The sequence below is a fragment of the Ornithinibacillus salinisoli genome (assembly GCF_042684965.1).
Classification (GTDB): Bacteria; Bacillota; Bacilli; order Bacillales; family Amphibacillaceae; genus Ornithinibacillus; species Ornithinibacillus salinisoli.
The window spans coordinates 173,014-288,356 of the sequence record NZ_JBHUMI010000003.1; the positions used below are offsets into that span (position 1 = coordinate 173,014).

A 115,343-nucleotide genomic window follows, 5' to 3' on the forward strand; every position below is an offset into this window, starting at 1 on the left:
TCGCTGCATTTATCGGCATAATTCCTGCAATTTCCGGATCATTCTCCGCAAGATAAAGTGATAGTGTTCCACCCATTGATAACCCGACAACAAATAGACTGGAACATGTTTCTTTTAATTTTTCTACTCCCGCTTCAACATTTCCAATCCAGTCCTGGTATGAGGCTCTTTCCATATCTTCTTGATGAGTACCATGTCCGGTTAATCGTGGACCATAAACAGTAAATCCTCGTTCCGCTATCTGTTTCCCAATGTCATACATACTTTGTGTTGTTCCCGTAAAACCGTGACTTACCAAAACCCCTATTTCGTTTCCTGGAAAATAGAACTCCTCAGCGTTTTCCAATACAGAATACTTTTCTACCATACGATTAATCTCCCTTCACATTAAAAATTGTTTTATTTTTATTAATTACCTTAAATAAGCTTTCTTTCAAATAAGACATAGGAAACCAAACGATAAACGATTGGTATTAGTGCTAATAAAGACAGATATTTTTCTGGACTTGGTAAAAATAGGAGAAGCATACCAAGTATGACTGATATAACTGTAACTACATTACCAGCAAATCCATTAATCGGTGTATTATCTAACAAAAAAGATGTTGCGCCTTTTAAATCCTTCGAATAGCAATTTTCATGGTAGGCAACTATTCCGATAATCATGGTTGCTGTCACTAACTCCTCCTTGTTATCAATTGTGTCAGCACAGCGTTCACAAAAAACTTTTGCTTTGGTTATGACGATCACCTCAGACTATTTACTATACTTCTAATTTCGACATTTTCCTATCCATCTCCTTCTACTTACTCAAAATTAATAATAACCCCTTTCAAATTGATCCAAAGGGGTTATTACTCTATTGATCTAGATTTTTTAATATATTGTATCCAAAAATGTATATTCCTAAGACAGTAACAACTCCACCAATTGCTACAAACGTTAAGAATAAATCACCAGCACCTGAAATCGCTAGAGCTAACCCTCCCATCATAACTGGTAATCCAATATTATGGAGCCAAAAGTGGACTTTTGCTGAAGCAGTTTCAGCTAGGTGTGGAAACAGTTTATAAAAGATACCTGCGATTGCTAAGGATACCCAGCCAAGTAGATTGACATGTGCATGCACACCCGTTAAATTGTAATCATGTGCCATGGACATGTATAATCCCAGTGTGACACCAATAATAAAGTACCAAATGGATATTTTGATTAACGTATTACCCACAAACAATTCCCCTCTCTACATTTAGAATCGATACTAAGTATATGAATAGGGGGAGATACATAGGACTATTTTTGGGAAAACGGAATGAAAATAAGTAATTATTCTATTTTAATTTCAAATTTGAATCGGAGGTCGTAACCATGTCTAAAAGACTTATTTTAGCCTCAACATCACCGCGTCGACAAGAACTACTACAACAAGTCAACATACCATTTACTTTACGAAAACAAGAAACGAATGAATCTCAAATTATAACAAGTGATCCGGTGGATAAAGTGAAGCAATTAGCCACTCTAAAAAATAACAATATTTCTCTCGAGCATGAAGATGAAGTTATCCTGACTGCGGATACAGTCGTATCTTTTCATAATCATATTTTTGAAAAGCCAAAACATAAAGAAGATGCACATGAGATGTTATCTGCTTTGAGTGGAGAGGTGCATGAAGTATATACTGGTGTCATGATTCGATCAAAAGAAAGTAAACATGTATTTGTTGAAAAAACAGAAGTAGAATTTTGGTCTTTATCTCAAAAAGAAATAGAATGGTATATTTCAACACAGGATCCTTACGATAAAGCAGGTGCATATGGAATCCAAAGCATCGGATCGATATTCGTTAAACAAGTTGTTGGTGATTACTATAATGTTGTTGGATTACCGATATCCCGTGTCGTTAGGGAACTTAGAAATTTCTCTGTATTTCCAGAAAATAGTTAAGCTATTCATGCCACCTTTTCACTACTATAATCGATTGTAGTCTTGAATAAGTGGCAATTTCTTCTATAAAATTATCTTCTAATTATTCTAATATCTGCTATCATAAAACGTAGCAATAGATTTTTCAGAAAACGGGGGAGTTACATGAAAGCAATCTTAATTGGGCTCATTTCTGCGTTATTTTTTTCCGTTACCTTTGTATTAAACCGGTCGATGGAACTAGATGGAGGAAGTTGGATTTGGAGTTCCTCCCTACGATTTATTTTTATGCTTCCAATGTTACTCATCATTGTTGGGTACAAGAAAAATGTGAAACCAGTCATTCTACATATAAAATCCAACCCAATCGAATGGATAATTTGGAGTACCGTTGGTTTTGGTTTGTTTTACGCTCCATTAACATTTGCTACGATTTATGGTCCAGGCTGGCTTGTTGCAGCTACTTTTCAAATCACCATTATCGCAGGTTCGTTACTTGTACCTTTTCTGAGCAAAAAAAAGAAGCATACAATTCCATTGCAAAGTATACTTATTTCTTTGGTTATTATTGCCGGAGTATTCCTTATGCAACTTGAACATGCATCTGCTGTTTCCACTACAAGTGTTTTATTATGTGTCATACCGTTAATTATTTCAGCATTTAGTTATCCACTAGGTAATCGAAAAATGATGCAGGTTGTAGATGGGAAATTGAATACGTTTCAACGCATATTAGGGATGACTATTGCATCCATGCCATTGTGGATAGTCCTTTCCATTTATGGAATGTTTACACATGGATTACCTAGTTCAAGCCAGGTCACGCAAACATTCATTGTCTCTATTTCATCAGGAATCATTGCTACAGTATTATTCTTCTATGCAACAGAAATGGTTCGTAATGATAATCAAAAACTAGCTGGTGTTGAAGCGACACAGTCAGGTGAGGTTGTGTTTGCATTATTTGGGGAAATCCTTATCCTACATACTGCCTTTCCAAGCACCATTTCCTTTATCGGGATGTTCCTCGTTATTATCGGAATGATTTTACACAGTATTGTATCTGCATATGGAAACAAACATAAGAGCATCAAAAATATTAAGCAGGGTGCGTGACATATCACGCACCCTGCTATTTAACTAGACTTTCCCTCAGCTACCATTGCTGCACGCTCCTCAGCAGGAGTCGTCCCTTTGATAAAAAATGCTAATATAAGTGCAATAGCTGACAGTACTGTAGCTACATAGAAACTAACATTAACCCCATGAATTTGATCCACTGTAGTAGTTGTATTTCCTGATGCCATTGCCGTACTTGTCATAATCGTAACGAGAATTCCAGTACCTATCGAGGCAGCTACCTGACGCATTGTATTATTCATCGCCGTACCGTGTGGTATTAAACGGTTGGGTAATTGGTTTAATCCAGCCGTTGTTGCTGGCATCATAACCATGGAAATCCCAAACATACGAATGGCAAAAACAACTGTAATATATGTTAAAGATGTAGTAGGTGTTAGCTGAGTATATAAAAAGGAAGTTACCGTTAACAACGATAAACCAATAATCACTAGCCAACGTGCCCCAAACCGATCAAATATTCTACCATTGATTGGCGACATGATACCCATTAACAAAGCACCTGGTAAGATAACCAAACCAGTATCAAGTGGGGAAAAACCTGCCATATTTTGCATATAGATAGGAAGTATCGTCTCAGCGGCAATTAATCCTAGAAATGCAATCATACCAATTACCGTTGTAATGCGAAATGTCTTGTTTTTAAATACGCGGAATTCTAAAATGGGCTGTTTTAGCTTAAATTGTCTCAAAATAAATGTTGTTAAGGAAATACAGCCTACAAGAATAGCGATAATTACTGTCATATTAGTCCAGCCATAATTTCCGGCACTACTAAATCCATATAGCAATCCACCAAATCCAAAGGTTGATAAGATAATTGATAAGAAATCGACCTTCGGAAATGTTCTAGTAGTAACGTTTTTCATCACAAAATAAGCTATAATGATATCAATAATCACAAGTGGTAATACGATATAAAATAATATTTTCCAATGGTATTGTTCGAGTAACCAGCCGGATAGCGTAGGCCCAATCGCTGGGGCAAAACTAATAACTAACCCAACTGTTCCCATTGCAGCCCCTCTTTTTTCGATCGGAAATATTAATATAAATACCGTCATCATTAATGGTATCATTATTCCTGCACCAGCTGCCTGAATAACTCGGCCTGTCATCAGCAGGGCAAAGTTCGGTGATAGTGCACATACTACCGTTCCAATGGCGAAGATGCTCATTGCAGTTAGAAACAGTCTTCTTGTTGTAAATGTTTCAATTAAAAAAGCAGTGATCGGAATCATAATTCCGTTCACTAACATAAAGATTGTCATAACCCACTGTGCTGTATTTTCAGTTATATTCAAATCATCCATAAATATAGGAATTGCTGGCGCTAATAATGTTTGATTTAAAATTGCCAAAAAGGCTCCAGGCAATAATACAGCAACGATCGGAAAGTTATTCATTTGTTTCATATTTACTGATTGATCTTTCTTCAATAGTTTCAACTCCTTCACAGTTGCCACTTTAAATTAATAAGTTGCTGTCAATTTCCAATTATACCATTATCCATTTTTACAACCTACAAATAAATACTCATCCATCATTCTAATCATAGTAGCTGGAGTTACTTTTAGCCTCTTCATCAATATGTCCCCGTAGAAGGCTATTCTGTAGTACAGGATAAACTAAGACTAGTAGTTAAAGTTCATTTCAGAGATTCGAGCTACATAAACAATATCCAAGAGATGGGTATTACATATGAAACGTTTGGATTCGATCACAACCAACACATTGAATTTGAGGGGTTCGTTAAATGATGATGAAACTAATTGAAAAAGCACTAAATCTACCATTAATCGCTGTAGAGAAAGTGCCTTTTTATATTACTAATCTAGTACCTTATTATTGATAAAATGACGAACTCGTTCTTGAAATTCTACTGTCGCAACCTTATTAGCTTTCGTGTGACCTGCATCTGGAACAATCCACAATTCTTTGTCTCCTCCTGCAGCATCATACAATTCATGTGCCATTTTAGTGGGAACTAGTTCATCAGAATCCCCGTGTATGATCAATAATGGTCTTGTATTGTTTTTCACTTGATCCACCGCTGACGCCTCACCAAAGGTATACCCTGCCCTAATTTTCGTAATCACACTTGTTATATCCAGAAGTGGAAATGTAGGGAGGTGATACAGATGTTTTAACTGGTGACTTAATTCCTCTTTTACAGTTGTGTAGCCACTATCTGCAATAATTCCCTTTACTTCCTGTGGCAATTCCTCTCCACTTACCATGAGTACTAAGGATGCTCCCATCGAATTCCCGTGCAATACGATACGTTGCGTTTCGTAATTTTCAATTAACAGATTAATCCAATCCTGGTAATCTAATCGATCATGCCAACCATAACCAATATAATCTCCTTCACTCTCTCCGTGTCCGCGAGCATCTGGCATTAATATGTCAAAACCTTGGTCATAATAAAATTTTACAAGTTCATCCATATGGTCTCGATTACCACGATATCCGTGAGCTAATATAACTGCATTTCCTGTATTTGCTTCATTTTTGATGAAACCTGCTTTTAATACTAATTCATCAAAGGAGGTTATCTCTAATACCTCCGGACTCTGATTTTTATACCATTTTACTGATTCATCTATAATGGATTGTTCTTCCTCGCGTACCACAGCATTTACGGTCTCTGACTCTTTGTGAAGTTCTACTTCCGTACCTCGTTTGATTCCTTCATTGTAAAAGTAATTGCCTGCGAATAATAATCCAATAAAGACAATCCCAACTATAATTCCCATAATCATAAAAATTCGCTTTTTCATCGGTTCCACCCAAATCTACTAGTTCTATTTACCCTTATTTTATCACAGAAAGTCCTATTTCATTGGATTTGAAATGAAATTATATTAATTAATTCGAAAAACATTGAATATTACGTTCTGTAAATATAGAATATGAATAAGTACAAATTATTTCAATCGAGGTGTTATATATGGATGTATTACATTTTACAAGCAGGAAGAGAGAGACCTATCATATTCAACTAGAATACTCCCTCTTATGGGAATGTGCCTTAGGGATAGCTGCTATTACCAATACCCCAATGATTCATACGTTAGAAAAACCATCAAGTTATTGGCGTAATATCAAGCGTTCCTTATCAGAAGAATTAGTAGTGCAACTAGATTTTGTCGAAAAAAATAATACGTGGAAGGCTTTACTTCAATTGTTACATCAGGAAAGATTCTCCGATTTATTGGAGTTTACTTCATACATAGAAAAACAGTCAGATAACGAGTTAAAATTTATTTGTTTACCTTATATAGGAGCGAACTATCAAACGATTAGAAGCAAGGCTGCATCCGGGGAAAAATTAGCGATCAATGAAATGAAACAGTTAACAAACGGAAATGCTTTCTTTCCTCAATATATTGAATTCATTTGTCAAACAGATCCTAGTTTTCTCAAGGAACATCTTATCCATGTGATGAAAGGTTGGTACGAAGCTGTCATAAAGAAAGAGGAGGAGAATCTCCATGTGATCTTACAAACGGACTATCACATGAAAAAACAAATGGCAGAAAAAATGACTCCTGAGGAATTCGTTTCATGGACAACTGGTGGTGTTGCTTATTTGCCAGAACCAAATGTTAGCAACGTTCTACTAATTCCACAGTTCGTGTATCGACCATGGAATATAGAAGCGGATATCGAAGACACAAAAGTATTTTATTATCCAATAGCCAATGAAAGTATTACACCTGATGATCGCTACACACCAAACAACTTTTTAGTGCTAAAGCATAAGGCATTAGGAGATGAGGTTCGAATGCGAATGGTTAAATTACTATTTGAGAAAGATCGTACATTACAAGATATCACTGCACAACTAAACATTGGTAAATCTACTATCCACCATCACCTAAAGATCCTTCGATCAGCTAAACTAGTAAAAATTGTTGATTCAAAATATTCCCTTAAGAGGGATATGATTGACTTCTTACCTGAGGAACTAAACTTATATTTAACGAAGTAGTATTAGTGTAGGTACGAATAGGGGATAGCTGTTTTATGAAGATGAAAAATGATAGCTTTCGTTCGATTTGGATAAGTAGTGCTACCTCAGAATTAGGAGGTGCTTTATTTACTGCTTGTAATTCCATATTGATATATGAAATAACAGGATCGCCTACTGCATTAGGGTTAGTATGGCTAATATACTACATCCCTTCATTCTTGATGCAGTTATTTATAGGTCCTTATATCGATCGTTGGAGTCGCAAAACGATCATGATTAGTTGTCAACTTACTCGAATGTTATTAGCTTTGGTATTAATTTGCTCTCTTCTCCTTAATAACTTTACGATTACTTTTATTTATATCGTGCAAGTTATTGTTGGTATGATCATGCCCATTTTCACACCTGCCAATCAAGCAATATTACCAACGATTTTAAGGAAAGAACAACTAGTAAAAGCAAACGCATCACTAGAAAGCATACGCCAAGTAATGGCTATTATGGGACCAATTGTATCTGGCATATTTATTGATGTATTGTCGATTGTATGGATATTAGTTATTATTTCCATTGCCTTCGCATTAAGTGCCCTCGGACTATTGAAGGTAAATGAAAACTATGAGAAATCAACGATAAGAAAACCTTGGATGGAAGAATTTCGTGAAGGACTTCATTCCTATTTTAAACATAAATTAGTCGTATGGCTTGGCATATTTTTTGGATTTGTTCAATTTGGTGTTGGTGTAACGATTGTTACAACCCTCCCTTATATCACAACGATATTAAATCAATCCTACTCTGCATATGGATTGTTCATGGCAGGATTTCCAATCGGTTATACAATTGGGGCATTACTGCATACGAAATTAGGGAAGATTAAAGGTGTGGGAATTCTTTTTTCAGCGTTATTTATTGGTGGTTGTACCTACTTATCTTTAAGTATTACTCCTTGGTACTCCCTAGCTATTGTAACGGAAATTATTGCAGGAATGGTAATTGCCATCTTTAATATATATAACATCACACTCATTCAAACGTTAATCCCAAATCAACTACTGGGTAAAGTAACCTCTGTTCGTTTATTAATTATGCGGACGATGTTACCATTGGGTATCTTATTTGCAACACTATGCTCACCATTTATAAGTATTCGTACTTTGTATTTTGTCATTGGAAGTGTGATCTGCATAACAGCTTTTTGGGGATATTTATATGTAAATAAGAGGCATATAGGCGAACAACAGTTATTAACACATGAAGTTAGATGATTTGTAGATTGAGTAAGAGGTTGGGGCAATAGTGTTTTAGTCAAAGAAAAATCCAAACCATGATTCAAAATTCAATTAGAATTCGAATTAGTTTGGATTTTTCTTTGGGTTGTTTTCGTACTTTGTTGCTAATCAGATATAGATTGCGAAGTAACGTACTGCTCTTAACACCACGACGGAATCTTGCACTGTCTCTCAGGAGTCTTAGTGAAATTCCTCCGACCTTCACTCGTTAAATTGTTGCTTGTGAGCGAATATTTCATTTTATGAGCGAATTGCTACTGGAAATCGATATTCTTCAAAAGAAGCTGAAGCCGTGCCCACGGAAAGTTGGATCTGCCGGAGCAATTGCAAAAGTCATGGAGGAGTGTTTAAATAATTACAATGCCTCCTATAATAAAAATTAATCCTGTTACAATAACTGTACTTCTTATGAACGCTATAGGAAGTTTTCTAAGAATCCAATTCCAAATTACCAAAAGCGGAAATCCTTCATCACCAAGCTCGTTTCTCACCTTAAAATCACTAAAATCCTTTTCTTTTAGTTTGAAGAAGAAAAAAATCAAGGTCGTAATTCCCCATAAAATACTTAGAACACCCAATAAGATATTCATAAAAAATCCCCCTGAATTAAATTTATGAGCACTTTTAGAATAGACTAGATATAAAATATATAACAAACACGTTTAAGTCAAGTCCTACATAAGTTCATGATAACATATTACACATAGATCATTCGAAAATTTCTGACTTAAATTATTAATAAAAAGAACGGACTTCATTGTCCGATTCTCTTAGCACCCATTTCTTTGCAAATATTAACACAGGTTTCTCCACGAATTAGTAATTACTCTCCTATTAACCCCACTCCAAAAATTCTAACCGATTTCCAAATGGATCTGATACATAAAATCGATTTGCACCTGGTAGATTCTTATCGGAAATGTAATCAATGTTCCTGCTATCTAAGTATTTCTTCATAGCTTCTATATTTCTGACTCGAATAGCCGGATGCGCTTTCTTAGCTGGAGTAAAAGGCTCTTCTACTCCAATATGGATGTGAACCATACCAGCTTGAAACCATACCCCTCCACGATTTCGTAATGGCTCTGGTTTTTCTATTTCTTTCAACCCCAAAATTTCACTATAAAAGGTTCGTGCATCATCTTCTTTTCCAATTGGCGCCGCTAACTGCACATGGTCAAGCCTTTCATATACAAACGACATATAAGATCCCTCTTCCTTATGTTTGGTATCGACTCTATCATAAGGCATTTTCATTTCACTGTATAATACAAAAATATGATCAATTCTGAAAGGATTTGCTTATAGAGGATGTTCAAAAAGTCTGGTAAAAATGACACATCGAATTTCTTCGTTGGCTTGTTTCTACGCTGCTACGCCGCCTCGAACTTCACGGTCCTTTTCATCCTCCTTTTTGAACACACACTTATATACCAGAAAAAGTTAAAGACCAACCTCTAAAAAGAAGTTGGTCTGCCATTTACATATTCACTAGCCACCTATGCCGTACCTTCAAATAAAAAGTTTTAAACCACCACTTCACTAAGTGGGTGTTTGCAGAAACCTTCTTGCCTTCCGCTCTGTGACGGCACGGCATTTGAGTTTCAATGTAAAACTCCCTATTATCTATTTAGAGGTTAAAACTTAATTAAATACGAACATCGTAGCTTGTATTTATATATTACTACGCAGAAAGGAATATATCAATGTTAATTCTATCCAATAGTGTAAAATGAGATGATACTCCTATCTTCATCTAGAAAAGTAGTTCATATACCTCAGTTAATTGGTCCACCCTCGTATCATCCCCGACATTTTTTGCATAATTTAACTCTCTCTCAACTATAGAATCAAGATAACTCATCTCTTTATCATCCAGATCCTCAGCAAATTGCTCTTCACTTTCATAGTTGTTCTGCTCAATTTTTTGGAAAATTTGTTTACACAAATCATTTTCAATATAATTCGCTAGTGACTCACGTAAGTATAACAATGTATCATCGATGATGTTCACCTACTTTGAAATCCTATATTTTCGTATTCTTTTTTTTGGAATGTTGCTCTAATTGTGATCTCGGTTGCTGATCTTCAACATCTTCGGTTAATCCCTGTGGATTCACACTTGAATGAACCCGTTTTTTGCTCCAATTATCATTTTTTTTACTCATGTACCAACACCTCCACATTACATATTATTTCAAAAATAATTGCTATTATCCGTTGCCATCATAAAAAATTGATCTGTCTTCCGAATCATAATGGATATCATATGGCAAACAATAAATAGATCGTTTAAACTTAATTTAGGAGGTAATGTGGTATGAAACGTTCAATATGTAATATAATCATTTTGGTGTTAGCGGTATTCTTGTTTGCTTGCCAATCAGAAGATATTTCTTTTACTGATGAAAAACTAGAAGCTGCGATACGTGCAGAAATTGACAAGTCAGAAGGACAACTTTCTGATGAAGATCTTGATGGGATTACGGAACTTGACTTGTCAGATCAGGAAATAGAAGAACTTAACGGTATTGAAAAATTGGATGAATTAGAGGTATTATTTCTACAAAATAATAACATTCGCGATTTTTCTGTTTTAGAAAAACTAGATAGCTTAAAAGAAGTAACTATTGCTGGCAACCCTTTTGATCAAGACTCTGATGTATTCGTTCACTTAGCTGATCAAGACATCGAAGTTATTACTACATTAGAAGTAGAAGTTGTTGGTACACCTGATGGTCCCGGTGGTTTTCTCTGGAAAGTAGAAAATGGTACTACAACCGTTTATTTGCAAGGGACCATTCACGCTGCTACAGAAGACTTTTATCCACTTAACGAAAAAATCGAGCAAGCATATGCCGAATCTGATATTATTGTTCCTGAAATAGACTTAAATAACGTTAATCCGTTTGAAGTACAAGGTATTACGACCGAACTCGCAGCCTATCAGGACGGCACGACATTACAGGATCACATTCCAGAGGAACTGTTCACAGAGTTAGAAGCAACATTACATGGTCTTGGAATGCCGATTCAAATGCTACAAAATTTTAAGCCGTGGTTCTTATCTTCAACCATCCAACAGTTAATGATAGAGCAATTAGGTTATACCCACGGTGTTGATGAGTACTTTTTGAATAGAGCAGATCAGGATAACAAACAAGTAATTGGCTTAGAGACCGTTGAAGAACAGCTAAGCATTTATGCTGATACTTCACATGCCTATCAGGTTCAGATGTTAGAAGACTCATTAATCGATATCGAGGAATTTGACCAGCATTTGCAAGAAATGTTTTCCCTGTATAAGGAGGGCAACTCGGATAAATTGTTAGCTTCCTTAACGGACGAAAACATGGTAGCTAGTGCGGAAGATCAAGCATTTATGGAAGCATTAAATGATAATCGAAACTATGGTATGGCAGATACTATAAAAGAATTTCTAGAGAAAGATAGTGGTGATACATACTTTGTGATTGTCGGTAGTTTACATTTACTATTGGAACCACATATTGTTTCCATTTTGGAAGAAGAGGGCTTTGAGGTAGAACGAGTTCACTAGTTAAAGAAACACAAGTCGCCAGGACTTGTGTTTCTTTATTTATATTACCATTATATATGAGGAATCAAGTCTTATCCTTCATCCAAGTCCTCATATTGATCTCGTAATGATCGTTTCAACACTTTTCCACTAGGATTCTTTGGCAGAGAATCAGTAAAATCAACATATTTTGGTACCTTAAATTTTGATAATTTTCCCTTACAATGTTCGATGACATCCTCTTTTGTTAGTACTGCTTCTGCTTTCGGAACAATAATCGCCGTAACTGCTTCAATCCAATATTTATCTGGAATACTAATAACTGCAACTTCTGATACCCCTCCCATTTGATAAATTGTTTCCTCTACCTCTCGACTCGAAACATTAACACCACCTGTATTTATCATATCTTTCTTTCGATCGACTATTGTAATATAGCCGTCCTCATCCATGATACCGAGATCACCACTATGGAACCAACCTCCCCGAAATGCTTCGGCAGTCTTTTCTGGATCATGTAAGTAACCTTTCATTGCATGTGGGGTACGATGAACAATTTCACCAATTTCTCCACGAGGTACCTCTATATCGTTTTCATCTACTATCTTCGTTTGCATATTCAGTGTTGGTTTTCCAGCAGAACCAAGTTTACGGAGTTGCTCCTCAGGCTGTAACGCAGTAGCTAATGGAGCTACTTCCGTTTGTCCGTAAAAATTCCAAAACTTCGCATTAGGTAGCCGTTCGGAAAGTTCTTTTAAAATTTCACGAGGCATAATCGCAGCGCCATAATAACATTTCTCCAATGTCGTTAAATTTCGTTTATCAAAATCAGGATGACGAAGTAAAGCAATCCATACTGTTGGTGGACAGAATAACTGGGTTGCGCCCTCCTTTTCTATCGTATCTAAAATAATTTCAGCACTTGCCCCTGGTAATATCACCCCACTGGATCCAAGGTAAATACTTGGTCCTAAGAAACAGTGTAGCTGTGCACTATGATACAGAGGCAATGCATGAATTAAAACATCATTTTCTGCCATATTACCATCAACGATACAGCTCATATACTCACTAATAATACTTTTATGAGACAGCATGACACCTTTTGGACGTGATTCCGTTCCACTAGTATAAAGGACATGTGCTAAATCATCGTCTGATATATCTGCATCAACAAAAGCTGTTGATTGTCCTTGCCGTGCAATTGCTAACACTGTCCATGCTTCTAAGTCAGAAGATAAAAGGTCTTTTGTAGACACATCCATTACATACCGATGCTTGATTTCTAACCTACCTGCTGATTGAGCAAGAACAACAGCATATTCTTCCGATGCAATAAAACCATTCACATCAGCATGCTCTAAAATATATGACACATCTTCTACAGTAAGCATATAATTAATCGGAACCATAACTGCTCCAATACGAGCTAATGCAAAGTTTACAATCACAAAATCAAGACTGTTTTTAGACATGACAGTAATCATATCTCCTTTTTTCATACCATCATTTAAAAAGGCGTTCGCAGTCTGATTAACGAGGTCATCTAATTCAGCATAATTCAAACGCTGTTTACCGTATGCAAGTGCGAACTTGTCTGGTACTCGCTCCCTTGTCCTTGCAAGTAGATCCCCTAACGTATTTCTTCGTGCACGCTCCAACATCTTGTTAAGACCATCAAGTACATTTGTATCTGTGTTCATGAATTATCTCCACTCCTCAAAAGTATTTTGATGCCTGCTAACAAATGTAAAATTCTATCTTTTATTATAATTCGGAAAATTTATAGTGACAAGTAAATTTGTTCTTATATTGTTACAACAGCCTATTTCCCATTGGTCAAGTACCTAAATATTGTCAATTGAATATAGTGAAAATGACTATTTAATTAGGAGGATTACAATTGGATACAACAGAAAGCAGACAGCCTAGGCATTTAGCATGGCATGAAACATTAGAAATTCATGAATTAGTAGCATTTCAATCAGTTGGTTTAATGAAATTAAAGAATTCAGTCGATGAAATTAGTGATGGAAAACTTCGTGGATTATATGTTCAAAGCATTAAAGATTTAGAAAATAATATTAAAGATCTATTGAAATTTTATTCTTTAGCACCAAGAGATGAAATGAATGCAGAAGAAATGCGATTAGACAAAGGGTTCTACGCTGGAGATCTCTTAGCTTTAACAAAGACTGCTGTACGTAACTACGCTATTGCTATTACAGAGACCGCAACCCCTCAGGTTCGAGATACATTATCGAACCACCTTCAAAAAGCAATAAAAAGCCATGCAAATGTGTTTAACTATATGTATCAAAATGGACTTTACCCTTCCTATAACATGCAAAAATTGCTGGAAAATGATATGAACTTAGCAAATAAAGCACTACGAATGAAATATTAGTTAAATTAAAAGACACACACCATACTGGTTGTGTGTCTTTTTCGGTATCAAATACTTATTCATCAAATACGACTCTTGTATTTCCAATCATATCATGTATTCCTTGCTTTTCCCTTGTAAAGCCAACAACAATGTATAGTAGGAAAAGAAAACCAAATACACGATGGAGGAACCTTCCAATTAGTTCTCTAAAGATTAAATCACTCCACCGCAATGGCTGATTATCGTCCCGAACAACTTTAATTCCAAGTATCATTTTTCCTAATGTTTGACCAAATATTCTAGTCATGATTAGGAAATAGACATAGAAGATGATGGATCCGAGAATCCCCGTTAACGTCCAAAATCCAATATCAATCACCGCACCATCATTGATAAACTTAAATGGAATTAACAGGATACCGTTAATGCTAAAGACTACGATCAAATCAATTAAATAGGCCCAGAACCGCATCCAGAATCCAGCATATCTCCTTGGAGATGTGGGATCTTCTGTCGCATAGGCAACTATATTTTCACTCATGACGGCACCCCCTTAATTCGAATATAAGTACATCGCACGTGGTGCATTTGATTCACGTATGACATCCATCATGCTTAATAATTTCTTCTCATCACCAAATAAATTTTGTGTAGACATACCTAAGAACTGCTCAAAACCAAGAGCATTATTGTATTTCACAACCTGTACATCATCCCAATCATAATCTTCTTTCATCATGGCAATCGTATCGTCCATCGATCCTAATGCATCTACAAGTCCGTTCTCTTGTGCTTGTTTTCCAGTATATACGCGACCATCACCTATGTCTCTAACAGTAGCTTCAGACATCCCTCGTCCATCGACGATTACTTTAACGAAATCAGCATACATATCATCGATCATCGTTTGTAAAATATCCCGTTCTTCATCGGTCATTTCTCTAGAGAATGACATGATATCTTTAAACTCTCCACTCTTAATAGTATTAAAATCAACTCCTAGATCCTCTGCCAAACCAGAAAGATCATATCCTTCCATAATGACACCAATAGAACCAGTCAATGTTGCTGGATGTGCTACAATTTTATCTGCGGGTGCTGATATGTAATAGCCACCAGAAGCTGCCGTGTTCCCCATGGATACGTAGATCGGTTTTTCATACTCATTTTGAATGTCAACGATCTTATCATGAATTTCTGCACTTTCAACCACACCTCCACCTGGTGTGTTTACACGAAGAATAATTCCATCGACACTATTATCTTTCCCTGCTTCATCAAGCATTTCCAGAAACCGTTTATGGTTATAAGATGTGGTATTTATTAGTGTACTTGGCGCTGTATCTTGAATGACACCATCCAAGTGAAGTACTACAATTTTGTTACCAATCCCTTCTTCTACGATCTCTTCTACAAATTTCTTATCTTGAAAAGCAAACATTTGCTCAAAGTTTGCTGTAGCAAAACTGCTTATCAATTGCATTCCAATGGATACTATAAATAAAACTGCAGCTGCTAGTAGTGCAAACCAACGCTTTGCATTCATGCTATCTCCTCCATATTCTTCCATGTTGAATGTATAGTTAAATGATACACTATTTTTTATTCTAACTCTAACATGAAATTCCTAAACAAAATAAAAACATGGATAAGATAATTTATATCTCATCCATATTGCTTAAAGCTGTTTTTAAGTTTAATACATCCTCTTTCGAAAGGGTAACACCTTTCCCCATTTTTTCATGATCAGGTGCCCAATCTCGTATATCATATTTTGGATCCCGACCATTCCAGCTTATAAGGTTTAACTCCTTCGTCCACCCTTTTGGCGATTCCGACAGTACTGCAATTGTTTCCATGATTTCAAATTTTAATTCTGCCATGTTTCCCATCCTTTTCTTCAGTTATCGCTTTTCCACAATTACTAAAATAAACGTTGCTATCGGACCTAAAATAAGAGACAGTAAAAACCAATTCAAACCACTTCGGTTTTTGCCTTGAGCAATACCAGCATTTATTAAAGCAAGTGTCCCCCAACCAACATAATAAGAGCCTTCCAATCTTGTTCACCTCAATTCTTCCCCACTATTAAGGTTCTTATAATTGATAGTAAACTGGCATTCACCAAGACCTTATGCCGAATACCTTATGTAGGATAAGAATAATATAGATTTCTTATCTGCCAATAAATAGTTTACGGCTTTTCTTTGTTCGTTTCACTTTCGGTGGGTAATATCCCTTATCATAAATTCGTCCCTTTGTCATCGTACACTTTTCTAAAAATATATCAACGGAGTCAGTTTCATATGCTTCTAATGCTTTCATGAATACTTTAGCCGCCACTCGAGCATCTTCTAATGCGTGGTGATGGTTAAAGGTTATTTGATGGTGTGCAGCAAGAGTATTCAATTTATGGTTTGCTAAATCTGGCCACACTCTTTTCGCAATGTTTGCGGTACAAAGATAATCTAATTCAGGGTATGGTAATTGAACGTGATCCAGTGTTTGTCGAATGACACTCATATCAAAACTAGCATTATGAGCAATTGCTAGATTTTTATATAAATACATATTTATTTCAGGCCACACCTCCGAAAATGTAGGGGCATCTTTTACATCTCCCTCCGTTATCCCATGAATTCTAGTATTGAACGAGCTAAAGTACATTTGAGGATTAATTAAACTATAATATTCATCTATAATTTCAGTTTGATTAGCGATTACAATACCCACAGCACATGGACTAAACCGCTTTTCATTCGCCGTTTCAAAATCTATCGATACAAAATTCAACTTCACACATTCCCTTTATAAACATTTTTTTCTATCATAACATAAATGTGGTCCATGGGGTCAGGTCCACCTTCCCACGGACGAGGATGGGACGAGGGGCCCGACCCCCCTCTTGAAAATTTTTACATAGATTGATATGTTAAGGGAAAATATTCGAGGAATAGGTGATTATTATTAATGAAGGAAAAGTTCTGTCATTGAAAGATTTGACAATGCGTTATTCGAACAAGAGTGTGTTAAACGGAATTAACCTTGACGTGTTCAAAGGTCAGATTATTGGATACATCGGGCCGAATGGAGCTGGGAAGAGTACGACATTAAAAATCATGCTCGGTCTTGTTCAAGGTTACCAGGGAACGGTAGAAATCTTCGGCCAAGACATTGCAACAACGGATCATTCGTATAAGCGCAAAATTGGTTATGTTCCTGAGAATGCGGAGATTTATGATAACCTTACAGCTAGTGAATATCTTACATTCTCCGGAGAGTTATATGGAATGGATCGTAGTCAGGCAGAAGAAAAAGCAGAGCTACTTATGGAACAATTCGAAATGAAGGATGTTTTACATAAACGAATTGCCTCCTTTTCAAAAGGAATGCGCCAAAAAGTTCTTATCATATCTAGTCTGTTACATAATCCTGATCTGATATTTCTAGATGAACCACTTAATGGACTGGATGCTAATAGTGTAATGGTAATTAAAGACATTCTTGAACAACTTGTCGCCCAGGGGAAAACCATATTTTATTCCTCCCACATCATGGATGTTGTTGAAAAAATAAGCAATCGAATCGTCTTACTAATTGATGGAGAGATTGCTGCAGATGGAACGTTTGAAGAATTACAGCAGCAAAGTAAACAAGGTTCCTTAGAGGGAATTTTTAATCAACTGACTGGCTTTGATGAGCACAAGCATACAGCTAAGCAATTTGTCAGCATTGTCACTGAAGGTGATAGCCGTGAATAATTTCGTTTCCCTAAAGTTACTTGATCTATTTCGACCACTGTTTCGCTTACTACATATTGACTATGAGATGATGCGAAACATTCTTCAGGTTAAACTTACAATGGATCAGCGACGTGTACCGACTATTTTTGCTTCTAATATGTCCAACAAAAAGGACAATGGAAATCATTTTTTAAAATCGTTGCTTATTTATGCATTATACGGATTAGTATTGATTCCATTTATATTACTTGGAGAAAATTATATTTTTCAGATTAGTATTATGTTTGGGATTTCCATGTTCATTTTAATGACATCCATGATTTCCGATTTTTCGTCAGTGCTATTAGACGTAAAGGATAAAACGATCCTACATACAAAACCAGTGAATATAAGGACGGTAAATGCTGCTAAAATCGTCCATGTTACCATTTATATGAGCATGTTAACTGGTGCATTTATTGGAATTCCATCTTTAGTTATTCTTGGTGTACAAGGTATCGGCTATTTTCTTCTATTTTTTGTAGAGGTTATTCTATTAATCTTATTTATCATGACAATAACAGCGTTGGTATATATCTTTATCTTGCAGTTTTTTAGCGGTGAGAAACTGAAGGACATGATTAATTATGTACAAATTCTTTTATCGGTTGGAATCATTATCGGTTATCAAATTGTGATTCGTTCTTTTGAGTTTGTCGAATTGGATTTCGTTTACGAGTTTAGCTGGTGGCATCTTTTCATTCCACCAATATGGTTTGGAGCGCCATTTGAATTACTTCTAAATGGAAATCATTCTACGATTATCATTGTTCTTTCCATCTTGGCACTTATCGGTCCACTCCTTTCTATTTTCTTGTATTACCGCCTCATGCCATCGTTTGAACGAAATTTGCAAAAACTAATGGAGGATACAGGAAAAAACAAAAAGCAGAAGTGGAATATTGGAGCTTTGTGGGAACGGTTAATTTGTAATAACAAGGAAGAAAAACAATTTTTCCGATTCGCTTCTATCATGTTAAGTCGGGAAAGAGATTTTAAATTAAGAGTTTACCCTTCATTAGGTATTGCTGTTGTATTCCCATTTATTTTTCTGTTCAATTATGTAAGTAACAATTCGTTTGCTGAGTTATCCAACAGTAATATGCATTTTAATATATACTTTTGCAATATTATGATTGGTGTCGTCATTTTTATGCTGAATTTTTCTGGGAAATATAAAGGTGCTTGGGTATTCCAAACAACACCGATTACCAACCCATCCCTTGTTTTTAGTGCAACATTGAAGGCATTTTTATTGAAATTGTATTTGCCAATTTTTCTTTTCTTATCTGTAATTTATGTAACGATTTTTTCCGTACGGATAATCCCTGATCTGGCTGTGGTTTTTGTAACAGCTATATTGCATACCTTAATATGCTTTAGAGCAATCAAGAATGAAGGTTTTCCATTTACGAAGCCATTTGAATCTGCACAACAAGGTGGAGAATCGATGAAAACCTTCTTGTTGATGTTTATTGTTGGTATGTTTTTTGTAGTTCATTATTTTGTAAGCAAAATGGAATATGGTGTAATTATTTACCTTGTTATATTAATAATTGTCACCATATTGTCTTGGAGAATGATATTTAAGAAAAGATCGATTCAGGATTGAATTTCTCCTAATAAAATTATAAAAACAGTTCCTTAGCAATTTATAAGGACTGTTTTTACATGTATAATCAACCCTCTTTCACATTATATTCTAACGATTTCCCCAATCAATTCCTTTATAACTAGTTGCCCTCCTAATGTTTTGCACAATATCATAAGGAATCGTCCGTTGCTTTACGATTAGAGACCTTAATATATAATCCTAATATTAAAATAAAGAAAATAATATAATAGTCATATTTTTACTAAAATTATAAATAAATATTTTACATTCTATTAATTAAACTGTATATTATTGGTAATCAATTTATTACGTGTTCAAGGATTTAGTATATTAAATAGTTTTTTACTTACGTGCGTTGGCAGAACAAGTCAGCGCGTTTCCTACATAGGAGGGGAAATAAATGTTTCGTATACAATGGCGACACTTACTTGCTCGTCCACTTCAGCTTAGTTTAAGCATACTATTACTCACCATCATTTTAGCACTAATTCCAATTGCAGCGAACTCACTATCAGAGGCAAACGAACAAGTACAAGCTGATATTACTGATTTTGCTCGGGGTGAATATGATTTACTTGTTCGACCTGATGGTGCACCTTCTCTCGTGGAAGAATCACTTGGTGTAGTTGAAGAAAACTACTTAGGCGTTGGTAATGGAGGTATTACGATAGATAGATGGCAGGAAATCGCTGCAGATGAGCGGGTAGAATTTGCTGCACCTGTAGCAGCACTTGGGTCATTTACGAAAACAAGTCAATCATTTCAAGTTCCACGACCAGAAAAACCAGTACGCTATACGGTTGTACATAAAACGAGTGACGGAAAAGAAACATACAAAGTTGCAGAACAAACAGCATATTACTTGTTTCCTTACGATGGTAATTTCTATGACGTCTATTATCCAGAGGAATTAAGAAACTTTTTTACGAGTAATAATCCTGGTTTTGTTATTCCTTCTTCCTATCATCCGGTTGTAGCTATAGATCCCATATCCGAATCAGCCTTAACTGGTGTTGACTTTTCTTCTCTTAACACGGAAATTAGTAGTAGCATGGGACCAGGTGGCGGTGAGGGAATTCCATTAGTTGGTATATCAGAGTCAAGAACACCGATTGAAACAACGATAAAAATGGAAACACTTGATGTTTCAGAAGATGAAATTGATTTACTTAAAAAGGAAGTAAACGTCCCCGATGGCCAAGGACTCGAATATGTTATCTACAATGATAATGAAGCGTTACAACAAACTGTTGAGTCGAAACTCTCTACTATAAAATCATTACATGATGAAACAATAGAAGTTGATTTTGCTGAATACCTTACCTCTTTTGAACAAGATTGGTACATGCTTGATGATAATTACAATGTAGTTATGGGGAAAGATTATGATATTAACATTCACGGTGAATCGATGATAGCTTCAGATTTTAACGTACAAAATATCTTTTACAGTGTTGCTCCACCAGAATATGAGCTACATGGTAATAATCTGTCAGTCAAACTTGTAGATTGGAATGGAGATATTCCAATACATAGAAACGTTAATCCTATAGAGCATCAATCATTTAAGGCTGGAGAGGAAAATGAAGATTTCGTTTTTCTATTTCAAACAGATACGGTATCGGTTGGGTCGGCTGAGAACGGTCTAGCTGCCAGCCCACTAGGAATCTATCAATACCATTACGGAACACTTGAAGAAACTGGAGAAGAACTCCATCCCACACATCTGGCAGGGAATTATTTACCCACGCCAGCTCATGGTCTTGTATCCATTGAATGGGCGGAGCGTTTTAAAGGTGATGCACCAATTGATGCCATTCGGGTGAAGGTTGCCGGAATTGATGGTTACACGGAAGCAGCAGCGAAAAAAATTCGTGAAGTTGCTGCAGATATGGAAGCAAAAGGTTTGCATGTTGATATTGTGGCAGGTGCCTCCCACCAGACATTGGCAGTTGATGTTGAGGAAATCGGTACGGTATTACAGCCTTGGACAACCTTAGGTGCCGCCGATACCATACTTAATAGTTGGAATGTATTCGGTGCCGCGACAGGTTCGGCATTTTTACTCATTGCCTTATTAGCATTGATTGCTCGTTTTCGAGTAATGAAAGCAGAACAATCTACGGAACGGGAACGCCTTGCAAAGATAGGGTGGTCCACTGGTATGATTCGCAAGTTTTACCGAGGTCAGTGGCTGTGGCAGCTTTTCGTAAGTGTCATCTTAAGTATCACCCCCCTCCTATTCATCTACGATTTGCACTACATGTTATTAATTGGATATGGTGGTGCACTCTTACTGATCTTGGGATTGAAATGGATTATCGATCATTTTTATGATGAATCACAAAACGAGAAACGGATATTTAAACCTAATCATTCCTTAATACTAACCAATATTCGTTACTACAAATCACATATAATTGCAGCCGCTATACAGCTGTTACTGGCTACAGGACTTTTGGCATTTATCATAACCTTGTCTGAAGCCACTGTTCGTCGGATGACAGAAACGAATCTCGGGTCCTATGTTCATTGGCAGCTAAATGACCAGCAATGGCTATTACTTACAGGGATGATAGCTTTAACAATTTTCACACTGACTGAATCCCTCTTCCGGCTTTGGCAAGCAAGACAAAGGGATATTCAAATGTTGTATAAGGTCGGTTGGCATAATAAAAGCATTCGAAGACTATTACGTAAAGAGACTTTTTCCTGGGTTGGGTTGATCGTTTTGATTGGCTTGGCTTGTGGTACTTTCTTCGTATTTACTACGACCGGATTCACCTGGGGGATGATAGTAACGAGTTGTATCGTTGCTTTGGTTGTATTTACTTTCGCAGCACTATTAAATGAAACAGTAATTGGTCGTATGCTTATTAACATTCAGAAAGGATGAGTGAAATGGAAATGATAATGGAATCATTATCAAAAACGTACAAATCGTCAATTGAAAAAAAGCTAGTTTTAAATAACATCTCTTGTCACGTCAATAAAGGAGAATGGATAAATATTATTGGCCCATCAGGTTCAGGGAAAACAACCTTATTGAAGTGTGTTGCTGGCATTATGAATGCCGATGCTGGATCAAAGGTATCTATTGGTGGTTTAGATATGGGAAATGCTTCCGAAGAAGAAAAACGTGATTTTCGACGACGCAATATCGGATACATCTTCCAAGAGTATGAATTGTTTTCTGCATATACTGCTAAGCAAAATGTTATGCTTCCCGAATGGCCGTATAAAAAAGAAGCAGAATTGCGTGAGCGATCGGAAACTTTATTGCGAACATTGGGATTAGAGGATCGGATAGATGCAGTTCCAACAAACTTGTCAGGGGGAGAGAAACAACGCGTGGCAATTGCTAGGGCACTATTAAATGACCCAAGTCTTCTTATTTGTGATGAACCTACCGGAAATCTCGATCGAGCTTCTCGTGATAATGTTCTTCACATATTAAAAGAATGCCAAGCAGAAGGAAGAACGATCTTTTTTGTCACTCATGATTACGACGTTTTACCATATGGTGACCGAGTCTTTCAATTGAAAGACGGAACAATGGAAGAAATAAATAAAAAATCATTCATTCTTCAACCTTAATAATTACTGCTTGACATAGTTTCTACACACGTGTATCTTAATAGTTATAAATTTAATAATTTTTAATTTCTTATCTAGAGAGGTGGAGGGACTGGCCCTTTGAAACCTCAGCAACAGACTATTATAAGTACTGTGCTAATTCCAGAAGCGAAATGCTTGAAGATGAGAAGAGTGAACGGTGTTTATCAACCTCTTCTTATTCTGAGAAGAGGTTTTTTGTTTTAAAACCCCTTCTCAGGCAAAAATCTCAATAAAAGAAAAGGGGAAATGAATAATGACGACAACATTAACAAAAGCACCTTATCGTGCTGACCATGTAGGAAGTTTACTGCGACCAGAGAATCTACATAAAGCAAGAGCAGATTTTAAAAAAGGAAACATTTCAGCAATAGAATTACGCGAAGTTGAAAACAAAGAAATCAAACGAGTTGTAGATAAACAAATTGAAATTGGTTTAGAAGTAGTTACTGATGGGGAATTCAGACGAACATGGTTCCATTTAGACTTCCTAGAACATTTAAACGGTATTGAGGGCTATGTACCGGAACATGGATATAAATTCAAAGGAGTGGAAACAGAAAAATATGACGTTCGTAATACTGGAAAAGTCTCTTTTAATGAAGACCACCCTTTTATCAAAGACTTCCTTGATTTGAACGAAATTGTAGATGGTCGTGCAGTAGCTAAGCTAACAATCCCAAGTCCAAATCAGTTGTTTAATAAAGGAATTCATAATCCGGATATCTACCCTGACATCGAAGAATATGCCAGAGATATTATTCAGACGTACCAAGAAGCTATTCAGGCATTTTATGATGCAGGAGTTCGTTACCTCCAGCTGGATGATGTATATATTGCCGGTCTTTCTTCAACGAACATCCCATTTAATGATGGAAAATACACGAGAGAATATTTAATCGATCTTGCTTTACGTGTTGCTAATGGAGCTTTGGAAAACAAACCAGAAGATTTAATCGTAACAACACATCTTTGTCGTGGAAACTATCAATCTACTTGGGCATTTGAAGGAAGCTATGCTCTCATTGCGCCTACTTTGTTAGCAAAAGAAAAAGTTGATGGGTTTTTCCTAGAATACGATGATGAGCGATCCGGTACATTTAAACCATTGAAGCATATTCCAACAGGTGGGGCGCGTGTTGTACTAGGTCTAATTACATCGAAACACGGTAAATTGGAGGATAAGAATACCATTAAAGCACGGATTAAAGAAGCTTCTCAATATGTACCTTTGGAACAGCTTTGTTTGAGTCCACAATGCGGTTTTGCATCAACCCATCACGGAAATAAACTAACAGAAGATGAACAATGGGCAAAACTAAAATATGTTGTTGATCTCGCAAATGAAGTTTGGAATAAACAGTAATTGATAATTAATGAATTATCTTTGAAGTGAATGTTATTAGGCAAAATATGTACTACAAAATAGCAGGGGAAATTTCTATCCGTTCTCCTGCTATTTTTCTATGTTTATCCTTTATGTTTGTGCAAAATATCGGTTATGAAGGACTCTCCTATGCCAAAATTTAAGTAAATCTCCTTCATCGGTTATTGGTAATATATAAAACAAATGTACCTTCTTTAAATGAACCCGTTTGGATTAGAAAATAGCCTTTTTTTGCATTTTTCTCGTAATTATTGGTATTTTTTAGTATATAATATATAATGTAGCAATTTTCAAAAAGAGGAGAATTACAATGTGGTGGTACTGGATTGTCGGAATTATTATTCTACTAATCGTAATCGAGGAATTCATTTACTATCTAGAAAATCGAATCGCTTTCGGAAAAAGGCAAGGAAGAATTAGTGGTTGGATACATAAATTAAAAAAGAAAGAGGATATACCTATTGATGATGGACCACAAAGAAGAAGGAGACGCTAATATGTAAGGATGCGTCTCCTTCTTCTTTACCCCTACCTTAAACTTTCAAAATATTATGTGGATAATTTCCCTGTTATTCTGTAGAATTAATTTTAATATACTATGAAAGGAGAACCTGAAATGTTATCCGACCAACAAATGCTACGAATTCCTGGGCCAACACCTATTCCTCCTAGTGTTCAACGTGCCATGAGCCAACCTATGATTGGACATCGAGATCGAGATACAAAAGAACTACTTCGAAAAATCAAACCGAAGCTAAAACCGATTTTCGGTACAGTACAGAATGTCGAAATTCTTGCTGGAAGTGGAACTGCTGGACTAGAGGCAGCTGTGATTAATACGGTACAGCCTGGTGATGAAGTTCTAGTAATCGTAACCGGAGCTTTCGGTGAGCGCTTCGTTCAAATATGTAACGCCTACAACATAATTACTCATCAAATACATGTCTCATGGGGAGATGCTGTTACTCCCGAAAAAGTAGAATCCTACCTTCAAAGTCACCCATCCATTAAGGCTGTAATGGCAACGTTTTGCGAAACATCAACCGGAGTTTTAAATCCAATCCAACAACTTGCTAAAGTCATTCATCAATCTTCTGAGGCATTATATATTGTTGATGGCGTCTCATCTATTGGAGCCATTGAAGCAAATATGGATGCCTGGGGAATTGATATCTTAGTTACAGGCTCACAAAAAGCTTTTATGTTACCACCGGGACTAACGTTTATTGCGGCTAGTTCTCGTGCATGGGAAAAAATTGAAGCCAATGATCAATCTCGATATTATTTCGATCTAAGAAAGTATCATCATAGTAGCTTACTAGATTCAACACCTTTTACGCCATCGCTTACTTTATTGTACGGATTGGAACAGGTAATTAAACTATTAGATCAAGAAGGTCTTGCAAACGTTTTTGGCAGACACGATCTGATGATGAAAATGATGAGAGCGGCATTTCACAATCTCGGCATTCCATTACTAACGAGTGAAAAAGCTGCTTCCCCTACTGTGACTGCAATTAAGCCTAATACCTTTCAGGCGGATGAACTACGAAAAGTACTAAAAGATACGTTTGGATTAGTTACTGCTGGTGGCCAAGGGGAATTAAAAGGAAAAATAATCCGTATCGGACATATGGGGTATTGTTCCCCCACAGATATTCTACAAGTGATTAGTAGTATAGAAATTGGCCTTAAAATGATTGGCATGGACATCACGCTTGGAAAAGGAACACAAGCTGCACAAAAGATTTTTCTAAGGAGTGGTAAACATTGACATATAATATCTTGATTTCAGACCCGCTTCACAAGGAAGGCATTACGCCATTACTAAACCATAAGGATATACATGTAGATATCCATACCGACTTAACTTCTGAGCAATTGGTAGCCAAAATAGGTTCGTATGACGGATTACTTGTTCGAAGCCAGACCCAAGTAACAAAAGAACTATTGGAACATGCTAGGAACTTAAAAATTGTTGGCCGCGCTGGGGTCGGAGTTGATAATATTGATTTGGATGCGGCTACGGAGCGAGGTATTATCGTTGTTAATGCACCGAATGCTAACACCAATTCTGCCGCAGAACATACAATGGCGATGATCATGGCACTATCTCGTAAAATACCTCAAGCCTATTTTGCGTTAAAAAATCATCAATGGGATCGCAAAAACTACGTAGGTGTTGAACTGAAAAATAAAACGTTAGGTATCATTGGACTTGGTAGGATTGGTACGGAAGTTGCTTACCGAGCCAAAGGACAGCGAATGAAGGTATTTGCATATGATCCCTTTTTATCGCCTGAGAAGGCTGAAAAGATGGGGATTGCGTTTGGTACATTGGAAGAAGTATTAAAAACGAGCGACTTTATTACTGTACATACTCCTTTGATGAAAGAAACGAAGCATTTAATTAACGAGGAAGCCTTTAACCTAATGAAACCTGGAGTACAAATTGTTAACTGTGCACGGGGAGGAATTATAGACGAGGAAGCACTTTACAAGGCCATCATTTCCAAAAAGGTTGCAGGAGCAGCTTTAGACGTATTTGAAAAAGAACCGATTCATCATCATGTATTGTTGGAATTACCAGAAGTGATTGCAACTCCCCATTTAGGTGCTAGTACAGTTGAAGCACAAAAAAATGTAACGATAGATGTTAGCGAAGATGTCGTTAACTTTTTTGCAGGGGATGTCGTTCGAAATCCAGTAAATATCCCATCCTTACCGTTGGATACTATGAATAAACTTGCACATCATCTAACTCTCGCAGAAAAGCTAGGAACTTTATTGATTCACTTAACCGAAGAAGCTATCGAAGAAATATCCGTCATATTTGCAGGAGACTTATCTGATATGGAAGTCAGTGCATTTACCCGAAGAACAGTACGAACAATTTTAAGGCGTCATCTAGGTCCACATGTGAATGAAGTGAACGCACTCTATCTTGCTAAAAAAAGAGGAATTATTATTCATCAGGGTAAAACATCTGAAAAAAATGATTTCACTAACCTTCTCACCCTTCATCTGAAGACAACTTCGGGAACTGGGTGTATTTCAGGAACGATATTAAATGGTCTTGGTGCTAGAATCGTAGAAATCAATGGTTATCGTGTAGATATTATACCTGAGGGTCATATTGTGTTTATTCACCACACTGATCAACCTGGTGTAATAGGTAGATTAGGAAGCCTTCTTGCGGAATATAATATTAATATTGCTACGATGCAGGTAGATCGTTCCGATGTTGGTGGAGATGCCATTATGGTGTTAAAGATTGATAGAAAAATAGACATCCATGTGGTACACGAAATTCAAGCGATGATGGAAATCAACGATGTAAAAGCGATTGATTTATAATCGGTGTAGTTAAGGGTCATTCTACCGTAACACATCACTTATAGAAAAAATGTTCCTCTACTCATGGAGTAGGTCATGCAAAATTTTCTGCATGACCTGAATTCTGGCATATTATATGATAGTAAGAATGTCCTCAAGTCCTGTAATTTCATAGCTTGGAGAAACATTTTCTGGCTGTTCATTTTTCTTTCGATTAACCCAGACAGACTTTATCCCAGTACGTGTAGCACCAAGAATATCTGTATGCAAATTATCACCAACCATAATCGCTTCGTCTTTGTCAACGGAAAGTAAACTTAGAGCATATTCGAAAATTGCTGGATCTGGTTTGCCACTTCCAAAATCTCCGGAAATTACTACATGGTTAAAAAAATCCTGCAAATTCGGTGTAAGTTCCAGCTTTGTCCGCTGTAAGTCTGGTGAACCGTTTGTTAAGAGCAACAGTTGATAGTCCTCCTTTAATTGGTGAAGAACCTGGAATGTATCATCAAAAACAAATGGATTATTCCTTCGCTCCTGTGGAAATCTTTCCGCCAGCTCTGTAGCAATGTGATTGTCATCAATACCTACATCTAATAATCCTCTTGTCCACGCTTCTTTTTTGTAGTTCGGTGCGATATCTCTTAATTTATGAAAAGAATCCCCTTCATCATGAAACTCTCCCCATAATCCTTCTAATGGATTAATTCCGATTTTCTTTGTAAATTCAAATGTATCATACGAAGCGTACAAGCTTCTTGCATTATCCTTTACCTTATCTTCTAGCAAGTATGGGTCTATACCATATGTCTTTTCGGCAATTGCACATGTCTTTTTAAAAGCTTCCGCTACGCTCTTTTCATCCCAAAGTAATGTATCATCAAGGTCAAAGATGATTGTATTTATCATTTTTTTCTTCCTTCATTTTGTTGGTTATACAAATAGTAACATGATGAACGTAAAAAGCAAGATCCCTTCTTAGGTTAAGTACTTCGAATAACATGGAGTAAATGTTAAAAAACAGCTTGAATTTCCTATCATAGCATAGCAGTATTAACCCACTAAATAACATATGAAAACACTTGGAATAAAGTTGTATTTAGATCATAAAGATAAAACAGTCGCTAATAAAGGACCACACATATTAGACCTGCCTAATATGTGTGGTCCTTTATTTTCTTCCTCAACGTCTTTGCTTGAATATCAATGACTGATTTCTATGTGGTTATCCTTGGAAAACCTTAAAGATTTTAGTCATAAAACGAAGAACTAAATAAATTACGAAAAAATTAAATAAAAAACCTAACATCTCAAAGTTAACATAGCCACTCGAATAATAATTGAACCATTGAGCGGGAAACCCGTAAAAATAATCACCATTTTCAATATAAACTCCTAGAACTGGTACAAACGCAAATCCTATCGTAATCATATAACTTATGAAATACAAGTTTTTATAAAGTCTCATGTCCTTTCCAAACAAATATAACCCAATAACTCCTATTAACAGAGAACCAATAATAACAGGTACTAAAAAACTTGGCTCTCCTATATTGTTATATGCCTTATTGCTAAAAATCATAAGTAATAGTAAAACACTAATAATATAAAAAACCTGGAGTTTGCCCATTTTATAATTCCCCCCTCATTTATGCTAAAGTAATCTGCTGCTATAGTTGATAACTGGTATATATATCGTATTGAAGTAAAGCATTCCCGCTGCTTAACTACAAGTTCTTTAGCTATGTTAATTTTATCATAATATTTTATTTAACCATTTGAAATTTTAAAAAAAGACCGCCAAAATTGACGATCTTCTTGTTCAACATTTGCACCCGATCAATTAGAAAAATTCATCTTTCAAAACTAACTAAGATATTAGATCAAAATTAGTAATTTGGAGGGGTAGAATTTTACCACCAAGTACTACGTTCCTTCTGCTTTTTCGTTCCCTTATCAACTTTATGATTGACCGATTCTTGATAAAGATCAGCATACGTTTTTGAATCTTCGATTAGCGCATCGCAGAAAGCAGCAACGTCTGTTCCTGTGACTTCAAGCACACCTTTCCCAGCAGCTACGCCTTCTTCAAAGAAGTTGAGAATTTCCGAGAGCAGTCCGATACCTTCGTTTAGCTCAACAGGACCGACTTTGAAGAGATATTTTTGGATCTCTTTATAAACAATTTGATAATCTTGTGGAAGTGCTTTGACACGCGAAACATGGGCTCTCCATTCTTTTTTTCCTTCGATGATTTTTTTGATACTCATTTTAGTCCTCCTAACTTTCTTGCTACGTTCTTGTTGAGTTGGTCACGCCATTTATCTCTATAAGTTTTTGCACCATCGTCACCAACAAGCGCTGCGCAGAAACCTTTGATATCATCTCCTAGTACTTCTTCGACGCTCTGGCCGTCCGCTGATGTAACTTCAAGCAGTTCGAGAGCACTTTCAAGAATCGGCATCAGATTACGACCAGTGAAATCTCCGTGAATCCAGAGATTACTTATAATTTCTTTCCAAGCAGTTTGATATTCAGCTGGCAAGACTTTTGCTCGCGCTTCAAAACCTTTCATTTCTGCAGTCATATCGCTACCGGTTATTTTTTCTAAAAAGCTCATTGTATTATCCTCCTTTAAGATACTAAGGTATTCTGTTCAGTAAAGTTCTAGTATTTAATCGTATCGTTGAGTTTATGATGATGCTTATCAACCCACGATTTTGCTTTCCACATACTCTAATATTCTTACCCTAACTGGCGTTTAAATGCTTTATTGGCGATAAAGTAAGCGATGATCATGATCCCCACACACCAGGCGAGCGCGGTCCAGATATCATTACCGACAGTCCCTTCATACAAGAGGGCACGAATCGAATTCACGATTGAAGTCACGGGCTGGTTCTCAGCGAATGCACGAACAATTTTAGGCATGGTTTCGGTGGGCACAAAGGCCGAACTGATAAACGGAAGGAAAATCAGCGGATACGAGTATGCTGTTGCCCCTTCCATAGACCCTGCTGTCAATCCGGGAATGACCGCCAGCCATGTCAGCGCCAACGTAAACAGCCCGAGTATCCCAACTACAGCGAGCCAAGCCAGGATATTAGCGTTTGATCGGAACCCCATCAAGAGAGCGACGAGGATAACCACCACGACAGTAAGCCCATTAGAAACTATTGAGGTCAACACGTGAGCCCACAATACCGACGAGCGTTTTATTGGCATGGTAATGAAACGCGCCATCAGTCCGCTCTTTACATCCGTAAATAGCCGCAAAGAAGTGTATGCAACTCCAGATGCGATAGTGATCAGCAGAATTCCCGGTAATAAATAATTAACGTAATTGTCTGTGCCTGTTTTTATAGCTCCGCCAAATACGTAGACAAACAGCAACATCATCATAATCGGCGTAATCGCCACCGTTATTATTGTATCCGGACTGCGCATGATATTGCGCATTAAACGTCCTAGTAACACCCCTGTTTTACTTTTCATTTACTTCTCCTCCTTTTTGCCGATGATCGCGAGGAAAATTTCCTCCAAAGTCGGCTGCTTCTCGATATATTCCACTTTCGTTGGCGGGAACATTTCCTTGAGTTCGGTAAGGGTGCCGGTCGTGATGATTTTTCCGCCATGCAGGATGGCAATACGGTCCGCAAGTTGTTCGGCTTCCTCCAGGTACTGGGTTGTAAGCAATATAGTCGTGCCACCCTCGGAAAGCTCCTTGACGGTATCCCAGACTTCAATCCGTGCTTCAGGGTCAAGCCCTGTGGTAGGTTCGTCGAGAAAAATGACTGCTGGAGTTCCGATCAGGCTCATGGCGATGTCCAGCCTCCGCTTCATTCCACCAGAATACTTGTCAGCACGGCGATTGGCCGCATCGGTCAGTTTGAATCTTGCAAGCAGATTGTCGGCGACTTGAGCGGGATTGGAAACTCCCCGTAACTTGGCAATCATCATCAAATTTTCCCGCCCGGTTTGCATTTCATCTAAAGCTGCAAACTGCCCTGTCAGGCTGATGCTTTTGCGAACATGTTCCGGTTGACGCTGAACGTCAAAACCGCAAATACTTACCTCGCCACCATCTGGCTTCATCAGCGTCGAGAAGATGTTGACTGCCGTGGTCTTGCCTGCTCCGTTTGAGCCAAGCAGTGCGAAAATTTCGCCACGCTGCACCTCAAAATTCACCCCTTTTAAAACTTCTTTGTCTTTAAAGGATTTTTTTAACTCTTTTACAGAAATCGCTGTATTGCTCATACTTTTTCCTCCTTATAATTAGTACATCAAGGTCGCTTGCTAGATCCGGAAAGAAAGTGCTTTGTCTGATAAGTGAGTGAGTTATTTGCCTTCAAACAAAGCGTAGTCATGATCTGGTCGATCTTCTTGTGCATCTAAATTGTCTATTCATCTACTTAGTTAGACTGATATTCTGTATCACTTACTACTAGATTAAAATTGAACTGAATAGTGAAGGTGACAATTCTCATTTGTAGCCAGCTATTCAGTCGGAATGATCTATTGATTTTACTTCTTCTTTCAATGGCTTTATGATACTCTAATTAGATTCTTCATAATGACATTTAACTGCGGGTTGCTCTGGGTTGATGCTAGGCGAAAATCCACTATAATTTCGTCATTAGTCATTACCAATCGTGTCGTTCAACTTCTCGCGGTATTTGTCCTTCCAAGTCTTCGCGTCCTTCACTAGCTCTTCGCAGAAAGCGGCCACGTCTTCACCCGTAAGGTCAGTGACTTTCTTGTCTGTCGCTACACCTTCCTCAAAAAGGTCGAGAATGCCGCCAAAAATACGTTTCATGTCCTTCCATTCAGTGAGACCACCAGCAGTCCACATATATTTTTGAATAGCTTTGTATGCGTCATGGTACTCACTTGGAAGTGCCTTCGCACGCGCCTCCATTGCCTTCCATTCCCGCTTTTCATCCAGACCACCGATAATTTTTTCAATTAAACTCATTTTACCATCTCCTTTTGATTTCTTTAGTTTTGAGTTCGTTCATTTTACTTGAGATGAAACCCCATTTTTCCCAAAAAATTTCGAGTTGCTTTTGACCCGCAGCGTTAAGTGTGTAAAATTTCCTTGGCGGTCCTACAGTGGATCGCTTTTTCTCGATGTCCACCAGTTCATTTTTCTCAAGCCGCATGGTAATCGTATAAACTGTTCCTTCAACCACATCAGTGAAACCAAGTTCTCGCAGATGTTGTGTGATTTCATAGCCGTAAGTTTCGCCACGACTGATGATCTCAAGCACACAACCCTCGAGTACTCCTTTGAGCATTTCTGTGATATTTTCCAATTTTATCACCCATTTGTATTTCATTATTTTTTTTCAGTACTCTGTATCACGTGTATTTAGTAATACTGATTACTAGTATATAGTAACGCAGAATAGCTCCACTTGTCAAACATAATTTTTTTTAAAAAAACACGTTATAAAGGGGTTCATACCTAGGTGCTTCTATCACATAGGATAGCTCATATTTCAATCTGATTTACAAAAATGAGCCACAGGGCTCGTTTTGATAAAAGTTTCACTAACAATGCTTCATCAAATGTTTTGTATAGGATAGACTGAAAAGTCAACAATGTAATTACCATATTCACCGCATTTAATTATTGTTGTTATATGTATAGTTTTCAGCATAACAATTAGCAGAGTGACAGTAGTCATTACTCTGCTAATTATAGTGCGAAAATATTTTTATAAAAACTGATATAATTTTCTCGTTAAAAACTGAGCTACTTATTCTTAGGTAATCTTGTTATTTACATGGATATACGAAAACAACTTTTACTAAGTATTAACTATCAGTTTTTTTCGGCTTCTCTTGCTTTACCGTCTTTGGTTTTTGGTGTTGCTTGTAAATATCAGGGTTCATTCGTAAAGTGGAAGAACCTAAATTATTATTTAACGCAGCTTCTTCATTTAATCTTTCATCTTTCGTCAAATCTGTTCCCTCCAATATCAGCCAGGATATTTTACTTATTTTATTCTTTCTAAATTAGAAAAATGTATGTGTACCCATATATAATATGCAAAAAATGTAATTCGAAATGATTGCATCTGGTATTGTCTTCAATCAATATTATTAATGCATTTCAATTTTTCCCTTGTATGATCGTTTAATAAAGAATTATTTACCTATATTAAGGTATTCTGATTTTTCACTAATAAGTAAACATAAGAACACAAATTACAATAGTACATACAAATTAAATGTCTATCTACATAGAAACACAAAAAAGGGATACGAATCGACTTGCGATCCATACCTCTAATCGTATATTATAAAAAGTTTTCTCGGTGAGAACTTAGCAAGTTAGTCTTGACCGAAATATTATACACTTTTTACCCTTGGTAACTTATCTTACCTGTTTCAAGAAATTCTTTAAGTCCCATGAACATTAAATTCCAACCGTGTTCTGATCCTTCATGATATTCTCCAAGAACTCTTTCAATATCTGATTCGGTCCAGTTTTCTTCATGTGGAACGATGATGTTTTGTGTAAATGTCATTTCACAGCCCTGTTCCATTTCTTTCATCTCAACAGTTATCGTGTCTTCTGTTTCACTAAACTGTGGCATTTTAAATGTAAATACTAATTTTTTTGGAGGATCTATTTCTATATATTCACCGATCGCTCGATAATCTTTTCCATCACGATGATCCACTATTTCCCAAGTGCCTCCTACTTGCGGATTACTTACTGCTACTTTATTTGTCGCTTCCAAAGTAAATAACCATTTTCTCATCACTTCTGGATTTAACCATGCGTCAAATACTCTTTCTGGTGCAACCTCAAACGTCCTTACCATTGTTAAAGTGGTTATTGAATAATCTTTCATTTATACGCTCCTTTCAATCCTTTAGTGTTCTTTCTTTTTTTCTTTCCTTAGCTCATTTTCAAGAAGATCAAAACGATCGCTCCAATATTTTTCATAAAAGGATAGCCATTCTGTAGCCTGGTGTAAGACCTCGGGATTCAAGTGACATATGTGTGTTCTACCATGAACATCCCTGATCACTAAATTCGCTCGTTCTAGCACCTTAATATGCTTAGAAACACCGGCTAAAGACATATCAAATGGAGTTGCTAGTTCAGATACCGTCCTTTCTTTCAGAGCCATCATTTGAACCATTTCTCTTCTTGTTGAATCAGCTAATGCATGAAAAATTTCATTTAATTTATCTTCCTTTTGATTAACCATGTAGTTAAATATAACAGACACGATAAAGTTATTCAACCATTTAGTTAAATATAAATGATACCTCCCCCTAGATGTCCATCCATTAATGACTAAATCAATTTATTTATTGATTCAATAATTACATCAGGTCTATCTAAATGAATAGCATGCGTTGCATTCATCGCTATGATCAATTCACTATTCTTACTAAGTTTACCTTGTTTTTTTATAAGTTCCTGCCACTTTTCCTCCAATAATCTAAGTTTAACTTCTGGTAGACCTTCCATAGTTCCCAATTTAATGTTGTATTCCTTATCACGACCGATAACAATTAAGGGTACATTCGAAAAATTCCCGAAAGCTTTTATCATCTCTGCATCCTTTTTCCAGTTACTTATTTCAGAGTGCATTGCTTTATACAAGGACGGTTTTATCTGAAAATCAATTAACCGTTCCTGAATATTGCGAGGAAATTGTTTTTGCTTATCAGTAAGCGTAGGATTAATAATTTTTCTTAATTGTTCTTGTTCCATTGTAGAAAATTCTAGGCATTTTTTTATCCAATCTTCATCCGTTTCACCTTCATCTAAACCATCCATGTCTAATTCATCTAATTCTTTTAAATCAACGGAAGTCGAATCCACTAATACTATACCAGCAACTTTTTCCGGTTTCTCTATGGCAAAATGCTGAACACATAAGCCACCATATGAATGTCCAACTAAGATTACAGGTTCATAAATTTTCAATTGATGTAGTATATCAGATAATTCATTAATGGTGGTTTGTGTATTACGGATTTCACTACCAATTTCACTTTCACCTAGTCCAGGTCTATGAAACAGGATAATTCTATTTGTTTTACATAATGATTCCGTCACTCCCTTCCACTCGTCAAAAGAACACCCCATACCTGTAAGGACAATTATCGGTGTACCTTTATTACCTTTTTGAAGTATTTCAATCTTTTTTTTATTTACTTTAAGAAACTGCCGAATATCATTCACCCCAAACTTATTAAGCTACCTATGTTCTACTACAATAGTTATTGCTCAATGATAAACTTTAACGGATTAGCACACAACATACCGTATGAAGACCCTAAGTTATTTCATGATACCCTTTTTCAAATTACTGAACGTTATAACGATTAATCTTGTTCTCTATGTGTTTTTAAATAATAATAAAGTTTTACATTGCCATATATAATCTTTTTACCAATCACCTCAATCTTTTTTTCGCATGATTTAATAATCTATGGCCTAGACAAAAAAATCTGATTGAGGTGATAAAAGAAAAGACGATACTCTACTTGGTTCACTAATTACTTCCCCATCTTTTAAGATTTGGTATTTGATTGCTTTAGGGACATTTTCCCACGTAAGAGCAATTTCTGAGTCAGACTCACCAATGGTGAATTGGATAACATCATCAGTTTTAAAGTCTGGATAAGCTGTTACTTGGTAAGTATCTATAATCTTTTCGTTTTGATCAACTGCTAGCAATTCATATTCAATAAAGCTTCCTTGTTCAAGTCCGTCTTTTTTAAAGCTTCTTTTAGATCCTTCATAGAGTATTTCATTGTTTTCTTTATCTACTAAAATATAGCGTTCCGCATCGATGTCATTCCATTTCAATTTAACAAAGCTAGAACCAGTCTTTGTGTCTAGTTTCAACTCCTTGTTTGAATCAGCGGATACCGATGAAAACCCAAGTCCACTTAAAAGAATTAATACTAACATCAAGCCCACGAAAAACTTATATGGTTTTTTTCTCCTCCTCTTTTTCAATATCGACCTGTCTTATATTTAACTTTGTAATAATGGTTCTATTTTTACTAATCTCATCAAGCAACCACAAAAAAAGAGATATAAGAACAGCGATAAATAAGAACTCATTAACTCTAAATCCTAATAGATTCATAGTAGTCCAAACACTATTTGTTATTTCTTGTACGAAAACAATATATAAGGAGGCTGAAGTAATGTGTATAATTAATGATGATAACTGTCTAATTCCTCCCTTCAACCTCTTAGTGATAAAGTCAGATAGAATAGAAATAGGTATTCCAAATAATAAAACAGAAGGTGCTGCTACCAAACTTTGAAAACCTATAGCACCAATAAATTCCGATAAATTAAATTTTAAAGGTATACCACTAGAAAAAATCATGAAAATTGTCAAAGCCATGTAAGTTGCAATTACTGCACTCACAAATTTTCTTTTTATCACCCCTTCAACCCTCCCTTAAAAATAATAGTTTGCTATTCGGCTTTAGGTTTTGGTTCTTACCATATAGACGCATACAAGTAGAAAATAGTTTCTTAAAACTGTTTCTCCCAGCAGCCAAACAAGAACCTAACCTTCAACACCATTCTTTTCGTCCCATGATCCTTGTAACTTTCTTATAAAAAGTATCTGCCCTGTATGGTATGCTGTATGGATACTAAGGTGGGTAAGTTCAGAAGCCCAGTCATCGAGTTTATTAGCATCAGAATCTTCGATAGCTATCTTCCATTCACTCATAATGTCATGTATTCGTTTAGCAGTATCATTCCAACTTAATTCTTCTACATTCCTAAACGTATTATTATCTACATTTTCCTCATTTTGTACACCTTTAAACCGATTTAAGTAACGTTTATTGTAAAATATCAAGTGATTTACAACTTCAAAAATAGAATTAGTAGATTCGTTCGATTTCCAATTTGCTTGTTCCTCAGTAAGATTATCAATTGAATTTATTAACGATACAAACCATGTGTTTTTATGACAAGCATCTACCTGTACTAATAAAATATCTTTAACATTCATCTTTTTACCTCCATATATAAACATTATTTTAAAACCTTACTTATAAAAAACCCCCAATTTCTTATGAATGGACAAAGTAATTGGGGGGGAAATCATTTTTAATACCTTTTAGGTTTCTCTATATGAATCATGAGTTGGATGAAACAAGTCTTCCTCTGTATTTCTGACAATGGAAAAGTGTTCTACATTATAATGACCGTGTAGTGTTTCATTATGATGCTTTATGATTTGTTCAGCAGGTAAACTGTCACTGTCCGCTGTTGAATGTCCATCACCTACTAATGTAACATCGAACCCACTTATAGTGGCTGTTCTTACTGCAGTATCTATACAGTGTTGTGTTGCACAACCCATTACAACAACATGTTCAATCTCTTGGGATTGTAAATGATTTAGAAGTTCTGTCCCATGAAAGGCATTTGTTGCAGCTTTATCGAAAATTTCCGCTTCTGCAGGCACATTAATTTCATCGTGAACCTGAAAACCTCTACCTTTACCTTCAGCAACATCGAGATCCCGTACAAACACAACCGGAACTCCCGCTTTCCTGGCTTTTTCTATTACTAAATTGATATTCCTTATTAGCTGTTCTTTATTAAATACCGTACGTTCATATTGGCTTCCATCAATTAAATCTTGTTGAGCATCAATAACTAATAATGTCTGATTCAAAATTTTTTCCCCTTTCATATGTTGGGAAACACTCAGAGGTTATCTAGTAAGTTGTATTCCCCTTAATTCTCACACTAACAGTTTGTTTGTTTATCATAATATCTACCTCCTAATAAAATTGCCTATAAATTTGTATTTATAATTTTTAGACAATTAAACCTTAGCATATTTTCCTAAAAAAAGATACTTTACAAGAAACAGGAAAAGGATATGATGTCCAATTGGTCTAATATTTTGTTCTTTAACAACTAAAATTTGTTACATTTTATGTATGAAATGATTATGATCAATACTTATTCTATAGAGATTCATTGTTCAGATTTGCTCTTCCTTTAACATTTCTTTATTCCAGTAGATTTGCATTAAGTTATACTCAAATATTTCCTTTCATTTAAGAAATAATGGAAGTTTATCTAACCTCCCTGGAGATATATCATATTCTTCTTGATATCCGTCGATTTATTGCTTTCGTAATGGAACGCTGATAATCTACAATATTCCCATTACCTACAAACGAATATTCTAAAGCGATATATAGGAATAGCTAAATCAAATATATAGTAATGCTTCTCACAATCCTGAAAATCAACCATTGTCAATTTTGAATCACGATCTACTAGGATATTTTCTAACCATAAATCTCCATGTATCAAACCATAATTTGAATGGTTTTTTGGAATATTTTTTATAGTAGATAAAACCTCATGTGAAATATCTCTAATCGCGCTTTCATCTTTAGGGATATATGTAGAAAAGTCATATTCCTCATTTTCATGCCAATCTTTAATATAATTTATTGGCTCTATACTTTCATATTTCTTTGTTATGCGATTGTATACATTCTATGTTTTCGGCAATCTTTTTTAGTTCAATCGATCGATGAATAATAAATTCTCTCATATATTTCTCCAAAAATAACTTATCAGCAATTACACCAAATAAACCAAATGGAGACTTATATTTAAATGTATCTATCATTAAGGTTCCATCATCTCTTTCAACAAATTGATGTTTATGGGTAAAAGAACTGAAAGCTCCTTTGATCATAATATCTACAAACTCAAAAGGTTTTTCCATATGAGTTACTTTAGCAGTTAGTCTTTGTTTTATACCAAAATGCGTAGCTTCCCACGTAACCGTGTCCCCTTCCTCTAACAGGCCTGTTGTCACTCCATCGACAGCTTTCTCCTTCGTTTCTGCTGTGGTTTTAGTATGAATATCTACATCTCTGGCAAGGTCAAAACATATTTCTACAGGTGCTTGTATAAATTGCTTATGTGTAATAGTTGGCATCTGCATTCTCCTCTGTGATTTAATTGTTCGTCTTTAAGTTCATTTCTCATGATGATAAAACGCAACAGTGGCTTCAGCCATTTTAAGAATCTTATTGTGCAGTTCTTCTGGCTCGATTACCTTTATTTGGTCAGCAAACCCTAGTATATATCCTTTCGCTTCTTCTTCTGTATCAAAGGAGAGTTTTACAGGTATCCATTCTTCCTCACTTCTATTTTCAATATCAATTTGACTTACAAAACGGCTACTAAATTTTAACCTTGGAAGAATAGACCGCGTGACCTCCACCCGTACTTCGTAAGTAGGCAATTTCTCTATAAAGGCTTTTGTTGAAGAACTCCAATAATGAGCCAGATTAAAATTTTCTGGCCTTTCAAATGTCTCATGAGTAGGTGTAGCATACTGAATCCGTGAAGCACGATAATTTCTAATATCACCATTTTCTTTAGCGGCAATAAAGTACCAGAGATTTCCCTTAGCCACCAATCCAAGTGGCTGTACAATACGTTCATCCATCCTTCCATCAGCACGTTGATATAAGATCTTTAGTTTATTGTCTATCCATATAGCATTTTTCAGTACCTCGAAAGAATCTATTCTTTCTTTTTGATTTCGCCACGAACTAGTATCAATATGGATCCGATGCCATACGTCTTTAGCGTTTTCACGATAAATGGAAGGAAGTGAGGCAATTAATTTATTTCTAGCTTCTTCCGATGTACGGGTCATACCTAAATCGTCTAGCAATTGTGTGGAAGGTGAAACAAACAACGCACGTATTTCAGATCCTTTTAGACCCGTTAAATCTGTCTTATAGTCATCTAATAATGACCAACCTCCATTTTTTCCACGTTCGGCAAATACAGGAATACCTGTTCCGCTTAATGCATCCATATCCCTATAAATAGTACGTTCAGAGACTTCCAACTTCTCCGCTAATTCTTTTGCAGTCATTCGTCCATGTGATTGTAATAACAAAAGAATAGATACCAACCGATCTCCTCTCATCATAGTCACCCTCTCATTTAAAATTTATTAATTAAATATATCTAATTAAATATGACACTTGTTGTCAAGAATAAGCCTTTATAATGAATCTAACCTACTTATGAAAGGAATGAAATATATGAAACCACTATCTGGAAAGATCGCTCTTGTAACAGGAGGGAGTAGAGGAGCTGGTCGTGGAATTGCCGTAGAACTAGGAAAAGCTGGTGCGACAGTTTATGTCACGGGTCGTAGTACGAAAGGAAACTCCACCAATAATTGGCCAGGCTCAATTGATGACACGGTATCTCAAATTGAAGACTTTGGTGGTAAAGGAATTGCGGTTCGATGTGATCATACGAATGATTCAGAGACTAAAGCAGTAATCACTCAAATTCGTAGGGAACAGGGGAAATTAGATATCCTGATTAATAATGTATGGGGAGCACATGACCTTGGGGTTGATGCTAAACCATTTTGGGAGTTGCCATTGGAGAATTGGGATAAGATGTTCACTGCAGGAGTTCGTGCCCAATTAGCTACAAATCATTTTGCCATGCCGTTACTTCGTGAAAATCAAAATGCTGTCATCATTCACACGACCTTTTGGGATGACAACAAATACATTGGACAATTTTATTATGATTTAGCAAAAAATGCTTTAACTCGAATGGCTTATGGGCTATCCATAGAATTAAAACAGGATAATATTGCAGTTCTTGCAGTTTCACCTGGTTTTATGAGGACTGAGCTTGTCCTAAAGCACCATATCGTTGATGAGAAACCTTGGCAGGAAATAGAGGAATTAAAGAAATCCGAGACTCCTCATTATATTGGACGCGGAATTAAAGCTTTGATATGTGATCCAAATGTAATGGTAAAAAGCGGACATGTGTTAAGAGTCGGTGATTTAGCCCAAGAATATGGGTTTACTGATATAGATGGCAAGTTAATTCCACCGTTTAGAATGTAAAATTATTTGTTAAATAGAGCCACATGATGATATGAAGGTGGCTCTATTCTTTAACATTCGATTATCAACCTTTTATAAATACAGGATTAATACACTTCAAAATTCTGCCCAGTTTGTCTGCCAGCCACACTCTTTTTAAACGCACGGGCAACCCGTTGGACTGGGACTGGTTCAAAACCGGCAAAGAAAGTACCTAAACGATCCCAGGATTCTTGCACAATGTTCGGACTAACACTATTTATTCGAATACCTCTTGGCATTTCGATGGAGGCCGCTTTAACAAATGATTTTACTCCACCATTTGCCATCGCTGCTGATGAGCCAAGTGGAATCGGATCATCCATCATAACACCAGTAGTTAACGTGAAGCTCCCACCATCATTTACATAGTCTAGACCTAGGAGAACTAGATTTATTTGCCCTTTCAACTTACTTTCAATCCCTTTTTCATTTAGTTCTGGTGTTAGCTCTGAAACCGATGCGAAATTGGCACCACCAGAAGCATTAACAACAGCATCAACTTTCCCCACGTACTCATACATCTTTTTTATACTATCAACCGAAGTATTATCTACAGATACATCCGCACCATTTCTACCCGCTCGAATAATTTCATGTTCCCCTTCTAATTCTCTTGTAATTGCCTTTCCTATCGTTCCACTTGCACCGACGAGAAGCACCTTCACGCATAACAACCCCTTTATCTAAATTAGAAAAGATCCTTCTTTTTCATAAAAAATACCCCTATATAAAAACATATCCAGCCAATCGCTATCATATGCCATTTATTTTATCGTTAATTATTAGAAAAAGCGACCACTTGGCAGTAGTCGCTTTTCCTATTACGCTTCTGATTGTACTGTACTAGCTTTTTCAGGCTTCTTATATTTTATGAGTATTGCAATGACAAGTCCGATTGCTGATGTTATACCGGCAACAACAAAGGATACATTTACTCCATGAATCATGCCTTGAACCCCTTCAGTAGGGATTGCTGCTGAAGTCATAACGGATACAAGTAATGCTGTACCCACGGCACCAGCTATTTGTCGCATCGTATTATTCATCGCTGTTCCATGTGGTAACAAGTCATTTGGTAACAAATTCAAACCAGCTGTTGTGACTGGCATCATCACCATCGCAACCGCTAGCATTCGAAAAGCATTAACTACCGTTAAATACGTAAATGTCGTTTGCTCCGTAATAATCGTAAACATGAATGTCGTAATCGTTAAAATAGAGAAACCAATGATCGCTAACCATTTCGCCCCGAATTTATCAAACATTCGTCCTGTAATTGGGTTCATGAAGCCCATTACAAGTGCCCCTGGCAACAACATTAATCCTGATTCAAACGCAGTAAATCCGAGCATATTTTGCATTAATAATGGTAGTACAACTGCCCCACCGATCATTGCGATAAATACTACCATACCAAGAGCCGTTGTTAAGGTGAATACTGGATATTTAAATATTCTAAACTCTAAAATAGGTTGTTCTAGCTTCAATTGTCTTAGTATAAACCAAGTAAGGGCGATCAAACCTACAACCAAGGAGATAATTACATGTCCACTAGCCCATCCACTACTTCCTGCTGTACTGAAGGCATATAAAATGCCACCGAATCCTAAAGTAGATAAGATAATAGACAGAATATCGACCTTTGGAAAGGTTTGTTTTGTTACATTTTTAAGAATAAAATAAGCAATAACAATATCAGCTACAACAATTGGAAAAATCACATAGAATAAACTTCTCCAAGGAAAATGTTCCACGAGATACCCTGATAAAGTTGGACCTATGGCTGGAGCAAATGAAATGATTAATCCGAACATCCCCATTGCTTGCCCACGTTTTTCAATTGGAAAAATCAAAAACATAATTGTTTGCATAAGCGGCATGAGTATACCTGCACCAGATGCTTGAAGTACTCTCCCCATGAGTAGGAAGGAAAAGTTAGGAGATACCGCTGCAACTAGTGTTCCTAATGCAAATAAACTCATTGCAGTAAGAAATAATCCTCTCGTTGTAAATCTCCCAATTAAAAAAGCAGTAACTGGTATCATAATTCCATTTACTAGCATGAAGATTGACTGTAACCATTGGGCCGTATTTTCATTTAATTGTAAGTCTTCCATAATATGTGGCAAGGCAGTTGCTAACAATGTTTGGTTTAAAATAGCAACAAAGGCCCCTGAAAGTAGCACAATCATCAATGGCACTTTATTTATCGTAGTTGGATCCCCTGTTTGTGCAGGAGTCTGACTTCTAACCATATTCTTCCTTCTTTCGTAAATTTCTGTTAGTATATTGATACCACAACACGTATTTTTTATGAACGTTCATTGATATAAACAACAATAGTGTATTTTATCATATGGGAACTTAATCGAAAAGAAATTGATTTCTGTACGCGGAATAAGGAGTTGTTCGCATGTGTTTAATTAATTTTCAATTTCATGAGCATCCACAATATAAATTAATTGTCGCTGCAAACCGCGATGAATTTTTCAAACGGCCCACCGCGCAAGCTCATTTTTGGGAGGATGTACCTAATGTACTTGCTGGCCGTGATTTATTACAAATGGGGACATGGCTTGGAATAACCAAACAGGGGAGATTTGCTGCATTAACAAATTTTCGAGACCCAGCACATATGGGAACTGGTAAGAAATCACGTGGTGACATAGTTAGAAGGTATTTAGCAGGACATGCCGAACCACAGAATTTTCTTCAATCCATCCAAAAAGAAAAAGAAGAATATTTTGGATTTAATGTTATATTAGGAAATCCCGATCAATTGTACTACTATAATAATATTCAAAATGAAATAAGCGAAATAAATAAAGGGGAGACCCACGGATTAAGTAATCATTTCTTGAATACGCCGTGGCCAAAGGTGGTAAAAGGGAGAAAGAACTTGTATCACTATGTAATGGAGACACCGAAAATTGATGTTGATCAACTCTTCCAAATTTTATTAGATGCTGAAGAAGCACCAGACGAGGAGCTTCCTAACACTGGAATTGGTGCAGAACTTGAACGGAAACTATCCTCACTTTTCATCCATTTACCTGATTATGGCACACGATCCTCAACAGTATTACTCATTGACCACAACAACCAAGTAACCTTTGTCGAGCGTACGTATCATGATGGGAAGTATGTTGGAGAAAAAGAATATACATTTATGATAGGATAGTTTTATACATGAGCATAAGGAATGCTCCTTGAAATTGCATCGCACGCAGGAAAAGCGTTTTTTCTTTTCCAAGGAACGGAAAATCAAGCCAACGAAGAAATTCGATGCGTCATTTTTACCGGACTTTTTGTCAACCTCTATTAGCATATTTGTCATAACCCAAAACTCGTGACTCCTTTCCACCGTTTTCCTACACGCTCTCACATAGATTGCATCTCCATCATATCCCACGTCGTAATAATTCCTAATAATTGTTCGGTGGGATCTCCATTTTCTGTAATGAGCAAGGCATCTATCCGGTTCCCCTTCTCCATTTGATCCTTAAATATCCCGACTGCTTCATAAACAGTTGTATTTCTACTGATGAAATTATAATTAGTATCCTTTTGATACGGGAGAATTTCTTCGATGACAGTTTCTGCACCAGATGCAAATTTATTATCTGCAAGCCACTTTGTAATAGCACTTTCGGTGAATAGACCTTTAAATTCACGATCATGGTACACAGGAAATTTTGAAAATCCGTTCTCGTGAACAGCTTCAAGAACATGTGATAATGAATCATTGCTTTGAAACGAAACGACCTTCCTTGAAAACATTGGAATAACAACTTTTGGTTGGGTAATCTCCTTTTCTATTTTGGCGATGTGTTCGACGACCGAGTCATGTGGTTCAGCTATAGCGTGCATGGTGTCTGTTTTATCATGAACAATAGCGTTTCGAAGTTCAGCGTATTGTAAAAGATCATCACTATATTGACGAACGATTGGATTGTATTTTGTAAGGATCTTTACAGCTTTGGCAAAACCTATTCCTTTACTATTATCCATTTCTTGCCGTAATGCTTTTTCAATTCTATTAAAGGCAGCTAAAAATTCCTCTGAATTCTTGTACATAATCGTTACTCCTCTTGAAAAAAATAGAGACTCAAAGTGACGGTTCACTTGAGGCTCTGTTGCTTATTTTTGGGTGATTTTAATCTTCCGCTAGTAGTTCTAAAAGTAGATCTGGGCGGTCAGTGATGATTCCATCTGCACCAAGTTCTAATAACTCGTCCATCATTTCTTTGTCATTAATTGTCCAATAATGGACATCTAAGCCAATTCTATCTGCTCCATGAAGTAATTTCCGATCCATTAAATCAAAGTTATCCTCTTGTGTTGGTATTTGTACTGCTTCAACGGATGGCCAATATAAACCATTTAATAGGAATTTATGAAAAGCCACATACTTCGTTACTTCCTTACGACCACCACTAACTAATGCTTCTCCATTAGTTATATCTAACACCATGTCAATAATTTCTTGATCAAAGGACGCGATTAGAACGTTTTCCTCCAGACCATATTGTTGAATCGTATCCCATAGTTTTTCACCAATTGGGCGGTATAATTCTGGATCATTGGAATCTTTTATTTCAATATTCCACCGCATGTCTGGTATTGCTTCAAAAATTTCTTCAACTGTTGGAATATACACTCCTTGATCGTGATAACTATTCTCCCCATTAAGATCCTTAAAATACGTTGCAGCATCTAAGGATTGTACTTCTTCCAATGTCATGTCATTCACTCTACCTTCACCATTTGTCGTGCGGTCAACGGTAGGGTCATGAATAGCGACAAGATGTCCGTCCTTTGTCATATGTACATCAAATTCAATCACATCAACACCTAGCTCCTTTGCATTACGAAAAGCTTCTAATGTGCTAGATGGAGCTAAATGCTCGCCTCCTTGATGTGCGATGACGAGTGGTCGATCATTTTCAAAATAGGAATGCTCCGCAATATTAGGAACTGGGAAAAAATAAATGACAGCCCAAATAAGGACCAAGACACCAATCGTTCTACCTACATATCGTAATGCTGATTTCTTTTTCTTGTTAGTAGTTGATGGGTTCCATTCTGCTTTACTATCCAACAATAACAACTCCTCATATCCCACTTAAAAACATGTTTGATGACGGGAGCTTGTCCCATCACCATCAAGAAATTTTAGTTCCATTTTCTACATGTTCATCTGGCCTTAATAGAACAACATCCCCTTCTTCTGGTACCCCACCAATGACGAGTACTTCAGATTTAAAACCAGCAACTCGCATTGGTGGAAAATTAACCACTCCCACTACTTGACGTCCGATTAATTGTTCCGGTTCATACCGTTTGGTAATTTGCGCGGAAGACTGTTTTACACCAAGTTCCTCCCCAAAATCAACCTCCAACTTAATCGCAGGTTTACGAGCTTCTGGAAAAGGCTTAGCCGATACAACCGTACCAACCCGCAAATCCAACTTCATAAAATCATCAATCGTCACCATAAACTAACCCTCCATCTAATTGTCGAATCTTGTCAGTGACAGGCACCTGTCGAAATATGTCGGTGCCTGTCACCTATTTTCTGAAATATTCGTATGTTGTAATTAATATTATACACCTATTGAATCTTTTTTAAAAAGAGGGTATAGCTGATTGCTAGTATTTCACCGCCATAACAGAATGATTTTTATTTAGGCTAGGGTTTCTAGATTTATATCAATGAAATAAGTTACCTTTTTTCGCTCCTTCTTTAATAAATGCCGCTACCCAGTAGGCTAACGCTCCAACAGTTTCACCTGGATTATAAGCCCCTATAGTTGGAAAGGACGAACTTCCAACAACGAATAGATTGTCTACCTCATGTGTTTGGCAATATCGATTTACAACGGATTCACTAGGATCATCACCCATTCTAGTCGTTCCACCTGCATGACTATTAAGTACCCATGGATCTCCAAGTTCCCCACCCCATATTTGAAGTGCTCCAGCTTTTTCATATATCTCATAAGCTCGCTGACGTAAAAAAGCAAGTTGTTTGGAAGTTTGTGGATGCCAGTCAAAGGTTACTCTAGGTACCGGCAATCCAAAACTATCCTTTACCTTAGGATCTAAATCAATATGTTTTTCATCTTGAGGAGGTTCGGTAAGATAAATACGAGAATTATAATGATGTGTATAGGCTTGCTTTATAAAATCCTTATATTCTTCACCCCAGTTTGGTATGCCCTCAGGAGTTGGCGCACCAGTGAACTCTATTGGTTGACCTGCTAGACCATTTTGATCCGCTCCTGTAATATTCCCACCCATTACAAAATCTTCTCCATACTCTTCTGGAGAAAAGTTATCATCAGCAAATTGATTAACCGCCCACCTTGGGGTCGGTCCAAGATAAGCATTCATCGGCTCATCGAATAATCCAATCAATTGGGTAATGTCACGCATATGAAAATAACGACCTACTTGGTCACCATTATTGGCTATTCCATTGGGAAATTGAGCTGATTTTGATAAGAGCATGAGATGAGTAGATTCTAAGTAATTCGCTGCAATGATCACAATCCGTCCTGTTATAGTGTGTACCTTTTTATTTTTATCGAAATATTTTACTCCTTCAGCATGTCCGTGTTGATCTACCGTAACTTCAAATGCACGGCTATGAAAACGAATCTCTAAATTTGGATTCTGTCTAGCTTTGCGTATTTCCGTAAGTCCTACATCCCCCTTTGCTTCCACTGTGCACCCATAGCTTTGACAAAAACCACAATAACCGCATGCACTGCGACCATCATAATCAACAGAATTAATTGCTCCCGGTACAGGAAACGGATCGTAACCCTTCGCTTTCGCTGCTTCCACAAAATGACGAGTGGCATAGATTGGTATAGTTGGGGGCATAGGATATGGCTTTTTGCGTGGGGGATTAAATGGATCTTTTGTATGATCGCCACTTACTCCTACTCTCTCTTCAAACTTTTGATAAAAGGGCTCCAAATCGTCATAAGAAATTGGCCAATCAATGATTGCTCCATTTTCCACTTGCCCAAAAACACTTTTGGCTTTAAAAGTAGCAGGTTGGAACCTCCAAGATTGTGCCCCCCAATGGAGGTGATCTCCACCAGGTCCCCAGCCATTCCATCCCGTAATAACTCTTTCCGTAGATTTACGATCGTCAGACCTCCATGTAAAGCGCGGTTCGTCCTGTGGACCCCATAAAACTTTATTACGAATGGGAAACTTTAATTCATCCATGGCGTATTCGTCAGAACTAATGTCTGGTCCTCGTTCTAATGAAATGACGTGAAGTCCAGCATCCGTAAGTTCTCTTGCTAAAATACCTCCTGCACAACCACAGCCTACAATAACAACATCCGCATCATATTGTTTTGTCATTGTTTCTCCTAACCTTTCCTCTTAAACTAACAATATCTTCTGTAACCCACCCCCGAGTAGTGTGATCGAGTGGATGAAACCTAGCTCCTGGATAGTCTATTAACTTCCAACCGAACATGTTTTGATTCCCACCATATAATGGGTCTGCAAACATTCCCTGCATGGTATGTTCCCTTAGTAACTCAAAGAATTCTGTACCCTCAACACCTTGAAGAATATGTATTCTATTCTTTGGGGAAAGATTTACAAACGTTTTTCCAAATTTTGATCTCGCTAATTTATCGAGTTGTTCAACCCCATCTTTATACGTTTGTCGATCCTGTTGATGGACAGTACGTAGTGAAATTAAAATAAATCTCGTAACGCCTGCATCCTTTGCACCAGGGAAGATGGTATCAACTGCCTCACGTAGAGTCCGAAGAAAATTGCTCTTAACTTTCATATTTGTAGCAGCAGTTACCCGCTTTTGATTCCGCTCTTCCCATTCCTTTTGTGTGTAACAAATTTGTGCTCTACCATCCAAAGGACGGGACCGAATATATGCTTCCCTTAATTTCTTCTGGGACATACTGAACCTCCTTCAACAAAAATATTGCCTTCTATCCATACTATTTTTGGGGGGCTTTTCCATATTACATATAATTACTTAATAAACGTGATTCGCTAATACGTATCAAATCACACAAAAAAGCACAGTGAATCCAAATCTGATTTACTGTGCTTCCTTTGTAATAGTTTTAGTGTCTAGACTTTTAACAAAACATATAGAAGATGATTTTTTCTAGTACATCCCAAACCAATAACCAATCGCTGCTCCAATATAGTTTCCTATTATATACCCAAGCGTTCCAACAATTAGAATTGGTGCTACTAGTTTGCTCCATCCTTTCGATATGGCCATCGCCGCTGCTGTCGTAGGTCCACCTATGTTAGCATTACTTGCGAGAATTACTTCTTCTAAATTAAACTTAAAAACTTTCCCTAATACGAATGAAATGATCATATTCAACGCGACCATGATAAATACAAGTACAAGTAAAAGTGGTGCATTTTGCAAGATTATTGGTAGTGACGCAGGAACACCAATAACTACAAAGAATATGTAAATTAAGTATGTACCAATTTCATGTGAACCTTTAATGCTTTCGAAATACCGCGAAAACATCGTTACAGCTAGCAACGTGATTGTTGTTAGCATTAAATAATTATCTCCTAAAATACCATGAAGAGCATGTAAAAAAAACGGGGCATCTTCGCCTGATGGAATAATACGCGCAAAAAACGCTGCAAGTTTAAAAGAAATAGCTACAAGTACAAACGCCGTACCGACTGCTAGTCCAATATCTTTCAAGGAAATTTCTTTTCCGTTCCAATAAGACGCTGCTAAATTTTCGCTTCCGTGATCACTCATCGATTCTACTTCATCAATATGTGGAGTTTTGAATTTCTTTCTGAAAAAGTTTAATGTTGGGATTAGAATTAAAACGAGAAAATAAAGTGCCATCATCAGGTTATCGGCTACCACTGCAGAAGAAACCAATTCCCCTGGTGTTTCAAACCGAGCAGAGAGTGCTGCTAAATTTACACTTCCGCCTATATATGAACCCGTCATCATAGCGGTTACTTTATCTAAACCAGGGATAAGATCTTTCAATAAAAAGAATCCTACAATCGAACCGACTACTGTTCCAATTGCACTGATAAGAAACATTAACAGCAGCCTTCCACTTTCATTCCATATTTTTAATATACTCGATTGAAATAATAAAAGTGGAATAGCCAACGGCACAACATAGCTCCATACGGTGTCATACACAGGAGAATCTGTTGGTATTACATTAAAATTAGCTAATAACATGGCTCCAACTAAAGCAATAATTGCCCCGGAAATTTTAGAAGCCCATTCATATTTCTGCTCCAAATAAATACTAACAGCCGCCCACCAAGCTAAAAACGCCCAAAGAACCCAAGTATCATCAGACTGAATAATTGCATATAACATAGTTCCTACTCCCTTTTACCGGTGCCTGTCACCTGTCGAATTTTGTCGGTGCCAGGCACCCTAATCTTCATTTAGTCTTTTTTCCATTTTAGTAAGTATTTCTGGGTCTTTTTTTGTAAATGTGTCGTACCAATCACGTATATCATGATCAAAATCCATCAATATAAAGTTAAGTTTAACCAAATTGTTACGATAGACATTGATTTCTTCCTTACTTACTTCACCTTGTTCTAAACCACTTTGTTGAATTTCATAAACTTTTCTTAGTAACCTTCCAATTTTTGAGATGTCATTCCTTAATCTTAAAAATTCTATTTCCTTAGAGCGAATTTGCGAATTTAAATTTTCTATAAGTTTTGTACCATACTCTGATTCTAGTGCTTCCTCCAGGTTGACTTTTAACATTTGCCTAACTGAGGAACGCGTTTCTCTTACCAACTGCTCATACCTATGACCGATTTCCATTTTATATCTCTTTGTATCTTCATAAAGATTAGAGCTAGTAAGAACTAAAAATATAATTAAAATACTTATTATGCCTAAAAAACTAAACCTTTTCATTTTCTCCTCCTGTATTCATAAGATTTAATAATTTGGTATAGAGTCTTACTCATTTAATTTTTTAGTTATAGAATTAATTGCTTCCATCACATATTGAATATTTTCTATATTGTTCATGTTATTTCTGGCATGAAGTAACACAGGTCTTACCGATTCAACGGAACGTCCAAATTCATACATCCATTCATAACGTGGAACCATCCATGTATGGAAATGGTGAGTTGTGTCTTCATTATAAAAATAATAAACATATTCAATTCCTAAAACTTCTCTTTGAGCCTGTCTTATCTTGGACATAATCTTTATATAATCTATTTTTTCATCATCAGTTAATTCATCTAAGCAAGTAACATGACGTTTAGACGCTATGATAATTAGCCCTTTAATTGGGTAGGCAACATCTTGATGTGCGTGAAAATATTCCGATTCAAATACTACGCCTCCGTCTGGTTCAATCAATCCACTCGTTAAAGCACAGCTTAGGCATTCTACCTCTACTTCTTTTCCATTTGATAACGTTATGTTTCTCACAATCTGCCCCCTTCAATTAAACACTTTTTCAATCAACAATCCAAAAGAAACATTACTTTATTAAACTAGGAATACATGAAAGTACAAAAACTTATTTCAAGACATTCCAATCTCTATAAGTCTCGACATCAATACCTAGCTTCTTAGTTCTAATCCATTCAAATGCTTTTAGAACCAATGGAGATGCATTGTCCAAAGATACTTCTTTCTCTGATACCCACAGAGCACCAACCGAGTCTTGACCATCAAATTGTTCTGGATCGCTTAACTCACCACCAATGTTCCTAACAGCATAATAAACTGCAATATGATGCAAGTAACTAAATCCCCTCCATTCCCAAGGTAGTTTAAAATCGATGATTCCAATGTTTTCTTTGATTTCAATTTCATAACCCGTTTCCTCAAAAAATTCCCTTTTCATTGCCTGGGATAGTGATTCTTCTTCTTCTAAACTTCCACCGGGAAGATCATAACGTTTAGTATAAGGACCTCCATTTTTATTTATTACTAAAAGTTACTCCTTACCATCAAGTGTTTCTCTAAAGATCGTTTCAACATACATTTTCTCATCCTCTAATGTAATTAGAACATCCTTCATATTATCATTTAAAAACTTTAACCATTCATCAACTAAATCTGATTTACCTTCTTTTACTTTAAACCTAGTTAATTCGATATACATACACTTCCAATCCCCCTTTAAACAAGTGCCTTACCCACAATAATCAAACCGAGAATTATTAGCAATGCGCTATATGAACAATGCTTTGTATAACTGAGTCAACTTCCTTATCGTTATTAATGACAAATAAATGGTCTGCTTCCCCCTCCACCGGATCTATGACATCTTCTTTTACAGAATCAGCTTGTTGGCGAAAAAGCACTTGCTCAAAATTAGATGCCCTTCTAAAAATATTGGTACTACGCCCACTTTGAGTAACTCGAGCTTGAAGAACTTGATCTGGTATATCAAAATGGACAAGGATCCGAAAAAATTTTTCACTAGGAAACAGATGCTCAAGTAGATACAATCGATCTTTTTGACTTCTATTGGAGTTACAAATTATGAGATGAAAATTAGTATTTTCGATGGCATAATCGACTATGAGCTGAGAAATACCATGTTTAAGCGTATTAGGACCTTGTTTAGGTTGTAGCTTATTGTAATAACTGTTAATGAATGCAGCGTGGTTATCTTGATCCATTACTAATGAGTTGTTCAACTCTTGTTCTAAAGCATGAGCGAATGTCGTCTTTCCGCTATGAGTTTTACCAACAGTAATGATTACTAATCGTTTCATGACTGCAGCTCCTTTCTTAAGGAAAGCATACCCTATGTTCTAAATCTTCTTATTTGATAAAAAAGTTAAAATGACAACCAGTATAATAAAATAGGTAATACTTCAATCCCAGAAAAAATACTTCATAAAGTTATGCACTTCCTAATTGAAGGCAACCTCCTTTTACTGTGATCTTACAGGAGAAATAAGTTGAAGTTGCGATTCGTTCCCAATAGGAAGAATCAGGATTGGTCTAATCGAACCATTAAAGTGTAAACTAACCTCATCTTCTTTTATAACTTTTAAGGCATCCATCATAAAATTACCATCAAGCGTGATACGGATCTCCTCATTTCCAGTTATATTCTTTATGTACTGCATTTCTTCAATTTGTCCCATTTCTGATGATTTGGAGGAAATATTAATTTTCGATTTGTCGTTTATTTGAAAAGTTATATTATTATTTCTTTCACTGCCAAATAAACTAGCTCTATCAATACCTTTTAATAATTGCTTAGTGTCCAGGGTAACAATTGTTTTTGAATCATTAGGAATTAGTCCTGAAGTATTTGGATAACTACCTTCAATTAGTCTTGTATAGACAGAAATAGTATGTGATTTAAACAACATATTGGTTTCTGTAGCATATAGATTAATTACCGATTCATGACTAAATAACTTTAGGATTTCGGTCAACGCTGTACTTGGTACGATAAAAGAGCCTTCTACATTTGATTTCACTTTATATTTTTTTAAGGCTAATCGTTGCGAATTTGTTGCGACACAAGTAAGTAAATCTTTTTGGAATGTAAAATTTACTCCAGTAAGTACTGGTCTTGTTTCATTTTTAGATGCAGCAAAAACAGTTTGCTTAATTATTTCAAGTAAATCGCCACTTGTTATTCGGATGTTATTACGTAAATCAATCTCCGGTAAAGATGGGTACTCTTCGGCCATAAGACCATTTAGTTTAGAAATTACTTCCCCTGATTTTATAGTTACTGTTTGATTTTCATTAACCTTCAGGTCGATGTCTTCTGGTAACTTTTTGATTATTTCACCTAGATACTTTGCTGAAATTACCACACTTCCCGTTTGGTAAACTTCAAACATATTTATTCCATTACTTACTTTGGGAATAGTTCTTTCTATGAAAATATCAGAATTACTACCTATGAGTGTCAAACTATCATCTTTTGCTACTATTTTGATTCCTGTTAATATTGGTAGTGAAGTTCTAGACGAAACTACTTTACTTACATCTAATATTGCCTTATGGAAATGGTCCTTATTTATTTTTAACTCCATTAAAAAATCCCTCTCATATTTAATTTGATCAGTTGAATAAGTTCTTTTCGCTTATACAAAATTACTGTCTGTTTAGTTTAATAACTCCTATATTAATACTAACATAATATTCCAACAATATATTATGTTTTACGACAAAAACAAAAGCGCAAGCGCCCTTACAGGCTAAAAACGCCACATCCTGTGGCAACGCCTGTACTAGCACGTCCTGTGCGTCGTAGCGACGTACGAACTGGACTGAGCCGTAGGAGATAAAGGAAACACTGCGACCGAAGGAATTTAGGATGTTCGACTATGTCGAACTGTTATCGTACGGAGGTGAGGGAAGTTGCGCTAGTCGCTGGGAGCTGGACGTGGCTGCTCCTGCCAAGAAATATCCATTGGTATCAAATTTTATAATTTCCTGTCAATAAAAAAACGATCAAATTGATGATCGCCTCACGTAACCCTTACTGATATTAGCTTAATAGTTTTTTCACTCTTTCTTTGACTTCATACGGTAAAGGTTGTTTTAGTGCTGCCTCTAAAAATCTCGGGTATGTAACACCTACATCCATTAAATAATTTTCAATAAGAATTGCTTTTTCTTGCTTGCCAGGAATCAACCAATACAAGATATACCAATCCTCCAGTGAACACAAAGGAATTTCCACTCCATTGATAGTTTTATGGGCAACAACCGATTCCTCATTAAACGATAATTTATACATCCCTTCATTATGTTGAATTGCAAACCCACCCATTAAATCTATATCAACACTATCAATACTATATTTAGAGAAATAAACTGTTTTAAAGGGATCAGAATGTATTGCTTCTTTCGTTTTTCCAATTTGGGATAATATACTATTAAACGGATCCACATTCTTTTCATCCACCAAAATATCTATGTCATTTGGTTTATCGATTAATTTATGAAAACTTAAGAGAAGTGAGCCACCTACTCCCCAAGAAATATTCATTTTATTTACTTTTTCTCCGATAATAGATAAAGTTTCTAACACGATTCATTCTCCTGTCATTTTTTCTTTTTGTTTGTATATTCATTGATATATTTAGTTATCGACCACATTAAATTTTAATCAAAACTTTCCCTTTATAATTTCGGCTTTCAATTAATTGATGAGCTAGTACAGCATCTTTTAAATGAAATATACGTGCGATAGGAATAGAAACTTTGTTTGAAACAAATAGTTCCAAGACTTCATTTACTACAGGTGCTAATCGTGCTGGATCATGCGTTCTGGTTGTTCCTAAGCTAAAACCTTTTATATTCCTACAACTACTATGAACGTCACTTGTTTTAAATGTACCAGCCTTACCACTACTATTGCCAAATTGCACTAGTGTACCATATAATGCTAAACACTCTATACTTCTACTAGTTATTTCACCAGCAACAGAGTCAAAAATAACATTAGCACCTTGATTATTTGTCTGCTTTAAAACTTCCTCTGTAAATGTTTCATAGGTGCACACTATATCAACACCTAATTTTTTCACATAGTCTTCTTTATCTAAATTCCCTACGGTTCCGATAATTTTTTGAACACCTATTAATTTTGCTAATTGTACTAGCATAGAACCCACACCACCAGCTGCACTATGTATAACTATGGTATCATTTTTATCCACCTGTCCAATTTCATGTATTAGAATATAAGATAAGATAGATACGGTTGGTATCGTTGCAGCCTGTTCAAATAGAAGACTATCAGGGATTTTAAATACTAATTGCTCATTGGCTACTACATACTCTGCATATGATCCGTTCTTCGGAAAAGCTATCACCCGATCTCCTTTTGAAAAGCTTGAATTACTAGGAGCCTCTTCAATTGTACCCGCAACATCTAGTCCAATCATTAAAGGGAAATTTCCTTCTCCTTTATTTCCTAATCGTTTTTTAATATCAGCATAGTTTACACTTGTATATGATGATTTTATTAAGACCTCATTATTGCCTATTTTAGGTATCTGAATATCTTCGTAGGAAAGTACATTCGCATCACCAAATTCATTTAGGATCACAGCCTTCATTTCCGATTCCCCCTCAATGCTCATAATTAGATAATTTTAAAAATGTAATTTCATTAGTTTACAAATGCTTCACAATTGAATGAACCTACCTTTAGCTTAAAAACCCTACACCTTAATAATAGCATAATATTCCAAAAACATTTGAAGCTTATAAAAACGGATTCAGTTTGATGACCACACAGTTTTCTACTAACTTTTATACGAAACTACTTTCTCCTAAAATCCACTTTTACTTTCTTGGTATTGTTACTCCTTCTAATTCTCCTAAGATTAAAGCTAACCTATCTTCAATGACTTCTCTATCTCCCCTTTGCTGTATTATTTTGTTGTTTAACTTATCTTGATTTAATACTTCATAATGGTCATAAGCTTCTTGTAACATCCATAAAGTATATTCATCCGTTAGTCTCTTAACTTGAATTTTATATTCGTCGCCATTAATATCATAGAAGTAGCCCTTAATGTATCCTTCAGCTATATCGTTTAGGATACTACTCTTTTCATGATAAGCATTTTTTCTATATCTTGGAGCAGTTGAGAAAGAAGGTAAAAGAAATTTATAGCAAAAAACAAAATATGCAGCGTATTTTAAATCAAAATCTATCTTAGGAAATGGGTCAATTATGGAAATCTCATTAAATTCTAATATGATATTTTCTGGGGTTATGTCTTGGTTTACTAATGAGACTCTTTGAATCTGTTTTCTTCTATTATCAATCAAATTTTTTATTTTCTCAGTTACTTTCTCCTTGTTAAAATTTAATTTAGAATGATTCAATATATCTAACATGTTTAAGTAATGATTGTTATCATCTTCCCAAATTTCATTAATTAATTGATGGTTACTTCCTTGTAAATACTCCCCATTCCAATGTAAATGACCGAAACCATCCATGACAGTTTTTTTACTATGTATTTTATTAAAGAAAAAACCTAGCTTTTTTCCATAAGCAGTTGCTTCATTCATCTTTAGTAATGATATGTCTTGCCCATTTCCCATAAACGTTTCAACTGTGAAAACTAATTCGTCCTCTATAAAATATTGATAATATACGGGGCATATATTTAAGTCAATCTCATTGGCATGCTGGTAATAGGCTCTAGTAGACTCATATTCGGAAATTAATTCATTTGTATCAAAACATTGTATTTCACCATAAGCTTTCTTTTTTTTGATTCTTATAACGAGGTCTTCTTCAAATAATCTCTCCAACTTGTAAACCTTATGCCAAGCACCTTCCCCTATTTTTGTTGCATTTTCTGTCAAAACATTTTCAAATTGGAGTCTCTTCAGTGCTGTTTTCAAGGTAACATCCATAAAATTATCTCCTTATTCATGTACTCTTTTATTGCTTCTAACTTTAAACATCTAACCTGAAATTTAAAGTTTCAATTAATAAATAATTTCTTTCTCTTCCTTCGAAAAGTAATTTTTCCTTATTGCACGTACATTCACAACATAGTTAATATTTCTATTATAAATCACTATTTCATAATAAAATAAAAGTAGAAGAACTGAAAGGGGATTTGAATATGATTGAATCTAAGATGTTGCTAACTATTACTGAGGTGATAAAGCCTATATAAAAAAGGAGAAAAAATATGGAATTGCAAACACAAAGACTAAGGATCGTTCCTTGCACAGAAGAGTTATTATCAATTATTTTAACAACAGAAGAATATAAAATTGGTCCCCATATAACTATGTACTTAGAAGCACTTAAAGATGATTCTTCTCTTCTAGGTTGGGGTGTATGGTTTGTTCTAGATAAAGAATATAACACTATTATTGGTGATATCGGATTTAAAGGAAAACCAAACTCAGAAAACATCGTTGAAATAGGATATGGAATGGTGCCATCCGTACGGAGTAAAGGCTATGCAACTGAAGCAGTAAAGAAAATAATAGAATGGGCTTTTTCATTTGAAAATGTAAATATAGTAGTTGCTGAATGTCGAGATGATAATGTTCCATCAATTAGAGTGTTAGAAAAGTTGCAAATGAAAAAAATAGGTTCAGAAAATAATCTGTTGAAATGGCAATTGGAAAAGTAATTTGTATTACTAATTAAAAAACTACAAAGACGTGCAAATATAGCACGTCTTTCCCCTTTTGGATGAGATTATAATGGACTGACAATTACCCAAGTCAGTCCATTACATTTCTTCAAACAATCCATATTTACGTTGAAACCGTGTCAATATCTTTATCCACGAAGCGCTAAATAGTAGAAGGAAGAACACATTAGATAATGCGTGTGCCAAGTCAAAGTAAAAACTCGTACTATTATAAAGTAAAATAGTCTTCCAGTTTACCTCTTGGATAACTCCAATTACAATCCATAGATTCATAAACCATCCAAAGAGAAATCCAACGGTGAAACCATATACAGTTTTACCCACATTGCTTTTCATCACCCATGTATGTCGTAGTAGACCTGCACATAGTCCAACCATTCCCCAAGCATACATTTGCCAAGGAGTCCATGGTCCTTGACCTAAAAATAAATTAGATACAATTGCTGCTGTCACCCCGATCACAAATCCACTTTGCGGGCCAAGCACTACCGCTGAAACGATCACGACAAATGTAGTTGGCTGGACACTTGGTAATGCGGCAAAAGGAACACGACTAACCGCAGCAATAGCTCCTAATATCGCTAACATAATCAATTCTCTACTCGTAATCGATTGCCTTGTAAAGCGAATCATCCATGGTAAAAAAGAAGCAACCATAATTAAAATACTCAGTAACAAGTAGTATTTTAGATTAAACAATGGCAGGCCGACTAATACAAATAATATGACGGATGCGGTGCATATTAATATCCACTTTGAACTGGTGATAACGGCACCGCCTCCTCTAAAGTAACCGGTGGTAGAGCTTGAATATCACGCATAATTCGGTTCATAGCTGTTGTATAATATGTATTTCCTCTGAAAAATTGTTTCGTTGGCTCTGTTACCGTAATGTTTCCCTGAAATATCATGCTACATCTCGTCGTATAGCTTGCTGCAAATTCAATATCATGGGTAACCATCAGAATCGTTAAACCATCCGCAACTAGCCCTTGCATCAATGTACCGAATTCCTTTTTGAAATCAGGATCCATTCCTTTTGTAGGTTCATCGACCAATAGTAAGGATGGTTTACTCAATAAGATACCGACTAATGCTGCCTTCTGTAGCTCCCCGCCACTTAGATCATACGGGTGCCTATCTAGTAGATCATTCAGCTGAAATTTCTCAACAAGGTAAGTAATTTCTTTCTCTTTCTTCTGATAGGTAAGGGCAATCTGTTGGTATTCCTTTCGTACGGTATCTTGCACAAAAAAGATTTTAGGATTTTGTGGCAAGTACCCTATTTGTGTGGAATCTATTTTTCTCACTTTTTTCCCGTTATATGTTATTGAACCATGTTGTGGCTTGATCATACCACCGAAAATATTCAATAACGTCGTTTTCCCTGTTCCGTTAGCACCAACAAGCGCCATCCACTCGCCCCGATTGATCGAAAAGGATAAATTGTATAATACTGGCGCTTCATGCTTAGAATACTGATAATCAATCCCCTTCAATTCCACAAGCGGTTCTTTATAAGGCAAAGTCTCATCTTGTCCTTGTGAAAATGCAATGTTTTGCGTTGACAACCACTGCTTCGTTGCCTTCACAGATAGCGGAATTTTTTCCTGTTGAAAATCGTTACTAATATCCAAATACAGTAAGGCAGTACTTGGTAAATAATGACGCATATTCGCGTGCATCCGATATATGGCTTCCTTTGGATCTGAATCGACAACGATTTTTCCTTCGTCTAATACTATAACCCGGTTTGCAATGGCGAATAATTCCTCCAAACGATGCTCCACCATGATGACCGTAATGCCAAATTCTTCATTTAGCCGTTTGAGTGAATAAATAAATTCCTTTGCAGCAATAGGGTCTAACTGTGCGGTAGGTTCATCGAGTAATAGGATAGTAGGTTCTAATAATAATACCGAGGCTAAGTTAATTAATTGCTTCTGTCCGCCAGATAGTTTGTCAGTCTTTTTACCAACTAAATCACTCAAGCCAAAAAAATGAACCATTTCCGCTAACTTCTTTCGCATTTGTTCCGTTGTGAATCCCATATTTTCCATCCCAAAAAGGAGCTCATCCAGAACAAGCTCCATGACAATTTGATTCTCTGGATCTTGAAAAACCATCCCTATTTCCTGCGTTACCTTCAATCGATCATACTCATTTATTGGTGCACCGTTATACAAAATGGAACCATTAAGCTTTCCATGAGGTGCTACATCTTCTTTAAGCAAACGCAGTAAAGTGGACTTTCCACTTCCTGATGGTCCACAAACTAATAGAAAATCACCTTTCTCAACAGAAAATTCAACACCGTCCAACACCTTATGTTGGGATCCTGCATAATTAAACGTTATATTTTTTGCTGATAGAATTTCCATTTGAGAACTTCCTTTCCTTCTACAAAAATAGGAATGCCAATAAGGACGCACCAAATCAAATAGTAAAACCATTCTCTACCGCTTAACCATATAGACTCTAATATTGGTAGCATGGATAAAACACCGTCCCCAAGCCACCATCCAAATAAAATCAAACCAAATAAAAACGTCATCACTTGAAGTACAACCCAATCAAGTTTTTTCATCGTGTATGCTTGATACTTACTCCTTTTCCCTAGCCCATACCCTCTTGCTGACATTGAATCAGCAGTTTGGATAGACTCTTCTAGTGAAAAGGTAAGTAAAATTTGGATAAGCAGCATCCCATTTTTTGCTCGTTGCTTCAACGTACCTTGTTTAATGGACAGTCCCTTCACTTGCTGTACCTGCTCGATCTCGGTTAATCTTTTTCGTAACAACGGTACAAATCGCATGGATATTAAGATAAGCATCGCCCATCGTGGGAACCATTTGGAAAATAAAAAGAGAAATTTATCAGCTGTCATGACCAAATTAAATGTGAGAAACATTGCTAGTATGCTGACCAAAGTTAATGCTATCATGATGCCTTGAATCACAGCCTCCAGCATGACTTGATTTCCAAACAAATAAAATAAAATATGGTTTCCTCGTCGATTGAATAATGGAGTTAGAAGTAAGATGAACAAGCTCATCAACAATAGCATTTTTCTCCAACGTTTCAGCTGTACACCACTGTCTAGCATAACGTTCATGCTAATTATCAAACAGAAAGCCGTTACGAGAAAAAAAGGATGCTGATACAACATGAGACTCGTAATCACGTAACAATAGAAAATGAGCAATACCAATGGATGAAAAGATCGTATTCCTCTAATCATCAATCAAAACCGTCTTCCAAATAATTTGTTGTATAGATCCATTTGATCGTTTGACCTGGTTCAATCGGATAGATCCCCGTACTTCGATCGATCAGAACACCATCAACTCGAATTAACCAACCACTTAAAGGACCTTCATCAAATTCATATAAATTATCGATCCCTTCCACATAAGCTGTTGCATCCGAACCACGAACACTCAGCTGGATTCCTTTTTCCTTTGTAATTCTACGAGTGACGTCTAATACTGTATCACCTTCATAGACGGAAACCTCTGTAGATGACAGGATGACACCTCGTACATCCCCAGTAGTAATAGAGAAGGTTACTGTTTCCTTCGGTTTTTGTACTTCCTCTTTTGGTTCTTCTTTCGTTTCTGATCCTTTTTCTTCTACAGGTTTATCTTCAAGATCAGAGTTATTTTTTTTCTTAGATTCCTGCTTACTTGATGTATTATTACGATCTTCCTTTGTACTCTTAGAATTGTTTTCTTTTGCTGACTGAGCCGTTGATTCATCTTTATTCGTTTCTGTTATATCTTCACTACGTACCGATAACTCTTGTTCTGCCTGCTCTTCTTTTTCCTCCTCAACTTCTTGATGTTCTTTTTCACCAACAGCCAGCTGGTGGTGGTTAACAACTTCTACACGCTTTGTCGCATGATCTGAAACATTTGTTTGGGAAACAACTTCATCCTTTGCACAACCGGTTGTAATTATCGTGAACAGTGTGATAAGTATAATGAAAAAAAAGCGTCTCATCTCGAGCTCTCCTTTCCAAGATGAGGAGATCCCCCATTGCTGATGGGGGAATCCTTCACCAAATTAAGCTTTCGTTCTACGATTTAGCCATAAAACAGTACTCCCTAACAGTAATAACATGAATCCAAACAGCAAGAAATTCATTGTGTTGGTAGCTGTATGAGGAAGTTTTTTGCCAACGGTTTCCTCCTTGCCTGTTTCTTCCTGGTTTTTCTCTGATTCTTGTTTATCTGAACTAGATTCCTCATTATTTTCTTCCTTACCTGTACCATCATCGGTTTCTTTTTCATTATCTGAGCTTCCCTTTTCAACATCATTACCAGTTTCATCTTCAGTATCAGTCGCGTCTTCCGTATCTTCTTCGTCTAGAGATGGTGTAAATTGATAGACCGTTTTTCCGTCTCCGAGAACAAACTTTTGATAAGCAAGGAATGCAAGAAACGCTTGTTGTGTAGACATACCCATTGAATAATCATCATCAATAATATGACTAAATCCCCCATCACTCTGCTTAAACTTCAATAAATGCTGTACGAGATTTCCACCATCTTTCGTGAATGCATCGCTTGTAGGGTCAATGCCAATGGAGGATAAACCAGTTATCACTTGGGATACTGATTCACTAGAATCCCCACCATTGAAAACTTCAAAGTATCCACCTGTTTCATCCTGTTCTGTCGATAAGTAGGTAACTGCTCGTTCAATCGCTGCTGAAACTGCTGGACGATCTTGATAAGGAGCTAGTGCTGTTAACACCATTCCTGTAATATCCGCAGTTGGTCTGTCACCAAATAGTGCCCATCCACCAACGTCATACTCTTTATCCATGATTAAATCGATAAATAGATTTCTAACTTCATCGGAAACTTGATAGTCGCCACTGTCAATCGCTAATAAACCATAGATTGCCATATTAATAGATGGATTTTCAAAACTTCTGTGCTGTACAAGTTTATCCACTAAATTGTATCCAGCAACATCAGTCGCGTCTGTCCCAGCAGCAGATAATCCAATAATTACTTTTTCTAAATCAAATACGTTACGGAATTCCCCTTCTAGTTCTTTCACTCGGTGTTCTACGCTTGCCACATAGGACGATGGTATTCCTTGATCGGTATGAGCTATTCCCCAAATCCACCATTCATTACCATATTCCATAGCAATATTGTTATTCGCAATATACGTAGTGATTTCACTAATGTTATCTTGAATGATTTTATTCGTTATTTCCGGTAAAACATTATCAGTTGTTTCTTCTTTTTCATCTTCCGTTGAACCGTCTCCAGTATCTTCATATGATTGGATAGTCAACTGTACATGTTCTTCAGGCTGAACCTGATGTGCAACAATACTCGCCATTAATGGCTCTTCATTGACTGCTACTTGCCAATAATCATTTGTCTCTAGTTCCGTATTTCCGATATTTTGTATAAATGTAAAATATTCATTATCTACTGCGATTTCTAATGTTTTGTCATTGGTTATCGCAGCTTGATACAAGGCATCGTATGCACTCGCACCTTCCATTAGGGTTACCTCTGTTTCGCCTATAATAGTGCTTCCATCTTCAGCAATTGCTGATACTGTAACAGGAACAGAAGGAGTAAAATTATCAGTTAACGTGAACAAGATGTGTTCACCATTTTCAACCTCATATCCAGAAGCACCAACATCCGGGCCATGCCCATACACATTAAAAGACCACCAAAGTGAATCCGTTTGAACGGCATCTCCAATTCCTGTGATCATGTTACCAAAATCAAATTCATCATACGTAATCTCTACATTATGCTCTTCTCCAGCTTGAATCAGAACATCGAACGCGGTATCTCCCTCTTCGATTTGCATTGCAGTTAATGGAAGAACGGTTTCTCCATCTTCATCAAGTGCTATGATTGTAACCGCATTTTCTAACGTTGCTGCATAACTAGTTTGTGGTTGTAAAAAGACTAGATTACTAACTACTAAAAGAACGGTAAATAATACTGCAAGTTGCTTTTTTATAATTTTTTGCATCGCTTCATCATCCTCCGGTTTAATTTCATTAAAAAAAGCACCCCTTATATAGGGATGCATGAACGGTTATATGATTAGCGACGCTATGTATAGGTAAACCTATCATAAAACATGTGCAAGCACACCTCCCTATCCGCGTAGGTTGAATGGCGTAAAATACTAGGCAGGTCTCCTGGCTTATGTTCAACATTATCTATCACCTTCCCATCCGAAGACAGTGGTAACTTAATAGATAACTCCCATTTACAGTGGCGGGACCGCGCCGGATTTGCACCGGACTTCCCTATTAATGATTTCAGACGTGATCATGAAATCAACCTAATATTTTTCGTATTCAATTATCTTTATTGTAGTTAACAAATGATCTGAAGTCAAAAATAATTCATACTTTTGTAAAATATTTACGATGCACATGAGCGGTAACTATGCTGAGCGAGCAATGGTCTCCGACGTTTGGGCAATGGTTTACTTTGTGTGTCCGATATTCCCAGATCTTAAGATAAATATCCCACTATACTTCATTAAGGTAATTCATTACCGGCAGCACGGTAAATCCCGTACCATTCTTCTCTCGTCATTTCGACTTTTGATGCTTTGGCAATTTCTATTAAACGATTTGGATTCATTGATCCTACTACGGGTTGAATTTTTGCAGGGTGTCTTAAAATCCAGGCAATCGCTGTTGCTGATTTGGAAATTCCATATTTTTCTCCAACTTCCTGGAGCTTCGTATTTAATTCAGGAAACTGATCATTATCTACAAAAACACCTTCAAAAAATCCATATTGGAATGGGGACCAAGCTTGAATGGTCATATCATGTAATCGACTATAATCCAGGATACTTCCATCTCGATCGATACCATTTGCATTCTTCATATTTACATTTAATCCAGTATCGATCATGCCAGTATGCATAATACTGAATTGCAATTGATTCACAATTAAATCTTGTTCCACATATTTTTTTAGCAATTCAATTTGCATTGCATTGTGGTTACTTACCCCAAAATGACGTACTTTGCCGCTTTCCTTCAACTCGGAAAATGCTGCCGCAACTTCTTCAGGTTCAACAAGTGTATCAGGGCGGTGAAGAAGCAAGATATCGATATAATCTGTTTGTAATCGTTGAAGACTTTTATCAACAGAGTCTACAATATGTTCTTTTGAAAAATCGAAGAAGCCCTTTCGAATGCCTGTTTTTGTCTGCAGAACCATTTTCTCTCTAACAGAAGGATTCATTTGGATAGCTTCAGCAAAAATTTCCTCAGACTTTCCGCCACCATAAATATCGGCATGGTCAAAGAAATCAATTCCTAATTCCATCGCATGTTTGATGACATTCGCAGCACCTTCTTTTGATAAACTACTCATGCGCATACACCCTAACGAAATGTTCGATACGTTTATATCACTCGTTCCTAGCTTCATTGTTTTCATCATAACACCTCTATTTGATAATAATACTATAATTGTAGCACAACTTTTTCCACTAATATAAAATACAGCTGTTGATCTACTCTCTCTCATAGTTGAGCCACGCCACAGTTCGAATCATACAAAAAATCTGCCCAAGTTTCCTAATAACTTGAGCAGTTGTTTCATTCACCTATTCTCCCTTATAAACCCGTGCCTCATAAGGCTTTAACATAAACGAAGTCACATCGTTCATTTCAGAACTATCATAATTTCCGATTAATCTCTCTTTCACCTCAAATGATACATCATGTGGGAGCATAAATTCTACTTGTTCTTCACTAAAATTCGTTACTACGAGTAATTTCTCACCTTCATACGTACGCATGTAGGCATAGATTTTATCATGGTCAGGTAAAATCAAGTGATAATCCCCATACACAATAATCTCATGTTTTTTACGAAGTTCAATGAGTTGACGATAATAATGATAAATAGAGTTCGGGTCTGCTACTGCTTGTTTGGCATTGATCTCTTTATAATTCGGATTTACCTGTAACCATGGTTCACCTGTTGTAAATCCACCGTTTTCGGAATCATCCCACTGGACAGGTGTACGAGCATTATCTCTTCCTTTTACATAAATGGATTCCATAACCTTATTAGGGTCCCCGTTACCTTCGACTACTTTCTCATTGTACATATTCAGTATTTCGATATCTTTATACGCATCAATGGAATCAAACTTTATATTTGTCATGCCAATTTCTTCCCCTTGGTAAACATATGGTGTACCTTGCAGCATATGCAAGAACGTACCGAGCATTTTTGCAGATTCCACGCGATATGCTGCATCATTACCAAATCGGGATACAATCCTAGGCTGATCATGGTTATTCAAATATAAACTATTCCAGCCAACACCATGCAAACCAGTTTGCCATTTGGATATGCTGTTTTTTAAATCCCTTAGATCTAATGGTTTCAAATCCCATTTACCGTTCGGGCCGGAATCTAAATCCATATGCTCAAATTGGAAAACCATTTGTAATTCATCACGAGTTAAGTCGGTATACTTTTTCGCTTCTTCCACATCTACTCCAGGCATCTCACCGACTGTCATGATATCGTAGTTACCCAGTACTTCTTGATTCATCTCTTGTAAAAATTCATGAATTCGTGGCCCATTTTTAAAATATTTCGTTCCAGATACATATTTTTCTCCATTTGGATTCGGTGCATCTGGTAATCCTGGTACTTTGGAAATAAAATTGATTACATCCATCCGGAATCCATCAATCCCTTTATCAAGCCACCAACGCATCATCTGGTAAACTTCTTCCCGCAGTCTCGGATTCTCCCAGTTAAGATCTGGTTGCTTTTTACTAAATATATGCAAAAAATATTCATCCGTATTTTCATCATATTCCCAAGCAGAACCACTAAAGGTTGATTGCCAATTATTCGGTTCATTTCCGTTTTTTCCAGGGCGCCATATGTAATAATCTCGGTATGGATTATCCTTTGATTTTTTCGATTCACGGAACCAAGCGTGTTCATCTGAGGAATGGTTCACAACTAAATCCATAATTAACTTCATCCCACGATGATGGATTTCATCTAATAGTTCCTCCCAATCTGCCATCGTTCCAAATTCATCCATAATGGCTTGGTAATCTGAAATATCGTAACCATTATCATCATTTGGCGATTGATATACAGGTGATAGCCAGATGACATCTATTCCGAGTTCTTTTAAATAATCCAATTTTTCGATAATCCCTTTTATATCACCGATTCCGTCCCCATTACTGTCATTGAAACTTCTCGGATATATTTGATATACAACACTTTCTTTCCACCAAGTCTTGTCCATGATCATTCCTCCATCATTGCTATAGTAAAGAAAAAACAATTAGTAACACACTAATTGTTTTAATTATGTTTATCATACCAAAAGTCTATACAGGTAGGAAATGATTATGGCGATCCATATTCTTATCTTAACTAATTACTGGACTGGCTTTCCAAATACGCCTTCTCTTCTTCTGGACTATAAACACCGGTTGCTTCTCCGATCGTTCCACCTTGTATTTGCCAAATTCTATTATGGTCAGCATCTGCAGTCGAAAAATCTCCCCTCAACCACTTTTCTAATATACTCCGGTACACGTCTTCATACTCCAAGTTTACTTCATTCAAACCATCTAACAGCCACTGCACTCTTGATAGATGAATTTCATAAAAACCCCATTTTTCACTTGCAATGACTTTTTGGTGTGACATCCCATGTATGTATTCCTGATAAATATTGTCAGTTAGCTCATTCATTTCCTTTGCTTGCCCAAAAGGATTTAAGTTTTTATTTTCATATTGATCCAAGTCCTCTTCCGAAATGGATCCTTGTATTTCGATACGTTGGTCTTCAAGCTCCGCTAACTCTTTGTCGGAATCCACATGTATTGCATCCGCTTTATCTTCCTCGTCTGTAAATATGTTATATATTGACCATCCAGCATATGCTATTAACACTACAGCAGAAATTGACAATACCGTTAATATTACTTTATACATCGTAACCCTCCAAATTCGAATTTGGATTGTATCTATCTGTTCGTCATTGGTAGCAATAACCCAATTCTATTTCTAATTATAAAACTCCATATGTGGCTTTGCTTGCCTATAATAGGCTAATCTATCATCCAATGTTCCCGTATGAAATTCAAATTTATGTCCATCTGGATCTGTAAAGTATATGGATTGTTTGTCTCTTTTACCTCTAGGTCGTCCGGTCAAAATAGTTACATTTAATTGTTCCAGTCTATCAAATGTTTCCAGAAAGTCTTCCTCATCTATCGTAAAAGCAATATGGGTATACGACTCATGAATTTCATTTCGAGGGATGTTTTCCTCCACATTTAACGCCAGCCATAATCCATGTAAATCAAAATAGGCAGTATTTCTTCCTTTCACCAATAGCTTTGCGTCAAACACTTGCTGATAAAAGTTGATAGAAGTTTCTAAGTCGGAAACAGAGAACAGTAAATGATTTATACCATTTATTTTCATGTTTTCACCCTTTGTGTTTGATCATTGTGATAAATTCCGTTGTTTCTCTATTAAACGTTTGCAAACGGATAAACCCAAATTTTTCATAGAGATGGATTGCCCGTTCGTTAAAGGTTGCGACCGTTAAACGAATGTCCGTGTTTGGATGCTCCTGATAAATCGATTCAAGAATATGGGAGAAAAATTTCTCACCATTCCCCTTACCTGTCAATTCCGGCTTCATACCTATCCCTACATCGATACAATCCGCTTTATACACTTGAAATTGATCCCCAGCTGGTACTTGAGCAGCTCTACCCAAACAAAAGTAACCTACCGTACGATTATGTGTATCTGTAATGACTTTATAGGAGCCATCTAAAAGCTCAAGAATAGCATCTCCACTTAACACATTATTGTAGAGATCATAGGGTTTTTCATATTTCCATGTGAGGATATCGATTGCATTTTTTTCAGTCATCTTTTTAGTTACTAAGTTCACGAATTAACCCCATTTCAAAAAAAATTCCATAATAATGATTATGCATCTCTTTCCAAATTATCCCTTTCCATTCGTACATCAGCCCACTTCAAAAATAGATCTACATCACCAATTTCACCGTTCACACTCTCATAACCACTCCTCCAAGCTTCCTCAAATACTTCAAGTGTAGTGGCCTCAATAAGTTTAGGTGCTTCGGTTCGTAATATTGATAAGGTACGTGCTACATCATATCGAAAATCTCCTGTGGAAGCATTTATCCAATCTATTACACCAGTTATGTTGGTTCCATCTGTCGTGACATTCAATGGATGATAATCCAGGTGAAGTAGTACATCATGTGTTGGCATGCTAGTAGCAATCTGCATTTTTAATTCTTGCTCCGTCTCATTCTCTGCAGTAAACCAATCACGCCAAGAGACGTCGAAACCTTTTATAGCATGAATCCTTGCATGCACCTTACCAAATTCATAACCAATGGTATCAACCTGCCCTGGATTAGACAGTATTTCTTCAAAAACAGTTCTCCCAGGCAGCCAATCTGCCAGCATGATCGTAAAAGATTCGATGCATTCCACTTGATGTATTTTCGGTACCGGAATCCCGTGATCAGCTGCTAATTGCATCACGTATTTTTCTTGTACAAACTGATGATGTCTATTCACAGGCAACACACGTAATGCATACTGCTTGTTATCGCTACAACTAACCTTCCAAACTGTACTGTCTTTTCCTCCTTGTACCCTGGAATAGCTCTCTACTTTATCCCCTAACACACGAACGATTAATTCTTTACTATCCATCCGCTCCCCCCATTCCTATAATAATTATTCGATATGTTAGTGCAAATATCCTTTTTCTAACATTTTTTAGTTGTACAAGCACTTTTTACTGAATAGAAATAGAAAGACTAGTACAGCACAAAAGGAGTGTACAAATTGAATATTTTCTTCAGTTATATTTTACTAGGATTATCATTAGCAGCACCAATTGGACCGGTAAATGCTGCACAATTAGACCGTGGAATAAAAGGTGGATTCTTCCCTGCATGGTTTGTGGGATTAGGAGCAATAACTGCAGATGCCATCTACATGTTAATTGTATATTTAGGTGTTGTTCATGTCATCGATACACCATTTGTAAAAACGTTTCTATGGTTATTTGGAGGATTTGTATTGATATATACGGGGATAGAAAGTATGGTAAGCGCAAAAACAGTAAAAGCAAGCCATGAAAGAAGTACCGAACCATTACACAAATCTTTTCTTGCTGGGTTCATCATGTCCATAACCAATCCGTTAACGATCCTTTTTTGGTTAGGAATCTATGGTTCAGTACTTGCAAAAACGGCAACCCAATATGGTTATCAAGCACTAATTCTATATAGTGGAGCGATTTTTATTGGCTTATTATCCTGGGATATTGTAATGGCAGCTGTCTCAAGCAGTTTCCGGAAAGTACTAAATGAACGCATGCTTACCGGTATTGCGATTATTTCTGGACTAGCATTAATTGGATTCGGAATCTATTTCGGGACGCAAGGTATCATCATTTTAGTAAAGTATTAAATATGCTTTGCTTCTTTTTTCCATTTTCGATTCATGAAAAATGCAACACTACCGATTAGGATAATAATCCCAAGGCTAATAAAAAATCCTGGTCGGTTTGTTTTATCAATAAGTGTTCCACTTATCCCAACAAATAATAAAGTCATTCCAAAATAGTATTTAAACTTCTGTTTTAACGTTACTTTCTGCAATTTTTTAGCAGATAATATAATAAATAACCAATTATATAGGAGCATTAGCCCGGCACCTGTTGTGATATACGTATAAATTTTGTCTGGTAATGCAAGTGACATCACGATGGATCCTGCGAGTCCGATAATCAGAATTCCTAATGCAGGAAACGGTACAGCTAATTTCCCTTTCTTTGCGAAAAAAGAAGGGGCATCTCCATCTTGTGCTAATGATACCAGGATCGTAGTAACGCCAAAGAAGGATGCAACCATCGTTGAAAAACCGGCAATAATTAACGCACCATTAAAAATATGTGGAACAAATCCTAATTCAAAATCCTTTAGTGCAACAATGAACGGGCTCTCCTTCGTATGAAAAATGTCCCAAGATACTAACGATAAGGCTAGTCCGAGTGATATCACATAGATAATGACAAGGGATAAAATCATTACTTTTCCCGATTTCGGTGCTTCCTTTGGTTCTTTTAATTGGATTGCCATTAATCCCATTACTTCAATACCTCCAAATGCATAGAAGGCAAAAATGAAACATGCCCAAAACCCCATTAATCCAGTGGGAAAAAACTCACTTACCGAGCTTGGCATATTTAGCTGTTTAACACCATCTACCAAACCGAAAACAAAGGCACCTGCAATAACAATAAACATAATAATGGCAGCAAGTTTCATGACTGCAAAAATATTTTCGATTCGACTTAAGCCTTTTGCACCGATTAACAACACAAAAATCCCTAACAAGGCATAGCCTAGCGCAAATAACCATAAGGAAATGTTCGGAAACCAAAATCGAGAAAAGATAGACAACGCTGTTAACTGACTTCCCATAATCAAAATCTCAGCAAACCAATACATCCAACCAATGCTAAACCCTGCCCAATGACCGTATGCTTGCTTGGCATAGGTACGAAATGCCCCTTTTTCAGGATGTTTTGCTGTTAATTTAGCTAATGCATCGAACACAATATATGTGGCAATTCCCGCTAAAAGAAATGCGATTAGAATGGACGGTCCACCTAATTGGATCCCAACACTAGACCCCAAAAAGAAGCCTGTACCAATCGTACAGCCGACTCCGAACAAGGATAATTGCCACCATTTCATGTTCTTTTCTTCCGTTTCAGACTTTTCCATCATGAACCTCCCTCAATACACCATACCTTCTAAAATTCCCAATAATCGTTGAATATAAAATTGTAATTTTTACTAATTAACGATAGGAATGTATGAGAAAGAATACCACACTTATTTGTTTCACTTTCAAGCAGCTTGGCCATCGGATAAAGAAAAAATCCTCAATGGAATCCTAATAGATTCTCTTGAGGATTTTTTCTAACTTTGATCGAATAACACATTACCTTCATTATCTAATACCTGAAACGTAATATCATCAGTGTCCTCTATATGATCAGGTAATTTATCCAGAAAAATATGTTTACTATTAATATCCGTACTATTTTGATGTAAGGAATTTCCTTCTTTATCTTTAATCATATATTCTACTTTTTCAGCTTGAGGATAATGGAAAACCCCACCCCAAACAATCCGTATTGGATTATCTGAACCATCCTCGATCAAATCTACGGTTAAAAATTCATTTCTATTTACGATATCCACTTTTTTTGTGAAAGGATCACTAGTCTCAACTTTATACCGTTCGTTCTTTAAAGAATATTCACTTCGACATACGATATAACTACCTTCTGCATCCTTTGTTAGAAATATGACAATACCATCATCATCGTTTTGAAACAATATCTCTGGTTCATCATGTTCTGATAAACCGCTACTATTAATTGCCTCCTTTAAGGTGGAATGGGAACAACCTGATGCAATTATGACAATGAAAACAAAAACAGTTAAATATTTTCTCATTTTCTCCTCCCCGAAAAACAATCGTCATCCCTACTTTATATTTCTAACCACTGATTAACTGGTACATTTACCGGTAATTACATGTAGAATATAAAATTACAAAAGTGTATATATATTAGACGAATTAACCATGAGAAAAGTTTCAATAATTAGAAAAAATTTACTTAAGTTTTATGTTAAAGATGTCTCAAAAATCGTTCTGGGTGATTTAAGATCCCTAGTCAATTTTATAATGACTTTCATGTATCAAATTATTAACCGAAACGGATTTTAGATGAATCATGTAAGAATGTCTCCTTCAACATTGATACTACCTATTTTGATGCTGACCAATCCATCCGTTTGAAAACAAATTCACGGTGTTTTTTAAAAGCATGTTTCGTGCAAAAGCGTTCCATGACATCATTTCCAATCCAATAGTCTAACTCTATGATATCTATATTATTATTTTCCGCTATTTGATAGACCCTCTCCATTAATTTCGAGCCATAACCATTCTTTCTGTCCGTTTGATTCACACAAATTTGGTGGACAAACACAGCTTGATATCCTTTTCGAAATGCATTCTCCTTGTAATTTCTTACCTCTGCCCAAACATAGCCAACACTTTCCTTATTATCCTTGACGACAAAAAACATATTTTGCTCATTAGCCATAATCGCTTTAAAGGCATTTGTTATCGTATCTTTGTTCTATCCTTTGAAGTACTCCGGGTATAAACTTGTATGTAAATCATGAACAGGTTTATTTAGTTCAGCAATTAATTCATAGTCTGTCGTATGTACAATTTTCATGATCATCCCCCTTAACTTATACGGTATTGAGAGCTATCAAACAATACCTCAAGAAGGTCTCTAAATAACTTCTGTTGTGATGGGTTTTCCCAGTCCTCTTTATATTCAGCCATTAACCACATCACTTCATCCAAGAAAACATGTTCTATCGCACGATTCCAATATGCTATTTCGATTTGACTTAATGTGACGTATTCTTTATAACCTGACATAAATAATTTCCATTCGGAAGGGGTAAACATTCGATCGGGTGCACTTTCTAATTCATTATGAAATAAAAATAGTGCTAATGCTAGATCAAAAATTCTTGGAATCCAAGTGGCATTATCTGGATCAATCAAATAAAGAGAGGGGGTAAACACTAAATTATTTGCTTTATAATCATGCGGTGTAGCAATAGAGACTAGTCCACTGTTTTGTAAATCATCTTGCTGGGATACAATTTGAATTAACTTTTCCTTCAATTTATTGCTATCTAACTTAAAATTAACTAAAGAGGCATGCTTCGCTATTTCAGCAACACTTTCTTCGATCTCTTCACCAGTGAAATCAAACACATCATATTTGCCTAATTCAAATATATTTTGATCAGGTGATAGTGCATGTATTTTTCCAAATAACTTACCAGATTGATAGATTTCGTCTTCTTTGCCGGTATATGTAGTTCCGTCAATAAAAGGATAGACTACATAGGTTTCATCATCCAATTTTTGTGGGTTTTCTACGTGTAATTCTACCGGTGTAACGACATTTATTCCTTTTTCATGTAACATTTTTGTAAACGCTATTAAGGGTTCCGGGTGCTTTTGTGTCCGTTTTATAATATATTCTTTTTCCTTATCACTTATTTTGTAAACAGGTGAAAAGGGGTAAATACTATTTGGTTCGTAATCCACTTTAAAATCAAATCTATTTAATATATCTTTCCCAATCATGATGAGCCTCCAAATCCTTTTTCGATTCTATAAAATCAATTAATATTTCCCTGTCCCCTGGGTATGTAAGCTCTAAATTCGTAATATCCTCCACAGATTTCCAACCAATTTCATAGATTAGATTGTCAGGATCTTGAATTTCTGCTTCGCCACCATATGCTTGTACTTCAAAGTATTGCACTTCAGTATGGTAACCATCTGAAGTGCTCTTTTTGGCAAATAGTAGTCGGATAATATTTACATGGTATCCAGTTTCTTCGTTAACCTCGCGTATACAACATGCCTCAAACGTTTCTCCATTTTCCTTCCCACCAGATGGAACAGACCAAGTCTTTTCTTCTTCTGGAGTTCCTTGTTTAACCATTAGGATCTCATTATTTTCATTTACGCAAACTCCTGCCGCTCCATACCATTCTTTCATCAAACCAACCCCATTTTAACTACTTCTTTTTTCTACGGTTTCCTAATAACCCAATTGCAGCAGCAATGGCAACTGCAATAGCAACCCAAATGCCTATATCCAAGTTATTCCACCACCTGTTGTTTTCTTATTATACGAAATAGAGAATTAGATGGTTTCAAGATTATCAACAATTGAAGACGTTTTAAACTCATGCACCTCACCATTTCGATAACTAAAATGATAATTATAAATTTCATCATTATCTAGTATTTGTGAAAGAAAATAATTCAAATTTGCAACCCCTGTATTTTCCGGATGAAAGATCCAGTCTACCTTTTTCCAATCTAAGATCCCCTCAACTGTCTTTATAGGAGTATAATAATGATATGTACTAGGAAGTTCAACAACAAAAGCATACATCCCACTATTTACGTTTAGTGAATTTACATTCCATGTTACAGTTCCTCTATAATCTACACTTTCTACTTTTAATCCTGTTTCTTCTTTTATTTCTCGTATAATGCATTCCGTTGGCGTTTCATCTTTTTCAATCTTTCCACCTACACCGTTCCAACTTCCCATCCAAGTTGAAGATTCTCGGTTTAGTAGCAGGATTTCTTCTCCTCGTTTGATAAAAGCTATTGTGTATTTAAGCATGTTATTTCTCCTCTATAGAATGATTATTTCATCATATTTTTGCAAAGGTTGAGGAGGTCATCACTCAACTGGTTCAAGATTTTTATCTGCTCTTCTTTGAGTGGTGTAAATCCAATTCTAGATAATCCTTGCCTTATATTTTTCGGTAACATCTCAAAGTAATCATCGAAATACAATCCATTTGATGTTTCAAAATAAAGCCATAGCGCTTCACTATATGCTTGCCACAAGAGAGTAACTGTTTCATCTTTCTTACATAATCGTTTTGCTTTCATTTCAAATAGTAGATCCTGAATCTCATCTATTCCAAATTCAAATGAGTATGCTTGATTACGTAAGTGATACCGAAACTGTTTCATAATATGGATTATTTCTTTCACCTTAACTTCATTAAAAAATGGTGATACAATCTTTACCGTATTATAATGATCTTCAACATTCTGAATTTCTCGGATTAATTTTCCTGCGTCTACCGAATTACAATTTATAAATAAAAATAATAATGCAGATTCTGTCCACGATCCAGTAGCTGCAATTGTTGCAGAATAATGTTTCCCCTTTTTTAAACTATTAAAAGCATGTTGGGTTCTTTCTTTCACAATATTACATACTTGCTCAATTACATGTTTTCTCCCCTCAATAGAGGAATAATAATTCACAGCCCAATCTTTAATTTCTGCAAACCTATTACCCGTATCTTCAATAACAGCAGATTCATATAAAAACCTATAATTCCAAGGAGACGCTATAATCCTCTCTTTATTTGGTAGTTCATCCGTGTGCTTTATGTCTAGTTGAATAATGTTCTGATGAAAAGAAATGTTTTGAGCAATATCGTCTGCTATTGTTTTTGTGTACACAGTCAAATCGATATCGCTAAACTCATCCGCATTTCCTCTCCCAACGGAACCACCAATAGAAGCATACATAATATCAAGATTTAATTGGTTTATAAATTTTTTAGCGGTCTCAAGCAGCATGAAGCTCTTTTCGTTCAAGATAGCCCTCCTGTATTCACGAAATTCTTATCTACTTTCCTACGCTATGTGCCGTTTCGCTTATGATCATACTTAACCTTAAACGACTAAGCCACGTTTCCACATTGTTTGTTTTCGTATGAACACCATTTATTTCCTCACGATATTCCAGTCCATCTACTTTTCAGGCATCCACCTTTAATCCTGCAATTCGATAAATAATCATTCCCCACTCGGCATCTGTCATTTTCTCCTGCGAATAGGAGCTTATATACTCCGCCGCTACCCTAGAGAAGGAACAAGAACCTGCAGTTATATCCACCTCTCTGTTCAATTCTAGCGAACAAATCTTATTCGTGATTTTTTCTGTCTCTACCCATTCGACTGGATGAGTTTGAAACGCTCGTTGCGTTCTACCTAATATCAAATAATCATATTTTGATATTTCTGTTACTATTTTTTTCAATTCTTTTAAATTATAGGTTTACCAAGCTAGGATTCTATCAAAATCTCCGTAATGGTAATGGTCACTATTATTAGATAATCCAAATTTGACTACTTCTCTTCTAGCATTTGCCGCACCTTTTTTAGGAATAACTTTCACATTAAATTTGCTATCCTGTAATGCCTTGATCCATTCCATTGAAGTTTCATCACTAACGGTAATAAAAAGGTCTGAATAGATATTCTCTATTTCTTGGTAAATATCTTTAAATAGATTTATATTATTCCCACTAGGATCATGGAGAACTGTAATAAGGGAAACGTTAGTCAACGATACACCTCCAAATTAATATAAGTTACATATTCAATCTTCAATATTCTAAGACTCGTAGAATTTTCTATTTTGAACATTTCAATATCGTTCCATTGAGCTAATTGATCTACTAATTTCTTTGGTTCACCTAATAAAGTGAAATCCAGATCAAAGTCTAGATTCATGCGCCATGTTCGGTCTTCTGACCAACAATATGTTCGAAAAGAAGCAATCTCCTTATTATTTATTAATGTAAATAACTCATCTAGTTCTCCATAAAATAGCAACTCTTCCCCAACCCAACTTCTACAAAACATAATAAAAATAGCATTTTCCATTTGTAAAACCTTTTAGTTTTTGAACAATAAACTTAACAATATTGATATCTAAATCGCCTTCATCAGCAGTGATGAGATACCCTTGGAAGAGACATACCGATCTTGATCCCTTTGATTCCATACTTTATTATATAGCTGTACTATTTTAGCTAGTTCCAATTCGTTGACCACTAACTGCTTTATCTCATTCATCTTTACCACCTAAATTCATTAATCACTTCATAATTTCCTTCAGCTTCAACAAACTTTTTTCCACCGAAGTCTCCACATATCCTCTGATTTGTTCGAATGTAAACACTTGTAATTTCGCTTCAAGATCTTCCATGCTATAGTTCATATCCTCTTTCACATATGGAACAAATTCCTTCACATCACTTGCCTTAACTTCTTCTAAATCGATTAAATCTATATGTTCCATCCCATCTAGTAATTGTACGTCTAGTTGGTAATGATGAAGTAATTTACTATTTAACAGCCGAAAGTCTCCATGGTATTTTTCGAAAATAGATTCTTCATTCTCCATTCTATTTTTTAACCATGGGATGAAGAATCCTTTTAACCACATGTCATCGGCAATAAGATGAGTATAGTAACCAAGTATATATTCGTCTTTTGAAGGATATTTTTGATAGAACTTTTCATAAGCTATTTTTCTAGTAAATTCCTCATGATCCCCCTCAAAGAAATGGGATAGATCCTTCGGAGATACCGCATCTGGTGCAATACCTCCTATGAGAAATGCTTGTTTATTTCCGATAGAAAGTCTATCAGCAATTTCATTTGCAATAATGAGGTGCATGATTCTTGAACCCAATTTCTGTCACTCCTTGATTATTTAGATTCCACTCGTATTCATTAATACGATTCGCCAACCATCTGGATCTTCAATAGTAATTCCTTTTTCTTGCCAATAAGGATTTTCTGCTTCCACTTCTTGGTATCCCATATCAAGCAAACGGTTAGCTACTGTATCTACTTCTTGTTTATTAGGTATATAGAAGACTAATAAGTTATCCTTAGTAGGTGCAGGGCACGGACTTCCCGTTACGTGTTTGGTGATTTCTAATTGATACGAATGATCTGGCAATCCAAAAATCACACCTGTATAACCTCGGTGTCCCTGAAAATCACCTACCCGAGGCAATCCAACACCCTTTTCATAGAAATCTATTACTTCGTCAAATTTATCCGTAGGACGTGCGATTCGTATCTGTGCTGCGGTAAAATCATGGAAATCCATGTTAGCTCCTCCTTTTTTTCTTTATATTAGTGCTTTTTTAACAGCTGCAAATGCATGTATTTCCGTTGTATCAAATAATGGCACTTTAGCGTCAGACGACTTAATTAATAACCCAATTTCTGTACAGCCAAGTATAATCCCTTCTGCACCTCGATCAACTAATTTATTAATCACTTTTTTATAATAATTCCTTGAAGATTCTTTTAGTGTTCCAAAACAGAGCTCTTCAAAAATTACCTGATTTCCCTTTTCTCTTTCCACTTCATTCGGTACGAGAACATGAATTCCTTGTTCCTCGATGCGAGATTTGTAGAATTTCTGTTCCATCGTATATTTTGTACCGAGTAATCCAACGGTATGGATTTTCTGCTTCTTGATTTGATCAGCAGTTGTATCAGCGATATGTAAAACTGGTATTGTTATGATTTCCTCGATGGAATCAACTACCTTGTGCATCGTATTGGTACAAATAATAATGAAATCTGCACCTGCATTTTCTAAGCCTTGTGCAACGTCTGCAAGTACTGCCCCCGCCTTTTCCCATTCTCCACTCACTTGATTGTTTTCTATTTCCTCAAAATCTACACTATGCAAAATACATTTGGCTGAGTGTAGCCCGCCCAATTGTTCATTTACTGCTTCATTGATTAGTCGGTAATATTCAACCGTTGACTCCCAACTCATTCCACCAATTAAGCCGATTGTTTTCATGTGCGATCAACTCCTGAATAATTTATTTTATGGTTTGCGTTTCAGTAACTTTTTCTAACGTACGTTTCATCACTTTTACCACTAACCCTGGATTTTCCAAGTGGATGGAATGACCATTTATGTTTACTACCGGTTTAATATGCTGTCTTTTGTCATGTGTTCCTCTTATTCTATTGATTATGTCTTCTCTTAAATTCAGAGCTTAATTCACTCCACACATCAAACTTATTTCCGTTCAGATCATAAAACACAAAATTTCTACCCGTATGACCTCGATCCTCTATTTCACCTACTTCGATTCCCATCGTTAGAAATTCGTTATGTAGAATTTTTAAATTTTCTAATCCATCAACTTCAAAGGTACAAGAAAAATGTTCCTTGCCACTTGCATCATAAAAGTTACCACGTTGATTTTTCATTGCATTCACAAGAAAGAAACTTTGATTTGCAAAATCAAGAATGGCTTTATCACTATCCATATAGTTTAATTTGGCACCTAAATTTTCTACATACCAATCTGCAGATTTTGGTACGTCTTGAACTGGTAGATATGTCGTTCCTACTCTTATTAATTTTTTATCCATATGCCTTCTCCTTATTGAAAGTTATAAAATAAATTAAATTATAAATATTATAACATCCAACTTATGGTAGTATAATAAAAAGATGAATATGTTACTTATACCTATTTTATAGAAGTGATGTTTACAATGATGAAATGGGAGCATGCTTTGGAAATATGGACATTGAGCAAAGTTTGAAGATGAGATGAATGAATTTGGAAGAGATGGCTAAGAATTGGTTAATATTATCCCACAGATTGATGAAGAGCTAGAACTATGTCCGTTGAATTCAATTAAGTCAATTTAAGAGAAAATTCTATTTGTAAATGATAGGGAGATAGAATATGAAATTTGCTATTATAACCGATATCCATGGGAATCATCCAGCATTACGTGCTGTTCTGAATGATATCGATCAAGTAGGTAGTATACATCATATATACTGCCTTGGGGACATGATTGCAATTGGACCAGACACAAATGAAGTATTAGAGGAATTATTCACAAGAAAAGATGTGTCAATGATTACCGGCAATCATGATGAATCTGTGTTAGCAATTTTAAACGGGGAACCCCATCCAAAAAGTCATGCACATGTTAAAGAACATCATCAATGGATTGCAGAAAGGATGAATCCCGCTTTCGTTGAAAAAATGAATCAGCTACCAAGGACAATGAAAAAGAATGTAAGGAATTATTCTATTCGGTTTATCCATTATTCTATAGATCCTTCCAAGTTACATGTACACATCAGTAAGGATCCTTTTCACCGCATCGTCGATCCTAACCTAAATAATATGGAAGTACTATTTGCAGATTATCCTGCTGATTTAATATGCTTCGGACACCACCACCCATATCATTATTTCCAGGGAAGCCAAACCACCTATCTAAACCCTAGTTCTCTCGGATGCCAGGATAAACCAATTGCTCCTTATGCTATCGTTACACTAGAGAATGGTAGAATAGATGTTCAGCAGAAAATGGTATCTTATGATAACACCACGTTCCTACAATCCTATCAGAAATTGCAAGTACCTGGGCGAGATATTATTATAGGTCTTTTTCATGGTAGTCAAAAAGGATAAGTATGCTATTGACGTAACAGTTTCCACCATGAGGTACACTATAACAAAACACAAGTCTTTCCAAAGCTAAAATCACATTATACTAGAAAAGGAACTTGATATAACAAGCTCCTTTTCACTATTAAACTTGAATTACTTATTTTTATCATCGGTTTTCTTCTTAGCAATATAAAATGCTAAAATCACCAATGGAATAGCAATGAAGAATGGAATATTAATATAACTTCGCGTAAATACGGCAAAAATAAACAACAACACCATACCAATTATAATGTATAAACAACCTCTCCCAAATGTTTCCATGTAATCACCCCTAAAAAAATAAGACTAAAATTTAAATAATTGCATTTGTTATAAATTCAAGGTTTATAGCTGAACAAGATATTCACCTTATTGAAGGAAAGCATCTAGTTAAAAGGAAAGATTATTTAATATATTTTCCTGTTCTCCACTTTTTCATCATATAACCAGCATACATCACTATCATTACTAACAGAAAAAAAGTTGGTAAAATTAAAGGCTGTGTTAAATTCCCAATTGGTGCTGTTATGAAAGTTGATAAAAGATATCCTATTAAAAATATGGCAAGAAACAAGAATAGGTTTATAATTATAAAATGGCTTAATACTCTTTTATTCTTTCGATAACGAAAGAGTAGAATAGAAGCCAGTAGAAATAACCCTAAAAATAAGAATTCAGGAATTGAAGTCCAAGTCCCTAACTCTCGAATACTTTGAATATCTTCTTGCGTTAGGAATTTGGTAGTTCTCCACTGTTCCGAGTTATTTAGACGATAAATTTCCAATAAAATATACCCCAGATAAAACATCAACATAAATCCAATATACGTAGATATTATTAACCCTTTTTTTCCTGCTATTATATCTTTAAACTCTCTGTTTTTTTTCACCGGGTGCCCCCCTTTGGACGAAATCTTAACTTTAAGATAAAATCATTGTTCAGCTAAACAGCGATATCTATTGATTTTTAATAGTATCAACAATATGATCTATAACTTCTTCACTATAATCTCTTGTGATTATAGGATTTGTACTTGATAAGAGCGGACATGATCATTGGTGAGCCTATCACCTCTTCACCATATTTATTCTTCATACCCAGGTTCATCATATGTAACATAGGTTCCTGCTATAAAATCGTGAATCGAACGTTTATCTTCTCTAAGACCAACCATAAAAGCGCTGACAATAACACCAATACCAAAAGTTATTAAATATATTACACCTGCCACTACATCTCTTAGAAGCATGGTTCCAAGACCCAATTTTTCACCATCTATACGAGCAATGCGTATACCGGATACTCTCTTACCGACAGTGTAGCCATACCAAAAAATAGGAAGCAACAAAAAATACAACATATCCAAAATGTCAATTACAGAAAAATCTTCAACGAAGAATTGGTTATATATTATAAGACCCACAAACCCAAATACAATTGTTAATAATATTGTATCTACAATAGATGCACCTAACCTTACCCAAAATCCTGCAGGGTTATTTACCAATTCGAACTCCCCCTCTCTATAAAGCGCACCCTAAATAATTTGCAGTGCTCCCTTTATCACCAATATTTTATCATGAAATTCTCATAAAAATCTATCTATTCTGAGGTATTATGAATCTAATTTGCTGTGAACACGTTTAGTGGTAGCATCTTTAAAATTGGTTACGACACTTGAAGTAGAGTTTTTTTCATTAAATCGTATAATTTAAATCATTTCTCAACAATGAATTTATGAAGTAATTATATCGAGAATCTTATTTGATAAAGTTTCACTCTCTATGTGATTAAATGCTTTTGGGTCAGCAGTTACAATAATTGAAATCCTTTCAATGGGATAGATGAGAATTTGTTGACCACCTGAACCTAAAGCTCGATAAATTATATTATCTTTATATGTCTTTATCCACCATCCAAGTCCATAATCACCGTAACTTAAATTTGTTGGGATGCCATTTGTAGTAAAAACATTTATCCAATTATTAGGAATAATTTCATTGTTATTTTCTAAACCATTATTAACAAGTACTTGGGATATTTTTATTAAACTTTCAAACGAGATTTTTAAGCCTGTACTCCCAACAGTTATACCTTGTGGGTCACTTTCCCATTCAACATCTATTATATCAAGTGGTGAAAAGAGGTATGTCTTTGCAAAATTGGACACCGTTAAGCCAGTTGACTTACTAATTATTGCAGATAGTAGGTGATAATCAACTCCTTTATATCTAAATGTACCTTTTCCTGCTAATGGAAGGTTTAAAATGTCTCTCACCCAATCATTACTATTTAGAACGAGTCCATATAAATCTTTGTCATCAATATCGAAACCCGAACTCATTGTAAGTAAATCTCTTATAGATATATTATTAGGAGCACCTGGTAGGAAGTAATTAATCGGAGTTTCAAGAGACTTTATAAATTCTTTTTTTAATGCAATCCCAATTAAAAGTGAAACGATGCTTTTTGTCATTGAACGAATATTTATTAAATGAGAACTTTTCTTATCCTGAGAACTAAATATCTCTCTATTTGATATTGACACATATAAATTATGAATTGATTCATCCTGTTCATATAATCTAAGAATTTCTTTAATCATAAAAGCTACTCCCCCAATATTCATTTCACAAGATATTGAAAATTTTTCGTACAATATTTCTCTACAATAGACAAAAAGTTCTTCTTCTACTAACTGCTTAATATTTCTACACTTAAATAATAACATAATATTCTAAAAATATTTGCGTAAAAAAGAACAAAACGAACAATTCGATGTTCGGCTTGTTTAACTCTTGCCACCTTCCCTATAGTTAAACAAGAATTTTTGAATAAATTTATTAATCATGAAAAGGATATTGTTAAAAAGAAGGTTTTAAATTATGAAATTACTTATACCCATTCTTTTAGTTTTTGGAATATTATTGATAAATAATTTTTCTACAATCGACACTAACAATATTATAATAACTGAAAAAGAAGTACCTCCATATACTAAGTGGGGAAAGATAGCTATGAAGAAGACAAAAGTAAAATATCCCCAAGCTGAAATTATTGATTTTCTTCATTTAGGTAGGGAAAAAGGAACGGAATATTCGGTAGAAAAATTTAAATTATGGTTAAAAGAAGACAATCGAGAATTTGGAATATTTATCGATATTAAATTCAATAATGAAACAGAACAAATTGTTGACATTGAGTATAAGGAATCAACACAATAGTTAAATCAAAAGCATCTTGTATTTATTTATTTTTAACACGTTCTTCTTCAAATAACTTGCCTGTTAGTGGAACAATAGTGAATTTTGCCTTATTAAATGAAAGCACCAAATTCACATTACCTCTCTATACTTCACACAATATGGTGTAATCAAAGAACCAATTGTAAGTACCAATAACCCTATAATAAGAGTCACAATGAAATTCTCAAAAGGGGAAAGGAAGTTAGTAAAAATCAACATTGGAACAATAGTTAAAAATACAAATGTACACCTTCCAGAAAGGGTTATACTGTGACCTGTATGACATTTATCACACTTAATTGGTTTGTATGTCCACATAAAAGATTTATAGATTTGACTCCAGCTAAATCTCCTATTACATTTCTCACATTTTTGCAAAACAAACACCTCTCTTTACATTTTATAAATTTCTAGTATGGCACCTTTAATCAAATCCTATTATTACAAACGACCTTCCTTTTATTTAATCAAATTTCTCTGCAAGATATAAGGAAATCTCTCTAATTCTCCTGTCGATTTCTTCCTCTATTTGCTTGAATTCCTCATTTCCAGCATAAAACGTATCTCCCTCAATAATATGGTCGGACAAATTAAGCAATCCAATCGCTTTCCGGTTAAACTTCTTCGCAATCGCAAAAGTTGTGGCAGTTTCCATATCAACGCCAATATGACCATCTTCTGACCAATCTTTCACTAAATCAGACGTCTCCATTAACATCGCACTTGTAGAAAATACTGATCCTGTTACATAGCGATACCCTTTGGATTCACAATATGCTACTGCTGCTTGAACCAACTCAGTGTCTGCATGAACCGTTGTTTCACCTGGTAAATACCATTGAGAAACACCATCTTCCATGTAAGCACTTGTCGCGATTAAAATGTCTCCATACTGAATATTTCGTGATAAACCGCCATAATATCCTGTTTGAATGAAGTTTTTAGTACCTACAATAGCGAAGCGATGTGCAATCATAGAAGCTAATGGACCACCAAATACATTCGCAAAACCTAATGGCCTATTATTATATTCCCCAATTACTGTGTTCCACGTTGGCAGCCATTGTTCATTTACCAAAATATTTTTCCAGGTGTCCATATTCCATTCATGTTCCCATTCACCATGTAATATAAAAGTATTTGGGATATTTTCTTCTTCAATTTTCAAAGTCTTGATCCAATCTTCTTTAGTAAATTCCCCGTATAGTTTCATTCATTTCACTCCCTGTATTGTGTTGATCATGAGAAAAGATATTTCTCGACAGTTCTACATCAACTAGCCCACTTTCCCTTAGAATTTGTCTGACTAGATGAATATGAGCAGATCCGACTAGTAGAAGGATACGGTCATTTCCATTTTCTACTAAGGAGGCGATAGTTGAATAAATGATCAAATTACGATTGGGTTTCTAGCCATCACACGACTTCTATCTTTCTTGCAACATATGTTATCGCATTTGTTTTTAACAGCACATCTTTTTCATTCCGTGTAATTTTGTATTCCAGTGGTTTCACTACATGCTTTAATATCTCCCATCCACCATACAATTTTTCAAGTCTATTAATCATTTCTATAGTTGATATATTAATTTCCATTTGTACCGGGAGTTCCGTTCCATCTTCCAAATCAATTTCCTTAACCTCAGAGTTTACAACAATACAATTAATCCCATTATGCTTTGTGCCTTTAACCATTTGTGACAAGACATGATGGAGATGACCTTCAGATGCCACATGCTCCAAGCTAGAAACAGCAACGATAAAATCATATTCCTTTTGCTTTATTGCATAGTTACCTAGATCTGCTTTTTCCGTTCGAATGATCTCATTCACACCATATTTCGCACTATAGTGTCGTAATTTTTGAATGGCTGAATCTAGTAAGTCTACACAGTCAACTCTACACTGTTTATCTTTCAGAGCTTCTGCTATCGGAATACTATTTCTCCCAACCCCACAACCTAAATCTAGTACATTTACCGTTTCATAGGTATCTAAAAATGGAAGTATATCCATTACAGTTTGAACAGGTTTATGTAACCATGATCCCGCTTCAAATAATTTGTAATTATCGTAGCAATAATCGTGATATTTTTTTTCCTCTTTTCGGATTAGTTCAATTCTGCTCATATGTACTCCTTCTATTTCTTAACATGATAGATTGAAAATCAAGACTTCCTCCGACTACGGATGCTGGAATAACTTGAAAGTATTCGATATCAAAAAACTCAGTTAAGACTTCTTTGATCGAATCATGATCATAAAAGGAGAAAAATCGCTTCGGTTCGTAGGAGTCTTCCTCCCAAACACCTTCAAAATACTTTCCTCCATATATGCCAATAAAAATGAGTCCCGTTGGTTTTAGCACCCTACTAATTTCCGCGAGAACTTCTGGTAAATTCTTTTTTGGTACATGAAGTAAACAATTTAATGCCCAAACTGCGTCAAAATGATTATTTGGAAAATCCAGGCTATCAAAACTCATCACCTCAGCATGTAGTCCCTTACTTTTACATAACTTAATCATCTCAGGAGAAATATCTATACTCCTTGTATCTAAACCATTTTCCTTAAAAAACAAACTATCCTTCCCTGTTCCAGCACCAATTTCTAGTAATGTTCTCTTATTATTATTGTATAAATGCTTCAAGAAATAATTACGCTCTCGCTTTTTCCAGTCCGGTGAAAATGATTTATCTCGATGAATTGCTTGTTTATTATAGGAATCTACTAAATCATTTTTGATAGAATTCATTTTTTCTACAGCTCCTTTATTTAGTTGTACCTTCTCTCCTCTTTACTAAATCCTTAATCATTTTTTTCATATGGGGATCTGACTCATGATGAAAGCTAATCGTATCCTTAAAAATAAAGTCACTAGGATTTACGGTTATTTTTGCAAGAGGCTTCACTGGCTCCTTACATATCCATTCATCTTTAATACCACCTTGTTTGAATTTTTCTTTATGGAATAAATACAGCATGCCTTGATCCCATAATTCATCATCAAAGTCATTGTTGAGGGAAAAGTAATAATACCGCTTGATTCCTTTATTTGATTTTACCGTTAAACAAACATTTCGTAGCGAGCCACCATATTTACTACGATTGATTAACGCAAAAAACATTGGCCAGATACCATCAGAAGCTGCAAAAACAGCTTTTACTTTTATCCCATTAAATAATGTCTGTTCTTTTGGCTCGAATGTTACTATATTTGGAATATTTGACCCGTGAACTAATATATTTTTCTCCTCAATAAGATAATTGAGGAACATATACTTAGGCACTTTAGATCCATATGGAATGAGGTTGCCATTCCCTGGTGAAACATATTGGTCGTAAAGCTGCTCAAACGATGCAATAATTTCATTGGGTAAATCCAACTCAGGTAATTGCAGAAAATGCAGTTTGTTAAATAATAGCGCTCGCAATCTATTACTCTGAACCATCCCTTTCATAAACAGGGCAACGAACAAAGAAAGCGTTAAAAACATAAAGAACGTGTTCAAATTGAAAATTTGATTGTTCACATATATGGAGAGAAAACTAGATGTGATCGAATCGATATACTGCCAGTCAACAAATCCAATGTCTTTTTGATATGTATCAGCTAATAGCTGCTTATACCTATTAAATTCTCCTAGTTGAAAATAAATAGCAATGATCCAGTGTATAACGATCGTGAACAGAGCTATAAGGATGAGGCTACTGCTGTTAGCATACGGTTTCAGTATCCTACCCCACAAGAATACTAGAATAGCGAATAGGAGAATCAACGGTATCATCATTAAAATAGCAGGATTGCCATTTCCAGATGTTACACCTGGTCCAGGTGTCATATTGTTTGCTATTAAAAATAAACTCCATGAAATGATACCCACAACGAATAACCACAAGGTATTCTTCACTACGCTCCACCCCTAGACGCGATTTAAATGGGTGTTCTTGAAATCGGTTGGATATTTCAATCCGTATCCAATCATTCGATCCATACCAATATGGGCAAACCATATTAAGCCTATCGACATGAGTATGGAATGATCAACAAGGAAAGCTATGAATACAAGCAAAATAGGAACGATATAAGTATGAAAGATATTATATAATATTGCTCCAAGATGATTATTAAAAAGGTACCCAAGCATAGACAAATCTGGAGCGAATAGTAATAAAACAAATAACAACCAATTCAGATCAAAATAAAAATAGACAAATATACTTAATAATAATGTTGCAAGACCTTCAATATGTAAAAATACTTTAACCACACGATCACCCACCAGTTATTTATTTTTTAAAATCCAATCAACCGCATCCACAAAATCCGTTGCAATGTAATCCGGTTCTACCTCTTTCCATTCGCCATAGTATTCTTGATGCTGATATTTCTTTAACGATTCCATTCCTGCTCCCGTTTTGACCAATATTTTCTTACACCCTACTCGATGTGCAGCAAGTAAATCGGTCCATCTATCACCAATAACAACACATCGATCTAGTGCCAAACCATATTCTCTTGCAGCCTGAGTCAGCATCTTCGTGTTCGGTTTACGGCAAGAACACCCTTGATCATGTTCATGGGGACAAAGGTATACATTTTCAATCCCGAAACCTATTAATTCCTCTGCCAATGCTTCACTCGTAACTTCTCCTCTTGAAATTCCTGGTTGATTGGTAAACGAGAATAATTTTAGCTCCGCTTGCTTTAAATCCTTGATAGAATCCTTCACACCTGGAAATAACGAAAAGTCCCCTGGATAAGCAACTTTGTCGCTTCCACCAATTGTACCGTCTCGGTCGATGAATACGGTTTGAATAATATCTCCTTTTGATCCAACACAATATCGCTCATAACAACCTTCCAAAATATCGTCTATCCAATCATCATCCCATGTGACTCTTAAAGTGGACCAGTTACTTCTACCAGATAGACACTGCCTTCTATTATTTTCTAGATATAAAATAATCGCCACGTCTGATATAATATGATCCTCTTCAGTAAGTTCTTCTTCTGCAAAAATAGAGAATCCACTTATTTTGGACCAAATACCAAATGATACAAGTGGCGGATGTAGACATATATTATCGGAATGGGTATCGTAATTAATTGGTTCTGGTGTGTTTTGTTCCTTCAATGTTAAATCGTAATATTCCCCAGTACCGTCATTTGTTTCCAAATATTCAATATCAATTGCTACATAATGATTTTCAAAGCTTAAAACTATGGGTTGATAAAAGTGATAGACATTTCTAATGAATAGCTGAGAATCAAGGGAAGTACTATATAATTCTTGTAATCTTTTACCTATCATTATTTCTAAAATATGAATTTCTTCTTCTGATAGCAATTCTTCATATTTTTCCATCAACTGCTCTCCTTCCTAATAAGGAATCTCTCCATTCACCCATGGAACCAATAATATAACTATTGAGATGGCAAACAAAATCCAAAATTTTTTTGACCGAAGGCGCTTTTTCATCGGATAGTTCACAACAGAAGAAAATAGAAGAGTATAAATGGAGAATAGAAGAATCGCTACCGCAAACCAAACTACCCATATATCCCCTCTTATCTTTATTCCTTGTAATTCATATAATGGCTCAAGCGCGAACTTCATGATGAATAGACCAAGTGCTAAAGATAGTATACTTTCTACTAGTACGATCCCAATAAGTTTCCATTCTTTCATAACATTCAACTCCCGTTTTTCTCTCTTTAAAATATATGGAGTGTTTTCTGAATGATGAATTATGTATTGGAAATAGTTTCCCTTTTCGGCATGAAATCAGACGGATTCAAATCCTTACTCTCGATTACAATCGCCGTCAGTCCATTACTTGACTTCGTCTCATGCCACTCTTCGGATTGCCAAAATACAGCATCTCCTTGTTGCACGGTGATGAATTTATCCTCTTTCCCTCGAACAACTCCTTCACCTTCTACAATGAGCAATAACTGTGGTACAGTAGCTTGATGGTAGCCAATGACACCGTCTGCCTCGAGATTCATACAGCCTATATGCGCTTGCGAGTTCGTATTTATAATACGTGACATGATGAAGTTCGAATTAAAATGCGTTATCTTTTTTCCAACCTCTTTTTTAAAACTATATATCTCCAAAACTATTACCTCCCTCGTTTTCTCGTCTTTCTTTATTCCGATCCATTAAGAGTAATACTTCATAATCCTTCGTTAGATCCACCGCAATAGCATTTTTTTCAGCAAAGCTTCGCAGTTCTTGATAAAACAACGGTTGAAAATCAGATGCAGAAATAGGCACGCCTTTATTTCGATGAATAATGGCACTTTTTTTAGCCCAGCCGACACGTTTAAAGGTAATATGTTCTAGTTGATCGATGAAAATAGTTTATTGGAAAACGGGATAGCCAAATATGGTTATTTTAATTTGGATATGTTCATCCAATCTAACTTCTCTTCTAAATAAAGCACTAAAAAGTAAAATGAAAGAAAAAATGAATACAAACGGATAATCAAAAGCAATTACGAAACTGAGTGGAAACAGCATTAGAAATAATAATGAATTTGATCTAGAATAATATGCCATTTTCTACCTCCTGTATCTACAAGGATGGAATAATATCAATTAGCATTAAATTCCAATAATTTTAACCATTATAACATTTTTCCACTAAAAAAAGCATTGTCCAATTACAATGCTCTCACTGTCGATGTTATTTATTTTTTTTACCATTTTCAGCTTCCGCTTCTCGCTTTGCTTTTAAGTACTGGCCAACCTCTGAAAAATTAATGGCATTCCGAACAGCAGCTTGAATGACGAAATACAAAATTACAACCGGAACTAGATATATCACGACAGTCATTAAGAAATTTAGAAATTCTCCCATTTGAAACCCTCCTTTACTTTTCTTTATATATGACATTATAGCAGACTATGTCCACGGAAGCATTCTTCTAAACGTTTGCCAATGGACTATTGCCCACACATTCCCTCCTTCCCCTTAATAAACTGCACTAGGGATGAAAGGAGGTATTTTTATTCCATGAAAAAATATGAGATATTCACGTTAATTACTCTAGCAATTGTTATTGCAATCCCTATTGTGTTAAATCTAACAGTTTTTGATGAAAATGGTTCACCAGATGATCCACCACAAGAAGAAAATGGAGATAGTAATAGTGATGGTTCTAACGACGGAAATGATGAAAATAACGGTGATGGTGAAGTTGTGTGGGGTGTTGATTCGGCAAGCTATACCGATGACGACATGTATTCATGTGTGATAGATAATTTTGGCGAACCAGAAGTTTGGGGGCGCTATTTAGGGGATAGAGAAGGTGTTTCGACAGGATTGGATAATGATGAGGTTGACTTTATCCATGAACATGATATTCAAATACTCGTTATCTACAATCATGTGAATGATGCTAGAGGTTATGATCATGGTGTAGAACATGGAGAACAAGCCATTCAGTATGCCAAAGATCTTGGCGTTCCTGAAGGAGTTGCACTATTCGTAGATATAGAGCCAGATTATCCAGTCGATGCTGAGTTTATGGCAGGATGGTATGATACACTATCTGACTCCGAATACGAGCCAGGTATATACGGGGTTTTCGATGAAGGTAGTGAATTGGATGATTCGTACAATGCAATGGATGAAGGAGTGCAAGAAAGTACGGTTGTGTGGACAGCATATCCTCAAGAGGAAGTAACCACTAAAGAAAATGCTCCGAAATATAATCCAGAAGGACCGGATAGTGCTATGTTATACGGATGGCAATATGCAATCGATGCAGAAACATGTAATATCGATACAAATCTATTTAGAAGCGAGATGCTGGACTTCTTATGGTAGATTGATAAGGAGTGGGACGTTCATGTTCCACTCCTTTACCGGTATTTGTAGTTACTTTCAGCATCTCTCTCGCAAAAATTTAGCATTTGTATCCCATATTAACTTCCTCATCTTTATCAAACACAAACCAATAAATTACTCTGCTACTTTATTTTTCTGTAAAGACGGCGGGCAAGCATAATTGTATTCTTTAACCTTTTTATTAACCTCTTTTACTTTTTTGCGGTGTTCTTTTCCTTCTAATGATTCGATCTCTTTTTTCATTTTGTCAATTTCATTAGCTAATTCGACCCATCTTGGCAGTACATGGTTGTCTTTTAAAGTTTTATTTAGTTGTGCTTCATACCGGTTTCCACCGTAATCACGACCTAAATTAAGTGGTTTTCCTTTTCCAGGAAGGTCATCAAAGTGGCCATTCTTCTCTGCATTTCTAATTATTTCTGACATATGATCTGTATATTGGAACTTTTCTTCTATTTCAGTTAGCTCCTCTTCCTTACCCCACTCTGTCTTAAGCATAGAATAGATGAATGCATCATGTGATTCGCCATTTTGATACAGATACCCTCTTAACGTTCCTTCTAATGTAAAACCTAACTTCTTTAGAGCATTGTTGGAAGGTACATTTACCGGAAATGTAACTGCACCGATCCGAAATAAATCTAGACGATGAAAGGCATAGTCAAGCACTTCATTAATCGCTTCGGTGACCAACCCCTTTCGCCAATGTGCTGGTTCCAACTCATATCCAATTTCTGCTCGTTTCAAACGCTGCAAGAGGTTATTTAAACCAATCGTCCCAATAAATTCATTCGTTTCTTTTAGGACAATTCCCCATCGGATACCTGTTTGGTTTACGAACCGAGTTTGAAAGCCTTGAATAATTTCTGCTGCCTTATCAACAGATGCAAGGCTACTCATGCCGTAATATCTTGTCACATCATCATTGGACATAATTTCAAAATATCGTTGGACATAATTCTGATCGATCTCAACTAGGTTTAACCGTTTGGTCTCAAGTACTGGAAATTGATCCATGTCGCTCGCTCCTTCTCTCGTAATTGTATAGTATATTCGACATAATCTAGTAAAAATCCTGCATGGAAAAAATCAGACAGTTTCAATTAAAGGTACATTCGTATACATTGTATACTTTGCGTATTAAATGTTAAAACCTAGTAATATTATGTTTGATTAGGTCTTTTAAGAAAAAGAAATCTGTTTAGTCATCAAATTTGTATAAAATTTCATGTTAGATAAAACTACAAATTATGATATGTTAGATGTAAGCTAGCGCCCAGGTTTATTGAAAATATAAAAACAGATAAATACAACATTGTTATGAAAGAGGAAGTGAATTTATGTTTGCACTCATTCCGTTACTATTACTTTTAATATTGGCTTTCTTACTATTATTTATATTTATTAAAAGAAACAAGGTGTCAGGTATAAAATTTATGTTATTAGGAATAAGCATTATTTTAATTGGGGGATTTATTGCAGTTGATGAAGATTTAAACTTATGGGGATCTGAATATTTGATTGTTTTTACAGGTTTAATATTCTCGATTGCTGGTTTTTCCAAAAATAGTTAACTTGTTCAACGGGTAAAAGGGTGAGTTAGCTAAATTAGATAAGAACGAATTTATAGAAGCCTGGGTATCACTCCCAAGCTTCCTTTTTTTGTTATTTATGTTTTGATTTAAATGAGAGTTTCGTTACAAAAATCACTGCTTTTTATTGTGAAATAACGTTTCACATTTAGCATGAAACCGTTAGACAAATCCACCACCCTATATTGTAGAAAGAACAACTTGTTATTTTATTTGTTCAACTTCCACATTTGTTTGATCTAATACTGAATGATCAATATCTCTTACGGTACGATAGCCGCTCAATCCTAGTGTAATATCTAGATCAGCAACTATATTTCGCAACACTTCCATTACTCCACGCTGTCCAGCAACGGCAAGGCCATACATACAAGGTCTACCTACTAAAACTCCCTTCGCACCTAGTGCTAGCGCTTTAATAACATCGGAACCACGTCGGATCCCACTATCCATTAATACTGGAATTCTATCTTGAATAACATTACAGACTTTTGGTAGTGCATCTAGTGCCCCCTGTGTACCATCAACCTGTCTTCCTCCATGGTTGGATACAATAATGCCGTTCACACCATATTCTAGTGCTAGTTTTGCATCATCTGGATGCATAATCCCTTTTAATAGAACAGGTAGATTCGTATGTTCCTGTATAAAACTTATGTCATCCCATGTTAATCCTGGATTCCCGAAAATTTGTGTCCAATACATAATAGCTGCAGTTGGGTCTTCTTTTGGCGATTTTTCCAGTTTTGCGTTAAATGCTGGGTCGGTAAAATAGTTTCCAACGCCTTCACCAATTAAGAAAGGTAAATAAACATTTTTCAAATCATCCTCGCGCCAAGCCATCATCGGAGTATCTAATGTTACAACAATAGCGGAATAGCCAGAAGCCTCTGCCCTTCGTAGAAAACTAGCTGTTACGTCTGGATCTTTACTCCAGTACAGTTGGAACCAACGAGCTGCATCCTCCATGGCTTCAGCAATTTTCTCCATGGGTACAGATGATGCGGAACTAGCAATGTACGGAATTCCCATCTCCGCTGAAGCTTTCGCAGATGCTAGTTCCCCTTCTGGATGAATAATAGACTGTACACCAATTGGAGCCTGTAATATAGGAGACGGAAATGTATATCCCAATAATTCGACAGATAAATCTCTTTCTTCTACATTTCGAAGCATTCTCGGAATGAGCTTTCGTTGTTCAAAAGCTGCTACATTTGCTCGCATCGTCCGTTCTCCACCAGCACCACCTGCTACATAGTAAAAAGGACCATCTTCCAACACCTCACGAGCTTGTTTCTCCCATTCTTCATATGAAATTGGCAATCTATTCGGATCTGGATTGGTCATTGTAGAATAGATTTGATATTGAACCTTATTTCCGATATTTTTCATCACCGATATCCCCCTTAAAATATTCCAACCGAAAGTAAACGCTTACATTTGTATTTACAAGAAAACATTTATTTCTTGTGTATGGAGACAAGTATATTATACAAGTGGTTTTCCAGTCAATAATTTTAAGAAAATTCAAGCAATATTACACAATCCTAATTAGCCCCAGTTATCTGGATCTGACATTCGTATCTCTTCCACTATTTCATCCAAATCAAATGGTGTAATTAAATAAACCGGATAGTCTTTAGATGCATTTTTCGCTTCTTCATAGAAGTAACGATTGTTGCCAGGAAATTCCTCATCCAATAATAACAAGCATCCATCACTCTTATCTACTAGCCATTTATTCTTGGCAACAAATTGATACGGACCTTTATAATCACCTTGATACATTGGCTGATAAAAATCCGCTACCATGGTGAGCTCTTGATACTTCTGTTGTATGGCTTCTGGCCAGCGACTTTCTTGGTTCTCAAATGGAGGAATGATTGCAATTTTGATGTCATATTCTTCTTTTAAATCCAGTACCACTTCCGCCGTCCACAATTCCACTCCCATTTGGCCGCTAATTAGTACCCATTCAAGTCCTTCTTCGATAAAACCAATAAGCTTCTTCGTAATAGCAGCCTTCACAAAAGCAATTTTCGGATCGCTCTCCTTAAATATATTTATCTCTGTTGGCTTATAGCCGGTTACTGTCAGTACTTTCATATGTATAACAACCTTTCTACATCAAAGAGCTGACAGAAATATGCCAGCCCCTCCATGGTATCACCATTTATGCAATTATCTCCAAGGATTTGCACCAGCTGCAGGCGGTCTTCCAGCTGGCCCTGTCATACCTGGGCCACCCATTCCTGGACCTCCCATTCCTGGACCTCCCATTCCTGGGCCTGCCATTCCCGGGCCTGCCATTCCCGGGCCTCCAACTCCTGGGCCTCCAACTCCTGGGCCTCCAACTCCTGGGCCTGGAGAAGGAACATTGTACGCTCCTCCAAATACATCAACACTGTTAACCGTGTTTACGACAGAGGTTGAATGCGGATAGTAATGTTGATTTTTTATTAAATGGTGGTTCATTACCGTCGTATGTGACGGATGAATCTGGTCAACCGTTTCTTCAGAACAACAGTGTACGACATTACACTGTGTTGGATGAACAATTTTTTTCGGACCACAATGTGGTCGTGGACGATGTCTCATACATTTACCCCTTTCTTGTGATAAGTTCACTAATAAACTATGACAAGTGACCGATAAATGTATAAGACAGCGACCTATTTTGGTCAAATTTACTATAAGATGGGCGCCCAAGCAATCCTGGGTATTAGTAGTGTGCTAATAACCCTTTTCTCATGGCAACTCGTTCACAATATAAAAAGATAACTAAACCGATGACAAAATAAAGTACTGCATTAAAACCTAGAATTAAGAAATCGCCAGCATTGATTTGACTTAATGTGACTCCATCAATCATCACACTACGTACAAGATCGACTCCTTTTACAAACGGAAAGTAGGCTAAAAATGGAGCGACTGATAATGGTACGAATGTAAGTCCCATTAAAATAAACTGCAAAATCTGCAAAAATGCTTGCACTTGTTTCAAAATGATCGATATCCCCGCAATAATCAAGCCAATACCAAACATACTTATTAACGTTAAAATGAGGATTGGAACTATCGTAACAACGTCAATATTTAACCATTGCCCTGTCGTTAGCATGGATAAAAACAGCAGGAAAATGACAATTATAAAGTTAAGAATTGTCGTTGCAAACAGCCTTGTCGTCATAATTTTCCATATACCCATCGGTGACATGGATAACTGTTCCAATGTTCCCCGCATTCCCTCATTGATGACTTCCCAGCCAATACTGTTAATGACCATGAATGCTAAAAACCAAAAGATATAGTTCACAATCGCATATTGGGTATTTATATCCTGTGTACTAGGATCACCAATCACTTGAATTCCTAAAAACATGCCTAAAAACACAAAATAAAATGTAAATAACATTGCAAGTGTATTCGGTAAATACCTTTTAAGTTCTATGTACTCTTTCCGTACATTTGCTTTAGTCAGATTATACCATTTCATGCTGCTTTTCCCCCTTTACAATCTTCATGAATATTTGCTCAAAGTTTATCGTTTTACGGTCTATTGCTTCTACAGGGGTATGTTTTAGTTTTAAAACATCAAACAAATCATAGATTTCTTCACTCTTGGTTAGATCTACCTCTAATGTGGATTGAACGGTATCTGGAATGTATTCTAGTTGTGGGAACTTCTGAAGTAATAATTGATGCTGTTGTTCACTCAATAAGCCGCCAAGCGTAACATTGTATGCACGTACTTCAAACAAGCGTAATAAATTTTCTACTTTATCATTCGTAACAATCTCCCCGTGATTAATAATAACGGTTCGGTCACACAGATCTTGGATAACATCCATATCGTGAGAACTAATAATGATCGTGCGGTGATAATTGTGTACGATTTCTTGAAGCATTTCTCGTACTTCATACCCTGTTTCTACGTCTAGCCCTAAGGTCGGTTCATCGAGTAAAATAACCTCACTATCTGCTAGCATCGCAACGGCAATAGCTAGTTTTTGCTGCATTCCTCTCGAAAGTCGATTAACTAACTCATTTTCCTTTTCTTTCAGATTGAATTTTTCCAGTAAGTCATCGATTTTTCCTGCGACTTCTTTTCTCGATTGACCACGGTTGCCAGCAAAATACTCTAGATTTTCTCTAACAGATAATCGCCAATATAAATTACGATTCCCTTCCAAAACAGCACTAATATGTTGAAGTGACTTTAGTCGCTTATCTTGATTATTAATTCCATTGACTATAATCCGACCTTCATCCGGTATAAGCAAACCACAAATTAACTTAATCGTTGTGGTTTTACCTGCACCATTCGGCCCGAGCAGTCCTAGAATTTCTCCTTTGTTAACCGTAAATGATATATCATTTACCGCCGTAATAATTTCTTTTGATTTCCTTTTTTTGTACGTTTTTTTGAGATTTTTCACCTCGATAATTTGCTCCATCTCCTCATTCCTTTCCTTTATTTGGTATACCATAATTCTAGAACGGATGCCCAAACAACACTACAGCCCATAGATTGAAAACAAATCAGACTTAAGGCGTACCATAGGGGTCAGACCCCTCGTCCCACTCGGCTCCTTAAAACTGGACACTGAAAGTTTTAAAGTTATGGATACCTGTCCCATGCCTAATGACATCTTTTCTCCGTAATTCGTAAACAGCTTCTAATACTTCCTGTAAAATAATTGGATCGATTCCTAATTGGTTATGGGAGCCGAAGATCTGTTGGATTCCTTCGAGAAATGCAATTTTTTCTAGTGAATTGACCAATTTCTCTGGATCGGTAGTCGGGTAAAACGCATAAATAGGTGTACCGGTATACAATAAGTCTCCCGTAAATAAATAGTCCCTGGAGTTATCCAATATACAAATATGACCTGGGGAATGACCTGGCGTATGAAATATCGTTAATAATCGATTACCTAAATCAATTAAATCACCATCATCAAGCAATTCTGTCGGTTCCCCTTGAAATGGCTTGTAAGTAGCCGGATCAAATGATTCCGGAGTTGGTTTGGTAATATCTCTTCCAATATCTTTTCGAATCTGCTCAATCGGTAAGCCCTTTATTCCATGCGCAAGCCATTCTTTTTCATTCTTATGTACTAAGATCGTTTCAAACTCCCCGTGACTACCAATATGATCCACATGTACATGAGTTGTAATCACAAGGATTGGCAATGTTGTCAATTGATCGATAATACGCTTGATATTGTCAATCCCAAGCCCAGTATCAATCAGTGCTGCTCTCTCTTCCCCAATCAACAAAAATGAATGCACCTTTTCCCAGTGTCCATACTCACTAATCGCATAAGTCGCCGAATCAATCTCTTCCACCGTAAACCAAGGATCATGTATTACTTTCATCAAGACCCCTCCTTTTTTTTATCATATTATATCACGAGAGGGTGGGACGAGGGGTCTGACCCCCCTCACCAAAAAACACCTTTACTCCAAGCTATACAGGAGTCAAGGTGTTTTTTCATACGTATTTTTTATAAATCATGATGCTGATGTTGATTCTGTCTCGAATGATTTTTATTTTTTACTTTTTTTGACCCATCCAATGGTTCTCCGTAAGGTTGCTCTGGAGCTAATGGTAAATCAGGCTGTTTTTGTTGTTTCGGTCCTTTTGATTTGCCTGCCATAGGAAAATTACCTCCTTTCAACATATACAACTAGTTTTTGGGAAAGCTAACAATTTATACAGATATATTTAGAAATGTAAAAGGATAAGCAATCCTTTATTAGGAAAACTTACCCTTTTGAGATGGAGGGAGAAAATATTAGCTGGAGCTAATAATAATTAACTACTTTACGCTATAGCTGAAACAAGTGCAATCAATAGAATAATTGGTGTAAAAATAAAGAACCAGAAAAATAATAGAAGGAGCGCTGCAATCATTCCTATTCACCTCCCATAGTGTTCTATGAGATCTCACATTATAATCTATGTTAAAACTGGCTTCTCGTATGGACGAAGATACATGAAGTCTTTGAAATAACAAAAAATAGTTACTTTTAATAGGAAAGGTAACCTAATATCTATCGGCATATCAACTAGATTTAAGTAAAAATAATATAAATGACTAGTAATAGGTAATCATATATTTATAAGTTGCATAGACATTCACACTTTCAATTTTGAAATTTATACGTACCTATGTATAGAGGATTAAACTAAGGGTGGTGAATACGATTGAAAAAGTCTCATCAAAAAAAAACAGGTTCTGAAAAATATCGGCAGCTACGAAATAAGCCAAAAATGGCCAAAAAACAACAAGAAATACAACTAACTCAATCTAGCAGTATGTCCTTACCTAGTATTAACGTTAAAGATACCGAACAACAAAACACGAATCAATTAACAGACGGTGAAAAATTCCTACATCAACTAAAAATAGAATGGAAGAAGGATCAACTGAATACGGAATCAATAGATAAGTTACTAGGTGTCATTCACACATTGAAAGAAGAAAAAGGATTTGATTACGTAAAGAAGGTAATGAGTGGCATAAAGAATATGGCACAAAAGATTCCCGTAAAGGGGGTGATGAACATCATGGCAAACAAAATGGATCTAAACGAACTGTTGAACAACTTTGAGTCCCATGAGGAAAACGCTGAGCTTCTTCAGACAATGATGAATGACCCTAAAATGAAAAAACAAGCAATGGATATGATGCAAGAGGTAATGAATGACGAGGAGCAATTTAAGAAAATGACGGAGCTCATGACGAAAATGCTGCAAAAAGATAAATAACCTAGTAATTTTTTAGATAATAGAATCATTTTTTAAAAAATAGGTGAAGTATAACTAGCAAAATTATGAATCTACCATACTCTAGTATTAGAAAGGAGGTACGTAGTATGGTAAAAGATGTACAAAAAAAACTTAATGAGGCTGTTCAATTAATAAACCATAAATTAAATCAAAGTCGTAATAAGTTAAACAGTTTTTCAAATGCAGATTTACAAAGCTCTAAGAATTTACAATCCCATTTGGACAGTCTTGTAAATCAGCTTCGTAAAAAATAGTCCTACTTCATCTATGATAAAACCTCTCCCAACAATTGTGGAGAGGTTTTATTTTCGTGACTATTTAGTAAATGCATCTGTTAATGCTGTTACAATTTGTTTTTTACGCGAAACAACGCCTTTAAGTAGTGCTCTGTTTTTATCATCCAATGTTACATTAAATGCTGTCTCCACTTTTTCTTTTCCGGTACCGCGAGCAAGCACTTCTGAATCATTATTTAAAATATCTGTTACGACAAATAGGAATAAATCTAACCCTTTGTCACTAATATTTTTGTCGATCACCGCTTCAAGCTCTGCCTGTAATTCATATACTTTGCTGGCATCCACAGTATTTACTTGCGCAATTTCAACCTTTGCATCGCCCATTGCAAATTCTTTCGCATCCATGGAAATTAGTTCAGCTGGTGACCTATCACTTAAGTCCGCACCAGCCTGTAGCATTTCCAAGCCATACGTTTCCAAATCTACACCAGCGATTTTCGCTAACTCATATGCTGCATCTACATCTTCCTTTGTGCAAGTTGGTGATTTTAATAATAGAGAATCGGATACGATCGCGGAAACTAAAAGTCCTGCAATTTCTTTTGTCACTTCGACACCATTTTCTTTGTACATTTTATTTAAAATAGTTGCTGTACAACCAACAGGCTCAGCACGGAAGTATAGCGGTTCTTTTGTTTCGAAATTGGACACACGGTGATGGTCAATTACTTCGGCAATGCGCACATCCTTTATATTGTCTACACTTTGTTGAAATTCATTATGATCCACAAGGATAACGTCGTTTACGTCATCTGCTACTGTTTGGATTAATTGTGGCGCCTCCACTTTAAAATAATCCAATGCATATTGCGTTTCTTTATTTACAGCACCAAGCCTTGCAGGTTCAGCTTGGACGCCAAGTTTATTTTTTAAGTTTGCATAGGCTACTGCAGAGCAAATTGTATCTGTGTCAGGATTCTTATGTCCAAAAACTAATGTTTTACTCATGATCATTTCTCCTTTATATGTAGATAACTGTTTCTTTATTAATTATATCTAGTTACAAGATTAACATAATTAGGCATTAATTGAATAGCATTTTACACCTTATTCCGACAGCATATTATACCAATCCATTACTCTCTTTTTTGCTTCGCCATCGTTTACTTCTTTCACACCAAAACCAGCAATATCTACAACACGTATAAATTGTTCAGAACCTTTTTCTAGTATGACTATACAATAGCCATTCATTTCAGATGGAATAATTTCAACCACTTTTTCATCCGTATAATATTCCATGATTTTTTCTTCATCTACCCCGTCTAATTTCCTGAATGTTTGCTTCACCTTATCAGAAGATACGGGATTCGTATTGATTGCAAATTCATTGGAAGTTGGCTCTGGTGCCGGTGTTTTCCAGTTTATGGCGTGTAATAATTTTATCACCTCGGAAAAACCAATAAACAGCATGCCGGTCACAAATCCAGTAACGGTCCAAGTAAGAAAGGTTGCGAAATCAAAACCAGTTTGCATCTGTTCTACTCCATTTGCATCATATCCAGTGTATTCTTCAGCAGAAACTACTAATCCTAAAATAAGTCCCAATACAATTTGAACAATCCCAATAATAAATAATATATTTGCGATTTTATTCTCTTTCATTATACCCTCCCCCTTTCGATATAGTATTAATTCTCTATGTCCTACACTTTTTCCTTTAATTTTGTTTTCCTTTCCCATAGACTTTTTTATAGATACAATAGAGCAATAGGAAAACAAATAGAAAAGGACTTTTTATATGAAAAAAATAATTATTATTGGAGCAGGGATACTAGGTGCCACCACGGCATATAGACTTGCAAAAAGTGGCGCACAGGTTACGGTGATTGATCGGCAAGAGCCAGGACAAGCAACACATTCCGCAACTGGAATCATCTGTCCGTGGCTATCGCAACGTAGAAACAAAGCATGGTATCACCTAGCGAAAAATGGTGCAAAATTATATCCAAGACTAATGGAAGAACTTACAGATGACGGTGAAACAGAAACAGGCTATGCACGTGTCGGAGCGATTAGTATTCGAGATACGGAGAAAACATTGCTTAAAATGAAGAATCGTGCCATGGAACGTCGGAAGGACGCACCTGAAATTGGTGAGATTAGTCTCCTTGATCCGAACGAAACGAGAGCGTTATTCCCTTTATTAGCTGAAAATTTTGGTGCTGTGCATATAAGTGGAGCAGCTCGAGTAGATGGGACTCTCCTGAAGGATGCTTTATTAAGTGGCGCACAAAAATATGGAGCAAAGATCGTGTACGGTGACGCGCATTTAGTATATGATGACTCCAGAGTTACCGGTATTACAGTTGCTAGCGAAACAATACTTGCAGATACCGTGATTGCAACTGCTGGCGCCTGGATCAATACATTACTCCAGCCATTAGGCATTAACTTCCAAGGGACGGCACAGAGAGGACAGGTTATACATGTACAAGTTCCTCACATGGATACTTCCACATGGCCACTTGTCATGCCACCATCAGATCAAGCGATTGTGCCATTTGAAAATCATATCGTCATTGGAGCAACTCATGAAGACAATGTTGGCTTTGATCATCGTATAACCGCTGGTGGCGTTCATGAAATCATTGAGAAAGCCTTCACCTTTGCGCCTGGTTTAACCGATAGTACCTTTGTCCAAACTAAAGTCGGATTCCGTCCGTTCACACCAGGATTTTTACCAGTCATCGGTTCCATCCCAGGTATTGATGGACTGTTACTTGCAAATGGATTAGGTGCTTCTGGATTAACTACCGGACCATATATGGCAACCCAATTAGCTAAACTGGCATTAGAACAGGATATTGATATCGACTTAAATGATTATAGTGTCGCAGGTGCCATTCGTGGATGATCCTAACAAAAAAGAGGCTGTACCCGTGATGGTACAACCTCTTTTCCTTATCTTGCTTTTGTTTTCAGCAATTGATTTTCCATGGTTAACCGATCGATGATTTTTACAAAATATAAGTACGCATACTGAAATAATGGACTTTGAATAAATGTAAACACGAACGTAAAAATAAAGACAGGACCACCGAGCAACAATCCAACAACCAATACCGTACTTTCTGTAATAATTCGTACTCTTCTTATCGGTGCGCCGAGTTTATCTGAAATCGATAGCATAAATCCATCTCTTGGTCCAGAACCAACTCGTGCAGCATTATATATACCTCCAGCTAACCCCATCATGACGATACCAACCAAGATGATGACAATATCTGTCCACGAATGACTAGCCTTCGGTAAAAAATCTAGCCATAAAAATAGATCAACAAATGCCCCTACGATAAACGCATTTAAAAATGTACCTAGTTTAATATAAGATCGATCAAGAATCCATGTGACGGCGATTAAACAAATTCCGATTAATATATTCCAAGTACCGATTGATAACCCTATTTTTTCAAATAGACCGACACTCAGCACATCCCACGGATGGACTCCTAAATGCTGAACATTTATCGTAATTGAAATACCTAAGCTAAAAAAAATCAGGCCCACAACAAAAAAGGCCCAACGAATAACATACTTCATATTGCATCCTTCTCTCTTATTTCTATTATTCATCTTGGCTTATTTGATAGAAAGTTTCAAGAAAAAAATACGCCATAACTATCATACGAGTTAAGGCGTTACTAGATATATTTTAATTTATAATTGTTTCCACCCATATCCTTTACTTCATAGAGTGCCTGGTCAGCGGTTTTCAATAAATAATGTGCTGATTCTGTTTTGAAGTTCGAAATGGCTACTCCCACACTTGCACTAATCGATATTGATTGGTCGTGAATGTTCCATGGCTTTTCTAAAGCTTCCATAATACGACTCGCCACAACGGTAACATTTTGCATCACATCAATATTCGGAATGAAAATAGCGAATTCGTCGCCTCCTAATCTAGCAAACTTGTCCCCTTCTCGTATTACTCTACTTACTCTCGTAGCAAATTCTCGTAAAAACTCGTCCCCTACATCATGACCATACGTATCATTGATTGGCTTTAATTTATCTAAGTCAATCATGATCACGGCGAAACGATTATTAGATTTACGCTTATCTTGTAAGGCTTTTTCTAGGTTTTCTATAAAATACCTTCGATTTGGTAGACCAGTTAGTTCATCATGGTAAGCGAACGATTCTAGTTTCGATTCATAGTTTTTTCGTGTTGAAATATCTCTCGAAACTACTACCATTTGCTTGAACTTGTTATTTTCATCATATACTGGTGAACCATGTAGCTCCGACCAAATATATCCATCGGTATGGTGTTTCTGTCTAAACTGTTCCTTCCATGGTTCTCCTTTTTCCTTCGATAAATAAAATGTCTTTTTCAGATGTTCTATATCATCGGGATAAATATTATGGTAGAATTTTTTTCCAATAAATTCCTCCCCATTTATCCCTAACACTTCTTGATAAGAAGGAGATGCATAAATATATTCCCCTTCACTATTTAGCATTGTAATCAAATCTCTCGAATGTTCGGTTATAATTTCAAATATATTTTCACTTTGGTTAAATTTATCTTTAAATTTTATTTGTTCGGTAATATCTTTACAGATGACATAAACGCCGACAATTTCTTCCCGGACAACAATAGGAGAAAATTTTGCTATTATTTCTACACGGTTTCGATTTTTATGCTTGATCGAAAGTCGAAATTCTTCTGGCACACCGTTCAAAGCCTTATCATAATATTTTTTCGCTTTTTTTAGCTGCCTAGGTAAAATTAATCGTATATATGATGTACCTGTAAGTTCATGTATGGTAAAACCGGACATCTCTTCCAAAGCATGATTCCCAGTAATTAATAATCCATTATTATCTAATGTAATAACAGCATCTAAATTGTAGTCAAATAGAGACTGATACCTTTCTTTACCTTCGATCAGCATTTCCTTCGACTTCTCCGCTGCTCTTTCTGTTACTTTTCGTTCGGTAATGTCTTTTACGACAGCTACAATATGAGTGCATTTGTTATGTTCATCATAAATGGGACTCAATGTATTTTCACCATAGCGAATTTCACCATGTTTTGATGGATAATCATCTTCATAGATAATTTCATCTTTGGAATGAATGGCGGTCATGTATTGATCCAGTAAAAAAATTGCTTTATCTTCAGGTAAAATGTCATCTAGCGTCCTTCCAATAATGGAATCATCAAAGCCAGCAAGTTCTTTTACTTTTTGGTTAATGAACTTATAAACAAATTGTCCATTTGTAAATTCCATGACATAGACCATATCTTTAATACCATTCATTAAGACACTACTATAAAATTCTTTTGTATCCATTAATATCACGCTCATTGATAATTTTTTAACAATTCCAAACCCTTAAAAAGTTTATATAATGAGACCATAAAATATAATTGTTATAATTTATACTATAACATAATCAAAAAGATATAGGTATAAGTACCTGTGTATATTCTGACAATTTTTCAATGAGGTTAGATTTAAACTTTTTTATTTTAAAATGCCCTAACTTTTACGTCACATACATGGAAAAAACGTTGCTATTGTTGTTAATATATGACTCGAATATAAACTGTGCAACGTACACAATGTAACATTAAAAGGAGGGATTCATGCTGCAAAAAAACATTTATTTGATACTAATTATTTTACTACTTCATGTAGGATGCACAACAAATGAAGCACAGGAAGGTTCAATTTTTCAAGAAACGCCAAATTCACTAGAGAATATGAAATATACAGGCGATGATCATATAGATAATTCCGTTGAGGAGCAATCCGAAGATGGAAAACAGATAAAAGAAGAAAACAACCAAGCGGATCAAGATGCTAAAGAGCCGGAAACCGAAAAACCTGCTGAAAAACCGAAAAAAAGAGATGTGAAAGGTATTTACCTTAACAGGAATTCTATACGGGAAGAGAATATCAATAAGTATATTGATTTGGTAAAATCATCCGACCTAAACGCAGTCGTGATTGATATAAAAGATGACTACGGAAAGATTAGTTATGACTCCAAGTTAGACAGAGTGAATGAAATTGGATCTGATGATAATCCAACGGTCGATGACATGAAGAAATTTATTCAACGGTTGAAAGAAGAAGATATTTATACCATTGCTCGAATTGTAACCTTTAAGGATCCATTTTTAGCAGACAAAAAAAGCGAGTATGCATTAAAACGAAAAAATGGAAATGTTTGGTCAGATAATGCAGGTGTCAAATGGATTGACCCATTTAAAAAGGAAGTTTGGGAATATGTAACAGATATTTCCGAGGAGATCGCACAGCTGGGAATCGACGAAATCCAATATGATTATATTCGTTTCCCCGAAAACGCTAAGAAGGTGGATCAAGAAGTTGCCTTTGACAATCCAGACAATATCTCCAAAAGCGATGTCATTCAAAATTTCCTTTCTTATTCCAAAGAGAAATTAGCTAATTACCCTGTGTATGTTTCAGCAGACGTCTTTGGATTAGTCACCACAGTCGAAGATGATATGGGCATTGGACAAAAATGGGAGAAGATCTCCCCACTTATCGATTATATTTCACCAATGACATATCCTTCCCATTATGCTCCAAACACGTACGGTATAGGAAATCCTGATCGGCATCCATACGATGTCATGAAAAATGCCATGCAAGATGCCAAAGCCCGTAATCAAATGCTAAAAGAAGATGGCAAAGACACAGCGATAATCAGACCATGGATCCAAGATTTTGACTATAAAAGCAACTACACCGCAGAAGATGTCAAAAATCAAATCAAAGCACTAAAAGAAGAACAAATTAACCAATACCTCTTATGGAACGCATCCAACAAGTATACCGAAGCAGCACTTTAGGTTTTTAGGGGTCAGTCCCCTCGTCCCAGTTGGTGGCGATGCGAATTAGGCTCGCCGGGGCGGGTGGTCAGTGGGACGTGGGGTCAGTCCCCTGACTTATTGTCTTTTTTTGGGACGAGGTACCTGACCCCAATTTCGGTTTCAATAATTTCATTATTACTACTTTCAACAATGTAGGCTTTTGCATTTGGTCTGGAGCTAACAGAAGTGAATAATTTTTCATTTTGAAAGTGGAGTGCCACACCATCATCAACTGCATAACCACTTTTCATTTTTCCATTTAAGATTAACTTGTGATAGGATGGCTTCCTTTTGTTCTCCCCATCGTAATGAGGACAATTACTTCCGTTCAAGTACCCTAAACAATCCAGCTTATACAATGGAGCATTTAATGGATCGGTTAATCCTTCTTCAAACCAGCAAATGGAACCAGCACTTAGTCCAGTAAGTATAGTCCCTTGTTCATAAGCTTTTTTCAAAGCAAGATCTAATCCCCATTCTTTCCACAAAAGTAGCATATTTCTCGTATTACCACCACCAACATATATAATATCTTGATCAAGAACATAGCTTTTTATGTCAGTAAATTCTGGCTCAAATAATGATAAATGAGATGGTTGGCAAGGTAGCGTGTTAAACGCCTTATAAAACCTTTCAATATAATTCGTTTGGTCACCACTTGCAGTTGGGACAAAACAAACTTTAGGAGAGTCTTTTTTTACTTGACTTACAATATATTGATCAAGTAATAGGTTTTCTGGTTCCATCGAAAAACCACCACCACCCTCTCATTTCTCCATTCCTTCCACGTCATAAGGGGTCAGTCCCCCCGTCCCATCAATAGGAGTCAGGTCCATTGTCCATCTGGGACGGTGGACCTGACCCCATGTGTTTCTCTATTTTTTTATCTAGTTGCTTTATACGGGTTAACTCTTTTTGTCGATCAATATATCGATAATGGTGGGAATCTCCAGGTTGTTTGTCTTTTTCATCTGCTAGATGTACAACAAGCTGCAAAGGGCTTAGTTGGAACTCCCCTTCTGGAAGAGCAGAATCTGTATGAAACAAGACAGCATGTGAAATTTCTTTTGCTATTCGTTTATTTTCTCCCAATCGGACAAGTAGCTTATGTGCGCGTTCCGCTCCTTTTATCGGATGAATATCAAATTCACGATAGTCCTTGTAATCCCATTCACCGTCACTATACCATTCATAATGACCAATATCATGCAAAAAACCGGCTTTGGCGGCCGTATCCGGATTGACATTATATTCTTGCGCGAGGTGAAATGCATGATTAGCCACTGAAATAGCATGTGCCATACCTGAACGTCTGACATATTTCTGCGTAATTGGGTGTTCATAAATATCCAATAATGTAACTTTCCTCATCATGTTCCTCCTCATCGATTGATAGCTAAATTAACAAATAGAATATCATTTTTTCCATCATAAATCTAGGGGTCTGACCCCTCTTCCCAGTCTCAGCAATTGAAAAAGATCGGCTTAGCCGATCTTTTTCTATACTATCCTTTCCTATAGGAGACTATCCTACTAAGTCCTCTAATTTACTTTCTTCTTTTTTCTTCTTTTTAAATACACGTTGAAACCCATTTCCGATACTATGAAAAATTCGATAGACTGCTGGAATTAGGGCTAATGTGATTAAGGTTGCAAATAGTAAACCAGAGATAATCGCTGTTGCCATCGGTCCTTGATAATTTCCGGCTGTACCAGACGCTAGTGCAAGTGGTAACATACCACCGGTTGTCGTAAACGTCGTCATAAATATTGGGCGAATACGATTTTTTCCTGCCTCAGAAATGGATTCAATGAATGGATACCCCTTCCGACGCAACTGATTAGTCCGGTCAATTAATAGAATGGCGTTATTTAACACAATACCAATCAACATAATCACACCCATACCAGACATGACACTTAACTCTAATTGCGTAATAAATAATCCAAGGATGACTCCTACAATTGTCATCGGAATGACAGACATGACAATCAATGGATGGGCAACATGATTAAATTGCACGGCCATTACGAGGTAAACTAAGAAAATCGAAATGGCTAAAATTAAGATCATATCTTGCATTAATTCCTGTTGTGCTTCCAAGTCGCCAGCAACGTCAATCACATATCCATTTGGCGTTTCAAATTCATCCAACAAATTTTGTACTTCGCGATTAACTGTCCCTAAATCTGTCCCACTCGTATCTGCAGAAATGGTAATATAGCGTTCTCCATTATGATGAGAAATTTCATTAGGAATATCCACATTTTCAAGCTCCATAAATGTAGATAACGGTTCTTCTTCTCCAGATGCTGTCGGAACCTCTAAGTCTAGCAATGCATCTTCTGATGTTGTTTGATCCTCCCATTTTAACGTTAACGGAATATTATCTTCGTTAACCATCACCTCACCAACTTGCATATCTAAAAATGCTTGTTGGACAAAATGCTTGATTTGATTTTCTGTTAATCCAGCATCCTCTATCGCATCTTCGTTCAATTGAATAACTTTTTCAACTGATGTTCTTTCGACGGAATGTGTCACTGCTTCGATACCATCAATTTTTTCTAACTCTCCACCAAATTCCTCCGCAAGCGTTTGTAGTTGGTCAAAATCCTCTCCACTGATTTGTACTTGCACGGAGGAACCAGCACTGACAGACATCATACTTTGGACACTATCAATTGGAGTATCTTCGGCTAAATCACGTAATGATCGTAAAATCTCATCATTTACTTCATCTTGTTCCCTTGTAATATCATCACCCTTGGTCATATTGATTAATACGTAATATGAGCCGCTCTCATCAATGAGATGATTGGACTCCACATCCTCAATCTCCATTAAAGTATCATTAATAGATTGAGCAAGTTCTTCCCTTTCCTCCACTGATAAACCTGGCTCAACATCAACAAAGAGCTCGGAATATCGGTTTAACATATCAGGCATAATATTCATCGGAATTTTTGGAATGAGGAATAACGAACCGACAAATAAGATGAAGAAAAGGAACAAAACAGCAAAACTATTTCGCTTTTTCTTCACAATCCATGCTGCGATATTCCCATAGCCGTTAACAATCTTGGAATCTTTTTTCTTTTGCTTTTTACGTAGCTTTAGGAACTTTTCTGCCAAGGTCGGAATTAATGTAAAGGACACAATAACCGAGCTAATTAATGTTGTGGCAACAACGACAGATAACAAGATCATAAATTGGCCAACTTCTCCACCCATAATTCCCATCGGTAAAAATACAACAATCGTTGTCAGCATGGAGGCAATAACAGCAGTTGCAACTTCTTTGGTACCTTCGATAACTGCTTTGGCCGCTTCCAGTCCTTCTTCTTTCTTACGGTAGATCGACTCTAAAATAACAATGGCTGAATCAACCATCATACCAATCCCTAACCCTAAACCAATTAGAGTTAAGATATTAAAACTATAATCGAGGATCCACATCGTAATAAAAGTGAGTAAAATCGAAGTTGGTATCGAAATACTAATAATTGTTGTAGCTCGAATATTCCGTAGAAATAGCAATAAAATTACAATCGCTAAAATCCCACCAATGACAATATTCTTAGAAACCCCATCAATCGAATCTTCAATATAGTCCGCTTGCGCCACCATCTCATTTAATTCAAATTCACTTACTAAACCTTCGTCGCGAATATCAGCAATTTCCGCACGGACTGCCTCTGCCAATTCAATCTGTGTTGTATTTGCAGAACGACCAACCTGAATAAAGATAAAATCCTTTGTTCCATTTTTCCATACGTAAGTGGAAGACGCTAATGGCTGCATAGAAACACTAGCAACCTCTTCTAAATCAATGAATCCTGTTGGAGTCAGTATTTGAATTTGTTCTACTTCTTCCACAGAATTTAATTGGCTTTGCCATCTTAAGGATGGTTCTGCTTCTTCTTCAGTTAATTGTCCAAGCGTGGCTTCCGTATTTGTATCTTGAATAACCGCAATGACTTGGGAAACATCAATAGCATTTTCCATCATTGCATCCCGATCAAATTCAATCGCCACTTCATAAGCTTGATTCCCCATTAATGCAACATCATTAACCTCATTCAGATTCTCTAATCGCGGTTCCAGAATATCCTCCGCAAAATCAGTCATTTCATCCATATCACCATCGGATAGATCCAAATAAAATTCATAATCTTGTGTTGTACCGATTTGATCGGTCAACACTTCTGTGATACCAGATACATCGGCTGTCGCGGATTGTACTACAGATGAAATTTCTCCTGCCACTTCATCCCCTCGACCCGATTCAACCATTATGTAAATGGAGCTCTGTCCAATTACTGTCGTGGAGTTGACTTCCTCTACTCCGTCAATCCCCTGGATACCTTGTTCCACCGGGTTGGTTATCTTCCGTTCAACTTCCGCTGCCGACATATCACCAGCGCTAATAAGAGCATAAGCTTGATCAAACTCAACCTCTGGCAATAGTACCTGGTCAAGCTTTGTTAAGGAATATCCTCCTAAAATAATAATCAAAACCGTCACTAAGCTAACTAAAATCTTTCGTTTCAAAATGAAATTCAGCAATAAAATTCCCCCTGTTCTATATAACAATTAGTGTTTCTGTTACCCTTGGTATAAACCAACTCTTCCTACTTACGAAGTATATGGAAGAAAGATTCAATTTTCTATATTTTTTATGTAAAAAATTGTTAAGATTTTTTGGGACGGGAGTGGGACGGAGGGTCAGACCCTCCGTCCCACTCATCCCATAAAAAAATGCACTTTTTATAAAGTGCATCAAAGTGACCGTATTACCATTTATGAATATATTCTCCTTGATATTCTTTAAGTTGATTTACTAACTCGTTCGGATCATTTTCACAAACAATTAAATCTTTATACGCAGGTTTCACGAACCCTTGCTCAATCATGTGATCAAATAGTGACAATAATGGCGAATAATATTTATTGATATTTAATAATGCACAAGGTTTATTATGATAACCTAACTGTGCCCACGTAAAGACCTCAAACCATTCCTCGAGTGTTCCAGAACCACCAGGCAAAGCAATAAACCCATCTGCATATTCCGCCATGAGAGCCTTGCGTTCATGCATTGTTTTGGTAACGTGAAGTTCAGTTAATTGATGGTGTGCTAGTTCTACATTTTGTAATTTCTCTGGTATAACACCGATAACTTTACCACCTGCCTCCATCACAGCATCAGCTACCGCCCCCATGCAACCAACTGTCGCTCCTCCATAAACAAGGTCCAAGCCATTTTCCACCAATACCTCTCCAAGACGTTTCGCTTCCTTCATATAAATTGGATCCACCCCTGTACTAGATCCACAATAAACTGCAATTGTTTTCATGCCATTTCCCCTTCATCCTATGAGTGAACCAGTGGACCTGTCCCTCCGTCCCACTCCGTCGCATTAATAGAGTGAAACGGGGGGTCTGTCCCCTCGTCCCTATACTGCTTGTTTTATTTGTTTGATATAGAAGAACTGTACGATAATGTAGTAAACAATTTGTATGACTGCAAATACGCTTAGAACCATGATGGACTCTTTAGATAAATCGTAGTTAAACATATTTGCTAGTGCGGTTAAAGCTACTGCTCCATGTGTTAAGGCAACGATTAGTGGTGTAAAAAACAGAATTGCCGTTTGTCTAGACAATACCTTTCGTAATTCTTTCCCCGTTAACCCCATCTTTGAAATGGAACGGAATTTAAATTTATCCGTGTCTAAATCGGTGTATAAGCGGAAGTATAAAAAGCTACCAGCTGATACGAAAAAGACAATGCCAATAAAGAGTCCCACAAATAAAATTGGAGCGTATATTTTACTAATTTCATATTCATTCAAATCTACAGAAGTAAATTCATAAGAAGATACTTCGTCACTAATTGTCTTGGCTACATCTAGTACATGTTCCTTACCTTCCGTTACCTGCCAAGCAGCGTAATAAAATTCTAGTTCCGGTTCGCCTAGCTTTCCATAATCTCCATCCGACACAACATAATAATTATTGCTAGCAGGAAGTGCTTTGGATTCGATAACCTGAGCATTATTTAACGTCTCCCCTGAATCTAATGTGATAGTATGTCCACCATCATCTCTTCCTGGATACATTAAGCCTTGATCACTCAAATGAACCGCTATTACGTTTCCTTCCCCTACTTCAACTTGATCTTCATCTATTAATTGTGCAAAACGATTGTAATCTGATTCCTTGGCTATCAAAATATTTTTTTCATCGATAGAAAAATAGCGAAGCAAAAGTTCTTCTTGATCTGCTTGAATATTCTCCTCTTGCATCGTGGTAGTTATAAAATCAATTTCTTCTGATCTCGTTGAATCCTCCGCCATATAGGAAAAAGTATTGGGATGTGCCAACTTCATTCCATCCGTAAGATAAGTTTGAAATCCAAATAGAGTACCAA

At 36.2% G+C, this 115,343-nt stretch carries 134 protein-coding genes, 1 other RNA gene, 4 pseudogenes and 2 riboswitches (2 of these 141 only partly in view); of the genes and pseudogenes, 26 read left to right on the plus strand and 113 right to left on the minus strand.

All coding sequences use genetic code 11. The features are described from left to right. From ACFSTA_RS00935 to ACFSTA_RS00945, 3 genes are all read right to left on the minus strand, one after another. Window positions 1-367, minus strand: partial view of an alpha/beta hydrolase gene (locus ACFSTA_RS00935; RefSeq protein ID WP_377554548.1) — the beginning only. The gene continues 389 nt to the left of window position 1, outside the view; the window shows 367 of its 756 coding nt (coding positions 1-367); its start codon is at window positions 365-367; the stop codon falls past the left edge of the window. Window positions 368-417: 50 nt separating this feature from the next. After that, on the minus strand, window positions 418-678 hold the full coding sequence (locus ACFSTA_RS00940) for a hypothetical protein (RefSeq protein ID WP_377554549.1): 261 nt from the start codon (window positions 676-678) through the stop codon (window positions 418-420). A 181-nt stretch (window positions 679-859) separates the two neighbouring features. Beyond that, a complete protein-coding gene (locus tag ACFSTA_RS00945; protein ID WP_377554550.1) occupies window positions 860-1,228 on the minus strand; it encodes a cytochrome-c oxidase in 369 nt (122 codons plus the stop codon). 140 nt (window positions 1,229-1,368) lie between these two features. Between ACFSTA_RS00945 and ACFSTA_RS00950 the strand changes: the two genes are divergently transcribed. Next, window positions 1,369-1,947 carry a Maf family protein gene (locus tag ACFSTA_RS00950; RefSeq protein WP_377554551.1) on the plus strand — a complete coding sequence of 193 codons (579 nt, stop codon included), beginning with the start codon at window positions 1,369-1,371 and terminating at the stop codon, window positions 1,945-1,947. Between the two features lie 144 nt (window positions 1,948-2,091). Continuing rightward, on the plus strand, window positions 2,092-3,042 hold the full coding sequence (locus tag ACFSTA_RS00955) for a DMT family transporter (protein WP_377554552.1): 951 nt from the start codon (window positions 2,092-2,094) through the stop codon (window positions 3,040-3,042). Window positions 3,043-3,062: 20 nt separating this feature from the next. On the opposite strand, the gene ACFSTA_RS00960 is transcribed toward ACFSTA_RS00955, so the two are convergent. Beyond that, on the minus strand, window positions 3,063-4,481 hold the full coding sequence (locus tag ACFSTA_RS00960) for a DHA2 family efflux MFS transporter permease subunit (protein ID WP_377554943.1): 1,419 nt from the start codon (window positions 4,479-4,481) through the stop codon (window positions 3,063-3,065). A gap of 414 nt (window positions 4,482-4,895) precedes the next feature. Further along, window positions 4,896-5,849 (minus strand): alpha/beta hydrolase, encoded by a 954-nt coding sequence (locus tag ACFSTA_RS00965; protein ID WP_377554554.1) that lies wholly within the window; start codon window positions 5,847-5,849, stop codon window positions 4,896-4,898. 170 nt (window positions 5,850-6,019) lie between these two features. Between ACFSTA_RS00965 and ACFSTA_RS00970 the strand changes: the two genes are divergently transcribed. Then, window positions 6,020-7,063 (plus strand): ArsR/SmtB family transcription factor, encoded by a 1,044-nt coding sequence (locus ACFSTA_RS00970; RefSeq protein ID WP_377554556.1) that lies wholly within the window; start codon window positions 6,020-6,022, stop codon window positions 7,061-7,063. A gap of 35 nt (window positions 7,064-7,098) precedes the next feature. Further along, window positions 7,099-8,313 (plus strand): MFS transporter, encoded by a 1,215-nt coding sequence (locus ACFSTA_RS00975; protein WP_377554558.1) that lies wholly within the window; start codon window positions 7,099-7,101, stop codon window positions 8,311-8,313. A 371-nt stretch (window positions 8,314-8,684) separates the two neighbouring features. Here the strand turns inward: ACFSTA_RS00975 and ACFSTA_RS00980 are convergent, their stop codons facing one another. The 5 genes from ACFSTA_RS00980 to ACFSTA_RS01000 form a co-directional block, all read right to left on the minus strand. Then, window positions 8,685-8,927: a hypothetical protein gene (locus tag ACFSTA_RS00980; protein WP_377554560.1), complete on the minus strand. Its 243-nt coding sequence runs from the start codon at window positions 8,925-8,927 to the stop codon at window positions 8,685-8,687. Window positions 8,928-9,171: 244 nt separating this feature from the next. Next, complete coding sequence (locus ACFSTA_RS00985; RefSeq protein WP_377554562.1) at window positions 9,172-9,540, minus strand: VOC family protein; 369 nt, start codon at window positions 9,538-9,540, stop codon at window positions 9,172-9,174. Window positions 9,541-9,825: 285 nt separating this feature from the next. Next, a non-coding RNA gene (gene ssrS, locus ACFSTA_RS00990) (6S RNA) lies at window positions 9,826-10,010 on the minus strand. An 83-nt stretch (window positions 10,011-10,093) separates the two neighbouring features. Next, a complete protein-coding gene (locus ACFSTA_RS00995; protein WP_377554564.1) occupies window positions 10,094-10,351 on the minus strand; it encodes a sporulation protein in 258 nt (85 codons plus the stop codon). Between the two features lie 13 nt (window positions 10,352-10,364). Next, window positions 10,365-10,505 carry a small, acid-soluble spore protein L gene (locus tag ACFSTA_RS01000; RefSeq protein WP_377554566.1) on the minus strand — a complete coding sequence of 47 codons (141 nt, stop codon included), beginning with the start codon at window positions 10,503-10,505 and terminating at the stop codon, window positions 10,365-10,367. Between the two features lie 152 nt (window positions 10,506-10,657). Here ACFSTA_RS01000 and ACFSTA_RS01005 point away from each other — a divergent pair, with 152 nt between their 5' ends. Continuing rightward, window positions 10,658-11,896: a TraB/GumN family protein gene (locus ACFSTA_RS01005; protein WP_377554567.1), complete on the plus strand. Its 1,239-nt coding sequence runs from the start codon at window positions 10,658-10,660 to the stop codon at window positions 11,894-11,896. Between the two features lie 71 nt (window positions 11,897-11,967). Here the strand turns inward: ACFSTA_RS01005 and ACFSTA_RS01010 are convergent, their stop codons facing one another. After that, window positions 11,968-13,578: an acyl-CoA synthetase gene (locus ACFSTA_RS01010; protein WP_377554568.1), complete on the minus strand. Its 1,611-nt coding sequence runs from the start codon at window positions 13,576-13,578 to the stop codon at window positions 11,968-11,970. Window positions 13,579-13,778: 200 nt separating this feature from the next. Between ACFSTA_RS01010 and ACFSTA_RS01015 the strand changes: the two genes are divergently transcribed. Beyond that, a complete protein-coding gene (locus ACFSTA_RS01015) occupies window positions 13,779-14,282 on the plus strand; it encodes a spore coat protein (protein ID WP_377554570.1) in 504 nt (167 codons plus the stop codon). Window positions 14,283-14,337: 55 nt separating this feature from the next. Here the strand turns inward: ACFSTA_RS01015 and ACFSTA_RS01020 are convergent, their stop codons facing one another. The 5 genes from ACFSTA_RS01020 to ACFSTA_RS01040 all read right to left on the minus strand — a co-directional run bounded on the left by ACFSTA_RS01020 (window position 14,338) and on the right by ACFSTA_RS01040 (window position 17,057). Then, the gene (locus ACFSTA_RS01020) at window positions 14,338-14,805 is read right to left on the minus strand and encodes an RDD family protein (protein ID WP_377554572.1); all 468 of its coding nucleotides are present in this window, start codon (window positions 14,803-14,805) and stop codon (window positions 14,338-14,340) included. A 12-nt stretch (window positions 14,806-14,817) separates the two neighbouring features. After that, window positions 14,818-15,810: a signal peptide peptidase SppA gene (sppA, locus tag ACFSTA_RS01025; RefSeq protein WP_377554574.1), complete on the minus strand. Its 993-nt coding sequence runs from the start codon at window positions 15,808-15,810 to the stop codon at window positions 14,818-14,820. Between the two features lie 112 nt (window positions 15,811-15,922). Then, window positions 15,923-16,147, minus strand: a complete 225-nt coding sequence (locus ACFSTA_RS01030) for a YdbC family protein (protein WP_377554576.1) — start codon at window positions 16,145-16,147, stop codon at window positions 15,923-15,925. Between the two features lie 21 nt (window positions 16,148-16,168). Further along, window positions 16,169-16,324 carry a hypothetical protein gene (locus ACFSTA_RS01035; protein ID WP_377554578.1) on the minus strand — a complete coding sequence of 52 codons (156 nt, stop codon included), beginning with the start codon at window positions 16,322-16,324 and terminating at the stop codon, window positions 16,169-16,171. Between the two features lie 115 nt (window positions 16,325-16,439). Next, window positions 16,440-17,057, minus strand: a complete 618-nt coding sequence (locus ACFSTA_RS01040) for a 3'-5' exonuclease (RefSeq protein ID WP_377554580.1) — start codon at window positions 17,055-17,057, stop codon at window positions 16,440-16,442. Window positions 17,058-17,230: 173 nt separating this feature from the next. Between ACFSTA_RS01040 and ACFSTA_RS01045 the strand changes: the two genes are divergently transcribed. The 8 genes from ACFSTA_RS01045 to serA all read left to right on the plus strand — a co-directional run bounded on the left by ACFSTA_RS01045 (window position 17,231) and on the right by serA (window position 28,020). Continuing rightward, entirely contained in the window at window positions 17,231-18,025 is a 795-nt protein-coding gene (locus ACFSTA_RS01045; RefSeq protein WP_377554944.1) for an ABC transporter ATP-binding protein, read from the plus strand. Further along, window positions 18,018-19,658: a hypothetical protein gene (locus ACFSTA_RS01050; protein WP_377554582.1), complete on the plus strand. Its 1,641-nt coding sequence runs from the start codon at window positions 18,018-18,020 to the stop codon at window positions 19,656-19,658. Before ACFSTA_RS01045 ends, ACFSTA_RS01050 begins: the two co-directional genes overlap by 8 nt. Before the next feature lie 403 nt (window positions 19,659-20,061). After that, window positions 20,062-22,557 (plus strand): hypothetical protein, encoded by a 2,496-nt coding sequence (locus ACFSTA_RS01055; protein WP_377554584.1) that lies wholly within the window; start codon window positions 20,062-20,064, stop codon window positions 22,555-22,557. Window positions 22,558-22,562: 5 nt separating this feature from the next. Next, a complete protein-coding gene (locus ACFSTA_RS01060; protein ID WP_377554586.1) occupies window positions 22,563-23,258 on the plus strand; it encodes an ABC transporter ATP-binding protein in 696 nt (231 codons plus the stop codon). A gap of 67 nt (window positions 23,259-23,325) precedes the next feature. Further along, window positions 23,326-23,427: riboswitch (SAM riboswitch) on the plus strand. A 105-nt stretch (window positions 23,428-23,532) separates the two neighbouring features. After that, window positions 23,533-24,642 (plus strand): 5-methyltetrahydropteroyltriglutamate--homocysteine S-methyltransferase, encoded by a 1,110-nt coding sequence (locus ACFSTA_RS01065; protein ID WP_377554588.1) that lies wholly within the window; start codon window positions 23,533-23,535, stop codon window positions 24,640-24,642. 331 nt (window positions 24,643-24,973) lie between these two features. Beyond that, window positions 24,974-25,159, plus strand: a complete 186-nt coding sequence (locus tag ACFSTA_RS01070; RefSeq protein WP_377554589.1) for a hypothetical protein — start codon at window positions 24,974-24,976, stop codon at window positions 25,157-25,159. 120 nt (window positions 25,160-25,279) lie between these two features. Beyond that, on the plus strand, window positions 25,280-26,437 hold the full coding sequence (locus ACFSTA_RS01075) for a pyridoxal-phosphate-dependent aminotransferase family protein (protein WP_377554591.1): 1,158 nt from the start codon (window positions 25,280-25,282) through the stop codon (window positions 26,435-26,437). After that, window positions 26,434-28,020 carry a phosphoglycerate dehydrogenase gene (gene serA / locus ACFSTA_RS01080; protein ID WP_377554593.1) on the plus strand — a complete coding sequence of 529 codons (1,587 nt, stop codon included), beginning with the start codon at window positions 26,434-26,436 and terminating at the stop codon, window positions 28,018-28,020. The genes ACFSTA_RS01075 and serA overlap by 4 nt, the downstream gene beginning before the upstream one ends. A gap of 111 nt (window positions 28,021-28,131) precedes the next feature. Here the strand turns inward: serA and ACFSTA_RS01085 are convergent, their stop codons facing one another. The 19 genes and pseudogenes from ACFSTA_RS01085 to ACFSTA_RS01175 all read right to left on the minus strand — a co-directional run bounded on the left by ACFSTA_RS01085 (window position 28,132) and on the right by ACFSTA_RS01175 (window position 40,994). Continuing rightward, entirely contained in the window at window positions 28,132-28,908 is a 777-nt protein-coding gene (locus tag ACFSTA_RS01085) for an HAD family hydrolase (protein ID WP_377554594.1), read from the minus strand. 316 nt (window positions 28,909-29,224) lie between these two features. Further along, window positions 29,225-29,629, minus strand: coding sequence for a hypothetical protein (locus tag ACFSTA_RS01090; protein ID WP_377554596.1), 405 nt, complete (start codon window positions 29,627-29,629; stop codon window positions 29,225-29,227). A 283-nt stretch (window positions 29,630-29,912) separates the two neighbouring features. After that, window positions 29,913-30,269, minus strand: a complete 357-nt coding sequence (locus ACFSTA_RS01095) for a DUF1048 domain-containing protein (RefSeq protein ID WP_377554598.1) — start codon at window positions 30,267-30,269, stop codon at window positions 29,913-29,915. Beyond that, window positions 30,266-30,619 (minus strand): DUF1048 domain-containing protein, encoded by a 354-nt coding sequence (locus tag ACFSTA_RS01100; RefSeq protein ID WP_377554600.1) that lies wholly within the window; start codon window positions 30,617-30,619, stop codon window positions 30,266-30,268. Before ACFSTA_RS01100 ends, ACFSTA_RS01095 begins: the two co-directional genes overlap by 4 nt. A gap of 125 nt (window positions 30,620-30,744) precedes the next feature. Then, complete coding sequence (locus tag ACFSTA_RS01105; RefSeq protein ID WP_377554602.1) at window positions 30,745-31,494, minus strand: ABC transporter permease; 750 nt, start codon at window positions 31,492-31,494, stop codon at window positions 30,745-30,747. Further along, window positions 31,495-32,256, minus strand: coding sequence for an ABC transporter ATP-binding protein (locus tag ACFSTA_RS01110; protein WP_377554604.1), 762 nt, complete (start codon window positions 32,254-32,256; stop codon window positions 31,495-31,497). It lies immediately after the preceding gene. A gap of 379 nt (window positions 32,257-32,635) precedes the next feature. Next, window positions 32,636-32,974 carry a DUF1048 domain-containing protein gene (locus ACFSTA_RS01115; RefSeq protein WP_377554605.1) on the minus strand — a complete coding sequence of 113 codons (339 nt, stop codon included), beginning with the start codon at window positions 32,972-32,974 and terminating at the stop codon, window positions 32,636-32,638. A gap of 1 nt (window position 32,975) precedes the next feature. Then, the gene (locus ACFSTA_RS01120) at window positions 32,976-33,314 is read right to left on the minus strand and encodes a PadR family transcriptional regulator (protein WP_377554607.1); all 339 of its coding nucleotides are present in this window, start codon (window positions 33,312-33,314) and stop codon (window positions 32,976-32,978) included. A 505-nt stretch (window positions 33,315-33,819) separates the two neighbouring features. Further along, window positions 33,820-33,966, minus strand: a complete 147-nt coding sequence (locus ACFSTA_RS01125) for a hypothetical protein (protein ID WP_377554608.1) — start codon at window positions 33,964-33,966, stop codon at window positions 33,820-33,822. 401 nt (window positions 33,967-34,367) lie between these two features. Beyond that, window positions 34,368-34,865 carry an SRPBCC family protein gene (locus tag ACFSTA_RS01130; RefSeq protein WP_377554610.1) on the minus strand — a complete coding sequence of 166 codons (498 nt, stop codon included), beginning with the start codon at window positions 34,863-34,865 and terminating at the stop codon, window positions 34,368-34,370. Window positions 34,866-34,886: 21 nt separating this feature from the next. Continuing rightward, window positions 34,887-35,249: an ArsR/SmtB family transcription factor gene (locus ACFSTA_RS01135; RefSeq protein ID WP_377554612.1), complete on the minus strand. Its 363-nt coding sequence runs from the start codon at window positions 35,247-35,249 to the stop codon at window positions 34,887-34,889. A 68-nt stretch (window positions 35,250-35,317) separates the two neighbouring features. Beyond that, window positions 35,318-36,214, minus strand: coding sequence for an alpha/beta fold hydrolase (locus tag ACFSTA_RS01140; protein ID WP_377554614.1), 897 nt, complete (start codon window positions 36,212-36,214; stop codon window positions 35,318-35,320). Window positions 36,215-36,469: 255 nt separating this feature from the next. Next, on the minus strand, window positions 36,470-36,949 hold the full coding sequence (locus ACFSTA_RS01145) for a hypothetical protein (protein ID WP_377554616.1): 480 nt from the start codon (window positions 36,947-36,949) through the stop codon (window positions 36,470-36,472). A 16-nt stretch (window positions 36,950-36,965) separates the two neighbouring features. Then, the gene (locus ACFSTA_RS01150; RefSeq protein WP_377554617.1) at window positions 36,966-37,439 is read right to left on the minus strand and encodes a hypothetical protein; all 474 of its coding nucleotides are present in this window, start codon (window positions 37,437-37,439) and stop codon (window positions 36,966-36,968) included. A gap of 126 nt (window positions 37,440-37,565) precedes the next feature. After that, a complete protein-coding gene (locus ACFSTA_RS01155) occupies window positions 37,566-38,021 on the minus strand; it encodes a DinB family protein (protein WP_377554619.1) in 456 nt (151 codons plus the stop codon). A gap of 108 nt (window positions 38,022-38,129) precedes the next feature. Next, window positions 38,130-38,693: a cysteine hydrolase family protein gene (locus ACFSTA_RS01160; RefSeq protein ID WP_377554621.1), complete on the minus strand. Its 564-nt coding sequence runs from the start codon at window positions 38,691-38,693 to the stop codon at window positions 38,130-38,132. Between the two features lie 315 nt (window positions 38,694-39,008). Continuing rightward, window positions 39,009-39,520: pseudogene (locus ACFSTA_RS01165) on the minus strand (phosphotransferase enzyme family protein); the annotation flags it as partial. Then, complete coding sequence (locus ACFSTA_RS01170) at window positions 39,504-39,986, minus strand: SRPBCC family protein (RefSeq protein WP_377554623.1); 483 nt, start codon at window positions 39,984-39,986, stop codon at window positions 39,504-39,506. The gene ACFSTA_RS01170 and the pseudogene ACFSTA_RS01165, both read right to left, overlap by 17 nt. 39 nt (window positions 39,987-40,025) lie before the next feature. Continuing rightward, entirely contained in the window at window positions 40,026-40,994 is a 969-nt protein-coding gene (locus ACFSTA_RS01175; RefSeq protein ID WP_377554945.1) for a helix-turn-helix transcriptional regulator, read from the minus strand. 118 nt (window positions 40,995-41,112) lie between these two features. Here ACFSTA_RS01175 and ACFSTA_RS01180 point away from each other — a divergent pair, with 118 nt between their 5' ends. Next, the gene (locus ACFSTA_RS01180; protein WP_377554625.1) at window positions 41,113-41,946 is read left to right on the plus strand and encodes an SDR family NAD(P)-dependent oxidoreductase; all 834 of its coding nucleotides are present in this window, start codon (window positions 41,113-41,115) and stop codon (window positions 41,944-41,946) included. 86 nt (window positions 41,947-42,032) lie between these two features. Here ACFSTA_RS01180 and ACFSTA_RS01185 read toward each other — a convergent pair whose 3' ends face one another. Then, on the minus strand, window positions 42,033-42,632 hold the full coding sequence (locus tag ACFSTA_RS01185; protein ID WP_377554627.1) for a short chain dehydrogenase: 600 nt from the start codon (window positions 42,630-42,632) through the stop codon (window positions 42,033-42,035). A gap of 156 nt (window positions 42,633-42,788) precedes the next feature. Continuing rightward, window positions 42,789-44,222, minus strand: coding sequence for an MDR family MFS transporter (locus ACFSTA_RS01190; RefSeq protein WP_377554629.1), 1,434 nt, complete (start codon window positions 44,220-44,222; stop codon window positions 42,789-42,791). A 158-nt stretch (window positions 44,223-44,380) separates the two neighbouring features. On the opposite strand from ACFSTA_RS01190, the gene ACFSTA_RS01195 reads away from it, so the two are divergent. Next, a complete protein-coding gene (locus ACFSTA_RS01195) occupies window positions 44,381-45,148 on the plus strand; it encodes an NRDE family protein (protein ID WP_377554631.1) in 768 nt (255 codons plus the stop codon). 200 nt (window positions 45,149-45,348) lie between these two features. Here ACFSTA_RS01195 and ACFSTA_RS01200 read toward each other — a convergent pair whose 3' ends face one another. The 15 genes and pseudogenes from ACFSTA_RS01200 to ACFSTA_RS01270 form a co-directional block, all read right to left on the minus strand. Then, complete coding sequence (locus ACFSTA_RS01200) at window positions 45,349-46,044, minus strand: CBS domain-containing protein (RefSeq protein ID WP_377554633.1); 696 nt, start codon at window positions 46,042-46,044, stop codon at window positions 45,349-45,351. Between the two features lie 79 nt (window positions 46,045-46,123). After that, window positions 46,124-47,068 (minus strand): glycerophosphodiester phosphodiesterase, encoded by a 945-nt coding sequence (locus tag ACFSTA_RS01205; protein ID WP_377554634.1) that lies wholly within the window; start codon window positions 47,066-47,068, stop codon window positions 46,124-46,126. A 64-nt stretch (window positions 47,069-47,132) separates the two neighbouring features. Further along, window positions 47,133-47,465, minus strand: a complete 333-nt coding sequence (csaA, locus tag ACFSTA_RS01210; RefSeq protein ID WP_377554636.1) for a chaperone CsaA — start codon at window positions 47,463-47,465, stop codon at window positions 47,133-47,135. Window positions 47,466-47,679: 214 nt separating this feature from the next. Further along, window positions 47,680-49,353, minus strand: coding sequence for a GMC family oxidoreductase (locus tag ACFSTA_RS01215; protein ID WP_377554638.1), 1,674 nt, complete (start codon window positions 49,351-49,353; stop codon window positions 47,680-47,682). After that, window positions 49,337-49,921: a gluconate 2-dehydrogenase subunit 3 family protein gene (locus ACFSTA_RS01220; RefSeq protein ID WP_377554639.1), complete on the minus strand. Its 585-nt coding sequence runs from the start codon at window positions 49,919-49,921 to the stop codon at window positions 49,337-49,339. The genes ACFSTA_RS01215 and ACFSTA_RS01220 overlap by 17 nt, the downstream gene beginning before the upstream one ends. Window positions 49,922-50,134: 213 nt before the next feature. Further along, window positions 50,135-51,355, minus strand: a complete 1,221-nt coding sequence (locus ACFSTA_RS01225; RefSeq protein ID WP_377554641.1) for a DUF819 family protein — start codon at window positions 51,353-51,355, stop codon at window positions 50,135-50,137. A gap of 60 nt (window positions 51,356-51,415) precedes the next feature. Continuing rightward, a complete protein-coding gene (locus tag ACFSTA_RS01230; protein ID WP_377554643.1) occupies window positions 51,416-51,916 on the minus strand; it encodes a hypothetical protein in 501 nt (166 codons plus the stop codon). Between the two features lie 45 nt (window positions 51,917-51,961). Further along, window positions 51,962-52,447: an HIT family protein gene (locus tag ACFSTA_RS01235; protein ID WP_417629419.1), complete on the minus strand. Its 486-nt coding sequence runs from the start codon at window positions 52,445-52,447 to the stop codon at window positions 51,962-51,964. A gap of 91 nt (window positions 52,448-52,538) precedes the next feature. After that, a complete protein-coding gene (locus ACFSTA_RS01240; RefSeq protein WP_377554947.1) occupies window positions 52,539-52,952 on the minus strand; it encodes an NUDIX hydrolase in 414 nt (137 codons plus the stop codon). Between the two features lie 12 nt (window positions 52,953-52,964). Then, window positions 52,965-53,129 (minus strand): annotated as a pseudogene (locus ACFSTA_RS01245) (DUF6176 family protein); the annotation flags it as partial. A 58-nt stretch (window positions 53,130-53,187) separates the two neighbouring features. Further along, a complete protein-coding gene (locus ACFSTA_RS01250; RefSeq protein WP_377554645.1) occupies window positions 53,188-53,748 on the minus strand; it encodes an AAA family ATPase in 561 nt (186 codons plus the stop codon). Between the two features lie 162 nt (window positions 53,749-53,910). After that, entirely contained in the window at window positions 53,911-55,035 is a 1,125-nt protein-coding gene (gene dnaN / locus ACFSTA_RS01255) for a DNA polymerase III subunit beta (RefSeq protein ID WP_377554646.1), read from the minus strand. 458 nt (window positions 55,036-55,493) lie between these two features. Next, entirely contained in the window at window positions 55,494-56,039 is a 546-nt protein-coding gene (locus ACFSTA_RS01260) for a nucleotidyltransferase domain-containing protein (protein ID WP_377554648.1), read from the minus strand. 67 nt (window positions 56,040-56,106) lie between these two features. Then, the gene (locus ACFSTA_RS01265) at window positions 56,107-57,072 is read right to left on the minus strand and encodes a quinone oxidoreductase family protein (protein ID WP_377554650.1); all 966 of its coding nucleotides are present in this window, start codon (window positions 57,070-57,072) and stop codon (window positions 56,107-56,109) included. A gap of 229 nt (window positions 57,073-57,301) precedes the next feature. Continuing rightward, window positions 57,302-58,390 carry a hypothetical protein gene (locus ACFSTA_RS01270; protein ID WP_377554652.1) on the minus strand — a complete coding sequence of 363 codons (1,089 nt, stop codon included), beginning with the start codon at window positions 58,388-58,390 and terminating at the stop codon, window positions 57,302-57,304. A 284-nt stretch (window positions 58,391-58,674) separates the two neighbouring features. On the opposite strand from ACFSTA_RS01270, the gene ACFSTA_RS01275 reads away from it, so the two are divergent. After that, window positions 58,675-59,127, plus strand: a complete 453-nt coding sequence (locus ACFSTA_RS01275) for a GNAT family N-acetyltransferase (protein WP_377554654.1) — start codon at window positions 58,675-58,677, stop codon at window positions 59,125-59,127. 102 nt (window positions 59,128-59,229) lie between these two features. Here ACFSTA_RS01275 and ACFSTA_RS01280 read toward each other — a convergent pair whose 3' ends face one another. The 11 genes from ACFSTA_RS01280 to ACFSTA_RS01330 all read right to left on the minus strand — a co-directional run bounded on the left by ACFSTA_RS01280 (window position 59,230) and on the right by ACFSTA_RS01330 (window position 70,937). Next, complete coding sequence (locus ACFSTA_RS01280; RefSeq protein ID WP_377554948.1) at window positions 59,230-59,919, minus strand: ECF transporter S component; 690 nt, start codon at window positions 59,917-59,919, stop codon at window positions 59,230-59,232. Continuing rightward, the gene (locus tag ACFSTA_RS01285; protein WP_377554656.1) at window positions 59,895-61,532 is read right to left on the minus strand and encodes an ABC transporter ATP-binding protein; all 1,638 of its coding nucleotides are present in this window, start codon (window positions 61,530-61,532) and stop codon (window positions 59,895-59,897) included. The genes ACFSTA_RS01280 and ACFSTA_RS01285 overlap by 25 nt, the downstream gene beginning before the upstream one ends. Next, window positions 61,505-62,392, minus strand: a complete 888-nt coding sequence (locus ACFSTA_RS01290; RefSeq protein ID WP_377554658.1) for an energy-coupling factor transporter transmembrane component T — start codon at window positions 62,390-62,392, stop codon at window positions 61,505-61,507. Before ACFSTA_RS01290 ends, ACFSTA_RS01285 begins: the two co-directional genes overlap by 28 nt. Next, window positions 62,392-63,153 carry a DUF4430 domain-containing protein gene (locus ACFSTA_RS01295; RefSeq protein ID WP_377554660.1) on the minus strand — a complete coding sequence of 254 codons (762 nt, stop codon included), beginning with the start codon at window positions 63,151-63,153 and terminating at the stop codon, window positions 62,392-62,394. The genes ACFSTA_RS01290 and ACFSTA_RS01295 overlap by 1 nt, the downstream gene beginning before the upstream one ends. 63 nt (window positions 63,154-63,216) lie before the next feature. Then, the gene (locus tag ACFSTA_RS01300; RefSeq protein WP_377554662.1) at window positions 63,217-65,169 is read right to left on the minus strand and encodes a DUF4430 domain-containing protein; all 1,953 of its coding nucleotides are present in this window, start codon (window positions 65,167-65,169) and stop codon (window positions 63,217-63,219) included. Between the two features lie 145 nt (window positions 65,170-65,314). Then, a riboswitch (cobalamin riboswitch) is annotated at window positions 65,315-65,506 on the minus strand. A gap of 184 nt (window positions 65,507-65,690) precedes the next feature. Then, entirely contained in the window at window positions 65,691-66,608 is a 918-nt protein-coding gene (locus ACFSTA_RS01305; RefSeq protein ID WP_377554949.1) for an aldo/keto reductase, read from the minus strand. 169 nt (window positions 66,609-66,777) lie between these two features. Then, window positions 66,778-68,460 (minus strand): glycoside hydrolase family 13 protein, encoded by a 1,683-nt coding sequence (locus ACFSTA_RS01310; protein WP_377554664.1) that lies wholly within the window; start codon window positions 68,458-68,460, stop codon window positions 66,778-66,780. 131 nt (window positions 68,461-68,591) lie between these two features. Further along, window positions 68,592-69,158, minus strand: a complete 567-nt coding sequence (locus ACFSTA_RS01315) for a DUF6241 domain-containing protein (protein ID WP_377554666.1) — start codon at window positions 69,156-69,158, stop codon at window positions 68,592-68,594. Between the two features lie 72 nt (window positions 69,159-69,230). Next, a complete protein-coding gene (gene fosM / locus ACFSTA_RS01320) occupies window positions 69,231-69,653 on the minus strand; it encodes a FosM family fosfomycin resistance protein (protein ID WP_377554667.1) in 423 nt (140 codons plus the stop codon). A gap of 4 nt (window positions 69,654-69,657) precedes the next feature. Next, entirely contained in the window at window positions 69,658-70,134 is a 477-nt protein-coding gene (locus tag ACFSTA_RS01325) for a GNAT family N-acetyltransferase (RefSeq protein ID WP_377554669.1), read from the minus strand. Window positions 70,135-70,172: 38 nt separating this feature from the next. Then, on the minus strand, window positions 70,173-70,937 hold the full coding sequence (locus ACFSTA_RS01330) for a phosphotransferase family protein (protein WP_377554671.1): 765 nt from the start codon (window positions 70,935-70,937) through the stop codon (window positions 70,173-70,175). Window positions 70,938-71,072: 135 nt separating this feature from the next. On the opposite strand from ACFSTA_RS01330, the gene ACFSTA_RS01335 reads away from it, so the two are divergent. Continuing rightward, window positions 71,073-71,702, plus strand: a complete 630-nt coding sequence (locus tag ACFSTA_RS01335; RefSeq protein ID WP_377554673.1) for a LysE family translocator — start codon at window positions 71,073-71,075, stop codon at window positions 71,700-71,702. On the opposite strand, the gene ACFSTA_RS01340 is transcribed toward ACFSTA_RS01335, so the two are convergent. From ACFSTA_RS01340 to ACFSTA_RS01410, 15 genes are all read right to left on the minus strand, one after another. Next, window positions 71,699-73,024 (minus strand): amino acid permease, encoded by a 1,326-nt coding sequence (locus ACFSTA_RS01340; RefSeq protein ID WP_377554675.1) that lies wholly within the window; start codon window positions 73,022-73,024, stop codon window positions 71,699-71,701. The genes ACFSTA_RS01335 and ACFSTA_RS01340 overlap by 4 nt on opposite strands. A 198-nt stretch (window positions 73,025-73,222) precedes the next feature. Next, window positions 73,223-73,765, minus strand: a complete 543-nt coding sequence (locus ACFSTA_RS01345) for a hypothetical protein (protein ID WP_377554677.1) — start codon at window positions 73,763-73,765, stop codon at window positions 73,223-73,225. Window positions 73,766-74,079: 314 nt separating this feature from the next. Continuing rightward, window positions 74,080-74,445 (minus strand): GNAT family N-acetyltransferase, encoded by a 366-nt coding sequence (locus ACFSTA_RS01350; protein WP_377554950.1) that lies wholly within the window; start codon window positions 74,443-74,445, stop codon window positions 74,080-74,082. 125 nt (window positions 74,446-74,570) lie between these two features. Beyond that, complete coding sequence (locus tag ACFSTA_RS01355) at window positions 74,571-75,494, minus strand: phosphotransferase (protein ID WP_377554679.1); 924 nt, start codon at window positions 75,492-75,494, stop codon at window positions 74,571-74,573. Next, on the minus strand, window positions 75,469-75,915 hold the full coding sequence (locus ACFSTA_RS01360; protein ID WP_377554680.1) for an NUDIX hydrolase: 447 nt from the start codon (window positions 75,913-75,915) through the stop codon (window positions 75,469-75,471). Before ACFSTA_RS01360 ends, ACFSTA_RS01355 begins: the two co-directional genes overlap by 26 nt. A gap of 147 nt (window positions 75,916-76,062) precedes the next feature. After that, the gene (locus ACFSTA_RS01365) at window positions 76,063-76,554 is read right to left on the minus strand and encodes an NUDIX hydrolase (protein ID WP_377554682.1); all 492 of its coding nucleotides are present in this window, start codon (window positions 76,552-76,554) and stop codon (window positions 76,063-76,065) included. A 23-nt stretch (window positions 76,555-76,577) separates the two neighbouring features. Further along, window positions 76,578-77,552, minus strand: coding sequence for a nucleotidyltransferase domain-containing protein (locus ACFSTA_RS01370; protein WP_377554684.1), 975 nt, complete (start codon window positions 77,550-77,552; stop codon window positions 76,578-76,580). 163 nt (window positions 77,553-77,715) lie between these two features. Beyond that, the gene (locus ACFSTA_RS01375; RefSeq protein ID WP_377554686.1) at window positions 77,716-77,997 is read right to left on the minus strand and encodes a hypothetical protein; all 282 of its coding nucleotides are present in this window, start codon (window positions 77,995-77,997) and stop codon (window positions 77,716-77,718) included. Window positions 77,998-78,015: 18 nt separating this feature from the next. Further along, the gene (locus ACFSTA_RS01380; RefSeq protein ID WP_377554688.1) at window positions 78,016-78,306 is read right to left on the minus strand and encodes a hypothetical protein; all 291 of its coding nucleotides are present in this window, start codon (window positions 78,304-78,306) and stop codon (window positions 78,016-78,018) included. Continuing rightward, complete coding sequence (locus ACFSTA_RS01385) at window positions 78,303-78,626, minus strand: hypothetical protein (protein WP_377554690.1); 324 nt, start codon at window positions 78,624-78,626, stop codon at window positions 78,303-78,305. The genes ACFSTA_RS01380 and ACFSTA_RS01385 overlap by 4 nt, the downstream gene beginning before the upstream one ends. 48 nt (window positions 78,627-78,674) lie before the next feature. Continuing rightward, window positions 78,675-78,818, minus strand: a complete 144-nt coding sequence (locus ACFSTA_RS01390) for a hypothetical protein (protein WP_377554691.1) — start codon at window positions 78,816-78,818, stop codon at window positions 78,675-78,677. 22 nt (window positions 78,819-78,840) lie between these two features. Continuing rightward, the gene (locus ACFSTA_RS01395) at window positions 78,841-79,440 is read right to left on the minus strand and encodes a hydrolase (RefSeq protein ID WP_377554693.1); all 600 of its coding nucleotides are present in this window, start codon (window positions 79,438-79,440) and stop codon (window positions 78,841-78,843) included. Window positions 79,441-79,461: 21 nt separating this feature from the next. Then, complete coding sequence (locus ACFSTA_RS01400) at window positions 79,462-79,866, minus strand: VOC family protein (RefSeq protein WP_377554695.1); 405 nt, start codon at window positions 79,864-79,866, stop codon at window positions 79,462-79,464. A 21-nt stretch (window positions 79,867-79,887) separates the two neighbouring features. Next, a complete protein-coding gene (locus ACFSTA_RS01405; RefSeq protein WP_377554697.1) occupies window positions 79,888-80,577 on the minus strand; it encodes an aspartate/glutamate racemase family protein in 690 nt (229 codons plus the stop codon). Between the two features lie 170 nt (window positions 80,578-80,747). Continuing rightward, a complete protein-coding gene (locus ACFSTA_RS01410) occupies window positions 80,748-81,161 on the minus strand; it encodes a VOC family protein (RefSeq protein WP_377554699.1) in 414 nt (137 codons plus the stop codon). Between the two features lie 323 nt (window positions 81,162-81,484). Here ACFSTA_RS01410 and ACFSTA_RS01415 point away from each other — a divergent pair, with 323 nt between their 5' ends. Then, complete coding sequence (locus ACFSTA_RS01415) at window positions 81,485-82,228, plus strand: metallophosphoesterase family protein (protein ID WP_377554701.1); 744 nt, start codon at window positions 81,485-81,487, stop codon at window positions 82,226-82,228. A gap of 132 nt (window positions 82,229-82,360) precedes the next feature. Here ACFSTA_RS01415 and ACFSTA_RS01420 read toward each other — a convergent pair whose 3' ends face one another. The 4 genes from ACFSTA_RS01420 to ACFSTA_RS01435 all read right to left on the minus strand — a co-directional run bounded on the left by ACFSTA_RS01420 (window position 82,361) and on the right by ACFSTA_RS01435 (window position 84,854). Further along, entirely contained in the window at window positions 82,361-82,531 is a 171-nt protein-coding gene (locus tag ACFSTA_RS01420) for a hypothetical protein (RefSeq protein WP_377554703.1), read from the minus strand. Window positions 82,532-82,652: 121 nt separating this feature from the next. Further along, window positions 82,653-83,138, minus strand: a complete 486-nt coding sequence (locus ACFSTA_RS01425) for a hypothetical protein (RefSeq protein ID WP_377554705.1) — start codon at window positions 83,136-83,138, stop codon at window positions 82,653-82,655. A 195-nt stretch (window positions 83,139-83,333) separates the two neighbouring features. Then, window positions 83,334-83,756, minus strand: a complete 423-nt coding sequence (locus tag ACFSTA_RS01430) for an RDD family protein (protein ID WP_377554707.1) — start codon at window positions 83,754-83,756, stop codon at window positions 83,334-83,336. Between the two features lie 228 nt (window positions 83,757-83,984). Further along, the gene (locus ACFSTA_RS01435) at window positions 83,985-84,854 is read right to left on the minus strand and encodes a serine hydrolase domain-containing protein (RefSeq protein WP_377554709.1); all 870 of its coding nucleotides are present in this window, start codon (window positions 84,852-84,854) and stop codon (window positions 83,985-83,987) included. A 280-nt stretch (window positions 84,855-85,134) separates the two neighbouring features. Here ACFSTA_RS01435 and ACFSTA_RS01440 point away from each other — a divergent pair, with 280 nt between their 5' ends. Next, window positions 85,135-85,473 (plus strand): DUF3889 domain-containing protein, encoded by a 339-nt coding sequence (locus tag ACFSTA_RS01440; protein WP_377554711.1) that lies wholly within the window; start codon window positions 85,135-85,137, stop codon window positions 85,471-85,473. Between the two features lie 111 nt (window positions 85,474-85,584). On the opposite strand, the gene ACFSTA_RS01445 is transcribed toward ACFSTA_RS01440, so the two are convergent. The 13 genes from ACFSTA_RS01445 to ACFSTA_RS01505 all read right to left on the minus strand — a co-directional run bounded on the left by ACFSTA_RS01445 (window position 85,585) and on the right by ACFSTA_RS01505 (window position 92,364). Beyond that, complete coding sequence (locus ACFSTA_RS01445; protein ID WP_377554713.1) at window positions 85,585-85,881, minus strand: TIGR04104 family putative zinc finger protein; 297 nt, start codon at window positions 85,879-85,881, stop codon at window positions 85,585-85,587. Window positions 85,882-85,957: 76 nt separating this feature from the next. Beyond that, window positions 85,958-86,707, minus strand: coding sequence for a nucleoside phosphorylase (locus ACFSTA_RS01450; RefSeq protein WP_377554715.1), 750 nt, complete (start codon window positions 86,705-86,707; stop codon window positions 85,958-85,960). After that, window positions 86,682-86,888 (minus strand): DUF5694 domain-containing protein, encoded by a 207-nt coding sequence (locus ACFSTA_RS01455; RefSeq protein WP_377554717.1) that lies wholly within the window; start codon window positions 86,886-86,888, stop codon window positions 86,682-86,684. The genes ACFSTA_RS01450 and ACFSTA_RS01455 overlap by 26 nt, the downstream gene beginning before the upstream one ends. Window positions 86,889-86,910: 22 nt before the next feature. Further along, the gene (locus ACFSTA_RS01460) at window positions 86,911-87,624 is read right to left on the minus strand and encodes a class I SAM-dependent methyltransferase (protein ID WP_377554718.1); all 714 of its coding nucleotides are present in this window, start codon (window positions 87,622-87,624) and stop codon (window positions 86,911-86,913) included. After that, window positions 87,611-88,249 carry a class I SAM-dependent methyltransferase gene (locus tag ACFSTA_RS01465; RefSeq protein ID WP_377554720.1) on the minus strand — a complete coding sequence of 213 codons (639 nt, stop codon included), beginning with the start codon at window positions 88,247-88,249 and terminating at the stop codon, window positions 87,611-87,613. The genes ACFSTA_RS01460 and ACFSTA_RS01465 overlap by 14 nt, the downstream gene beginning before the upstream one ends. 16 nt (window positions 88,250-88,265) lie before the next feature. Next, window positions 88,266-89,405 carry a hypothetical protein gene (locus ACFSTA_RS01470; RefSeq protein ID WP_377554722.1) on the minus strand — a complete coding sequence of 380 codons (1,140 nt, stop codon included), beginning with the start codon at window positions 89,403-89,405 and terminating at the stop codon, window positions 88,266-88,268. A gap of 12 nt (window positions 89,406-89,417) precedes the next feature. After that, window positions 89,418-89,765, minus strand: a complete 348-nt coding sequence (locus tag ACFSTA_RS01475) for a DUF4260 domain-containing protein (RefSeq protein WP_377554724.1) — start codon at window positions 89,763-89,765, stop codon at window positions 89,418-89,420. A gap of 15 nt (window positions 89,766-89,780) precedes the next feature. After that, window positions 89,781-90,863: an HAD-IIIA family hydrolase gene (locus tag ACFSTA_RS01480; RefSeq protein WP_377554726.1), complete on the minus strand. Its 1,083-nt coding sequence runs from the start codon at window positions 90,861-90,863 to the stop codon at window positions 89,781-89,783. 15 nt (window positions 90,864-90,878) lie between these two features. Beyond that, a complete protein-coding gene (locus tag ACFSTA_RS01485) occupies window positions 90,879-91,187 on the minus strand; it encodes a hypothetical protein (protein ID WP_377554728.1) in 309 nt (102 codons plus the stop codon). Window positions 91,188-91,246: 59 nt separating this feature from the next. Further along, the gene (locus tag ACFSTA_RS01490) at window positions 91,247-91,618 is read right to left on the minus strand and encodes a cupin (RefSeq protein WP_377554729.1); all 372 of its coding nucleotides are present in this window, start codon (window positions 91,616-91,618) and stop codon (window positions 91,247-91,249) included. Further along, the gene (locus tag ACFSTA_RS01495; protein WP_377554731.1) at window positions 91,605-91,778 is read right to left on the minus strand and encodes a hypothetical protein; all 174 of its coding nucleotides are present in this window, start codon (window positions 91,776-91,778) and stop codon (window positions 91,605-91,607) included. The genes ACFSTA_RS01490 and ACFSTA_RS01495 overlap by 14 nt, the downstream gene beginning before the upstream one ends. Window positions 91,779-91,865: 87 nt before the next feature. Continuing rightward, window positions 91,866-92,063, minus strand: a complete 198-nt coding sequence (locus tag ACFSTA_RS01500; RefSeq protein WP_377554733.1) for a hypothetical protein — start codon at window positions 92,061-92,063, stop codon at window positions 91,866-91,868. A 127-nt stretch (window positions 92,064-92,190) separates the two neighbouring features. Beyond that, window positions 92,191-92,364, minus strand: coding sequence for a hypothetical protein (locus tag ACFSTA_RS01505; protein WP_377554735.1), 174 nt, complete (start codon window positions 92,362-92,364; stop codon window positions 92,191-92,193). 156 nt (window positions 92,365-92,520) lie between these two features. On the opposite strand from ACFSTA_RS01505, the gene ACFSTA_RS01510 reads away from it, so the two are divergent. After that, window positions 92,521-93,336 (plus strand): glycoside hydrolase domain-containing protein, encoded by an 816-nt coding sequence (locus tag ACFSTA_RS01510; RefSeq protein WP_377554737.1) that lies wholly within the window; start codon window positions 92,521-92,523, stop codon window positions 93,334-93,336. A gap of 135 nt (window positions 93,337-93,471) precedes the next feature. Here ACFSTA_RS01510 and ACFSTA_RS01515 read toward each other — a convergent pair whose 3' ends face one another. Both ACFSTA_RS01515 and ACFSTA_RS01520 read right to left on the minus strand, forming a co-directional pair. Continuing rightward, on the minus strand, window positions 93,472-93,855 hold the full coding sequence (locus ACFSTA_RS01515; protein WP_377554951.1) for a DnaJ family domain-containing protein: 384 nt from the start codon (window positions 93,853-93,855) through the stop codon (window positions 93,472-93,474). Then, window positions 93,838-94,374, minus strand: a pseudogene (locus ACFSTA_RS01520) (GNAT family N-acetyltransferase); the annotation flags it as partial. The gene ACFSTA_RS01515 and the pseudogene ACFSTA_RS01520, both read right to left, overlap by 18 nt. A gap of 323 nt (window positions 94,375-94,697) precedes the next feature. On the opposite strand from ACFSTA_RS01520, the gene ACFSTA_RS01525 reads away from it, so the two are divergent. Then, complete coding sequence (locus ACFSTA_RS01525; protein WP_377554738.1) at window positions 94,698-94,931, plus strand: hypothetical protein; 234 nt, start codon at window positions 94,698-94,700, stop codon at window positions 94,929-94,931. Between the two features lie 222 nt (window positions 94,932-95,153). Here ACFSTA_RS01525 and ACFSTA_RS01530 read toward each other — a convergent pair whose 3' ends face one another. The 7 genes from ACFSTA_RS01530 to ACFSTA_RS01560 all read right to left on the minus strand — a co-directional run bounded on the left by ACFSTA_RS01530 (window position 95,154) and on the right by ACFSTA_RS01560 (window position 100,612). Beyond that, window positions 95,154-96,341, minus strand: coding sequence for a lactate 2-monooxygenase (locus ACFSTA_RS01530; protein WP_377554740.1), 1,188 nt, complete (start codon window positions 96,339-96,341; stop codon window positions 95,154-95,156). 159 nt (window positions 96,342-96,500) lie between these two features. Then, the gene (locus ACFSTA_RS01535; RefSeq protein WP_377554742.1) at window positions 96,501-97,055 is read right to left on the minus strand and encodes an SLOG family protein; all 555 of its coding nucleotides are present in this window, start codon (window positions 97,053-97,055) and stop codon (window positions 96,501-96,503) included. A 75-nt stretch (window positions 97,056-97,130) separates the two neighbouring features. Continuing rightward, on the minus strand, window positions 97,131-97,547 hold the full coding sequence (locus ACFSTA_RS01540; protein ID WP_377554744.1) for a CotD family spore coat protein: 417 nt from the start codon (window positions 97,545-97,547) through the stop codon (window positions 97,131-97,133). 124 nt (window positions 97,548-97,671) lie between these two features. After that, window positions 97,672-98,445 (minus strand): ABC transporter permease, encoded by a 774-nt coding sequence (locus ACFSTA_RS01545; protein ID WP_377554746.1) that lies wholly within the window; start codon window positions 98,443-98,445, stop codon window positions 97,672-97,674. After that, the gene (locus ACFSTA_RS01550) at window positions 98,432-99,406 is read right to left on the minus strand and encodes an ABC transporter ATP-binding protein (RefSeq protein ID WP_377554747.1); all 975 of its coding nucleotides are present in this window, start codon (window positions 99,404-99,406) and stop codon (window positions 98,432-98,434) included. Before ACFSTA_RS01550 ends, ACFSTA_RS01545 begins: the two co-directional genes overlap by 14 nt. A gap of 136 nt (window positions 99,407-99,542) precedes the next feature. Next, the gene (locus tag ACFSTA_RS01555; protein WP_377554749.1) at window positions 99,543-100,331 is read right to left on the minus strand and encodes an MBL fold metallo-hydrolase; all 789 of its coding nucleotides are present in this window, start codon (window positions 100,329-100,331) and stop codon (window positions 99,543-99,545) included. Between the two features lie 128 nt (window positions 100,332-100,459). Beyond that, window positions 100,460-100,612 (minus strand): small acid-soluble spore protein P, encoded by a 153-nt coding sequence (locus ACFSTA_RS01560; protein WP_377554751.1) that lies wholly within the window; start codon window positions 100,610-100,612, stop codon window positions 100,460-100,462. Window positions 100,613-101,163: 551 nt separating this feature from the next. Between ACFSTA_RS01560 and ACFSTA_RS01565 the strand changes: the two genes are divergently transcribed. Both ACFSTA_RS01565 and ACFSTA_RS01570 read left to right on the plus strand, forming a co-directional pair. Beyond that, on the plus strand, window positions 101,164-101,727 hold the full coding sequence (locus tag ACFSTA_RS01565; RefSeq protein WP_377554753.1) for a hypothetical protein: 564 nt from the start codon (window positions 101,164-101,166) through the stop codon (window positions 101,725-101,727). A gap of 107 nt (window positions 101,728-101,834) precedes the next feature. Beyond that, a complete protein-coding gene (locus ACFSTA_RS01570) occupies window positions 101,835-102,002 on the plus strand; it encodes a hypothetical protein (RefSeq protein WP_377554755.1) in 168 nt (55 codons plus the stop codon). A gap of 60 nt (window positions 102,003-102,062) precedes the next feature. Here ACFSTA_RS01570 and ACFSTA_RS01575 read toward each other — a convergent pair whose 3' ends face one another. After that, window positions 102,063-102,995 (minus strand): manganese-dependent inorganic pyrophosphatase, encoded by a 933-nt coding sequence (locus ACFSTA_RS01575; RefSeq protein WP_377554757.1) that lies wholly within the window; start codon window positions 102,993-102,995, stop codon window positions 102,063-102,065. 99 nt (window positions 102,996-103,094) lie between these two features. After that, entirely contained in the window at window positions 103,095-103,652 is a 558-nt protein-coding gene (locus ACFSTA_RS01580; RefSeq protein ID WP_377554759.1) for a hypothetical protein, read from the minus strand. A 136-nt stretch (window positions 103,653-103,788) separates the two neighbouring features. On the opposite strand from ACFSTA_RS01580, the gene ACFSTA_RS01585 reads away from it, so the two are divergent. Further along, complete coding sequence (locus ACFSTA_RS01585) at window positions 103,789-104,904, plus strand: NAD(P)/FAD-dependent oxidoreductase (protein WP_377554761.1); 1,116 nt, start codon at window positions 103,789-103,791, stop codon at window positions 104,902-104,904. 47 nt (window positions 104,905-104,951) lie between these two features. Here ACFSTA_RS01585 and ACFSTA_RS01590 read toward each other — a convergent pair whose 3' ends face one another. Further along, complete coding sequence (locus tag ACFSTA_RS01590) at window positions 104,952-105,590, minus strand: YczE/YyaS/YitT family protein (RefSeq protein ID WP_377554763.1); 639 nt, start codon at window positions 105,588-105,590, stop codon at window positions 104,952-104,954. A gap of 101 nt (window positions 105,591-105,691) precedes the next feature. Beyond that, on the minus strand, window positions 105,692-107,353 hold the full coding sequence (locus ACFSTA_RS01595; RefSeq protein WP_377554765.1) for a diguanylate cyclase domain-containing protein: 1,662 nt from the start codon (window positions 107,351-107,353) through the stop codon (window positions 105,692-105,694). 296 nt (window positions 107,354-107,649) lie between these two features. Here ACFSTA_RS01595 and ACFSTA_RS01600 point away from each other — a divergent pair, with 296 nt between their 5' ends. Further along, entirely contained in the window at window positions 107,650-108,885 is a 1,236-nt protein-coding gene (locus tag ACFSTA_RS01600; protein ID WP_377554767.1) for a putative glycoside hydrolase, read from the plus strand. Between the two features lie 83 nt (window positions 108,886-108,968). On the opposite strand, the pseudogene ACFSTA_RS01605 reads toward ACFSTA_RS01600, so the two are convergent. The 5 genes and pseudogenes from ACFSTA_RS01605 to ACFSTA_RS01625 form a co-directional block, all read right to left on the minus strand. Continuing rightward, window positions 108,969-109,670 (minus strand): annotated as a pseudogene (locus ACFSTA_RS01605) (Type 1 glutamine amidotransferase-like domain-containing protein); the annotation flags it as partial. A gap of 52 nt (window positions 109,671-109,722) precedes the next feature. Beyond that, window positions 109,723-110,277, minus strand: a complete 555-nt coding sequence (locus ACFSTA_RS01610; RefSeq protein WP_377554769.1) for an HD domain-containing protein — start codon at window positions 110,275-110,277, stop codon at window positions 109,723-109,725. Between the two features lie 154 nt (window positions 110,278-110,431). Next, complete coding sequence (locus tag ACFSTA_RS01615; protein WP_377554771.1) at window positions 110,432-113,476, minus strand: efflux RND transporter permease subunit; 3,045 nt, start codon at window positions 113,474-113,476, stop codon at window positions 110,432-110,434. A gap of 227 nt (window positions 113,477-113,703) precedes the next feature. Continuing rightward, a complete protein-coding gene (locus tag ACFSTA_RS01620) occupies window positions 113,704-114,267 on the minus strand; it encodes an LOG family protein (RefSeq protein ID WP_377554773.1) in 564 nt (187 codons plus the stop codon). A 99-nt stretch (window positions 114,268-114,366) separates the two neighbouring features. Continuing rightward, a protein-coding gene (locus ACFSTA_RS01625; protein WP_377554774.1) for an ABC transporter permease crosses the window boundary here: on the minus strand, window positions 114,367-115,343 show its 3' portion. It continues 889 nt past the right edge of the window; only the last 977 of its 1,866 coding nucleotides appear in the window; the start codon falls outside the window, past its right edge; the stop codon is at window positions 114,367-114,369.

Bases quoted from the DNA above. Each gene is read 5' to 3' on its own strand.
- ACFSTA_RS00970 (WP_377554556.1), top strand. From the start codon at position 6,020: ATGGATGTATTACATTTTACAAGCAGGAAGAGAGAGACCTATCATATT.
- ACFSTA_RS01145 (WP_377554616.1), bottom strand. From the start codon at position 36,949: ATGTTAGTATTAATTCTTTTAAGTGGACTTGGGTTTTCATCGGTATCC.
- ACFSTA_RS01195 (WP_377554631.1), top strand. From the start codon at position 44,381: ATGTGTTTAATTAATTTTCAATTTCATGAGCATCCACAATATAAATTA.
- ACFSTA_RS01440 (WP_377554711.1), top strand. From the start codon at position 85,135: ATGAAATTACTTATACCCATTCTTTTAGTTTTTGGAATATTATTGATA.
- ACFSTA_RS01190 (WP_377554629.1), bottom strand. From the start codon at position 44,222: ATGGTTAGAAGTCAGACTCCTGCACAAACAGGGGATCCAACTACGATA.
- ACFSTA_RS01420 (WP_377554703.1), bottom strand. From the start codon at position 82,531: ATGGAAACATTTGGGAGAGGTTGTTTATACATTATAATTGGTATGGTG.
- ACFSTA_RS01070 (WP_377554589.1), top strand. From the start codon at position 24,974: ATGTGGTGGTACTGGATTGTCGGAATTATTATTCTACTAATCGTAATC.
- ACFSTA_RS01360 (WP_377554680.1), bottom strand. From the start codon at position 75,915: ATGAAAGAATGGTATGGAGCGGCAGGAGTTTGCGTAAATGAAAATAAT.
- ACFSTA_RS01560 (WP_377554751.1), bottom strand. From the start codon at position 100,612: ATGGCAGGCAAATCAAAAGGACCGAAACAACAAAAACAGCCTGATTTA.
- ACFSTA_RS01595 (WP_377554765.1), bottom strand. From the start codon at position 107,353: ATGGATACAAAAGAATTTTATAGTAGTGTCTTAATGAATGGTATTAAA.
- ACFSTA_RS01310 (WP_377554664.1), bottom strand. From the start codon at position 68,460: ATGGACAAGACTTGGTGGAAAGAAAGTGTTGTATATCAAATATATCCG.
- ACFSTA_RS01610 (WP_377554769.1), bottom strand. From the start codon at position 110,277: ATGAGGAAAGTTACATTATTGGATATTTATGAACACCCAATTACGCAG.
- sppA (WP_377554574.1), bottom strand. From the start codon at position 15,810: ATGAATGCAAAGCGTTGGTTTGCACTACTAGCAGCTGCAGTTTTATTT.
- ACFSTA_RS01090 (WP_377554596.1), bottom strand. From the start codon at position 29,629: ATGGGCAAACTCCAGGTTTTTTATATTATTAGTGTTTTACTATTACTT.
- ACFSTA_RS01295 (WP_377554660.1), bottom strand. From the start codon at position 63,153: ATGAGACGCTTTTTTTTCATTATACTTATCACACTGTTCACGATAATT.
- ACFSTA_RS01030 (WP_377554576.1), bottom strand. From the start codon at position 16,147: ATGGCAGAATTAAAATTTGAAATCATGGAAACAATTGCAGTACTGTCG.
- ACFSTA_RS01065 (WP_377554588.1), top strand. From the start codon at position 23,533: ATGACGACAACATTAACAAAAGCACCTTATCGTGCTGACCATGTAGGA.
- ACFSTA_RS01355 (WP_377554679.1), bottom strand. From the start codon at position 75,494: ATGATTGGGAAAGATATATTAAATAGATTTGATTTTAAAGTGGATTAC.
- dnaN (WP_377554646.1), bottom strand. From the start codon at position 55,035: ATGGAGTTAAAAATAAATAAGGACCATTTCCATAAGGCAATATTAGAT.
- ACFSTA_RS01580 (WP_377554759.1), bottom strand. From the start codon at position 103,652: ATGAAAGAGAATAAAATCGCAAATATATTATTTATTATTGGGATTGTT.
- ACFSTA_RS01480 (WP_377554726.1), bottom strand. From the start codon at position 90,863: ATGGAAAAATATGAAGAATTGCTATCAGAAGAAGAAATTCATATTTTA.
- ACFSTA_RS01415 (WP_377554701.1), top strand. From the start codon at position 81,485: ATGAAATTTGCTATTATAACCGATATCCATGGGAATCATCCAGCATTA.
- ACFSTA_RS01170 (WP_377554623.1), bottom strand. From the start codon at position 39,986: ATGCCAACTATTACACATAAGCAATTTATACAAGCACCTGTAGAAATA.
- ACFSTA_RS01390 (WP_377554691.1), bottom strand. From the start codon at position 78,818: ATGAATGAGATAAAGCAGTTAGTGGTCAACGAATTGGAACTAGCTAAA.
- ACFSTA_RS00985 (WP_377554562.1), bottom strand. From the start codon at position 9,540: ATGTCGTTTGTATATGAAAGGCTTGACCATGTGCAGTTAGCGGCGCCA.
- ACFSTA_RS01130 (WP_377554610.1), bottom strand. From the start codon at position 34,865: ATGAAAGATTATTCAATAACCACTTTAACAATGGTAAGGACGTTTGAG.
- ACFSTA_RS00960 (WP_377554943.1), bottom strand. From the start codon at position 4,481: ATGAAACAAATGAATAACTTTCCGATCGTTGCTGTATTATTGCCTGGA.
- ACFSTA_RS01100 (WP_377554600.1), bottom strand. From the start codon at position 30,619: ATGAGCTTTTTAGAAAAAATAACCGGTAGCGATATGACTGCAGAAATG.
- ACFSTA_RS01230 (WP_377554643.1), bottom strand. From the start codon at position 51,916: ATGAAAAGGTTTAGTTTTTTAGGCATAATAAGTATTTTAATTATATTT.
- ACFSTA_RS01055 (WP_377554584.1), top strand. From the start codon at position 20,062: ATGTTTCGTATACAATGGCGACACTTACTTGCTCGTCCACTTCAGCTT.
- ACFSTA_RS01305 (WP_377554949.1), bottom strand. From the start codon at position 66,608: ATGAAAACAATGAAGCTAGGAACGAGTGATATAAACGTATCGAACATT.
- ACFSTA_RS01095 (WP_377554598.1), bottom strand. From the start codon at position 30,269: ATGAGTATCAAAAAAATCATCGAAGGAAAAAAAGAATGGAGAGCCCAT.
- ACFSTA_RS01275 (WP_377554654.1), top strand. From the start codon at position 58,675: ATGGAATTGCAAACACAAAGACTAAGGATCGTTCCTTGCACAGAAGAG.
- ACFSTA_RS01060 (WP_377554586.1), top strand. From the start codon at position 22,563: ATGGAAATGATAATGGAATCATTATCAAAAACGTACAAATCGTCAATT.
- ACFSTA_RS01085 (WP_377554594.1), bottom strand. From the start codon at position 28,908: ATGATAAATACAATCATCTTTGACCTTGATGATACATTACTTTGGGAT.
- ACFSTA_RS01435 (WP_377554709.1), bottom strand. From the start codon at position 84,854: ATGATTAAAGAAATTCTTAGATTATATGAACAGGATGAATCAATTCAT.
- ACFSTA_RS01465 (WP_377554720.1), bottom strand. From the start codon at position 88,249: ATGAATTCTATCAAAAATGATTTAGTAGATTCCTATAATAAACAAGCA.
- ACFSTA_RS01555 (WP_377554749.1), bottom strand. From the start codon at position 100,331: ATGAAAGTAATACATGATCCTTGGTTTACGGTGGAAGAGATTGATTCG.
- ACFSTA_RS01215 (WP_377554638.1), bottom strand. From the start codon at position 49,353: ATGACAAAACAATATGATGCGGATGTTGTTATTGTAGGCTGTGGTTGT.
- ACFSTA_RS01385 (WP_377554690.1), bottom strand. From the start codon at position 78,626: ATGGAAAATGCTATTTTTATTATGTTTTGTAGAAGTTGGGTTGGGGAA.
- ACFSTA_RS01005 (WP_377554567.1), top strand. From the start codon at position 10,658: ATGAAACGTTCAATATGTAATATAATCATTTTGGTGTTAGCGGTATTC.
- csaA (WP_377554636.1), bottom strand. From the start codon at position 47,465: ATGGTGACGATTGATGATTTTATGAAGTTGGATTTGCGGGTTGGTACG.
- ACFSTA_RS01590 (WP_377554763.1), bottom strand. From the start codon at position 105,590: ATGAAGTATGTTATTCGTTGGGCCTTTTTTGTTGTGGGCCTGATTTTT.
- ACFSTA_RS00965 (WP_377554554.1), bottom strand. From the start codon at position 5,849: ATGAAAAAGCGAATTTTTATGATTATGGGAATTATAGTTGGGATTGTC.
- ACFSTA_RS01540 (WP_377554744.1), bottom strand. From the start codon at position 97,547: ATGAGACATCGTCCACGACCACATTGTGGTCCGAAAAAAATTGTTCAT.
- ACFSTA_RS00950 (WP_377554551.1), top strand. From the start codon at position 1,369: ATGTCTAAAAGACTTATTTTAGCCTCAACATCACCGCGTCGACAAGAA.
- ACFSTA_RS01110 (WP_377554604.1), bottom strand. From the start codon at position 32,256: ATGAGCAATACAGCGATTTCTGTAAAAGAGTTAAAAAAATCCTTTAAA.
- ACFSTA_RS01000 (WP_377554566.1), bottom strand. From the start codon at position 10,505: ATGAGTAAAAAAAATGATAATTGGAGCAAAAAACGGGTTCATTCAAGT.
- ACFSTA_RS01225 (WP_377554641.1), bottom strand. From the start codon at position 51,355: ATGTTATATGCAATTATTCAGTCTGATGATACTTGGGTTCTTTGGGCG.
- ACFSTA_RS01545 (WP_377554746.1), bottom strand. From the start codon at position 98,445: ATGAAATGGTATAATCTGACTAAAGCAAATGTACGGAAAGAGTACATA.
- fosM (WP_377554667.1), bottom strand. From the start codon at position 69,653: ATGAAAATAAATGGTATAAATCATTTACTGTTCTCTGTTTCCGACTTA.
- ACFSTA_RS01265 (WP_377554650.1), bottom strand. From the start codon at position 57,072: ATGAAGGCTGTGATCCTAAATGAATTTGGTGATGCGAATGTACTTTCC.
- ACFSTA_RS00975 (WP_377554558.1), top strand. From the start codon at position 7,099: ATGAAGATGAAAAATGATAGCTTTCGTTCGATTTGGATAAGTAGTGCT.
- ACFSTA_RS01600 (WP_377554767.1), top strand. From the start codon at position 107,650: ATGCTGCAAAAAAACATTTATTTGATACTAATTATTTTACTACTTCAT.
- ACFSTA_RS01530 (WP_377554740.1), bottom strand. From the start codon at position 96,341: ATGAAAAATATCGGAAATAAGGTTCAATATCAAATCTATTCTACAATG.
- ACFSTA_RS01550 (WP_377554747.1), bottom strand. From the start codon at position 99,406: ATGGAGCAAATTATCGAGGTGAAAAATCTCAAAAAAACGTACAAAAAA.
- ACFSTA_RS01340 (WP_377554675.1), bottom strand. From the start codon at position 73,024: ATGGAAAAGTCTGAAACGGAAGAAAAGAACATGAAATGGTGGCAATTA.
- ACFSTA_RS01200 (WP_377554633.1), bottom strand. From the start codon at position 46,044: ATGTACAAGAATTCAGAGGAATTTTTAGCTGCCTTTAATAGAATTGAA.
- ACFSTA_RS01460 (WP_377554718.1), bottom strand. From the start codon at position 87,624: ATGAGCAGAATTGAACTAATCCGAAAAGAGGAAAAAAAATATCACGAT.
- ACFSTA_RS01115 (WP_377554605.1), bottom strand. From the start codon at position 32,974: ATGAGTTTAATTGAAAAAATTATCGGTGGTCTGGATGAAAAGCGGGAA.
- ACFSTA_RS01570 (WP_377554755.1), top strand. From the start codon at position 101,835: ATGGTAAAAGATGTACAAAAAAAACTTAATGAGGCTGTTCAATTAATA.
- ACFSTA_RS01105 (WP_377554602.1), bottom strand. From the start codon at position 31,494: ATGAAAAGTAAAACAGGGGTGTTACTAGGACGTTTAATGCGCAATATC.
- ACFSTA_RS01515 (WP_377554951.1), bottom strand. From the start codon at position 93,855: ATGCTTAAGACAGAGTGGGGTAAGGAAGAGGAGCTAACTGAAATAGAA.
- ACFSTA_RS01290 (WP_377554658.1), bottom strand. From the start codon at position 62,392: ATGATTAGAGGAATACGATCTTTTCATCCATTGGTATTGCTCATTTTC.
- ACFSTA_RS01010 (WP_377554568.1), bottom strand. From the start codon at position 13,578: ATGAACACAGATACAAATGTACTTGATGGTCTTAACAAGATGTTGGAG.
- ACFSTA_RS01535 (WP_377554742.1), bottom strand. From the start codon at position 97,055: ATGAAAGTACTGACAGTAACCGGCTATAAGCCAACAGAGATAAATATA.
- ACFSTA_RS01300 (WP_377554662.1), bottom strand. From the start codon at position 65,169: ATGCAAAAAATTATAAAAAAGCAACTTGCAGTATTATTTACCGTTCTT.
- ACFSTA_RS01020 (WP_377554572.1), bottom strand. From the start codon at position 14,805: ATGAGTGAAAATATAGTTGCCTATGCGACAGAAGATCCCACATCTCCA.
- ACFSTA_RS01505 (WP_377554735.1), bottom strand. From the start codon at position 92,364: ATGGGAGAATTTCTAAATTTCTTAATGACTGTCGTGATATATCTAGTT.
- ACFSTA_RS01400 (WP_377554695.1), bottom strand. From the start codon at position 79,866: ATGGATTTCCATGATTTTACCGCAGCACAGATACGAATCGCACGTCCT.
- ACFSTA_RS01315 (WP_377554666.1), bottom strand. From the start codon at position 69,158: ATGTATAAAGTAATATTAACGGTATTGTCAATTTCTGCTGTAGTGTTA.
- ACFSTA_RS01620 (WP_377554773.1), bottom strand. From the start codon at position 114,267: ATGAAAACAATTGCAGTTTATTGTGGATCTAGTACAGGGGTGGATCCA.
- ACFSTA_RS01500 (WP_377554733.1), bottom strand. From the start codon at position 92,063: ATGGCATATTATTCTAGATCAAATTCATTATTATTTCTAATGCTGTTT.
- ACFSTA_RS01075 (WP_377554591.1), top strand. From the start codon at position 25,280: ATGTTATCCGACCAACAAATGCTACGAATTCCTGGGCCAACACCTATT.
- ACFSTA_RS01250 (WP_377554645.1), bottom strand. From the start codon at position 53,748: ATGAAACGATTAGTAATCATTACTGTTGGTAAAACTCATAGCGGAAAG.
- ACFSTA_RS01585 (WP_377554761.1), top strand. From the start codon at position 103,789: ATGAAAAAAATAATTATTATTGGAGCAGGGATACTAGGTGCCACCACG.
- ACFSTA_RS01365 (WP_377554682.1), bottom strand. From the start codon at position 76,554: ATGCTTAAATACACAATAGCTTTTATCAAACGAGGAGAAGAAATCCTG.
- ACFSTA_RS01485 (WP_377554728.1), bottom strand. From the start codon at position 91,187: ATGAAAGAATGGAAACTTATTGGGATCGTACTAGTAGAAAGTATACTA.
- ACFSTA_RS00980 (WP_377554560.1), bottom strand. From the start codon at position 8,927: ATGAATATCTTATTGGGTGTTCTAAGTATTTTATGGGGAATTACGACC.
- ACFSTA_RS01575 (WP_377554757.1), bottom strand. From the start codon at position 102,995: ATGAGTAAAACATTAGTTTTTGGACATAAGAATCCTGACACAGATACA.
- ACFSTA_RS01180 (WP_377554625.1), top strand. From the start codon at position 41,113: ATGAAACCACTATCTGGAAAGATCGCTCTTGTAACAGGAGGGAGTAGA.
- ACFSTA_RS01345 (WP_377554677.1), bottom strand. From the start codon at position 73,765: ATGAGAAAATATTTAACTGTTTTTGTTTTCATTGTCATAATTGCATCA.
- ACFSTA_RS01285 (WP_377554656.1), bottom strand. From the start codon at position 61,532: ATGGAAATTCTATCAGCAAAAAATATAACGTTTAATTATGCAGGATCC.
- ACFSTA_RS01155 (WP_377554619.1), bottom strand. From the start codon at position 38,021: ATGAATGTTAAAGATATTTTATTAGTACAGGTAGATGCTTGTCATAAA.
- ACFSTA_RS00955 (WP_377554552.1), top strand. From the start codon at position 2,092: ATGAAAGCAATCTTAATTGGGCTCATTTCTGCGTTATTTTTTTCCGTT.
- ACFSTA_RS01525 (WP_377554738.1), top strand. From the start codon at position 94,698: ATGTTTGCACTCATTCCGTTACTATTACTTTTAATATTGGCTTTCTTA.
- ACFSTA_RS01220 (WP_377554639.1), bottom strand. From the start codon at position 49,921: ATGTCCCAGAAGAAATTAAGGGAAGCATATATTCGGTCCCGTCCTTTG.
- ACFSTA_RS01330 (WP_377554671.1), bottom strand. From the start codon at position 70,937: ATGGATAGTAAAGAATTAATCGTTCGTGTGTTAGGGGATAAAGTAGAG.
- ACFSTA_RS01270 (WP_377554652.1), bottom strand. From the start codon at position 58,390: ATGGATGTTACCTTGAAAACAGCACTGAAGAGACTCCAATTTGAAAAT.
- ACFSTA_RS01175 (WP_377554945.1), bottom strand. From the start codon at position 40,994: ATGAGAGGAGATCGGTTGGTATCTATTCTTTTGTTATTACAATCACAT.
- ACFSTA_RS01405 (WP_377554697.1), bottom strand. From the start codon at position 80,577: ATGAAAACAATCGGCTTAATTGGTGGAATGAGTTGGGAGTCAACGGTT.
- ACFSTA_RS01510 (WP_377554737.1), top strand. From the start codon at position 92,521: ATGAAAAAATATGAGATATTCACGTTAATTACTCTAGCAATTGTTATT.
- ACFSTA_RS01450 (WP_377554715.1), bottom strand. From the start codon at position 86,707: ATGAAACTATACGGGGAATTTACTAAAGAAGATTGGATCAAGACTTTG.
- ACFSTA_RS01410 (WP_377554699.1), bottom strand. From the start codon at position 81,161: ATGGATAAAAAATTAATAAGAGTAGGAACGACATATCTACCAGTTCAA.